The sequence below is a fragment of the Chitinophaga pinensis genome (genome assembly GCF_007896845.1).
GTDB lineage: Bacteria > Bacteroidota > Bacteroidia > Chitinophagales > Chitinophagaceae > Chitinophaga > Chitinophaga pinensis_C.
Map to the genome: position 1 here is coordinate 288,357 of NZ_VOHS01000003.1, position 82,208 is coordinate 370,564.

The window sequence follows — 82,208 nt, forward strand, 5'->3', positions numbered from 1 at the left end:
ATGCCATGCAGGACCTCTTTGCAGACCTCTGGCGCACCCGCAATAATCTTTCCGATACCAACTCTATCAAATATTATCTTTTCCGCTCACTCAGACGTCGGCTGTACCGGCTGGCAGATATAAAGCCAGTACCTGTTATCAGCCCATTACAGACCGAATCTATTGAAGACCTGAAGATCCGTACAGAAGAAGATCTGTTGCAGCTACAACGGTTGCAATACCTGATGTCGCAATTACCCGAAAGACATCAGGAAGTGATCCGCCTGCGCTTCTATGATAATTTCAGCTGGGAGGAAATTGCCGGCATCCTTCAGATCAATGAACAATCTGTACGTAATCTCGTTCAGCGGGCCATTGTCAAACTACGCGAAAACTGGAAATGACAGCCTTTAAAAATTTTTTTTCCTAAAAGTGAGTTAAAACGAAACTCACCTGCCTTTATTATTACAACTACTGTCGGAAGGCACATAATGCTATGGATTATTCAGTTTACGATACAGCAGATTTTGTCTGTGACGATTCTTTTGTGGCATGGGTGAAAGAAGGAAGGGATGAAGCGCACTGGAAAGAGGTAATCGCACGGTATCCCGCACAACGGGAGGCGATGTTGCAGGCCAGGGCCATCATCCTGGCAGCGGCACAGTTACCCGCTTTTCAACTGAAGGAAAAGGAACAGCAGCTGATGTGGGAGAATATCCAGGGAACGATGGAACCGGCAGAAAAGACAGTAGTAAAATTATCACGGAACTATTACTGGTATTGGGCTGCTGCCCTCTTATGTATAGTTGCCGGCGCCACCATCTGGTGGATGCGCCCTGCACCTGCTCCGGCTATGTACAGTCGCTTGCTGCAGGAGGCAAAACTGGAAGGAAAGAAACGGATAGAAGAAATAAACGAAGAGAAACACCCGAGGACAATAAGTCTGCCCGACGGTAGCTCCGTTGTACTGCAACCCGGCGCAAGGATCAGTTTTCCTGCCTGCCCGGACCATAAGTGCAGCCGTGAAGTATATCTGTCGGGAGCCGCTTTTTTTGAAGTATCACGCAACACAATGCAACCTTTCATTGTGTATGCAAATGAAATGGTGATCAATGTGCTGGGGACAAGCTTCAATGTAAAAGCATATGAACAGGATAGCCTGGTAGAAGTGCACGTTAGAACAGGAAAAATAGCAGTGTCAGTGAAACCATTGGGAAACAAAGTTGTCGCCAATCTTTCTGCCAACCAGCAGGCCGTATTAACAAGAAGTACTCTGGCCGTAGCGGTATTGCAAACCATTCCACAGGTCAATACCCGGAAGATGGACGAAGCAGTCGTTTATTCATTTGAATTCAGTGATACGCCGGTTGATAGTGTGATGACAACAATAGAGAATGCTTACGGGGTACACATTAACTATGACCAGGCTTTATTGGCTGATTGCAGGCTGACCGCCTCGCTGACTGATGAACCACTAATTGAGAAAATTCGCCTGATCTGTAAGGCGCTGGAGGCAGGATGTATCATCGAAGGTGATGAAATAACGCTGACAGCAAAAGGATGTCGCCCAAATGTTATTGAAAACTAAACCACGATTATTGTAACATGAACCGCAGTACTTAGTGAAAAATAGCCAGCGGTATGGCCGTACCACTGGCTAACAACCAAAGTCACATCTGACTTAAACCCGCTCCACTGGGTTTGAGACAGCCATTCTATTTCCCAATATTTATTAAGGAACACAATCCAAGTTATGAAAAAAAGATTACGAATCCGTGATTTAATCTTCCACGTTATGCGTACTTGTGTTTACCAGCTGCTGGTGGCCCTGTCGTTTACCACCATCGTATTTGCCAGGTCCGGCAAAGCCCAGGAAGTATTACAGCAAAAAATCTCCCTGGAAGTAAAACAACAACCTGTAGGTAAAGTCCTCAGCCAGATCGAGAAAATGGTGGACGTCAAATTTCTCTACAGTTCCTCTCTTATCCAGTCTGACCGTAAGGTGGACGTACTGGCAGACAATGAAACACTGGCTGCCATTCTGGATGAATTGCTCCTTCCTTTGCAACTCCAGTACCATGTCTCTGGTCGTCAGATTGTGCTAAATCGATTACGCGCACCTGCTGAATCCGGACAACAACAACCTGTACGCATCACTGGTCAGGTGATTGACCCGAAAGGCGTGCCGTTGCCGGGTGTAAGCGTTAAGCTGAAAGGTACCTCCACCGGCGCCACTACCGATGCGAATGGTAATTATGGTTTCAATGTACCTGCACTCAGCGGTATCCTCATCTTTACCTATGTAGGTTATGCGCCTAAAGAGGTTGAGATCAATGGTAAGCATACTGTGAACGCTACACTGGAATCATCGTCTACCGCACTGGGTGACGTTGTTATCGTCGGATATGGTTCACAACGTAAAGAATCATTGACCGGCGCTATCTCTTCTGTAACAAGTAAAGACCTCAACGGCGTACACGCCGGCTCTACTGTGAGTGCTGGTCTGGCAGGAAAGATCGCTGGTGTGTCTTTTCGTATGTCTGATGGCCGTCCCGGCGCCAGCGCTTCCATACAGATCAGAAACATGGGTAATCCACTGTATGTAATTGATGGTATCCAGCAGGATGAAGGACAGTTCAACAATATCGCCCCTAATGATATTGAAAGCATTACTGTACTGAAAGACGCTTCCGCGGCTATCTACGGTATGAGAGCTGCTAACGGCGTTGTTGTAGTAACTACCAAACGCGGTAAACTGGGCAGTCGCAACACGATCAACGTAAACGTTTACAGAGGATGGCAGAACTGGACCCGTTTCCCGAAAACAGTGAACGCTTATGAGTGGATGGTAGGTAAAGCCGATGCAGATGTGAATCAGTCAGGTCATACTGCTATTACACAGGCAGAACTGGATAAATGGCAGGCTGGTACCGAAACCGGGTATAAAAGTTTTGACTGGTATAAGTTTATTGTGAAAGGTAATTCCCCGCTGACACAGGCGAACCTCAACTTCACCGGTGGTTCTGAACGTATCAATTACTATGTATCAGCTACTCATCTGGATCAGAACTCCGTACTTGGCAGAGAATTTACTTTTAGAAGATCCAACGTACAGAGTAATATTGATGCCCGTGTATCCGATCGTTTTAAAATTGGTGCGCAGATCAATGGTCGTGTGGAAACACGTGATCAACCGGGTGTACCGGGGGGGGATGATTATTGGGCAGCACGTTTTGCGATCCTGCGTAACAGACCAACAGAACGTCCTTATGCTAACGATAATCCGAACTATCCGAACGATATCGGTCACAACACAGAGAACTGGGCCCTGCAGAATAAAAAATTGTCCGGTTACTGGAGAAGCGACTGGCGTGTAGTACAATCCAACCTGACTGCAGAATATCAATTCCCTCTGGAAGGGTTAACTGCAAAGGGTCTGTTCTCTTATTACTATGCAAATGAAATAATGAACGGACATGAGTATACCTATAAAGTGTATACCTACAATCCGGCAGATGATACATACAACGTAACAGGCGGTAGTTCCAACCCTTACCGCGAAAGGCGTAACAGAACGATTCTGTCGCCTACATTACAGGCTCAGCTGAATTATAATAAAACCTTTGGTAAACATATAATAGGTGCTACACTGGTAGCTGAAAGGATCAAGAGAAGAGACCTGAGCACTTATGTACACTCCGTACCAACGCTTAACCAGTTACCATTGATCTATTTTTCAACAATGGACACTTACAATGACTATGATAACACAGAGGCAAGACTGGGTTATATCGGTCGTGTGAACTATAACTACGGTGGTAAGTACTATATTGAACTCTCCGCACGTCGCGATGCTTCGTGGAAATTTGCACCGAATAAAAGATGGGGTACCTTCCCATCCGTATCCGGTGGATGGAGAGTGAGCGAAGAGAAATTCTTTAGCGGCATCAGTAAGAAAGCTATCAGTGAACTGAAACTCCGTGGTTCCTTCGGTAGAATGGGTGATGATGATATCGGTATCGGTGCATACGATTATCTGGCAGGTTATAACTATAACTCATCTACTGTTATACTGGATGGTAATGCCGTGATCGGTTCCCGTAACAAAGGCGTACCTGTCACCAATATCTCCTGGTTCGTGAGCCAGACACTGGATGTCGGTCTGGACTATGCATTGTTCAATGACAAGATCACTGGTGCGATCGACGTATTTAACAGAAAAAGAACTGGTTTGCTGGGGTCTAAATATGACATTCTGGTGCCTAGTGAACTCGGTTACAATCTGCCATCTGAAAACGTGAACAGCGATCAGGTAGCTGGTTTCGAAGCATCTATCGCCTACTCCGGAAAAGTAAAAGAAGTAAGCTTTAATATCGGTGGTAACTTCTCTATCGCACGCCCAAAAACGCTGCACACTTATAAGCCGGTATTCAACAACTCACTCGACCATTATTTCAATTCCCGCGAACAGCGTTTTGTAAATGCTTTCTGGGGATTTGAATCAGCAGGACAGTTCCAGTCACAGGAACAGATCAATAAATATCCTGTGAACGTAGATGGTTTTGGTAACAAAACTTTATTACCGGGCGATATCATTTACAAAGACCTCAACAATGACGGTATCATCAATGATCAGGACAGACGTCCGATCGGTTATGGTACCGGCAGGAACCCGATCCTGAACTTTGGTCTGAGTTTCTCTGCAAGCTGGAAAGGTTTTGACGGCCGTATCGACTTCTCCGGTGGTGGCGGTTATTCCTTCAACCGTAACTGGGAAACACGTAACCCATTCCAGAATGGTGGTAACCTGTTTGCCGACCTGTATAACGATCGCTGGCACAGAGAGAATCCGCTGGACGTAAACAGCCGCTGGATTCCGGGTAAATACCCTGCACTCCGTTTCAATGACGGTGGCCATAGCAGCTACGGCAGGGATTCTGATTTCTGGCTGACCAATGTTAAATATCTGCGTGCCAGAACGATGGAGCTGGGATATACTATTCCGAAAAATGTGCTCAGTCGTGTGAAAATAGAAAGAGCCCGTTTCTACGTGAATGCGAATAACCTCTTCTCTATTGACAATCTTAAAAACGTCGGTATAGATGCAGAGATCGTAGATGATAACGGTCTTACCTATCCGCAAAGCAGATTTGTAAACATTGGTTTTGAACTTTCTCTCTGATCATTTAACTACATGCAGCATGAAAAAATATTTGCTGATACTGACAGCTGTCATCTCAATTATAACAACAGGATGCTTAAAGGATGATGAATTCCTGACGACTGATCCTACCAATTTGCTTACTGACGACGCAGTATGGAAAAGCTCCGATCTGGTGCTCTCCGTACTGGCTGATCTATACGACCGTTATCCGGAACAGCAGACCATTACCAACTGGGCTGAGTTTACCAACTTTGATGAGGCATTCCCTTCAGAAGCGGGTCAGTACTGGAGAACCAAACAAGTAGATTATCCTACCGGATGGTGGTCTTTGTGGGACTATGGTTATATCCGCGATCTGAACCTGTTCGTGCAGAAATGCCAGGCAGCTAATGAACTGGGAGCCGATGCACGTGCCCGTTTTCTGGCAGAAGCCCGCTTCCTTCGCGCAGCTATCTACTTTGAGGAAGTAAAACGTATGGGTGGTGTTCCATTAATCCTCGAGCCAATGGAATATAACTTCAGCGGTGATCCTACTTACCTGCAGCATGCACGCGCAAAGGAGTCTGAAATATATGATTTTGTAATTAGCGAATTGGATAGCGTGAAGAACGTATTACCTGATGATGCAGGTATCAAATCACGTGCGACCAGAGCAGCCGCATTGGCCATGCAATCAAGGGCAGCTTTATATGCGGGTTCTATTGCGAAATATGGTGGCGCTACACCATTGGTAAGTTTACCGGGGGGTGAAGTTGGTATTGCTGCTGACAAAGCCAATGCTTATTTTACAAAAGCACTGGAAGCCTCACAGGCAATTATTACCGGTGGTAAATATTCTTTGTACAAAAAGAAGGCAGAAGATCTGCAGGAAAATTTTGCTGCGCTCTTCTATGATAAATCAAACAATCCGGAAGTTATTTTCGTACAGGACTTCAAACTGAAATCAGGTAAGACACAGGACTGGACACTGGCGAATCAGCCATGGTCTTCCGCGGAAGAACAACAAGGTGGCAGAGTAAATCCATCCCTGAACCTTGCTTTGCAATACGAGAAACTGGATAACACATTTGCACCATTCGCTACTAATAACGGGAACGATTATGTGTATTATGAAAATCCGGGTGACATTTTCGCGGGAAGAGATGCCCGTCTTGGTGGCACGATCATGTTACCGGGTAGCCGCTTCAAAGGTGTACCATTGGATATCTGGGCTGGCGTAATGTACTGGAAAGATGGTAAATACAACATCATCTCCGGTGATAACTTTGGCGACAGAGACAGTATTCCGGTAGCAGGAGCTCCCAGAAGTTCACAGGTGGTTGGTACAGACGGTCCTGTGGATGGGTTGCAATACAGTGCGCAGAGTGGTTTCTTTGTACGCAAATTCATGGATCCTACTGTAGGATCTGGTCAGATAGGTACCCGTAGCGATGTATGGTGGGTACGTTTCCGTTATGCAGAAGTATTATTAAATGCAGCAGAAGCTGCTTTTGAGCTCGGTCAGACCGGTCTTTCATCCACTTATATTAACCAGCTGCGTGAGCGTGCAGGCTTTACCACACAGCTTACTGATGCACAGATGACCTTCGACAGAATCGTTCACGAGAGACGTATCGAACTGGCCTTTGAAGGACATGAAATGTTTGATAACAAACGTTGGAGGATCGCGCATAAAGTATGGAACGGAGAGAATATCTCTGCGGCCGATGTGACGGCCAATCTGGGTAAGGCAGATAGAGTAAATACCATGATCTACGCGATGTGGGGTTACAAGATCTATCATCCGGGTAATGCCAATGATGGCAAATGGGTGTATAGAATTGTAAAACCATCCAATGTAACAGCCGCGCACCGCTTTAATCTGGGTAATTACTATTCCGTTATCGGATCAGATATCCTCAGTAACAACCCTAAGCTGGTGAAGAACCCTAATCATTAAGTATTGATCGTAAAACATGCACATGAAAAAAACATTCGTATATATAGCTCTGGCACTGACAGCTTTTGCCTGTAAGAAAGATAATTATGATCCACCTTCCTCTTCCCTTTCCGGTCATATTACCTATCAGGGAGTGCCAATTAACGTCAGTTCAAAAGACGTAACTTTCGAATTATGGGAACCCGGATGGGGAAAGAACGGCGCAATTACCGTTAACGTAAAAGAGGATGGTTCTTATTCCGCCTTGTTATTTGATGGTAATTATAAGCTGATCATCCCTCCTTCACAGGGGCCATTCCGGTCTATTACCAATGCCGAAACTAAAAACGACACGATGCTGTTGACAATAAGAGGCAGCCGTGACATGAATATTGAGGTAATGCCGTATTATATGATCAGGGATGCTAAACTGACATTGAATGGTACAACCGTTAACGCGAACTGTAAGCTCGAAAAGATCATCACAGACGTAAATGCCAGAAATATCGAATCCGTGTTTTTGTACCTGAACCAAACCCAGTTTGTAGATGGAACTAACTACCTTGCGCGTACGGCGTTAAATGGTGGTGATATCACAGACCCGGCTAACATCAATATGAGCGTTAACGTGCCGGATAACCGTTCCGGTAATGGTGCCAGCGGTGATCAGGATTATGTATTCGCCCGTATCGGTGTGAAAATCAGCGGTGTGGAAGACCTCTTGTTTTCCGAAGTCCAGCAGATTAATCTGAAATAAAAATATGATAAGATCACTTATTTGCTTTTTGCTACTATTCGCGTCTGCTGTACATGGACAGCAGACGTTTAAAAATCCGGTATTGCCGGGTGGACCTGATCCGTGGTGCGTATATAAGGACGGATATTATTATTATATGCATACGATGGGGAACCGCCTGGAACTGTGGAAGACCAAAAACATCGCTCAGCTGAAAGATGCGCCACATAAAACGATCTGGACGCCTCCGGCGACCGGTCCCTACTCCAAAGATATCTGGGCCCCTGAGATCCATTATCTGAAGGGGAAGTGGTATGTATATTTTGCTGCCGATGGTGGTGATAATCAGGACCATCGCATTTATGCGCTGGAAAATAGTTCTCCTGATCCTATGCAGGGTACCTGGGTGTTTAAAGGAAAAGTAGCTGATCCGGAAGATAAGTGGGCTATTGATGCAAGCGTATTTGAACATCACGGAAAATTATATATGATCTGGTCAGGATGGGAAGGTAATAAGAATGGCCGGCAGGATATTTATATCGCCGCTATGAAAGACCCACTGACGATACAGGGGAAAAGGGTAAAGATATCAACACCCCAATATCCATGGGAAACCAAAGGAGATCTGGGAGATCCTGATTTGAAACATATAGACGTTAACGAAGGGCCGCAAATGTTGCAACACAAAGGGTTACTTTTTATCATCTATTCAGGATCTGCTTGCTGGACAGACGATTACGCATTAGGGATGTTAGTAGCTAGTGAAAAGCAAGATCTGTTGAACCCGGCTTCATGGCAAAAGCATGACCAGCCGGTGTTTAAGCAATCCGCTGAAAATAAGGTATATGCACCCGGACACAACTCATTCTTTACATCTCCTGACGGCAAAGAATACTGGATCTTATACCACGCCAACGACCATCCGGGAGATGGTTGCGGTGGAAAGCGATCCCCCAGAATACAGCAATTTAGCTGGAATAAACTGGGCTGGCCGGTATTCGGAACACCGTTAAAAACAGATACTTTGTTAAAAATCCCCCGTTCCTGACGGGGGATTTTTCTTTATGGTAGCGGATTTGCAGAGAAATTAAACGATCGTGGTATTGTCAGAGTCGCAAAGCTGTGTTAACTTTTGTTAACGAAATTATACTTATGTCAGGTAATTAATAGGACTGCCGTATATTTTCCACCTGTTTTATGTAGATTTAGATACAACAACAGTATAACAATTAGTGTAGTACTTATTCAGCTTTATCATCATGCCGTCAATCGTTTTACATTACGTTATCATTGCGTGCATTACAGTTATGTTTGTATTAGTGAACAGATTCTACGGTCACAAGACGAGCGTTAACTGGAAGGAGAACAATGAACAACTTTAAGCGCCACGCATAAGGTAACCCCACCTACATACTTTGTCAGATGCCTTTGTACCAGATGGTCAGGATAGTTTGCCACGTACTATCTTATTCAGGTACAGGGATTTCCATGTTTATTTTGAATAGTCTATAAAATTTATAGACTATTATTTGGAAAATAAAATCAGCCATTCTATCTTTGTTATCACCACCCTAATTAAGCCACCATTAATTAGTTGATTTTTTAAAAATTAACTAACACTTTTGAACATGAACAACTTCCTTCGTTCTTCCGGCTGTATGCCTTGTTGTTGTCGCTAATCTGCCTTTTGTCCAAAGGCGCTCTCTTTTTCCATCGTCATATACTGACTACAAATGACCGATAAACGGAAAGAGATAGCTATACCCTGAACTATCAACCACTCAAATCAAATCTACTCTCATGAACACAATTGCCCGTATCGGAGTAAAAGGCCTGTTGGCCACTGTACTATTCGGCAGTACTGTATTTGCAGCTGAGAAAAAGCCCCTGTTTTTAAAAGAAGGTGTATGGCGTGGTGTTTTTACTGTGAATGAAGCCAATGTGCCATTCAACTTCGAATTCAAAGGAAAAGACCCCGAACATGCCGTGTTCTCATTGATAAATGGTACACGCCGTGATGAATTTAAAGTAAAGCGTATCGGAGATGATTCGCTGTTTATAAAAATGAATACCTATGATGCTGCGCTGTTTGCGAAGATCGAAACAGATGGCCGTATCACTGGTGAATACAGAAGTCTGGTACCTAATTTCCGGGGGAACGCCCTGCCTTTTGTGGCGGAAGCCGGTAAGAAATACCGCTTTGTAGAACCGGGAAAAGATGTCAAACCCGCAGTGAATCTGTCAGGTAAATGGGAACTACAGATCTATAGCAAAGAACCTACTCCTAACAGAATCGGATTGCTGAAGCAGGATGGTAACCGTCTCACAGGCGTAATCATGTCCGTCGTAGGTGATAGCCGTGAACTCGAAGGCACTGTACAGGGCAATGAATTTGAACTGTCAGGTTTCACCGGACCAAGCCCGATATACATCAAAGGTCATATCAATGATGACCAGTCCTTTACAGGAGAACTAAGTCTCGGTATCTATAACAATGTGAAGTTTGACGGTAATAAAAATGCCAATGCCGAACTCCCTGATCCTTATAAACTGACATACCTGAAAGAAGGATATAAAAAGCTGGATTTCTCCTTACCGGATCTGAATGGTAAACAGGTATCACTGAGTGATGCCAAATACAAGGGGAAAGTAGTGATCGTTGAAATCATTGGCACATGGTGTCCTAACTGTACTGATCAGACAGCATTTCTCGCTCCCTGGTTCAAAAAGAACAAAGACCGTGGTGTAGAGGCTATCGCCATCGGTTTTGAGCAGAAAGATGATTTAGAATATGCACGGTACACATTAGGTAAATTAAAAGATAAATACGGTATTGAATATGATATTCTTTTTGGTGGCATTGCTGATAAGAAAGTGGCTTCGGAAAAACTTCCGGCACTCAACCGTATGATGGCATTCCCTACAACTATTATTATAGATCGTAATGGTGATGTGCGTCAGATACATACGGGTTACACCGGTGAGATTACCGGTAATTATTTCAACGACTATGTAAAGAAGTGGAACGACGATCTGGATGCGCTGATCGCAGAACCTGTCCGTCAGGACGTGGCCATCCGCTAAACTTATTGTTATCATCCGCAGGATGATATCCTATGTCTTCTCGTCTATACATGTTGTTCTCTGTTGTAATACCTGTGGGGTCGTATGGCTCGACCCTGCAGGTTGCTAAAAACAAACTCCCATGAAAATTTTTCAACACGCCGCATCTTTTGCTTCAATAGGCGTGATCGCTGTGATCACTGCTTTCACTGTACAGGTTCAAAATACAGCGCCTATACCTGCAACTGTCAAAACCGTTACTGCCGCTAATAAAGTCACAGCTTTTCAGGTAGACAGTAAAAATAGCAAGCTATTATGGACGGCCCGTAAGGTGACCGGCACACATACCGGTACTATCAATATCAGCAGTGGTACGCTGAAGGTGGAAAACAATGCGCTCCAAAGCGGCAGTTTTAAACTCGATACCCGCAGCATTGCTGTAACTGACATAAAAGATGCTGGTGGTAATGCGAAGCTTACCGGCCATCTGAAGAGTGACGATTTCTTTGCAGTAGAGAAATATCCTGCAGCTGATTTTGCAATCACCGGTATTAAGCCACATGGTAACAATCAGTATGATCTGCTTGGCAAACTGACTATTAAAGGTATTACCAACGACGTCAGCTTCCCTGCCACTGTGGTTATCGAAAAAGGCAAACTGACGGCCAATGCCAAGGTGAAAGTAGACAGAACGAAATATGATATCAAATTCCGTTCAGCAAACTACTTTGAAAACCTGGGCGATAAGGCTATCTACGATGATTTCGATCTGGATATAACACTGCTCGCTAATGCTCAGTAATGAAAAAGTGGCTCATCATAGCTTTGTTAGTGACCGCATGTACTCTGCTGGCTTTTCATTCAGAAGAACCGCTGACGCGGGCAACCCTCGGAGAAAAATTGTTTTTCGATCCGGTATTATCGCTGGACAGAACTATCAGCTGTGCTTCCTGCCATAGGCCACAGTTTGCGTTTGCCGATACCTCAACCTTCAGTAAAGGCATTCATGACAAACTCACCAAACGAAATACCCCTGCGCTTACCAACCAAAGTGGCCGGCCCAGTTTCTTCTGGGATGGACGGGCCGCCACATTGGAGGAACAGGCAAAACAACCGATTATCTCTCCGGACGAAATGGGCCTGCCGATAGAAGAAGCCGTGAGGCGCCTCAATGCAGACAGTAACTATACACAGGCATTCAGAAAGATTTTTAACAGTGCGCCTACTGAAAAAAATCTGCTACAGGCACTGGCAGCCTTTGAACGTACACTGGAAACAGCCAACAGTCCTTACGACAGATACATCAACGGTGATGATCATGCAATCTCTGCCGCAGCTGCACGGGGACGCCTGTTGTTCATAGGAAAAGCCAATTGTAACAACTGCCATTCAGGTGAAGACTTCACAGCAGACCGCTTCAAAAATATAGGACTATACAATGGCACTACATTAAAAGATGCAGGTCGTTTTGATATCACACATGACAGTGCGCAGTTAGGATTCTTCAAAGTACCCAGTCTGCGGAATGTTGCCGTTACAGCGCCCTATATGCACAACGGTATGTTCAGAACACTACGTGAAGTTATTGTATACTACAACACACCAGATGCATTGATCCATGACGGCATAAAAAGGGACTTATCGTTAAATACACCATTAAACTTAACTGACACAGAAATAGACGAACTCGAAGCTTTTCTTAAAACACTTACAGACGACCGTTTTATCAACCAATAATCAAATCCCGCCACAGGCGGACAGTCTCTTCAACACTATAACATGAGAATCTTTACTATCATTATTCTACTGCTGTTGACAGGCTACTACGCGCCGGCACAGTCGCAGGAAAGGGACTCCCTAACCCTGCGGCGGCTGGGTGAAGTACAGATAGTAGGTTCCCGCAGTGTGACGCGTACACGTCTGAATGCGCCTGTACCAGTAGATGTTATTGACCTCAGATCTTTACAGGAAAACGCCCCACAGACCAGTCTGACGCAGTTGCTGCAATATATCTCCCCTTCATTTCACTCTGTGAATGGCAGTAACGCCGGCGATGCAGGATCTGCACTCAATCTCGCACAATTAAAAGGATTGGGTGTAGACCAGCTGCTGGTCCTTGTGAATGGTAAAAGAAGACATAAAAGCTCCAACGTTAACTGGGGTGGCCTTGGTAACGGTGCTACCGGTTACGATCTGAATGCTATTCCAGCCGGCGCAATAGAACGTATAGAAATACTCAGAGATGGTGCTGCCGCGCAATATGGCTCAGATGCAATTGCCGGTGTGATCAATGTGGTGCTTAAAAAATCAACCGATGATATTACACTCAGCACTACCGCCAGTGTACGCCGGAGAGGCGATGGATTAACCACACGCACCAGTGCAGGCTATGGTTTTAAGCTGGGTGATAATGGCGGCTATCTTCGTCTGACCGCAGAATTTGCCACACAGGCTATCGCACTACCTGCCGGTAAAACAGATGCAGGATTGTACAATGGTCCTATTTACGGTGGTGGTGCCAACACCCGGGGCTATGATGCGATCTATACAAAAGAAATAGATGACGCCATATTGGCCAGCCGTGGTATTGACCGGCATTACTTCGATCAGCGTGGTGGCGGCGCTAATAAGGCAAAAGATGCACTGTTGTCATTCAACGCCGCTATTCCCCTCAAAGAAGGCGTAGAGCTATATACATTCGGTGGTATCAGTCATCGTAACTCTGAATTTACAGCGGTATACCGCCTGCCGGGATGGACAGAAAGAAATAACGCCTTCCTCTACCCTGATGGCTTTTTGCCCGAAATGGACAATACCATCACAGATAAATCGATCGCTATCGGCGTAAAAGGAAAGATAGGACAGTGGACAACCGATCTTTCAAACGTATATGGGAAGAATGATTTCGGGAACGTCATTGACAACTCATTGAATGCAAGCTACGGACTCAAAAGTCCGACCACTTTCGATGCCGGCCGGTATAACGCATCCCAGAATACCGCCGGTCTTGATATCTCCCGGTATTTTGAACATGCTTTGCATGGTGTCAATGTGGCTTTTGGCGGACAGTATCGCGTGGAGACCTACCAGATCATTGCCGGAGAAGAAGCTTCTTATGCGAAGGCTGACCTGCGGACGATCTACAATATAGATACAACCGCAGCCGGTGTGCCTTATCAGTCTGCCGCAGGACTGATTGCCTTAAACAGCCTCTCCCCCGGTTCCCAGATCCATGCAGGTTTTCGTCCCGCAAATGAAGTAAATGTCAACCGTGCTGTAACCGCCGGTTATGTAGATATTGAGGCCAACATCACCCGTCGGTGGTTGTTGTCTGCCGCCGTAAGAGCAGAGCATTTCTCTGACTTCGGTAATGTTACTACCTGGAAAATAGCCAGTCGTTATAGCCTTGCTAAATGGCTGGCTTTCCGGGGAGCCTATAACACCGGTTTCCGTGCCCCTGATCTTGCACAGTTCTATTACACAGAAACGTCTACCACTTTTCAGCAGGGACGTGCAGTAGATCTGGTAACAGCTTCCAATAAAAGCGCAGCGGCAAGAGCATTGGGTATCCCTTCGCTGACGCCTGAGCGTTCAAGAGGATTCAGTGCCGGCATCACTTCAGAACCTGCACCAAGAGCGGAACTCAGCATAGACGCCTATCATGTGGAAATAGATAACCGCGTGGGTAACACAGGTAATTTCTCTGCACTGGATACGAATCTGCCGGAGGATGTAAGAAATCTGTTACTGCAAACAGGCACCACACAGGCAAAATTCTTCTACAATGCTTTCAGTACCCGCACCAAAGGAATTGAGTTCACCGGTAGTTATAAAGTGCTGCTGAATAAAGCTTCCTTATCATTTCTTGCAGGTGCGAATTTCTCAAAGAATGAAGTCACCGGTGTGAATACACCCAAAGGGCTTGAAGCCTATCGTTATGTCATCTTCAGCGAAGCAGAAAGAGCCCGGGTAACCACAAATATTCCGCAGCAGAAAGTCACCCTGCAGGGTGTTTATAATTCACGCAAATGGAACCTGTTATTGCGTACCGTTTATTTCGGCACTGTCACTACGGCTACAGCGTTGAATGCTACCTTTCCCCGCCCGGATTATTTCTTCCAGAAACTGCCTGCTATATGGGTAACAGATATTTCGGCCGGTTATCATATTACACCACAGTTGCTGGCAAGCATTGGCGTCAACAATGCATTTAATGCATTGGGAGATTACACCGCGCCGGAGATTGCCGGACTGCGTAACCCTACGGTAGTAGGTATTCAGAATGGCAGCGCCGGTATTCAGCCTTTTGCCAGACTACTGGCTAAATTTTAAACGCACCTGATGGTGCATTAAAAGATGCGACATGAAAAAGAAGCCTTATCTCCATCATACGATCATGTTGTTGTTGTTTGTCTTACTGACAGCCTGCAACAAGGCAGACTATCTTGATGTAAATGCGGGGGAAAGACCACCGCTCAATGCGCAGATCAGTTTCGTCAATGCGCGCCCGGCAGATGTGCCCTTACAGTTCTGGATATTTACGACGCAGGTAACAACAACGGCGGTTGGCATCAATCAGGCATCGCCTTATTTACCTGCTTTATTCGGTAACGTACAGATCAATTTCACAGAAGGTACCGGCACCAGTTATAAGTTATCCCGTCAGTTTGGTAATCAGGCTACTTTCTCTGCGAATGGTGGCCCTAATGGTCCTATTGCCGGTTATTATCACACGGTGTTTGCTGCGGGCGCCAAAACAGATATTACCAAAGATACCCTCATACTATTCTATGACAACCCGCAGGCACCCGCTGCAGGTAAAGCTAAACTACGCTTCGTGCATCTCGCGCCGTCCATCGCTGCCGTACAGGTGTCATTACAGCAGGAAGGACATGAACGCCTGCTGTTTGACACGGTGGATTACGGCCGTGCCGGCGGATCGGTATTAACAGGCGAGGGCCTGAATGCATGGTCGCTGAGCCCTTTTGTAGAAGTGCCAGCGGGTGCTTCCTCATTGGCGATCAGTACCGTAGCAGATCGTCAGCCACTGGTAATCGATAAAGAAGCCTTTTCCCATCTTTTGCTGGAAGCAGGTAAAAGCTATACCGTCTTCCTGCATGGCGTACCGGGCAAAGCAGCGACAGGAGGCGCTATCATCACTCATTTTGAGAACTAACAATAAAATATATCATGCATCTGAAACCTGTAACAGCCATCAGTGGGTACACCCGGGAACAGTTCACGACAGCATATCTTGAACCCGGTATTCCGGTATTGATCAAAGATTTTATTGAACCGGACAGTGTAGCCCTGCAAAAATGGAACTATGATTACTTCCGGCAGGAAGCGGGAGCAGTAATGGTAGGTGTACATAGTGAAGAAAATGCACATCTGGACAAGGCAACAAGTCAGCCGGGCGAGAAGATGAAGTTTGGCGACTACCTTGACCTGATAGAATCGCGGCCTACGGTGAGAAGGTTATTCCTCTTCAACCTGTTGCGGGAGCGACCGGATATTAAAAAGGAACTGAAGGTCCGGAAGATCGCCGATAATCTGTTGACGTGGTTACCTTTTTTATTCTTCGGAGGAGAAGGTTCTTCTGTCAGGTATCACTATGATATCGATATGTCACACGTATTCCTGTCACAGTTTCAGGGCGTGAAAAAGGTGTGGTTATTTCCGAATGAGCAATCCGATCTCTTATACCGTTTACCATGGAATTTCCACGGTATTGCCGATCTGCGGAATCCGGACTATGAAGCCTTCCCGGCATTGCGGCAACTCAGTGGATGGGAATGTACCCTGCATTTCGGGGAGACCTTGTATATCCCTTCCGGATACTGGCATTACATCCAGTATGAAACAGCAGGCTATTCCGTGGCATACAGGGCCTTACCGGTCTCTATGCTGAAACGCGCTGTAGGTGTCAGGAATATCTTCATCACCCGTCGTTTTGATGACGCGATGCGCAGGATACTCGGTAAGAAATGGTTTGATTATAAGATGAAAACTGCTTACAGAAGAGCAGCACGTGCCGTGGAAAGAGGAAACTCAAGGTAAAGGACTATCAGGATATTGCCGGTGGAACTCTGCTGACAGCGAAGACTGTCTGACCGATTTAGTGGTGGAAAATCGGAAGGAGTACGTATTGCCAGTAGGGTTCCATTGCCGGTAAACAATAACGTTTTATACTATCTGCTGAATGATGAATTATTTTACGTTGAATACAAAGCCTATCCCGTATACGTTCTTAATACTGATACCCGGATTCTGCTGGAAATATTTTCTGAATCTGGAGATAAATACATCCAGACTACGACCAACGAAATAGTCATTGGAGCCCCATACCTTGGTCAGTATCTCTTCACGTTTAATCACGCGGTTGACGTTATGGAAGAATAATACCAGCAGATCACATTCTCTTGGTGTGAGCACGATCTCATCTCCCTGTTCGGTGACGAGTTTCAGTGAGTCTACGTACAGCTGTGTATTACCGATGGTAATAACGTTCTTTGCCTGTACGACTTCCGGCGCAGTAGCAGGTTGTTTACGTTTGATGATATTACGGATACGAAGTACAAGTTCGTCGATATCAAAAGGTTTGACCACGTAGTCATCCGCTCCTATTTTCAAACCGTTGAGACGATCGGTTTTTTCACCGCGTGCGGTAAGGAACAGGAAAGGTACCTGGTTATTGATTTTCACGATATGTTCGGCCAGTTCAAAGCCATCCATACCGGGGAGATTGACGTCAATCAGGAGAATGTGGTATAGTTCAGGTGCTCTCTTGAATTCTTCCAGTGCGTCACTGCCGTTTGGCTGCCAGTTTACTTCGAAGTCCATTAACTCCAGGTATTGCTTGACTACATTACCCAGATCAGCTTCATCTTCGACCAATAAAATTCGGTGTCTCATAGCTGCAATTTTTAATTTGAAGCAGGCGACATTGTCTACGTCAGAATGTTTACTATTGTTATTGAGGAATTACAATTACAAATGTAGTTCCATTTCCTACTTCGCTGTCTACCTTTAGTTTCCATTTGTGGGCATCTATGCATTGTTTTACATAGTGTAACCCGAGTCCCAACCCCTTTGTGTTTTGTGTTAGATCTTTCTGATATCTGTAGAATTTCTCAAAGATGTGTTTAAGCGTATCTTTTGACATGCCGATACCATCATCTGTTATTGTGATATAGATGTGCTCATTATCATTGTTGATCATTACCACCAGTTCTTTTACCGGGTGTGCATTATACTTTACGGCATTGTCAAGGATATTCAGCATCAGGGTCGTGAAATGGAAGCTATCCAGTTCTACTACCATATCTGTTTCTGCCGGTTTAAAATCTATCTGCACATTGGATGCCGAAAACCTGATACTGAAATCTGTCAGTATCTCGCTCACTCTCATGTTAAGATGCTGTGGCGTTTTCTGTACAAATAATTTATCTACCGTCGCAAGATCAAGTACTTGTCCGAAGAGTAATTTCAGCCGGTGTGACTGCCGGTCGATAATCTCTGATAAAGAGCGGATGGCCACTTTGTTATCCAGTATTTTTTCATTCTGGATATTTTTATTGGCCACCATAATGGCTGATAATGGTGTATGAAATTCGTGCGTAATATTATTGATAAAATCAGTTTTTACATCTGAAAGATGTTTCTGCTTTATCCAGTTCCGCATCGTGATGAAAAATAATATAATTATCGCAAACATTGATAAAAGAGACATTGTCAGCATCAGCCGCATCTGCCGGAACACCATTTCGCGTCTGTTATAAGGCTCGGCATGAAGACTGAACTGCATGGCATAAGTGTAGGGTACAGGTGTGCTGACATTGAGTCCCAGTACCTGACTGCGGTCATCCGGATCTTTCAGATCACCGAATATGCGTATACCATCTGACCACTGCATGGAATCATCTATCAGCTTGTATTTGCGCCGGCTATTGTAGATATTGATATATCTTCTGTCACCGGTCATGATATCTATTTTGAGAATAGTAAGTGCATAACGTAGTGAGTCTGTGATGTTATTCCGTTGACGGATCACGCGCATCAGACTATCTGTAGTGGATTGTGCTTTGAGTTTGTGAAATACATCATTCAATAATTCCTGTGAATAGGTCTGGAACTTTGTAGTATCGGTCTGATACAGCGCTTCCAGATTTTTCACCTGCGGCATCAGTATAGAGTCTACAATTGCCTGTCCGCCAGGAAATAATTTATCATTGGTGATAGCTTTCGAATATTCTTCGTTAATCTTGTTTTTCTTTTCGTAGTAGAAACGACGGTTAAGCAGATCGTAGGTATTATATACCAGAATGAACTGCACGAGCGCCAGTACCAGGAAGCAAATGACAGATGTGGTGATATAGATTTTGAAAGGATGCCGCATGAAAAAATTCCTGAAGAACAAATATATCCTTTCAGATGGCAGTTTGCGCAAACTCCATAATTTTCTAATCATATTTAAATATCGGAAATTTAAATTTCATTCACAATTCGTTTAAGATTGTTTACACTTTGTTTGCTTTCCATTTACAACTTTTCTGCTGCGCCTTTTTTAATTTCGGTTGTCGTTCATCCATTTTTAGCATACTAGTATCAACCAATACTGTTTAACTGTCACAACAAAGCGTCTCAGACCTTTGTGCTAATTACCACGATCACGTACTCAGCTGTTTTAGAGAAAAAAGTAACAACTACAGGCTGTACTCCTGTACGGCTTGTAGCTTGTTTGTTAGTTAATCACATCTTAAACCCTAATTTCAGATTCCATGAAAAAGAGCCCTCAATTAATCGTTCTGTCAGGCCTGTTGGCATCCACGTTTTTATTGGGAAGTTGTAAAAAAGACAATGACCCCCTTAAAGCAAAAAAGCCGGTGACCGAAGAAGTAGCGGCAGAAATACCGCCTGCAACCTGGCAGGAACACTGGTTTGAACACGTACAACTCCTAAAGCGTGTTTATTACAATGATCACATTGCGGTGTATTATGATAATGATATGCCCACTAATGTAACGTGGCCTTATCGCCGTCTGGATAGCATCTGGCGCTATACAAAAAGAACATACGGTGAATTCGGTCCGGATAAACGCCTGTTCGTAATCCTGCATGAAAATAAGTATAGTGGCGGACATCCTTCAACTTATTTTGATGCCAGCCATGATTTCCGCAATGTTATTGATGTGGGATTAAACGGCTCATGGGCTGACAGTACCGGACAACCACTCCATATTACCGCCCATGAAGTTGGTCATATCGTGGAAGGCGCATCAAAAGGATTTCATAATTCACCTGCATTCCCGCTGTGGGGTGACAGCAAATGGATGGAAATTTATCAGTATGACGTGTACAAATCATTAGGCTGGACCACCATCGCAAATGCATGGTATAACGACATGTGGAACAAAGTAGATAACTTCCCGGTAGCAAATACCCGTTGGTTCAGGAACTGGTTCTACCCTATTTATAACCAGCACGGAGGCACAGCTACACTGAACCGCTTCTTCACATTATTAGCGCAGTATTTTCCTAAAAATGGTACCAACTATGCCCGTAATATGAACTGGGGAGAGTTTGTACATTTCTGGAGTGGCGCTGCAGGTGTCAACCTGAAAGCACAGGCTACCATCGCCTTCGGATGGCCCGCCAGCTGGGAAACACAATTCCAGCAGGCAAGGCAGACTTTCCCGAATATCACGTATTGATGCAGAGAAACATATGGGTTACGGTTTGATCACCTGTCAACAGATCATTAAACTGTAGCCTCGATGAAATGCACCGGCTATGTTCCGGTGCATTTTTTTTATGCCCGCACGTCAGATAAAACGCTATCCGATTGCACCTGATATTCTTTCATTGTAAAACGCCGGCTGAAAACAATTGCTTCCCTGTAAAGCTAATCCTGCATTCAATACACCAGATGTAAAATTTTTAGGTACCAGGACATTCGATGTAAATGGCATTGTATCTCGTCGGTAAGTGGTAGATAAGCCGTAGATAACCCGTATATAAGCCGTATATAAGGCATTCCTATAGGTACGGCTTATATACGGGTTATCTACGGCTTATCTATGTTTTATCTATGGCTTGTTTTGCCGAATGTATCGATACTGCAGGCCCGGATAACACCGTTGATCTGGTGGCTGCCATGAAGCTAGTTTGTAAAGTATTTTCTAACTAATTGATAATCAATATAATTTTATTCCGCAGATCTCCTCATACCCCAATTTTCCGGCTATATCCCCTTAAGAATTAGGACTTTGGGAGTATTATTCCACACCCGGCTGCTAAGAACATACTGGCAGATATTTTGTTCTATTTAGTATGTCAGCTTTTAACTAACCCATTAAAATGTGAGATTATGAAGACGTATTCAATCAGGGGTCAAGAGACGGTGACAAGAGGAGCGAAGGAAGCAAAAGCAGATCGTTCATCAAACAGTGATAATCGATACTCTCCCCAGGCAGTCAGCAGCCAATAGCAATATATCAACAGATTCTCTCCAACTTTATCTGCTGCGGAATATCCCGCAGTAGCACCCCTCTTAATTGTTTGTTATGGAAAGGCGTACTATTACAGTTTATATTGAAGGACGATCTTATCAGCTTGCAATCACCGTAGATGACGTAGCACAGGAAACCACTTACGAAGTCATCACCAGCGGCGATATCCTGAGGGATTTTATGCCGGAAGCAATAGACTGGCAGGATGACCGTATGATCACGCCGGAAGAGCGTGTCAGAACCATTGAAAGTGAACAGATCGCCCGCATCATCTGGACAGACATTCTGGATATGATGGAACATTAATACTATCCCCCCTCTTTTACTACTTAAAAGAGCAAAAAAATACCGTTCAAATAAAAGTCTACACAAATAGTAGACTTTTAAATTTCTACTGTATATATTTGCATCAGATTATTATTGTGCTCCCACCAAGAGACCAAATGCAGTAGCCACTATGGCTACACTCTGCGCATTGTAATCAACCAGAAGAATCCAAGTCTCATTATCTGATGTTTAAGCTACGAATGCCTTATTGGGCCTGCGTTGCAGGTATTGCTATGATTTCATGTGAACGCCGTGTCAACACCGCGCCAACACATTTCGGCTATGGTCGCCCTGCTACAAAACAGGAGATCGCAGCAAAAGCAATAGCCATTCGTCCCGATGGGAAAGGATTACCCGCAGGTAGCGGTACTGTGCAGCATGGTGCTGTTATCTATGCAGGCAAGTGCGCATCCTGTCATGGCGTTACCGGCACAGAAGGACCGTTCAATGTACTGGTCGCACCGGATACCGCAGACGCTGTTCCTTTTGATCGTGCTCCGCAACGTATAAAAGCCATTGGGAACTATTGGCCGTATGCTACGACGGTATTCGATTACGTGCGTCGTGCCATGCCTTTTAATGCACCGGGCTCTTTATCAGATAATGAAGTATATAGCCTGACAGCATATCTGCTGTATGCTAACAAACTGATAGACAGTTCTACTGTCATGAATGCGAAAACCTTGCCCGGCGTCATAATGCCGGCCCGGAAATACTATGTCACAGACAACAGGAACGGAGGGGACGGGCCATATGAGTAAACATATGTGTCGTATAAAACTGTAATTCTTAACAGAACATAATATGAGCCAGAAGATGACGCGTCGTCGCCTTTTGCTCGGAGGTGCCGCCACAGCTGCTGTAGCTATGGTAAAGTCATCCTTTGGCAAAATGGTACAGACAGGTATTCCTGAAGCTGCTATGGATCCTACCAGACAGGTGGGGCCACTACCCGGCGTTTTGGGTACGAGATCTCCGTTTGAACATCCGCAGAGAAAAGCATCTCTTACTTCATCGCAGACGCCTCTGCAGGATCTCTACGGTATTATCACGCCGTCCGATCTGCATTTCGAACGTCATCATGCCGGTGTGCCTGCCATAGATCCCAATACCTATGAACTCACTATTCATGGTATGGTAGACCGGCCGACAGTCTTCTCCCTCGCCGATCTTAAACGATTCCCCGCTGTATCAAGAATCTGTTTTATAGAATGCTCGGGTAACTTTCGCAAGCCCGATAAAGAAACTATTACACCGCAGGATATCTGCGGACTCACCAGCCAGAGTGAATGGACCGGCGTCATGCTATCTACTATTTTCAGGGAAGTCGGTGTTGATCCGAAGGCCACATGGTTCCTCGCAGAAGGATCAGACGCCGCCGTGATGACACGCAGCATTCCTGTCAGCAAAGGATGGGATGATGCTATGATCGTTTATGCACAAAATGGGGAGGCCATTCGCCCCCAGCAAGGGTACCCGGCCCGGCTGCTGTTACCGGGCTGGGAAGGCAATACCAGCATCAAATGGCTACGCCGTATTGAGTTGTCAGACGGCCCTTTTATGACGCGTGAAGAAACATCGAAATACACAGAACCGATAAAAGATGGAAAGATCCGTCAGTTCAGTTTTACAATGGATGCCCGCTCTATTATTACCTATCCCGCTTATCCCGTCCAGCTGCAAAAAGGTTGGGTGGAAATAAGAGGTATTGCATGGAGCGGACGTGGAAAAATAACAGGTGTGGAGATCAGCACCAATGCCGGTAAAAGCTGGCAGGCCGCCCGGCTGCAGGAGCCAGTCATGGATAAAGCGCATACCTGTTTCAGGTATTTATGGCAATGGGATGGCGATACAACAGAGATCATGAGTCGCGCAATTGATGAAACGGGCTATATACAACCCTCACTGAAAGAGCTGATCACAGCCAGAGGTATAGGCACCGGATATCACCTGAATCCCGTAACAGCATGGCTGATAAAACGGGGCGGAGAAGTCGTCTACAGACCGGAAAAATGGAAATAACACTATCAGCATAAAAAAACCAATCAGTAATATGTCAACCACCTTCTCTTACAGACACCCTGTGATGCGCAGATTTGTCCGGAATGCCGGCTTTCTGCTTATTCCCGCTGTGCTGGGCAGCACTGCCATGAAGGGCGCAATCTTGCCGGAAACCTTCAGGACCACCCTGTCAGATCGCCTTCCTGCAGATATTCCGGTAAAAGGAAAAGTCACTGATACCAACGGACAACAACTGCCGGGCGTAAGCGTTATCGTAAAAGGCTCAAAACGTGGCGCCCTTACCCGTATTGATGGTTCTTTCGAACTGAATGCACCCGCCGATGCAGTACTCGTTTTTACCTATCTGGGTTACAAACCGCAGGAAATAAAAGTAGGTAATAGTTCTACTTTTCATATTCAACTGGAAAATGACGATAAAAAATTGAGTGAAGTAGTGATTGTCGGTTATGGTACACAGGAACGACGTAATCTTACCAGTTCCGTTTCTACCATCAATACTTCTGAAACCAAAAATATTCCCGTAGCCGGCTTTGATGCACAGTTACAGGGTAAAGCAGCTGGTCTGCAGATCAATTCAAATACCGGTGTGCCGGGGGATGGGATATTTGTGCGTGTGCGAGGCACTACCTCTATCAATGCCGGTAATGATCCGCTGTATGTAGTAGACGGTGTATTTGTGAATAATACGAGCTTGCAGACAGTCAGCACCGGAGGTCGTGCTACCTCTCCTATCGCAGATATCAACCCGGGTGATATCGCCAGCATAGAAGTGCTGAAAGATGCCAGTGCTACTGCTATCTATGGTTCCCGTGGCGCGAATGGAGTGGTGATCGTGACAACCAAACGAGGTAAATACGGACAAAAAACCAAAGTCAATGTGAATGTATCACACGGTTTTGCGAAAGCACCTGAATTGTGGGATCTGACGACTGGTCCGGAGCATGCTACATTGATCAATGAATATTGGATCAATACAGGTATTGACAATCCGGCGTCTAATCAGACTTTCGCCAACAGGCCTTTCCGGCCGGTATCAGAGGGTGGCCGTGGATTACCGGAAGAGCAAAAGACCTATGACAGACTGGGTGAACTATTCCGTACCGGACAGCTGGCTAACTATGACCTGTCATTGAACGGTGGTGGTGATAAGACTAAATTCTATATCGGCGCAGGTTATACCAGACAGGAAGCGAATATCCGCCCTGTGTTTTTTGAAAGAGCCAGTCTGAAACTCAACGTAGATCATAAGATCAGCGATCGTGTGCAGGTAGGTGTAAGTAATGGTATTACCCGTTCCTACAGAAATCAGGCACGTGCAGGTGATGGGCCGCAGGGAGGTTTACTTCAATCAGCGCTGCACACCCCAACCTATCTTCCTGAAACCAATGCAGATGGTACGCCTGCCCGCTGGGCCGGTTTTGACAACCTGCAGGTGCTGCTGGATAACTACGACGTGAATACTGTCAGCCTTCGTTACATCGGCAATCTGTACGCAGAAGCGGAGATCCTGCCTGATCTGAAGTTCCGTACCAGCTGGAGCGTGGACTATAACAACTACGACGAATCAGAATACTGGAATGATAAAACACAGCTGGGCGCCGCCCCTACTTACGGTCTGGCAACATCGTCCATCACACAGAACAGTACATGGATCAATGAGCAGACATTGTCTTATCGCAAGAAGCTGGGACGCGGACATACTTTCGGCGCTGTCGTAGGTAACACCATACAGCAGAATACTCTGAAACGCACCTTTGCACAGGGCACAGGCTTTCCTAACAATTCCTATACTGATATCTCATCTGCCTCTACCCGCACATCTGGTCAGACATGGACACAGGGCACGCTGGCTTCCTTCTTTTCCCGACTCGACTATAACTACGACAGCAGATACTATCTCGAATTCAGTTTCCGCGCAGATGGCTCTTCCCGCTTCGGCAGCAATCATCGCTGGGGCTACTTCCCTGCTGTAGGTGCAGCGTGGCGTCTGAAAGAAGAACAATTCCTGAAAGATGCACAATTCCTCAGTGATCTGAAATTAAGAGCCAGTTATGGCGTAACAGGTAACCAGAGCGGTATTAATGATTTTGCTGCCCGTGGTTTATGGACAGGAGCCAGTGGTTATCCGGATGCTGAAACCGGAGGTGATAAACCTGCTACTGCTCCTCTGCAATTATCCAATCCCGATCTGCGTTGGGAGAAAACGAAACAGGCTAATATCGGATTGGATGCTGCCTTTCTGGATGGACGCCTGTCTGTGGAACTGAATGTTTATTCAAAGAAAACTTCGGACGTATTATTACAGTTGCCGGTACCCTCTAACACCGGTTACTCCACTTATTATTCCAATGCCGGTGAGATCAGCAACAAAGGATATGAAGTGGCTATCCGCTCAGAGAATATTAAAAGAGGCGATTTCACCTGGAGTACTTCCTTCACTATCTCCGGTAACAAAAACAGGGTAGATAAACTGCCGGTACCTATTACCCAATATAATCGTGACTGGATCAGGATGCAGCAGGGTTATTCCATGTATTCATTCTGGATGTACAAACAGCAATATGTAGATCCGAAAACGGGTAATGCGGTATTTGAAGATGTGAATGGGGATGGTAGCATTACGGTGGCTGACAGGCAGATCGTAGGGAATGCATTGCCTAAGTTCTTCGGTGGTATCAATAACAGTTTTTCATGGAAGTCGTTTGACGCGTCTGTGCAGTTTAACTACCAGTATGGGAATAAAGTACTAAACCTGAACCGCTTCTTTGGCGAAGGCGGTGGTACACGTGACGCCAACAGGGTATTGTTTGCCAGTCAGCTGAAACGCTGGCAGAAAGAAGGTGATGTGACTGATGTACCAAGACTGACAAAAGTAGGCAACAACTATACACTGGAACAGAACAGCCGCTTTATCGAAAACGGTTCCTTCCTGCGATTACAGGCGCTGACATTGGGCTATACCCTGCCAAAGGCATTGACCAGCCGCTGGCATATTGATGCACTGCGCGTCTACTTCGCCGGTAATAACCTCTGGCTGCTGACGAAATATACAGGTCCTGATCCGGAAGCGAATGTATCTGCTTCGCAGACAGTACAGGGTATTGACCTTGGTACACCTCCGCAGTCAAGGACTTTACAGTTTGGCGTAAATGTAACACTGTAGTCAGTTTCAAATGGGATTTAAAAAATAAGAATTAATGCAGACGATTATGAAATCACTTATCCGCATATTGCCTTTTGTATTGCTGTTGGTCTCCTGCAGCGATTTCCTTGATGTGCAACCTAAAGATGCCGTTTCAGATGAAACGACGATTGTTGATAAAACCTCTGCTCAGACGGCCGTACGCGGTATATACAGACAGCTGGGCGACGACGATTATTATGGCGCACTGTTTCAGACGATCGGATATCTCTCCGGAGATAATATCCAGTGGACAGGATCTCAGTCAATTATCCAGCAGTTTATATCGCATGCGGTAAAGGCTGATAATACGAATATCGCCACCGTATGGTCAGCGATCTATTCCACTATTAACAGAGCCAATCAGGTGATAGACAAACTGCCGGCTGTAAATGACGCCACGCTGACAGCAGACGAAAGAAATGCGTTGCTGGGCGAAGCCTACTTTGTGCGTGCGTTGGCATACTTTGATCTTGCCCGTACCTGGGGTGGTGTACAGCTGGTGGTAAAAGCTACTTCCAATATCAACGATACGAAAGGACTGAAACGCAGTACATTAGAACAGACCTATGCACAGGTGTTGAAAGACCTGCAGACGGCTGAACCACTTTTACCCGAGACGACCAACCGTTATCGTGCTACCCGTAAGACAGTATGGGCATTATTAGCCCGTTTTTACCTCTATCAGAGCAATTGGGAACAGGCAGAGGTATATTCCTCCAAATTGATACAAGACTCAAAATACAGGCTTCTAAAGCCCTATAGCGCGTTTTTTGCCAATAACGTGGTGGCTACCGATGAATCCATCTTCGAAATCTCCTACAGCGCTACCAATACCAATGCACATCGTGGTTACTGGCAACCTCCTGCCAATAATGGTACCCGTCAGTGGGCGCCTAATGATGCATTTATTGCTTTGATCAATAATCCGGCTATTGGTGGTAACAGAAATACCGCGGTGGCTATCACCAATCAGGGGCTCTGGTATGGCAACTTTTATTATCGTAGTCCGGCGACAGACCCGGCTTACGTACTGCGTATTGCAGAGCAGTATCTGATCAGGGCGGAAGCACGTGCAGAGCAGAGTAATCTGCAGGGGGCACTGGCAGATCTGGATGCGGTAAGAGACAGAGCAGGATTGAGTGCCAGTACGGCGGTTTCGCAGAGCGAAATACGTCTGGCAATAGAGAATGAACGCAGACTGGAATTTGCATTTGAACCACACCGCTGGTATGATCTGGTGAGAACAGGACGTGCGGGCACTGTATTGGGTATTACGGACGAACGTAGATATGTAATGCCGATACCCGCTATCGAACTGAGTGCAGACAATGCACTGGAACCTAATCCGGGTTACTAAACGCAGACAGATTTCTTGACTATATAAACCCTGCAGGTATGACACATCCCGCAAATTTATTACCACCACAAACGTGGAAAGCATCCCTGAAGGTGCTTTTCCGTTTTTTCTTCATCTATTTCATTATCCAGTGTGTGCCATTGGATATCCGCTATTATGCGGGCTTATTTCAGATTCACTGGGGAGAACTGAGTTTCCGTGATATCTTTTATCTGACCCGTTATACGCCACGTTTTATAACAGGATCCAGTCCTTTCGGCAGTTTTGCAGATTGGGGCATAGCCGCTGTTATCGCGATTGCGGGTGCACTCATCTGGTCTTATCTGGACAGACGCCGGCAGGAGTATAATCAGTTGTACTACTGGTTACGCGTGATTGTCAGATACCGTCTGGCAATCGGTGTGATCGCTTATGGATTACTGAAACTGTTTCCGCAGCAATTGCCCTTTCCCTCTATCAGTCAGCTGAATACACAATATGGCGATCTGTCGGCGTGGAAGATTTTTGCAATGAGCACCGGTGTGGTGCCTTCTATGGAAACCTTTCTGGGACTGGTGGAGACTGTCGCGGGACTGTTATTACTGCACAGGAGAACTTCTACCATTGGCGCAGGTATCATTATCACCTTCACCGGTAACGTATTCATGTCTAATCTGGCCTATGAAGGCGGAGAGTATGTATACAGCTTCTATCTGGTCGTACTCGCTTTATTCCTGTTACAGTATGACATTATCCGTATTATCAATCTGCTGACACTTGAACAGCCTACTGCGCCAAATACGGTACGACCTTATCTGCCACAACCGTGGCAAAGGGGATTAAAACTGGCGCTGAAAACCTTGTTTATCTTCTTCTTTGTAGGGTTGTATGGTTACAAGACTTACGCGAGCTATAAACAGCTGGGGTACCAGTATCCGCATACGCCGGGGCTGACAGCAGCTGCCGGGATCTATAATGTAACGGAGTTCCGGATCAATCATCAGACGATCCCCTATTCCCTGACGGATACTGTACGGTGGAAAGATGTGGTGTTTGAACCATGGGCTACATTGAGTGTGCGTTCGAATCGTTATGTACACCCGGATCTGGCGAATACAGAAGAGATATTTGTGAATGATCCCGACCGTAATTATGAGCTGGCAGGATCTGTCAGCAGGCACTATTACAGCTATCATATCGACGAGGCAAAACAGGTATTGTTGCTGCAGAATAAAAACAAATATCACCAGCAGGAGCAATTGGAGCTGCATTATACACGACCTGACAGCAGCCGCATCATCCTTAGCGGCATCAATGAAAAGAAGGATTCCGTGTATGTCGTGCTGGATAAGGTCAATAAGAAGTATCCACTGATTGAAGGTCGCCGTAAACCGCTTAAACTCTAAAATCAACGTTATGTCTGATATAACTCATTCAACAGTTGCAGCACCTGTAACGCCCGTAACGGAAGTGCACACAGATACTGTTACACCTGCTGCAAAGCCATGGAAAAGCTGGCAGAAACTGGCATTCCGTGTTGCCTTTATCTTTTTTGTGATCATGAGTATCCCGACCAGCTGGAACTGGTATCAACATCTTTTTACGATGGACTGGATACACCTGAAGTACAGAGATGTGTATGATATTGCGCGTTTTCAGCCCAATTTATGGAACGTAGAATCAGAGAGTGGCCGCTGGGGAATAGCCAGTTATGCCAGCTGGTTGGCGGCGCTGATCATTGCAATAGCAGGCGCTGGTATCTGGAGTATTTTTGACCGGAGAAAAGAATATAATATCCTGTATTATTGGCTGCGGGTGATCGTGCGTTACCGTGCGGGTATCGGGATCATCGGTTTTGGATATACAAAGTTGTTTCCCGTACAGATGCCTTATCCATCGATCTCTAATCTGCATACCAACTTTGGTGATTTCACTGCACAGAAGATATATTGGCTGTCGATTGGTATTGTACCATGGTATCAGGTGTTTGCCGGTATCGTAGAAGTACTTGCTGGTGTGCTTTTATTCTTCCGTGGTACTGCTGCTATCGGCGCTGTATTGCTGGCAGGTGCGCTGGCGAATATCACCTTTGTGAACTTCGCCTATGATGGTGGTGTACATGTGTATAGTGCCTACTTTGTTATACTGGCGTTGTTTGTCCTTGCATATGATGTACCGAAGCTCTACAATCTGCTGGTATTGGAAAGATATACTGTACCTGTGCACTACTATCCTTCGTTTAAAGAAAAATGGCAACAGTATTCCCGTTATATCCTGAAAGGCGGAGCTGTGTTATTATTCGTTGTGATCCTGTTCTATCTGCAGATGTGGAACTATCTGTACGATCCATACAAGCAGCCGGTTAATAAAGGTATCGCAGGTACAAAAGGTTATTACAATGTGACTGAGTTCCGTTTAAATAATCAGGTGATTCCTTATTCCCCACAGGATACAGTACGCTGGCAGAACGTGACTTTTGAAAAGTGGTCTACGCTGACTTATCAGGTGAACAAGCCCGTGTGGCTGGATCTGAGTAACGGAGGCGGGTCACCTAAAAATGATGTGGACCGTAACTTTGAGCTGGCAGGTGTGGCCGGAGGACGCAGGTTCTTTTACTATGAGGCGGATACTGTAAAGCAGGAACTTGCTTTGCGTGATAAAAACAGAAGTCAGTCCAATCAGGGAAGAGAGCGCCAGCGGCGAAATGCCACTGATCGTCCGAACACAACTAAAAAGAAAGATCCTCCATATGTGTTGCATTATGAAAGACCGAGTGACACACGGATCATTCTTTATGGCTTAAATGAAAATAAAGATTCTATTTACGTAATTTTAGACAGGGTAGATAAGCAGTATTTGCTGTCGCCCAGTAAATTAGAAGCAGGACAATATTAAATCAACTAATAATTAAGAATTAGTAATTGAAAATTGGGTTGTTAATAACCTCACTTTTTTAATTACTAATTCTTAATGTTTTCGCAATATGAAGTATTCATACGACGCCATTGTCATCGGCTCCGGACCTAACGGACTTGCAGCAGCTATACTCCTGCAACAACAGGGATTATCTGTACTTGTTATTGAAGGCCGGGACGAGATAGGCGGAGGCTTACGGTCTAAAGAGTTAACATTGCCGGGATTTACGCATGATATCTGTTCTGCTATCCATCCTATGGCACAGACCTCACCTTTCTTTAGTCAGTTGCCACTGGAGCAGTTTGGTTTATCTTTTCTTCATCCTGTTGCGGATGCTGCGCATCCCTTTGATGATGGAACTGCTGCTGTGTTGTATTCTTCGCTGGAAAAGACAGCTGAATTATTGGGGAGTGACCGTCATGCGTATGAGCAGTTGTTTCGACCGTTACTAAAGGATTTTAAAGACCTCTCCGAAGATATACTTGGACCTTTGCAAATACCGCGGCATCCTTTGACTATGGCCAGATTCGGATTAAAGGCATTGCCGTCAGCCATGCATCTGGCAAAGCGTTTTAAAACAAGAGAGGCACGTGGATTATTTGGAGGTGTAGCTGCCCATGCGATTCAACCCCTGACGAATATCGCCACTGCTGCTATTGGACTGGTATTGATGGCGAATAGCCATGTGAGTGGATGGCCGGCACCGAAAGGAGGGGCACAGTCATTAGCTAATGCTTTGGGCGCTTATTTCACTTCCCTTGGTGGAGAAATCGTGACAGGAACGTTTGTAAAGGCATTGAAGGAATTGCCTCCATCGAAGGCAGTATTACTGGACGTCACACCAAAGCAATTATTACAGATTGCAGGAGAGCGGTTTACTTCCTTCTATAAATGGCAACTAAAAAGATATAAATATGGAATGGGCGTGTTCAAGATCGATTGGGCACTGGATGGTCCGGTTCCTTTTACGGCGGCGGCTTGCCGGGAAGCAGGCACGATTCATCTGGGAAATACGATAGAGGAGATAGCTGCCAATGAGCAACGTACCGTAAATGGCCAGCATCCAGACTTACCTTATACCCTGTTTGTACAACATAGTATTTTTGATAAGACCCGGGCGCCTGAGGGAAAACATACAGCGTGGGGTTATTGCCACGTGCCGAATGGGTCTGTAAAAGACATGACAGCGGCGATAGAGAATCAGGTAGAGCGCTTTGCACCCGGTTTTAAAGATTTGATCATTGGCCGGCATGTTATGAACACGGCTGATGTGGAGGCGTATAACCCTAACTATATTGGTGGGGATATTAACGGCGGTTTATTGGATATTACACAACTCTATACCCGGCCTGCTATGAGATGGTCGCCCTATACAACACCTGCAAAAGGTATTTATGTCTGTTCTTCTTCTACACCTCCCGGTGGCGGTATTCACGGTATGTGTGGGTATCATGCCGCAAAGAAAGCATTAAAAGACGTTTTTGGCATTCGCCTGTAGTTTAATTTCTATTAACAATCTGTTTGAAATCCGTTGACAGCTTTGCAGCTGTTTACTTACGATATTAGTAAATCGTATATCGTCTTTGTGTTAGCCGTTTCGTGAGCAAATATATCAACCAAAAAGCACACCCACTTTGAGAAACATTTCATCACCCTATGATTTAAAACAAATCAGGCATTTTTTAATTACATAAACCTTAAAGAGCAATTACTATGCGTAATTTTACAAAGGCATCTTTGTATTTGGCCCTCCTATGCGCTGCAGTGCCGGCATTGGCTCAGACGAACATCACGTCGACAGCAGGCTCACTGACCGCGCAATACGGAAATTCCAACGCCGTGGAAAACTATCCGAAGCTGATAGACAATAACACCAGCACGAAGTATTACATTGACAAAACATCCCTTTGGGTACAATTTGAAGCGGCAAGATCCGCCGTTGTGACCCAGTATTCCCTTACCTCTGCAAACGACTATGCTGACCGTGATCCAAAGAGCTGGAATCTGCAGGCATCAAATGATGGTAAGACATGGACTACGTTGAACACGCAGACCAATCAGACCTTTGCCAGTCGTTTTCTGACAAAAACTTATTCTTTCACCAACACCACTGCGTATACTATTTACAGACTGAATGTTACTGCCAACAATGGTGCAGGCGCTATTCAGCTGGCAGAGTGGCAACTGCAGGGTTCATTGACAGGACCGGCTTCCGGGCCATCTAATGTGACGGCCACTGTTCAATCAGGTTATAAAGTAAATCTGACGTGGTCAGACAATGCGACCAATGAAACCGGCTATCGCATTGAAAGTTCACTGGATGCCGTTAACTTTTTAACACGTGCTACTGTTGCTGCGAATGTAACTACCTATACAGATAGTTCATTGAGCGCTGGTACCAGCTTTATTTACCGTGTAAGAGCAGTAAATGCAACAGGTGTATCTTCCGCAGATACTTCCGATGTTGTAAAAACAAACGTGGCTCCTTCCGGATTTGATATCACCAATTATACCAACGCAAAGTTCAACGATCCGTATAACACAACCGGTGCAGAAGGATTGGATAAAGCCTTTGATAACAGCCCTTATACCAAATACCTCGCATGGGCTGCTACCACTGCTATTGGCTATTCCCTGCCAGGTGGCGCAGTAGCTACCCAATACAGCATTACTTCTGCAAATGATGCATCAGATCGTGATCCACGTAACTGGACCTTTCAGGGTTCCAATGATAGTACGAACTGGACGAATCTGCAGGTGGTAACCGACCAGCAATTTTCTGCCCGTTATAAGAAACGTACTTATGTGTTCCCAAATACTACCTCTTATAAATATTACCGTTTGAATATTACTGCCAATAATGGCGCTTCTATTACACAGTTATCAGAATTTGAAATCATCGGTACCGGTACAGGTACCGTGAATACAGGTGTTCCTGCGGCTCCGACCGGATTTACAACACAGTCAGTATCCGGCAATCAGATCATTCTGGATTGGGCGGATGCTGCAAGTACAGAAACTAATTATCGTCTTGAAAGAACGACAGATACGTCAAACTGGAATACAGCATTTGTGTTGCCATTGAATACCACGCATTTTTATTCTCTTGATCTGTCTCCGCTGACGAAATACTATTATCGTCTCAGAGCAGAAAATGCGAATGGAGCATCTGCATGGGTAACCGGCAGCAATACAACATTGACTGCTGCTCCAAAAACGGTATGGCAGGAACATTGGTTTGCGCACGTAGAACCATTGACTTTAAATTATTCTAACAGCAGTGTGAATATTTATTTTGATGCTGCGGTAAGTCCTTCTATCACCTGGATGAATCAGGACTTCACAAATGTGTGGGAGTATGTAAAACAGAACTATGGTTCTTTCAGTGATCCTAAGTTGAACATGGTGTTTCATAGTAAGTCAGGCTATTCCGGTGGCCATCCGGCGAATGTGTTTGATGCTTCCCATGATTATGCTAACGTGGGTGACCTCGGAGGCAGCTGGGCTACCCGTGAAGGCTGGAACCTGCATGCATCTATTCACGAAGTAGGACACATCGTGGAAGGTGGAAGCAAAGGTGTACACAATTCACCATCTTTCCCTATCTGGGGAGACAGCAAATGGGTTGAAATATTCATCTATGATGTAATGAAACGTCTGGGATGGTCAGCTGATGCACAACAGGCATACAATGATTTTGTGGTGAAAGCAGAGAGCTTCCCAAGTCCGGATACTTATTGGTTCCGTGACTGGTTCTATCCGATCTATGACAGAGCTGATTCCAGTGCAGCGTTGAACAGGTATTTTGAACTGTTATCACAGTATTTCCCACAGCATAATGGCGAATATACCCGTGATCTGAATCTGGGTGAGTTTGTGCATTTCTGGAGTGGAGCGGCGCAATTCAGTCTGGAACTGCAGGCAGATACCGCGTTCGGTTGGACCAAACAACTTGAAATGCAGTTCAAACAGGCGCAGATCGATTTTCCATTCACCTATCCACAGCCATTGTTAGCACCAGCTGTAGCGGTTGTACCAGAGAAGAAGATCGCTGTACTGAACATCTGGCCTAATCCTGCCAGCAACGTACTGAACCTTTCTCTGCCGGATGCGGTGAAAGTATACAATGTAGACATTTACAACATCGCTGGTGTAAAAAGACTGTCTCAACGTATCAAAGGCAATTACAATAGTCTGAGCATTTCATCCCTGCCGGATGGTGTATATATTGTGACGGTTACTGATGATAAAAAGATCATTCACCGTCAGAAGATCGTGGTAAGTAATACGACCCGCTAATTATCCCTATAACGTCCGTCGAATGAGAAAGAGGTTGTCCGCCATATAGTGGACAACCTCTTCGATTTTGAGGGTAGCTTACAGACTCTCCCGTTTCGGGTACTAATCCAATCGCCCGATTTTCCAATTTTGAAACAAATTCTTCACTTTTTTATTAATTCCGATAGTACCCCTCTTCCCTTCGTGCGACATCTAAGGAAACCTACAGACTGGATCCACGTTTATCTGCTTGCGTATAGATGCAATCGATTGTATTAGTGAATTGAAGGCCTAATAGATTATCCTATAGCGAATTATCTTTTTTCATTTTCCCTTAAAAAACCAATTCAAAGATGAACAGACAACAAATTGTCAATGTCAGCCGGGCCGCAGCCCTCTCCATGACCGTATTACTGTCAGCATGTGCAAAGGAAAGCGTTCAGCAGGAAGAACGTCTTGCCGCTGGCAGCAGTTTAGAAGCTCAGGCAGTGGGCAATACTATCCTGAATTCCTGGAGTGTGAACTGGGATAACTATACACATGGCGTGACGTATACCGCCAATAATGGTGCTACCGACTTTGGTAACGTTACCGGTTGGGTAGACAGCCGGGGGATGATCTCCAATGGTAATCTGCGTATTACCCTTTTAAAGAATGCCTTATCTGGTGCTGGTGGCGTTGTCGCCAACATCGACATTTCTGATGGTACCGCCTATGAGGTGGACTATGATGTAAGGTTCCACAGCCAATTTGACTGGAGCAGAGGTGGGAAACTCGGCTTCGGTTTCTCTATCGGTGATGGTAATACCGGTGGTGATCCGGGATGGGATGGTAATGGTGGTACTGCCCGTCTGATGTGGTATCAGACAGATGCCGGCAGGGTATTCTTCCAACCATATGTTTACTTCAAAGATCAGTCTGGTCAGTATGGAGAGACTTTCGGCAAGTCTTATCCTTCCAGTGGTAGTCTGAACAAAGGACAGACCTACCATGTACACCTGTATGTAAAGAGTAATACGGGCAGCAATACCAATGGTCACGTGCAGTACGTGATTGACGGTACAGTCGTACTGGATCAGGATATCCGCTGGACAACCAACGACAGCAAACGTCTCATCAGAGGACTGACCTTCCATACTTTCCGTGGTGGTAGCCAGACCTATTGGCAATCATCCACCGATGGATATATCTATTATGATAATCTGAAAGTGCATAGGATCAGTACCAACTGATAACTGTATATGTTTTTGCGGCCTCCGGAGCATCTCAGCTGTTCCGGAGGTTTTATTATATGTAAAAGGCATCTTTGAAATCTGATATCAATCCTTTGATTTTTATTATATGTGATAGCGGCTTTTTCCTGACCTTTGCGCAGACGGGGATGGCTATCTGAACCAACATCCCGATTAAATTTACTGTATGAAAAAGCAATGGCGGATACTGACTGAGTCACGGAATTATAAGGCGGGAAAGTTCCTGAATCTTGAATACACCCCTATGATGACGGAGGGTACCTCTATGAGTAAAATGCTGATAGAGTATTTTAATCCGCCGGCAACAGCTGTTCCTGCCAGCGAGATCCCTTCTGTCAGAACGGATCTGAAGGCATTAGGTTCAGATAAACCGGTAATCGTATGGTTCGGACACTCCTCTTATCTGATCCATTGCAGAGGTATCAACATACTGGTAGATCCTGTATTAAGCGGACATGCATCCCCGATACGTACTATGGTGAAAGCATTTCCCGGTTCGAATGTTTACCAGGCAGAAGATATGCCTGTTATAGACTACATGATCATCACACATAACCACTACGATCATCTGGACAAAAAGACTATAAAAAAACTGCGTCCACAGACAAAGGCTTATTATACCTCACTGGGTGTAGGAAAAGATATAGCAGGTTGTAGTGTGGAGGAGCAGCATATTACAGAAATGGATTGGTGGGAAAAGGAGCAGTTAAGTCCGGAGATCTCGCTGACGGCTACGCCTGCCCGGCATTTTTCCGGCAGGGGGCTGAAAAGAGGAGGTTCACTGTGGTCATCATTTGTATTGAGCATGTACGGTTATACTATTTTCATCGGTGGTGATTCCGGTTACGGTACACATTTTAAAGAGATTGGTGAAAAACAGGGTCCTGTAGATATTGCGATACTGGAATGCGGGCAGTATAATGAAGCCTGGAAACATATCCATATGATGCCGGAAGAAACCGTGCAGGCAGCATCCGATCTGAAAGCAAAAATGTTGTTGCCCGTACACTGGGCTAAATTCAAATTGGCATTACACCCATGGAATGAGCCTGTTGAAAGGGTCGCAAAAGAAGCCGTGGTAAAGCATATGCCTATTGTTACACCAATGATCGGTCAGCCGGTTATTGTAGGAGAACAACCGGTGATGGCGCCATGGTGGAATTTCTGATCTTATAATCCGGGAATGATAATATGAAAGAGGGTGCCCTTTCCGGGGTCAGACTCTACAAACAGGTGGCCGGAATGATTGGCAACAATACGTCTGCATAATGACAACCCGATACCGGAGCCGGGATACATGGCACGGTTATGCAGGCGTTTAAACACTTCAAAGATCTGGTCGGCATATTTCTGTTCGAAGCCGATACCATTATCCTTGAAGGTGATATCAAAGTATTGTTTGTGTCGTTCTGATTTGCCGAGATAACTGCCTGCCATATCGGGAGTAATAACTTTGGCGCTGATCTCTATTACAGGACGGGTATCAGGTTGTGTGAATTTCAGAGCATTGCTCATGAGATTATAGAACAGCTGATTGATCTGTAAAGGAATACCCTGTATAGTAGGGAGTGGGCCTATCAGGATCTCCGCATTTTTCTCTTCTATGATCAGTTCGAAGTCGCTGATGACGCTTTGTAAGATGAAGGTGAGGTTTATTGCCCGCGTCATATTTCCCTTTTCCAGCAGTCTGGAAAACTCCAGCAGGTCTTTGATCAGCATCGACATCCTCTCAGATGACTGATTGATCTTTTCCACCAGCTTTTTATGGTCCGGGACCAGATCTTCATAACGGTTCAGCAGGTCTGCATAGATGCGTATCTTCCGCAAAGGTTCCTGCAGGTCATGGCTGGCAACATATGCATATTGTTCCAGCTCCTGATTTGACCTTACGAGATTGGCGTTGGCATCCTGCAATTCTTCATTCATAGCCGCCAGTTCCTCGTTGGAGGCTGCCAGTTCTTCCGTTCTTTCTGCTACTTCCAGTTCCAGATTCCCCTGATGTTCCAGTAGTTTATGACGGGCAAGTACCTGTTCAGTCACATCGATGGCCATGTCTACGATTGCAAAGACTTCTCCCGTTGCATTCAGCAATGGTTTGTAGGTGTAGTTGAAATAGAATGTTTCGGGTTTCCCGTTTATGACAAGGATCGCTTTGGCTTCTTTTTCATGATAGGCGATACCTGTTTTATATACTTCATCCAATATTTTCAGGAACGGCTGTTCCTTCAGCTCCGGAACTGCCACCGACAGTTTCTTCCCAAGCACAGATCTGCCTTTACCCCAGACATTAATCATCGGTTCATTGGCGACCTCTATGACCAGTTCAGGTCCTACAAAGAGGGCGGTGGCTACAGGGGCTTCTTCTACGAGGGAGCGGAAACGGTATTCGCTTTCAAGCAATGCCTGTTGCACTTCCTGTTCTGCTCTCAGGTCTCTGGCTACACAGGCGACAGCGATGGGCTCTCCGCTCATCGGACTGTCCAGCCGGAATGCGTTGGTATGGAAAGGTATCTGTTCGCCGGTCTCCTGCTGTGTATAGTATTGTCTTCCCGTCCATTTGCCTTGGGTAAAGACGGCAGGAAGAACGTGTTTTTCAAGATGTACCAGATGTTCAAGGGTAAAGATATCTCTGATATTGCGGGTGATGGTGGATGTCTTACGTCCCATTCCCAGCATTTTCATACCGGCGTCATTCACATAGGTAATTGTACCATCGAGATTGGCTACGGCGATAAAGTCGCTGCTGTTCTCTACCAATGTCAGCAGCTTTTGCTGTTCCTGACGGGCAGCTACTTCATTACTGATATCAAAGGCGATGACCAGTATATCTTCTTTCTGATCATCCTGATTGATGATACGGGCTGTATTGACCTGTACCCAGCGTTCTGCACCATCCCGCAGGCGATAGCGTTTGATCTGGTTGAAGACATCGCGTTTGCCTTGCATCAGCTCTTTGAAGAGTTGTACATTTTCCTGCTGATGTTCGGTATGTACGATTTCTATGTATTCTTTGCCGGTCAGTTCCTGGGCCGTACAACCCAGCAGACCTGCAAAGGCTTTATTGATCATATTGAACTTTCCGTGGCTATCGATGAAAGCCATACCAATGGTGGCATTATTAAAGGAGAGTGCAAAGCGCTGTTCAACTTCTTTGAGCAGGCGGTCCTGCTCTTTCTGCAGGGTGACATCGAGGCAGATACCGGACAACGATACAGGAGTACCGTTGATATCATAATAGTATTTGCCACGTATTTTACCCCAGTGTATAGAGCCATCATCCCATATAAAACGTGCTTCGTAGTGCAGGGTACCTGTTTGTGCGGCAACTGCATAGGCACGTTCTCTTAAGGGCATATCATCCGGGTGAATATGGCTGATCAGTATATTCCGTTTCTTAACAACAGGTTCGCGTACGCCTGTCATAATATATTGAAGGTTCGCTGAGAAGTCAATGTCATCGGTGCTCAGGTCAACGGTAAAGATACCTGCATCAGACCCTTCTACGGCGAGACTGGCCAGTCTTTCTGCAGCTTCAGCCTTCTCGTGGGCGGCTATTTCTGCGGTAATGTCCTGACTGATACCAGAGAGACGAATGGCTTTTCCCTCATTATCAAAGTAAGCCTGTCCCTTTACATTCAGCCATAAAGTATTATTGTTGTCAGTTCCGATACTTCGGAACCGGACACTGAACTGGTGGTCAGATTGGGGCTGTAATGCCTGTCTGACCGTCTGTCGGATGGAATCCTGATCTGCGTAGTGAATGTGCCGTATGACGGTTTCGTAGGTAGGTATTTCGTCGTCTGCCAGTCTGAATAGTGCCCTGCAACGTTCATCCAGTGCAATCTGCCGGTTAAGCATATCCACATCCCATGTACCGATCCCGGCAGCATGTAATGCAAAACGTATCTGAAGTTCCTGGTCCCGAGGGATAGACGGTTTGGGTGTTGTAAGTTCACTCATGTTTCACTGGCAGTCCATTGAAGGTACAAGTTAAATCAAAGGAACCGAATTATTATTTCCCGGTCACCTTCTTTCCTGCTTCCAGTTTTTCGATCATGAGCGTAAGGCGATTTTGTCTGGTCTCCTCTCTTTTGGCGGAAGTGATCCAAACCATGTATTCCTTTCTGTCAGTATAAGAGAGTTTATTATAAAAGGCTTCCGCTTTGGGGTGTCTGGCAAATAAAGCGACTACTTCATCTGTGAGTACTACTTCTCTGACATCAAGGTCCTGTTCCAGTTCGACATGAATGGTGTCTCCCAGTTCTTTACCCAGTTGTTTACGGATGACCTGGGTAATGCCCAGCCAGTGTTCAGGCATATTCATCTTTGTCAGACTACCCCGATAGGTGACTTTACCATCAATCAGCGCTTTCACCTTCACCTGACCTTTTACGCCAAACAGTTCCTGTACATTATAAGGAAACACTACATAGCCGGCATTCATCCCGCCATGTTGTTGTATCACTGCATCAAAAGTTACTTTTCCGGACATGTGTTATTCTTTTTCGTAGGCTTCAATCTCCCGGAGGAAGTGCTGAGCCTTAGTGAGAGAGGTCCATTCACTGCTACCAAAGATAATCTTAAACCAGCGTTTATCGACATTTTCCATCTTTGCATTCTGGTAGAACCAGATGGCAAGGGCTGAAAACAGGAAGGTGATTGTCAATTGAAATACCCACAGCCCGATTGTACCATTTTCAAACATGCCTTTATTGAAGTAGAAGGTAGTGTAAAAGGGAGCTGACAACATTAATATACGTACAATACTGATGGTTGAAAGTTGCAGCCGGACCAGCTTTTTCTGTGTGTCCAGCACGTTGCTGTCATTGTCTATTTGTTGTATCAGAGAAACCTGTCGTATGTATACAACGATGGCAGTAACGGTGATGACGATAACGGCCATGGCAGATACGATGAAGAAGAGACTATATGGTGTCATATACATGATGGCTAAAACGACCAGAGCAGAGAGGAATAAGGACCAGATAATACCGAGGATCACTGCTACGATCTTGATCGCTTTTAGCGGGCGGAGTGCGCTTCTTACCTTCTGGGTCTGCATTTCGGTGATCAGACGTTGATTCAGGGCCAGTGATTTTTCCAGCTTTTTATCATAAGCGGCCCACATTTGTTTTAATAAGATGTCTTCCATTTTTATCAGGTATGAATGGTGGAGAATTTGGTTTTTAATTTGCCTTTGATACGGTTGATCTTTGTTGCGATGTTGGTTTCTGTCAATCCCAGTATATCGGCTATTTCCTTATAACTTTTCTCTTCCAGATACAGTAGCATAATGGCTCTGTCCAGTTCCGGCAGCTCATGAATGAAACGTTGCAATAATTGTAACTGTTCCATATCTGTTGCTTCCTCTGTAACGACGATGATATCAGCGGTAAGTTCGTGTGCGTTGTTGTGCTTACTGTCTTTACGATAGAAGGAAATCGCCACGTTCAGGGCTATTCTGTATAGCCAGGTAGAATATTTATACTGGTCATTATACCGGTCGAATGATCGCCATAGCTGGAAGATGATCTCCTGTATGAGATCTTTTCTGTCTTCTGTATGGTGACAATAGGAATTGGCTATTTTATAGATAATTCCTTTGTGCTGTTCGATGACCGACAGAAAGACTTTATCTTCTTTTGGAGGGGCCATATGATGTAATCATTAAGGTCATTTGAAAAAACATTTACCTTATTATTCGCAGGAGGGAACGAAAAATCACATCAGGATATCAGAGATCCTGAAAGTAACAAAAATTGGGGATATAAGGGGAAGATTTCAGACGGTTTTCAGGTGCCTTTTATCGAAGGCAGGTGATTCATAGGATAGTAAAAAATTATTACTGATGATTTTCATTGCATCGGCTCAAATGCCACGCCATAGCGGGATTCGAGCCGATGTAAAAAGGTGATTCATAGGATAAGTACACGCTAAAGATAATCAAATTTTGATATCAGGAAATTATTTCTTCTCTTTTTGAAATAATTAATATTAAAATGAAGAAAAATGCGTTGCGCGATAAAAAATGAGGCATTTCTAAGGGATAATTTGTCAAATTTTAAAGGTCAGATCATTCAATATCAATAGAAATACTATCTATAAATCCTTCTTCCATCATTGAGAGGGATGCTAACGGTGTTTTTCAAACAGGTAGCAGAGCAAGTCATCTCTTATTATTTATCTGCTTTTGCAATCAGAGATAATAATTCTTCGGTGGATAACTTACCACTGATATCACTTCCCTCCAGTAATCGGTCAGCAAGGTCTCTTTTACTATTGTGTAGCGCAATGATCTTTTCTTCGATGGTGTGTCTCGTCACCAGCCTGTATATCGTCACCGGTCTTGTCTGACCGATACGATATGCTCTGTCAGATGCTTGTTCTTCAATTGCAGGGTTCCACCACGGATCGAGGTGAATGACATAATCAGCCGCGGTCAGGTTCAGGCCAGTTCCTCCGGCTTTAAGACTGATCAGGAACAGTGAGCCGGCGCCTGACTGGAACTCTTTTACTACTCTTTCCCTGACAGGTATAGGTGTACTGCCATCAAGGTAACAATATGAAACATTCAGTTCGTCAAGTGCAAGTCTGACAAGGTCGAGGTGCTTTACGTACTGACTAAATACCAGTGCACGGTGATTATTGTCGATCAGCTCTTTTACGATCTCAATAAATACTGCCAGTTTGGAAGAAGGGATCCGGATCTCCGGGTCAATCATCTGTGTATTACAGGCAGCCATGCGCAGTTTACCGATCTCTGTCAGTGTATTTAAATTATGTTTGCTGGTTTTGTCTTTACTATAGCGTTTGATATTCTCGACTGCTTTCAGCCGGAGCGCTTCATAGAAAGAGGCCTCTTCCGGAGACAGTGTAATCATTTTCACGATCTCTGTTTTCTCCGGCAATTCATCCAGTACGGCTGTTTTGGTACGGCGCAGCATGAATGGTGCAATGATCTTGCGAAGGTGTTTGGTAACGGTACTTTCCGCGTTATAGATGACCGGTGTGGTAAACTGTTTATTGAAATATGGCAGACTACCCAGCAGACCGGGATTGATAAAATTGAAGAGGTTCCAGATCTCTGTCAGATGATTTTGTACCGGTGTACCTGTCAGTATCAGTCTGAAACCAGCCTGTAAAGCCATAGCGGCTTTGGAGGTTTTCGTCTGATAGTTTTTGATAGTATGTGCTTCATCCAGCACAACAGTATTCCATGGAATGATGGACAGTAACTCGTCTTCGGATTGCAGGATACCATAGGTGATCAATACCACATCAAATGGGCCGGCTGCTTTCAGCATAGCATGACGTTTACCACCAGTGATCTGTTTTACCTGCAGGGAGGGAGCGAATTTATACAGTTCGTTTACCCAGTTTGGTAATACAGACGCAGGGCAGACTACCAGCGCCGGACCTTCATGTGCTCTGTATAGCAGCATGGCAATTGCCTGAATGGTTTTACCCAGACCCATGTCATCAGCGAGACAGGCACCAGCGCCCCATGCAGCTAATCTGACCATCCAGCGGAAGCCTTCTTCCTGATAAGGGCGTAACTGCGTTTGTAAGGTAGCGGGGACTTCCGCCTGTACTGTTTCAGCTGCAGCTTGTCTGGCACGCAGTGCTTTCCAGTGTTCGTCTGTTTCTACCTGACCGGCGTCTTCAAGCAGTTCGTCCAGCATGTGTGCAGTAAGCGGGCGTATACGGAGTTCTTCGTGTTCTGCGATCGCTACACTGGCCAGTTCATTGAGCTGGCGGTAGAGTTTACCGGTCAGCGAGAGAAATTCTCCTTTTCCTAATGTTACAAACCGGCTGTTACTGGCTTTAACAGCATCCAGCAGATCTTTCAATGATAAAACAGTGTCATCATCTACTTTGAGGTCGCCATTGGCCGCAAACCATTTGCCGTCTACCCTGCGGATGGTCATGCGGAGTTGTGCCTGTGGTTCGACCATACGTACCCGTAATTTGTGTCCTTCCGGCCATTCGGCAGTGGCCAGTTCGGGATGACGTTGTATGACTTCCAGTAATTGCAGACATTCAAGAGGATCTTCAAAGATGATGACGTCATCTTCTATTTCCTGTCTGACAGATTCCTGTATGAGTATAACCAGTTTTGCCAGATTGCTCTTTTCTGCATCAAGATCGCGGGTGGCCTGACAACGTTCCCCATTGGTAACCCCTATCAGGTGACGGGCGCCTTCTCCCGGTTTGCAGTAAGGTGGATCATTGACAAATGGTTTTACAAAGAATGAAGCTCTCAACGCATCGCCGGTAGGTTGTAGTTGTACGCGTATGCGGGTATCGCCTGTACGTTGTCTGATATTTAATGCAGCTGTGTCGTCCAGATTGGAATGTACAGTCATATGAGCGCCTATATTGCGTAGCGCCTGCATCAGTTTATCTTTCCCTGTGGAAGGTACTGTCTCAATCTGTCTGAGCGTCTGCAATACAGTACGCTGCTGCTGTGTGAGCCGGATGACTTTCAGACGTGTATCAGATTCTTTTATCAGTACTGTATCACTGATATAGTCATTGATATTGGTGCTGAATACATAGCCGTTTCCTGTTTTATTGACGATCAGCTCTGGTTGCCCTTTCACAATCTCCACAGGAATTTCCGGTGCTTCCAGCATGAAAAGATAAGGGTGTCCCGTTATTTCATGCCATACTCTTTCACCGAAGGCATAGGCCTCGGTACCATAGGTATGATAGTTTTCTTTGATGATCGCTCCGGCAATCCGGGTATCATGATCCGTCATCGATTCTATCAATCCATCCTTTAGTTTTTTTAGTTCCACGATCCTGCCCCTGCTCCATCCGGTATCTCCCTGATGTGTTTGTATAACCGGCTGTATCTCTGATTTGCGTATGTCAATGAGGTATGCCAGTCGGGTGGCGGCAGGTGCTTTTTCTTTTTGTGGCTTACCGGCTTCCGGTAGTATGAGCACATTTAGCAGGCGTTCCCAGTCAGCTACCGGCTGCATCCGCGAGAAGATAGGCTCTTTACCGATGAAGGTAGCCAGTTCGCGGAATGTCTTTTCGTTATTCAGATATGCCTGATCGCGGAACAGGTATAACAGCTCGTATGTGAGCAGGCGATATTTGCGCTGTATACCGTGGTATACAATGACTTTGAGGAAGGGACTATATTGTTTGAGTAGTTTACTTTTCGGGTGATATGCCTGCAGGCATATCAATGCCAGATAACTGAGAAGGTATTTCTCCGGTTGTTTAGAAGTCGTTTCCAGCAGGATCTGCAGGATGTGATCCGCCTTTTCTTTGCGTCCGCTATGAAAGTGTAACAGCGCAATAGCGGGCGTAATATCCTGAAACAATTTTTTATCGTAGGCAGCAACTACCTTGTTGATGGTTGTATATGCTTTTTCTTCCGGTAGTATGGTCAGGGTATAGGTATACAGGAAAGCAAATAGTGGTGATACCGGAATCGTATTCTTTTTATCCTGCTGCCGTTGTTGTTTGATACCCTGTTCAAAGGAGGTCAGTGCTTTATCGGGCTGACCCTCGTAGAGGTGTACTACTGCCTGTGCATATGTAGCTTCTGTACCGGTGATCTCCTCTCCTGCTTCTCCCGCCTGTAAGGTCACTTCTGCATGTGCCAGGGCAGTCGGTGCTGTCCTGATCAATGTGGCGACCTGTACTTTCAGTTGTTGCAATGCATCAGGTGTACTCATCGCCAGCAGGTGCTGTCTGACCGCCGCATTATAGATAGTGGTAATGCTGCCGGTATCGAACAAACGCAACAATCCCTCGTATGCCGGATAGTATAACAGATAACAGAGGTATGGAAAATATTCAGCGAGTTCAAAACTGATTTTCCTGACAGGTTGGAGCAGCAAAGAACGATCGCCGGTAAAAAAGGCTGTCAGTAGTTGCTGTAGTTCCTGCAATCGGGCGCTGGTACTGTAAAAAGAGTATGGTTTTGCGTGATCGAGCAGACGCAGGTATTCCGGTTTTCTGATATTTTCCGGAAACAGCAGGAAACCCAGCTCCGGGATTAGGGAATAATTGCCTGCCAGATTATATGTCCCCAGTCCTTTTTCCTTCAGCAGTTCGAGAATATCGAGTATACGGTCCTGCGGCATTTCCCTGACACGGTTTACTGCGTCAAGAAAAGTATATCGCTCCAGTGGATAAAGGTATACAGACAATACATCAACTACGATGCGGGCATCGGCGTCCAGTGATTGGTACTGCTCAGTGTAAAAGGAATGATTCACCATGGCTGGTGCAAGTTCCGATCATTCTTTGACAAAAGAAAGCATATACCTCGCAGTAGTCAGGAAAGAAGCGAGGTCGTTAGGTTTTGTGATATAGTCTTTAACACCCAGTTCAATGCTTTTCGCTTTAAAAACGGGAGATGTTGAGGTGCTCCAGATAATTTTCGGAATATCCATGAAGCGGCCCTGATCGTTCAGTTCCTTTACTACTTCTACGCCGGTAAGCTCAGGGATATTATAATCGAGTATCATGAGTGCAGGCATATCGCTTTCACCCATGGTGTCAAGATATTTCACGAATTTTCTACCATTAGGGATGCACACCAGTTGCCAGGTGGGATCTATCTCCTCTATTGCATTTTCCAACAGCTCCTGGTCATCAATATCATCTTCCGCCAACAGGATCAGCCTCTTCGAATGGCCTGAAAGTTGCATCTGTAAAGTTGTTTTTTAATAAGAACAAATGTAATCACTTCAAACCATATAATACATAACATCTATATGCGATAGCCAAAAGAGCCGTAGAGATTGATAAACACAACTTAAAGAAATTTTCAACTTATACATATAAGTGTTTCGCTAACACCTTCACTATGAACACGCGGAGAAAAAATCCCGATAGTACTGCCCTGTCCAAGAAAGATGTGGAAAAGACTCCACAGACTTCCACAACAAAGCGCAGCAAAGAAACCAAACAAGTATACACACCCGTAGCAGATGAATTGGATTTGCGGCAGTTATTACAGGTCCTGCTGGATGTCAGGAGTGGTAATTTCTCCACAAGGATGTCAGCAGACAATATCGGGCTGAGTGGCAAAATCTGTGACACTCTTAATGAGATCATATCTCTGAATGAAACGCTTGTAGAAGAGCTGACCCTGGCAAGAAATACCATCGGAAAGATGGGACGTCTGAATCACCGTGTGGTCATGCCCCGTACAGCAAAGGGTTCGTGGGATACTGCGGTTGCTTCTATTAATACATTGATCTCTGATCTGGTGCATCCCACTATTGAAATCGCACACGTAATCAGCTCCGTGGCGAAGGGAAACCTCTCGCAGGAAATGCCGTTGCAGATCGAAGATCACGTGTTGCAGGGGGAATTTGCGCGTATTGCGACAGAGGTGAACGGGATGGTGAAACAGCTGAATCTCTTTTCGCGTGAGGTGACGCGTGTGGCGCGTGAGGTAGGTTCTGAAGGTAAGCTGGGCGGACAGGCGAAAGTAAAAGATGTGGCCGGTGTGTGGAAAGATCTGACCGACTCTGTAAACCAGATGGCGGGTAATCTGACAGCACAGGTGCGTAACATCGCAGATGTAACGACAGCGGTAGCCAAAGGTGACCTTTCCAAGAAAATTACTGTGGATGTACAGGGAGAGATCCTTGAACTGAAAGATACTATCAATACGATGGTGGATCAGCTGAACTCCTTCTCCTCCGAGGTGACCCGTGTGGCACGTGAGGTAGGTACGGATGGTAAGCTGGGTGGTCAGGCCGAGGTAAAAGGTGTGGCAGGTACATGGAAAGACCTGACCGACTCCGTAAACCAGATGGCGTCTAACCTGACTGGTCAGGTGCGAAATATCGCGGAAGTAACAACCGCGGTGGCAAGAGGTGACCTCTCACGTAAAATAACCGTGGACGTACGCGGAGAAATCCTGGAGTTAAAAAACACCATGAATACCATGGTGGACCAGCTGAACTCCTTCTCGGTAGAGGTGACGCGTGTGGCGCGTGAGGTAGGTTCCGAAGGTAAACTGGGGGGACAGGCAACAGTAAAAGGTGTAGGTGGTGTATGGAAAGACCTGACCGATTCGGTAAACCAGATGGCGGGTAACCTGACGGCACAGGTGCGTAACATCGCTGACGTAACCACGGCGGTGGCAAAAGGTGACCTGTCCCGTAAAATTACCGTGGATGTAAAAGGTGAAATCCTTGAATTAAAAAATACCATCAATACGATGGTGGACCAGCTGAACTCCTTCGCTTCCGAGGTGACGCGTGTGGCACTGGAGGTAGGTACGGAAGGTAAGCTGGGTGGTCAGGCGAAAGTGCAGGGTGTGGGTGGTACATGGAAAGATCTGACCGACTCGGTAAACCAGATGGGATCTAACCTGACGGCTCAGGTGCGTAACATCGCAGAGGTAACAACTGCGGTAGCCAATGGTGACCTGTCAAAGAAGATCACGGTAAACGTAGAGGGTGAGATCCTTGAACTGAAAAAGACCATTAATACGATGGTGGACCAGCTGAACTCCTTCGCTTCCGAGGTGACGCGTGTGGCGCTGGAAGTAGGTACAGAAGGTAAGCTGGGTGGTCAGGCGAAAGTGCAGGGTGTCGGTGGTACCTGGAAGGATCTGACAGAGTCGGTGAACCAGATGGGATCTAACCTGACGGCGCAGGTACGTAATATCGCAGAGGTAACAACCGCGGTGGCGAAAGGTGATCTGTCGCGTAAGATTACAGTGGATGTGAAGGGAGAGATCCTCGAGCTGAAAAATACGATCAACACGATGGTGGACCAGCTGAACTCCTTCGGTTCGGAGGTGTTCCGTGTGGCGCGTGAGGTAGGTTCTGAGGGTAAACTCGGTGGTCAGGCCGATGTACCGGGTGTGGAAGGTCTCTGGAAAGACCTGACCGACTCCGTGAACATTATGGCGTCCAATCTGACCTCACAGGTACGTAACATCGCGGAGGTAACGACGGCGGTGGCAAACGGTGACCTGTCGCGTAAAATTGAAGTAGACGTTAAAGGAGAGATCCTTGAATTGAAAAATACCATCAACACCATGGTGGAACAGCTGCGTGCGTTTGCCTCTGAGGTAACGCGTGTGGCGCGTGAAGTGGGTACAGACGGTAAATTGGGTGGTCAGGCATTCGTACCGGGTGTCGGTGGTACATGGAAAGACCTGACGGATTCCGTAAACCAGATGGCCGGTAACCTGACGGCACAGGTGCGTAATATCGCAGATGTGGCGATTGCGGTGGCGAATGGAGACATGTCCCGTAAGATTACAGTGGACGTACGTGGAGAGATCCTGCAGCTGAAAGAAACACTGAATACAATGGTGGATCAGTTGCGTGCATTCGCTTCTGAGGTGACGCGTGTGGCGCGTGAGGTGGGTACAGATGGTAAACTGGGTGGTCAGGCATTCGTACCGGGTGTCGCTGGTACATGGAAGGATCTGACGGACTCCGTAAACCAGATGACGGGTAACCTGACCTCACAGGTGCGTAACATCGCTGAGGTAACAAAAGCGGTGGCATCAGGTGACCTGTCCAAGAAAGTAACAATTGACGTTAAAGGAGAAATCCTTGATCTGAAAAATACCATCAACACGATGGTGGACCAGCTGAACTCCTTCGCCTTTGAGGTGACGCGTGTGGCCCGTGAGGTCGGTACGGAAGGTAAACTGGGTGGTCAGGCTGAAGTACAGGGCGTGGGTGGTACATGGAAAGACCTGACAGACTCGGTGAACATGATGGCGTCCAACCTGACGAATCAGGTGCGTGGTATCGCGAAAGTAGTAACCGCAGTGGCAACGGGTAATCTGAAACAGAAACTCTCCATCGTATCACGTGGTGAGGTGGCACAGCTGACCGAAACCATCAACGAAATGATCGATACACTGGCCCTCTTTGCCGATCAGGTAACAACGGTGGCCCGTGAGGTGGGTGTAGAAGGAAGATTGGGTGGTCAGGCAAGTGTACCTGGTGCATCCGGTATCTGGAAAAACCTGACGGAAAACGTAAACCAGCTGGCAGAGAACCTCACCACACAGGTACGTGCTATCTCGGCAGTAGCTTCGGCGGTAACGAAAGGTGATCTGACCCAGATGATCCGCGTGGAAGCGAAAGGTGAGGTAGAAGAACTGAAAGATACCATCAACCAGATGATTGCCAACCTGAAACAGACAACCCTCCGTAATCAGGAACAAGACTGGTTGAAATCCAACCTTGCGAAATTCACGCAGATGCTGCAGGGGCAGAAAGACCTGAATACGGTAACCCGCCGTATCCTGTCAGAGCTCGCTCAGGTAGTAAATGCGCAAAAAGGCATGTTCTACATTCTGGAACAGGAAGAGAACCTGCTGAATCCAAAACTGAAATTATTTGCAGCATATGCATATGGTAACGAGGTAAGCGTATCCCGTGAGTTTGCCCTCGGACAAGGACTCGTGGGACAGTGTGCCGTAGAAAAAGAACGTATCCTGCTGACTAACGTACCGTCTAATTATATTAAGATCAGCTCCGGATTAGGTGAAGCTACGCCTGTTAACCTGATCGTACTACCGGTATTGTTTGAGCAGGAGATCAAAGCAGTAATAGAACTTGCCTCTTTCGATACCTTCAGCCAGACACACTTAGACTTCCTGAGTCAGCTGACAGAAAGTATCGGTATCGTATTGAACACGATCGAGGCTAACTCAAGAACGGAAGATCTGCTGGAACAATCCCAGTCACTGGCTGATGAGCTGAGAAGAACGAACGAGGAACTGCAGGATAAAGCGCATCTGTTGGTGAAACAGAAAGATGAAGTGGAAGAGAAGAACAAGGAGGTGGAAGAAGCCAGAAGATCACTGGAAGAAAAAGCAGAACAGTTACAGCTGACATCAAAGTATAAATCAGAGTTCCTTGCAAACATGTCGCACGAGTTGCGTACACCGCTGAACTCATTGTTGATATTAGCGCAACAGTTGTATGAAAACCATGATGGTAACCTGAATGAAAAACAGGTACGTTATGCGAAAACCATCCATAGTTGTGGTGATGACCTGATACAACTGATCAACGATATTCTTGACCTCTCAAAGATCGAGTCTGGTTATATCTCTACCGACTTTATCAAGGTGCGTTTCAACGAAGTAGTATCTTTTGTGGAAACTACCTTCAAACACATCTCCGAAAGTAAGAGTCTCCGCTTCCGTATCGAAATGGATGATCAATTGCCACAGTCACTGGAAACGGACGTACAGCGTCTCAACCAGATTCTGAAAAACCTGTTGTCAAATGCATTCAAATTCACCGAAAAAGGAGAAGTAAAACTCCGCATCTATGAAGCTAAACGTAACTGGCGACTGATGAACGGTAGTCTTGACAGTGCGGACAGAGTAGTGGCATTCGAGATCAGGGATACCGGCATCGGTATTTCAAAAGACAAACAGAATATCATTTTCGAAGCATTCCAGCAAGCGGAAGGTTCTACCAGCCGTAAGTATGGTGGTACCGGTCTGGGGCTGTCTATCAGCCGTGGTCTGGCAGACCTGCTGGGTGGTTCTATCGAATTGGAAAGTGAAGTTGGAAGAGGAAGTATCTTTACTTTGTTCCTGCCATTACAATACAATCCGGCTGCGATCAAACGCGAGAAACAAAGTAGTCTGACAGTAGGACAATATCAGTTGCCCGAAAGCTATGAGCCGACTCTTGTACAACCAATAGCACAGACGAAACTGCCGGAAAATCTGGAAGGACTGAATGAGATCATCAACGAAATAGGCGACGACCGAACCCATGTCATTGAATCAGACAAAGTCGTATTGATCGTAGAAGACGATGTGCGCTTTGCGAAGATCATGCTGGAAAAAGCCCATGAAATGGGATTGAAAGTGGTGGTGGCAACCAGCTTCGGTGATGTATTCGATCTGACCAACAAGTATAATCCGATTGCAGTTACACTGGATGTGAAGTTGCCGGATGCCAGTGGATGGAGGGTGCTTGATCTGTTCAAAAATGATATTAACTTAAGGCATATCCCGATTCACCTCATATCCGGAGAAGAAAACCGTTTACTGGCAATGCATCGTGGTGCAAGAAGTTTCAGTCTGAAGCCACTGAAAGCTGAAGCACTGAATATATTGTTCAACAGTATCATGGAACATGATAGCCGCAAGACGAAGAAAGTGCTTGTGGTAGAAGACAATGAACCGGATGCATCACAGATTGCGCGTATCCTTGACAATGGGGAGCTGATAGAAATGGACTTTGTGGAAAACGGTAAAGCCGCTATTGATAAGGTGAATAGTACATTATATGATTGTATCATTGCAGACTATATGTTGCCGGATATAGATGGTGCTGAGTTTGTAGCCAATATGAATACGGTTAACAGGCACAATGCTACACCGGTGATTGTGTACTCCGCGAAAGACTTTACCAACAATGAGCGCTCGAAACTGAAGCAGTATGCCAATAAAATACTGCTGAAAGGCGTTAACTCATTGGACCTGTTGCTGGAAGAAACGATTATGCAGTTGCATATCAATCACCAGTTCCTTGCACCGGAGAAGAAGAAACTTATCGAAGATCTGCGTTCACAGAAAGATGTGTTGATCCATAAAAACGTACTGGTAGTCGATGATGACGTACGTAACCTGTTTGCATTGACCACTGCCTTTGAACGTTTCCATATCAATACCATTACCGCAGAAAGTGGCAAGGAAGCCATGAATATCCTGAGCGAGAATAGTGATATCGATATTGTACTGATGGATATTATGATGCCTGAGATGGATGGCTATGAGACGATGCAGAAGATCAGAAGGGAACATAAGAACAGTGCTTTGCCTATTATTGCAGTTACGGCCAAGGCGATGAAAGGCGATAGAGAGAAATGTCTGGAAGCAGGGGCTTCAGATTATATTACAAAACCGTTAAAAATTGATCAGTTATTATCGTTGATGCGGGTATGGTTGTATAGATAGTATATAGAGTATTCATTTGAAAAAATCAGACAGTTTTGCACGAACAGGATTTAATAAAAATATTAGTTGTTGACGACCGGTTGGATAATTTATTATCGATTGAATCCATCCTGGAAAGGGAGAGCTATACGATTGTAAAAGCCAACTCGGGTAGGGCTGCACTGAAGATCCTGTTGAAGGAATTTGATTTTTCATTGATACTGATGGATGTACAGATGCCGGATATGAACGGCTTTGAAACTGCAGCCCTGATCTATCAGCGGGATAAACTGAAAGAGATTCCCATCATTTTCATTACAGCACACAGTCATGAAGAAGAAGCGATCTTTAAAGGATATAAAGTAGGTGCGGTAGACTTTATCTATAAGCCGATCAATCCTGAGTTACTACGTGTAAAGGTAGGCCTGTTCGTTGAGCTGTACCGGAAAACGCAGTCTCTTATTGCGCAGGAGCAGAAACTGCTTACTGCAAATGCTTCCCTGCAAAGGGAAATTGAAGAGAAGGAAGCTTCTGAGTTAAAGGTGCGTGAGTTGAACAGACAATTGTTACAGAACAATATGCACCTGAAAGCAGTCAATGAAGAGCTGGACAGGTTTGCCTATATCGCTTCGCATGACCTGCAGGAACCTTTGCGTAAGATCAGGGTGTTCAGTGATATGATCCTTCAGAAGAAGAGCAGTACGGGCGACGTCGATAAATATGTACATAAGATCACCAATGCAACGATTCGTATGCAACAGCTGGTGAGTGATCTGTTACGCTTTTCCCGTCATTCCATTCAGGGAGGTGACTTCACGGTATGTGATCTGAATGATCTGGTACGCGACGCATTGACAGAACTGGAGATCAAAGTACAGCAATCCAGTGCCAATATAAAGATCGAGAAACTGCCTTCTATACAGGTAATACCTACTTTAATGCGACAGGTGTTTTACAACCTGATCAGCAATGCGCTGAAGTTCCGTAAAAAGGAAGTATCTCCGGAAGTACGTATTTATGCCGAGTTGGTAGCGTCTCCTGATCCTCATCTGCGTGAAAGACCAGATGGTAATTACTATAAGATCTTTGTTGTTGATAATGGGATTGGCTTTGAAAGTCAGTATGTCGAAGATATATTCGTTGTGTTTAAGCGACTACACAGTTATCATGAGATTGAAGGGACAGGTATCGGCTTGTCTATCTGTAAAAAGATCATGGAGCAACACAATGGTTTTATTACGGCGATGAGTGAAATTGATAATGGCGCGACGTTTATTATCGGGATACCGGAGAAACAGCTATTGCCGGTGAATATGTCCTTAATGGAATAAAATCTTTATAAAAGAAGAAAGGCCGTCAGCAATTAACTGGCGGCCTTTCTTCTTTATAACAATCCGGATCAGTATTTACATACTACCTGTTGCTTTACTTCAAATTGTCCGTTTAAACGGATGTCTTCAGAAGAAGCTCCCACCATCAATGTGAAAGTCCCCGGTTCTACCACCCATTTCATATCAACATTCAGCAATCTCAGGTCATCAGGAGACAGTTCGAATTTTATCTCTTTCTGCTCGCCCGGTGCCAGATGCACACGCTGGAATTTCTTCAGTTGTTTTACTGCTGTAACCACAGAACTGGCGTTATCACGGATATAGAGCTGTGCTACTTCATCACCCGCTACTGAGCTTGTATTCTTCAGTTTGAAGCTGACTGTTACTTTCAGGTTGTTGCCATTCGCCTGAACAGCTGACTGCAGCTCTTTGTATTCAAAGCTGGCGTAGCTCAGACCGTGACCGAAACTGTAGAGTGGTTTGGCATCCATTTCAACATAATCGTGTCTTGCCGCGCTTTTATAGTTATAATAAACTGGCAACTGTCCCACAGACTTGGGAATGGATACCGGTAAACGGCCGGCAGGATTGTAATCGCCGAAGAGTACATCTGCGACAGCATTACCGCCTTCCTGACCGGGATACCATGCGTTGACAATTGCAGGTACATTTTTAGCCGCCCAGTTGATATTAAGCGGACGACCTTCAATCAGTACCAATACAACTGGTTTGCCGGTCGCCACGATGCTTTCCAGTAACTTTGACTGTAAACCCATCAGATCGAGACTAACCCTGTCGTAACCTTCACCGCTTTCCATATCGCTTACTGCTACTTCAGCAGCTTTCACCTCTGCGGCACCGGTACTTTGGAATGTTGTTTCGAAATCACGTGCGCTGGATCCACCGAGTACGATCACCACAGCATCTGCCTGTTGGGCGGCAGCTACGGCAGCACTGATATTCGCGTGTGCCGTATCACGGATAGCACAACCTTTTACATACGTTACCTTAGTATCACCAGATACTTTCGCTTTGATACCTTCTAATACAGTTACTATCTTTTCCTGTGGCTGCGGAGCAGTATAATCACCTAACTGGTTATAGATGTTATCTGCGTTAGGGCCGATCACAGCCAGATTTTTGATCGTTTTCTTCAAGGGCAGCAAACCGTTATCATTTTTCATCAGCACGATGGATTCAGCTGCTACACGTTTGGACAGTTCTCTGTTGGCGGCTGTACCTACTGTTTTCTCTGCTACATCCACATCTACATAAGGATGTTCGAATAGTCCCATGGTAAATTTCAGCCGGAGTACATGCGCTACTGCTGTATCCAGAGTGGCTATTGTAACCTTCTTATTATTGACTGCTTTGATCAATGCATCACCATATGCCTCACCTCCGAGATCAGCATCCAATCCGGCGTTTATAGCCAGAGTAGCTGCTTCTTCCATCGTTGCTGCTACATGGTGTGTAGAGCGTACGCCCGGAATACCACCAAGGTCAGACACAGAGAAACCTCTGAAGCCCCATTGTTTTACCAGTACATCTTTCAACAGGAAGCTGTTGGAACTGCAGGGTATACCATCGATAGAGTTATAAGAAGCCATAATAGACAGAGCTCCTGCTTTCACTGCTGCCTGAAAAGGAGGCAGATAAGAGGAATACAGGTCACGCAGACCTGTCAGAGCGATACCTCCATTATGACCGCCTTCCGGAGAGCCATAGGCAGTGAAGTGCTTCAGTGTAGAGATCACATTGCTGCCACTGCCGATATTACTACCCTGAAAACCTTTTACCATAGAGATACCCATCTGACTGATCAGATATGGATCTTCTCCATAAGTTTCTTCCAGTCTTGACCAGCGCGGTTCGCGTACCAGATCCAGCACAGGGCCGTAACCTATGTGAGCGCCCTGTACACGTGCTTCTTTTGCAATTGCACCTGCCATCTCCTGAATAAGCGCAGGATCCCAGGTGCTCGCCTGACCGATAGAAGTAGAGAATACGGTCGTACCGATCGCCATATGTCCATGCGGACATTCTTCTGCCAGCAGTAATGGAATTCCCAGCCGGGTATTTTCCATCATATACTTTTGCAGGGCATTGGTAGCGATAGCGGCCTGTTTAGGCGATAAACCCGTTACTAATGTCTTTTGCGTCCATGGATCGGCTCTCAGCGTAGCCCAGAAGCTACCGATATACCTTTTGGACATTACAGATTTAAACTTGTCACTGACGCCTACAGAGTCGCCTTTTTTGTCATACATCTCCCATCCCAGCAAGGTGCAGAGCTGACCAACCTTTTCTTCCAGTGTCATTCTTTTCAGGAGATCTTTCACTCTGGCGTCAACGGGTGCTGACGCATTTTTGTAGACGACAGAAGTAGTGGGGGTCTTTTTGACCTGCGCGAAGGCTTGAGTGCCAAGGCCGAGCATTGCAATACATAGCATGAAATGGCTGCGGCTACCGGCTGTTTTTTTCATTTTCATTGGACCTGTTGATAAGATTCTATTATGTTGAGTTAATTGACAATCATTCAATTAATCAGGTTGTAAGTAAAAATAACAAGTAGGGAGGGGAATTTCAGAATAATTTTCGATCGGTGCATATTTTACCCTCCATCCCCTTCGATAATTTATACAACATTTGAAGGCATATGGCAATTGCCGCCCCGCTCATGCATAAATACCTTTGATCTCATAATTCACACACTAAACTATAGAGATCATGTCTAATGCGACTAAACACACAGGTGCAGAAGCTCAACCATCAGCTGCATTACTTACACCAGACAACCACACTCTCGTACTGATCGATTATGAAGGTCAGATGGGCTTTGCCACTAAAAACATTGATATTATCGAACTGCGTCAGAACGTAGCACTGGTTGCCGGTGGATCCAAAATCTTTAATATACCGACTGTTGTAACTACTGTAGCAGAAGACAGTTTCAGCGGACCAGTATTCCTGGAGCTCGAAGAGGCTTATCCTAAAGCCAGCTCCGGTTATATAGACAGAACTTCCATGAACACATGGGAAGATATCAACGCATACAGAGCAATTGTAGGTAAAGGAAAGAAGAAGATCGTACTGGGTGGTCTCTGGACAGGTGTATGCATCGTCGGACCGGCATTATCTGCTATCGCAGAAGGTTACGAAGTATATGTGATCACTGACGCATGTGGTGACGTATCTGCTGAAGCACATGAAAGAGCTGTACAGCGTATGATACAGGCAGGCGCTATTCCGATCACTTCTGTACAGTATGTACTGGAACTGCAGCGCGACTGGGCAAGAACAGGTACTTATGAACCGGTGACAACCCTGATGAAAAAACATTCAGGTGCTTATGGTATCGGTATCCAATACGGACATAACATGCTGAAGCACTAATCAGTATTCTTTATAGCAGTTTATGACTGCATACTATACAACGAGACAGGGGCGCCTGTGCCGGAGGCACATTGATATGTGCCTCCGCATTACAGGCTGATTGGCGGAGATCCTGCGTTAACGGCATCATAAAAAAGACCGTTCAAATACCATAGCATGAAAGCGGATTTAATACTTTATAACGGGAATATTCATACAGTCGATCATGAACAGCCGACTGCAACAGCTGTTGCTATCAGAGATGGCAAATTTGTAGCAGTGGGCGACGATAGTACTGTAATGAAATATGCAGATGATAGTACAAAGATGATCGATCTGAAGAGAAAACGTACTATCCCCGGCATTAATGATTCCCATACACATCTGATACGTGGCGGGCTGAATTATAATCTGGAACTACGCTGGGATGGCGTACCCTCTTTGGCAGATGCTTTGAGAATGTTGAAAGAACAGGTAGCCCGCACCCCTACTCCGCAATGGGTGCGTGTAATCGGTGGATGGAGCGAATTCCAGTTTGCCGAAAGACGTATGCCTACACTGGAAGAAATCAATGACATCGCACCGGATACACCTGTGTTTATCATGCACCTCTACAATAGCGCATTGCTGAACAGAGCTGCACTGAAAGCGGTCGGTTATACCAAGGATACACCTGATCCTCCCGGAGGCAGGATCCAGCGTACTGTCAGCGGAGAACCAACAGGGCTGTTACTGGCTTCTCCGAGTGCGGCCATCTTATATGCCACACTGGCAAAAGGACCGAAATTGTCATATGAATACCAGATGAATTCTTCCCGTCATTATATGCGGGAAATGAACCGTCTGGGTATCACCAGCGTTATCGATGCGGGTGGAGGATTTCAGAATTTCCCCGACGATTATAAAGTAATAGATGAACTGCATAAAAATGGTGAGCTGACCGTACGTATCGCTTATAACCTTTTTACGCAGCGTCCTAAACATGAAGAAGAAGATTTTGATAGCTGGGTAAAATCAGTGAAACTATATCAGGGAGACGATATGTACCGTCACAATGGCGCCGGCGAAATGCTGGTTTTCTCTGCTGCAGATTTCGAGTCGTTTATGAACCCGCGTCCCGATCTGCCGGAAGTGATGGAAGAAGAACTGGAAAGAGTCGTACGACTGCTGGTAGCCAATCGCTGGCCCTTCCGTCTCCATGCCACTTATAATGAGAGCATCACCCGTTTCCTGAATGTGTTTGAGAAAGTGAACAGGGATATTCCATTCGATGGTTTACCATGGATCTTCGACCACGCAGAAACAATCGACGAGAAAAATATAGAAAGAGTAAAAGTATTGGGTGGTGGTATCGCGATACAGAGCAGAATGGCCTTTCAGGGAGAATATTTTACTGACAGATATGGTAAGCATGCGGCCGCTCAGACTCCGCCGGTAAAGAAGATGCTGGATATGGAAGTGCCGGTTGGTGCCGGTACGGACGCTACCCGTGTGTCCTCTTATAATCCATGGATAGGCCTGTATTGGCTGAGCGCCGGAAAGACGGTCGGCGGACTGGAACTGTACGACAAGCAACAACGCCTGAGCAGAGAAACTGCATTGGAACTTTATACAAAAGGCAGTGCATGGTTCTCCAGCGAACAACATAAAAAAGGCTGTATCAAAACAGGTATGCTGGCAGATCTGACAGTGCTGGACAGCGATTATTTTACTGTTGAAGATGAAGCGATCAAGTCGATAGAAGCCGAATTGACAATAGTGGATGGTCGTATTGTGTACGCTAAGGATGATTTTCAGCAATGGGCGCCACCGGCTATTCCGGTATTGCCTGACTGGTCTCCTACGGCTATTTACAACGGTTATTACCCCGGTTCGAACAGACTGAGTGCCAAAACACCTCCTGCAAAACTGACAGCTGCGCCAGCTGCTGATATCAGCGCTGTAGTACACCAATGTATAGGCAGCTGTAGCGTACATGCACATGACCATGACAAAGCGCGTATGAGTGAGGTACCAGTTAATAACTATACAGCATTCTGGGGCGCATTGGGTTGTTCCTGTTTTGCTTTCTAATCCAATAAGATAATGATCGAGATAATCAGGCAATTACTGTACTCCGATGCAGGCAGTGATTTCAATAACTGGGTGTTGCTGGTATTCCGGGTATTGCTGGCATTCGAATTATTCCGGGTACACGGACTGAAAAAATTCAGGATAGAAAATGGAGAACGCGAACATGTTCCTAATCCCTTACACCTGCCGGATAAACTGAATGGCTTGATGGCCACCCTCGCAGATACCGTGGCGCCTTTTCTGGTGATGATCGGTATCGGTACACGACTGGTTGTATTGCCCATCATTGGGGTGACCGCCGTCGGTTATTTTGTAGTTCATCGCCACGATAATGCGGAAGTAAGAGACGTCCCCTATATGTACACGCTTTGTTTCCTGTTCATGTTATGTATGGGAGCAGGCACTATATCAGCAGATCACTACATCTATTCAATATTAACACAGTAAATCTATTTGCAGATGGAACCAAATATCGGTATCAAAAAGGACAACCTTTCCTCAGTAGCACATGAACTGATGAAAATTCTGGCAGACGAATTCGTATTGTACACCAAAACACGTAATGCACACTGGAACGTAGAAGGTCCGGATTTTCATTCCAAACACGTATTCTTTGAAGCGCAGTACGAAGAGCTGGATGAGATCATGGATAGCGTTGCAGAACGTATCCGTTCTATCGGTCACTATTCTCCTGCTACCCTGAAAGAATACCTGTCTCTGACGCATCTGACGGAGAAAAGCCGTTCAGCAAATGACGGTGCTGGTTTCATCAGCGAATTGTTATCAGACCATGAAAGCATTATCATCCACCTGCGTGAGAATGTAAACCGCTTTGCCAATGAGTGGCATGACCTGGGTACCAGTGACTATATCACCGGTCTGATGGAAACGCATGAGAAGATGGCGTGGATGTTAAGAGCTCATTTAAGATGACTGATATGGATAAAAAGAATATCGCCCTTGTCAGCTTAATACTGGCTTTTGCAGCCGGTTTCTGCGACGCGGCAACCTTCACGGCAGCGGAAGAGTTATTCTCTGCACATGTGACGGGCAACTTTGTGGTTTTTGCTTATGACCTGATCAGAGGTGCAGAAACACAATCCTGGTTGAAATTATTGTCTTTCCCGGTATTTACACTGGCTGTTGTCAGTGCCGGTTGGTACGCTCCCAGACTGAAAAGTGGTTATACCCTGTTGTTTGTGGAAGGAGTGATCTTATTGGTAGCCGGGGCATTTGATCTGGCATTGGACAGACCCGGTACTATCTGGGCGGCCACCTTGCCTTATGTAGTTGTACTGGCTATGGGTATACAGAATGCTTTCGGACGATTGTACGCAACCGCAGCCTATGCACCTACTACGATGATGACCGGCAATGTAACGCAGCTGACATTGGATGTCGCTAAAATATTGATGCCCGGTGTATGGAACAGTGATAAACGTCCGGCTTTCGGAAAACAGTTTATTATCATAGGCGGGTTCCTTGTAGGTTGTGTGGCCGGCGCATTTCTGGCGGCTCACTTCGGATTATGGACCATCGCTTTACCGGGATTGTTGTTACTGTTCATCAGCTTTATCTGATCACTGACAACAGAACGATTGTTTATTAAAGACGGGAAATGGAAAAGGGCTGCCCGCTCTGGCGGGACAGCCCTTTGTCGTATATGTAGAAATGGATGAAAGGGTTATTTGTTTTCAGCGGATTCCGCTTTGTCTGTTTGTGCTTCAGTAGTTTGTTTGTTGCCCAGTTGTTCCAGCAGTTTGAGGCCGAGTAATCCACCGATAGGACCGTTGGTACTGTCGCCACCTCCGATGAGGATATCAGGCATGATCTTGATATGTTGCTGACCGATGGCTTCCATTACTTTCAATTGTGTAAAGTTGTTACCACCCATCGCCTCTACCGCTAGTTTATAAGACTCTGCGCTGGATTTACCAATCGCGAGGATCTTTTCCGCTTCCGCGTTACCGGTGAGAGAGATCTTTTCTGCGTCTGCTTTTGCAATCAGTTCGGTTCTTTCTGCTTCTGCTTTCGCCAGCACACGTACTTTTTCCGCCTCACCACTTGCCATCAGTTTCATTCTGTCAGCTTCCGCATTGGCCTGCAGACGTACGCTGTTTGCGTCACCCGTAGCTTTTTTCACTGAAGCGTCGGCAATTCTTTCCGCGATCAATACACCCTGATCGGCTTTTACGATCTCTTTCTGGATTTCAGCGATCGCAGTTTCTTTTTCCAGTGCCTGCCTTGTTTCCTGTGCACGCATCTGGGTGTCATAGGTTACTTTCTGTTCTTCCGCCAGCTTACGGTCAGTCAGTGTCTTCATCAGGCTCTCCGGAGGAACGATGTCACCTATCAGTGTATCCACACCGAATACGTTATATTGTTCGAGCACTCTTCCGATATGCGCTTTCGCCGATTCCTGCCGTTCCTTACGGCTTTTCAGGAAGTCGATCACCTCAGCATCCTGCGCAGAGTTACGGAAGTAGTTACCGATCGTTGGTTCCAGTACCTGTGTGACGAGGTTACTCATGTTACCGAAACGTGCAATCACTTTTGGCGCTTCGTTGGAAGGGATGTGAATGATCTGTGCCACATCCAGATTGAAGGTAAAACCGTCCTTACTACGTACTGTAATGGTAGAAAGGTTCTTATCCAGCTGGTGTGCTTCGCTCCGTGCGGAGGCCCAGTTTAACACCAGATTGGTTGTTGGTACATATTCCACCTTCATGATGTAGGAGTTGATCGGATATTTACCCGGTCCCAGTGGTTCTGCCCACACACCTTTGTGGTTTTTGGCAACAATGTTACCGTGTTTGAATTCGGTGCCACTGATATCTTCACCATCATTACCTACGTAAGAGATGACAACACCCACATGGCTGATGGGTATTTCCGTCATCTGACGCATTTCCACTTTGGCAAACCATGGGTTGAGGAAGTAGGAACCGGCGAGGATGACCTGCTCCTGCAAACCTTTATATCCACCATTGTTAAGGAAAGCGTCTGCGTCCTGAAAGTTGTTATGGTTCTGAATGATCTTACCTGCGATCTGACCATTTTCGATCGCCTGTCCTTCAAGGGTGGTTACGATGGCAACCGTGTTGTCAGGTACGGTGGTCATATCAGTGATTTCCACTTCGAACAGGAATGTGTTTACACGGTAAGAACCGGGTGTCATGATCGCTGTCTGACGACCTTTCTGACCACCATTGTTCAGGAATGCCTCCGCATTCTGATACGCGTCACTGTCTACACGACGTGCCAGAATTGCGCCCGGATTCAGTGGTGTACCGTCTTTTGCCAGTACCAGACCAATCTTACCGGTAGGAATGATGGTAAAGGACTGGAAAGTCACTTCATACTGCCAGAACCATTTCCAGAAGTATACACCGGGAGCCAGCGTCTGGGCCTGAAAACCCGCTTCGCCGCCGGTAGCGATGATACGTCCTTCTGGTAACTCCTGTTTACCCATCAGTACGAATTTTTTGGTCACAAGACCGATCTTGTCTTCCGGTACAATAACAAGACCGAAGAAGACGCGAAGAATGTACTTGTAAAATACAAGACATAGGATGGGCAGGCCGATCATGATCAGCCACCTGATCACTTCAGATGATTGCATAGTGTTGCTGTTTAGTGTTTATGTATGTGATGTGTATAGATATAGGATGCCCTTGACGCGTATGTATGCATATACGCGGACAGATCGTACGTTGCCGTACAAGTGTGCATAGCAATGCCATGTACAGTTTGAACTGTATTACAGCGTATCGCTGACAGGAAGCCTGTTAAAACTTTCCGTCGTTCGTAAACTTAAATTCCGGGGGGAGAAGTGTTAAGAATGGTGAAGTGTAAAAAGTGCAAGTCAGCACGTATAGAGGAATCGGTGTCCATTTGTAAATTGATTACCACACAAAGGTTATAACAATTTTCTGAATTGCAAAAATGGTTTGGAATTTTAGTAATAAAACCGGGTGTAAAAATACCCTGCTAGAATATGTAAATCATATCGTTATGCGATGTGCATAACTTCTATAAAATTTTTTGCTCCAAAGTAGTGTTTTCTAGTGCTTTAGGTATTCTTCTACGTCCGGACAAAAGGTGCGTGCATCGGCAAATGTTTCCGTGTCAGCATATCTTTCTTTCAGGACTGCCAGGTACGGATAACTGTATGGTAAAATCTCTTTTTTGTAGTTGGAAATACCATTCGTCGATCTGTACCTCATTTCTTCGGTAAAGAAGCCATATCTGGCCTGATCACATACCGTCATCATAAGTAATACCTTCGCGTGTAGCTCTTTCTGTATACCAGAAAACTGACGTGCCTTTTCGTACATCTCCATCGCGTGGTTACAACGGTAATAATCGCTCTTAAAGATCGCCTTATTGGGATAAAAAGAGAAGTAAGCCCATTGATAATCACTGTCTCCCTGACTGTTTGGCTCATTGCTGGATTTTCCATAGCTGCTTAACATCCAGCATCTGCCATAATAACTGATGTTAAAATAGGCATTGCCCAGCGCATAATAGAAGCGCGCTTTGGCGGAGTTGTCAGTAGCTTTCGCCAGACTGTCTTCCAGTAAAACGATGTCTTTTACGATCGCTTTTTTGCTTGCATGCGCATAGCGTTGCTGTACCGGTTCATCCGGCATCAACGAACCCGGGCTGCCGATATAGGTCCGGGTGAGGTAGGTACTATATTCATAGTTCGCCTCCCAGAAGTCGTCCGGTATTTTATTGAGCGTAGCAGCAGCTTCTTTGAATGTATGTTGCCGTATCTGTAAGGTGGCCTTTGCATCTCTGTAGAAATCATCCGGCGCCCAGATAGCGGGCGAGATCATTTTTTCAAAAGGCGTCTTATTCGTTTTGTGTTTTAATGCGAGCACCTTATCCAGATCTGCCGGAGCAGCATATTTGTCAAAATAAGCGATACGCGAATAACTGATACGGGAAGTATCTCCGATATACCCTGTATATTCATTGATCTCAGTCTTTGACTGCTGTAGTAGCAGTCCTGCTGTCAGATGATCGCCCAATGCACGGTAACGTTGGCCCAATAAGAGGTAAAGCGCCGAACGCAGATCTCTGTTCTGCCCCCAGTCATCCATGGCGTATGTCAATTGCTCCGCTCTCATAATGGTACCTGCTTTCTCCAGTGCCCGGAACTGTTCATACAGCTCCTGCTTTACCTGACTGCTATGCAGGTCTTTGGCATAAAAAGAGCTGAGCAGGTTCTCTACTATCGCCTGACGGCGGATGGTATTATCCTTTGCGTTTTTGAGTCCGGCAGCATAAGTGCCTGCCGTAGCATATTGCCCATCCATGTTATACAGATGTGCAATCGCCAGCCGTAACATATCTCTGTGCGGCGTTTTCCTTTGCTGCATGGTGATCAGAAAGTCCCGTAGTGTACGCAGGTATTCTTTATCGCTTAGCAGGTTTTTCTTTGCGTAATAAACATAGCCTGTATCCGGTTTACTATCTCTTTCCGGATCGTTTTGTTCAGCAGCCAGTTTCTCTGCATAAAAGGTGTTTACATTGATCAAAGGGTTGAATCCAAGTACGGTAGGAGAATAGATCCAGTCTTCCAGTTTATTGACTTCACGGCATACCAGCATCGGAAGGAATTCATTGTCAGGCTCTATTTCATAGAGTTGTTTCAGATAGTCCAATCCTCTGCCCGGTTGTTTTAATCCCTGCATCAGCGATATAAGTGCCAGCAGATGAGGGGCTGGTTTGGTAGCTGCAAGGTCTGCCAGATCTTTCCTGCGCAGATTGGCAAATACGAATCCCTTTTTACTTTCGCACCGCTCAAATGTCTCCAGCAGGTAGCGGGTACACTCATTATTGTCTGATTGTATCAGAGCATAATACAATAGTGCCCAATCGGCAACAATCGTCTTATGGTTTTTCAAATGGGCATTGTAATAGTCTGTCAGCTGTGGTCTTAATACGGAGTCAGCGTTGTAGTAATACATTTTAATCAGCTGAAATGCATAACGATCCTTCAGGAAAGGCATTGTTACTTTGCTGGTATTCTGGCGCACGACATGCAGGATTGAATCCGTATTGACACCACTCCCCTTTTCATTCCAGGGATCCAGTTCGCCCTGCTGACTGAATTCTATCTGTTTGGCCAGTGCCATATAATTCAGTACATCCTTTTGTGCAGGTTGACATAACCATTTGATGAAAGAATTGTCTTTCAGCTGTTGCCATTTATTATGCTTATAAGCATACAGAAAATCATCAGGAGAGACGTCATACTGTACGGTATAAATATCCTTTAAAGAGACTGCTTTTCCGGTTACCTGCTGCCATTCACTACAATTCGTCCAGTAGTCTTTTTTCCGTGGATCGGAATCAAAATAACTGACAAAGGGAATTGAATAATAGAGTGGCGCAAGGTCGTTTTTCCCTGACAGGTCTGGCTGAAACAATGCAAAACGGTACGCTTCATCCGGCAATTCCGGTCCACAGCTTTGCGTGTCCAGATAAGGAACAAACAATAAACCAAGCGCACTAACGGCCAGCAAAAGCCGTTTTAATAACTTTTTCATATGTCCTGATTGATGACTGATGCCAGTGATAAAAAGCAATACGTTGATAATCGGGGATTTTTTCTTCTACCAACCTGATAGCGGTCTGTAAGGTCGCTGTATCCGGATATTCCATACGCAATATGTCTCCTGCGCGGTAGTAGTTTTCACCGAGTACGGTGTCTGTCCTGATACGGTAGCGTTGTTTGTCAAGTGCAACAAACGAACTGGTATCTTCAATGAACTCCGGTCCGTCATGGACGATACCTTTGAACTCATTTCCCCGGAACCATGCATACCAGCCAAATACCGGAAAAGCAATATCCAATGATAAGGGGTAATCCTTTCCGGAAAGGTATTGTTTCAGTGTATTGATATCGAAGACAGAATTGATGGTGCCGGCATCTTTAATATTGCCGAGATTATAGCACATCAGCATGCCGCGGTCAACTGGTGGAACGCCCGTCTTATCAGGATATTTATAAGGATACAACCTGATGGTAGCAGATAAGGTATAACCCGGAAACAGTTGTCTGATCTCCCGCAGGAAATGAAAATACTTATCACGTGTACCGGCTGTCCAGTCACAATCAATCTGAATTTCGGGTTCTTTTATCTCTTTGGTGACTGCCGTATCTGTCGTGTATTGTATCTCGCTGTTCAGCTTATTGATCTTATCTGCTACCCTTTGGGCCAACTGTGCACAGGAACTGTCCGCCATCCTTTCAAAGGTCCGGTTAGTGATAAATACTACCGGCGTGTACCCACCGCTCACAAACTGCCTGACCTCATACGCTCCTCTGAATTCCGCTTTGGGTATGGGCATAGAAAGATTCTCACTCCAGTCTACATCAAATAAATGCAGATAGACGTGTGAGACATCCAGTGCCCGTCTCAGGGAATCCTGCGGATCACCTGACGGGTACATATCATAGATTAAATCATAATCCGATTTCCAGTAATAAAACGCATGTTCCGGTGGTGTACGTTTGGACGTACACGAGTTAAATACCAGCAAAATCAGCAGTAACAGCAATACTTTGGAGTGATACATAGATCGGTGGGAAAGTGGGATAAATGTACCAAAAAAAAGTAATACTGAATTGTTAAAACATCAGGGTTCCATTATCAATATCTAATGTTGTTGCTTCTGGTTGCTGCCTTGTGATATAAGGAATCGTTTCTACATTGAAAAGACCGCTTGTAGTGAGTCCTAAGGCGGCTCCACCTACTCCTCCGATCAATCCTCCCCAGAAGAGTGATTGGTTTCTGCGATTACTCGCTTCCAGATAATTGGATATCACAAAACTGTTACCGCTTTTTTCGATAGGAATCAATCTTTCTTTATAGTAGATATACAGTTCTCCGTCTTTGCAGATACCCCATGGATTTTCTACTACCGGACCAATATTATCATTCGTCCCTACCTCCTGAATGATCACATCTCTTCTTTTGACTTCCACATTGAATTTTTCAATGGATGGTTTATTCTCCAGAAATTCCTGATAAGTCTTGTATACACCGGGTTTATAAGTAGTCGTTTGCAGAATGGGTAATGCAAAGCGGTTTTGCTCTTTGGATACGATATCTGTTACAGTCAGCGTGGCATTTTCGGTAGCTGTATTCGCAGCATCAATAGATTTATTCCAGAGGAGTCCGAATACTTCAGCTATGTTTTCATCATGTTTGCTGGTAACATCCATACCTCCTCTTAATAGTACGGTATCGAGAGTGCTGATGTGCTGATAGTGTGCATTGTCCTTGCTCAGGTAAGCATTTGCTTTCAGTCTGACATAGGCCTTTTCACTCATGGCAAAAGTGCGTTCGTTGATACGCAGGTCTTCTACCACCCAAAGTAACTGAGCACCTGAAGCTGTCAGTGCCGGTTTGAAGCGGGTATCCGCAAAATCCTGCAGATAGGCATTCCACGGCTTGTTTGGGACAGCACTGATCCTTTTATTGGCCATACCTACCTGTACAAAGCCAAGGCGGAGGGTGTCGCCACAGGCAGGGATTACCGTTATGCCTGCAATAGGAACGGCAGGTGCTGATATATCAGCTGCCTGAGAAGAGAGCTTAATCTTTTTGACTTTTTCTGATTTTGCCGGAAGATCATTATCGGTTGGGTATTGTGCTTTTGCCGCAAGGAATTGTACCAGCAGCAGGCTAACAGTCAGTATGTATTTCATGGGTATAAGCATTTTTGCTCGTTAAATATAAGTAATTCGGATGGGGAAGTTGGGGGCTGCCGGTTAGATTTTTGTAAACATTATATATCTTGGCCCAAGATTCCAACGTTATGAACAAGCGACTGTTTTATGTATCCTTTCTGATCATATCCTGCATCATTATATTTTCCCAATGTGTCCGTAAAGCGCCGCAAACAGACAGCGCTGATATCAGGGGAAAACAGTTTGCAGGAGCGGCCGCCTGCATGAGTTGCCACCGGCAGATTTACGACGCCTATATGCATACGGGACATTTTAATACCTCTTCTCCCGCTTCCACCAAAACGATCAAAGGCAGTTTCGGAACCGGTGCCAATGGTTTTCTCTATAGCAATGGTGTGCGGGTAATAATGGAACGCCGGGATAGCGGTTTATTCCAGACAGCCTATGCAGACAGTACTTTACAGGAGATACATCGTTTTGATATTACGATGGGATCAGGCAGGAAAGCGCAGACTTTTCTGACCTGGAATGCCGGAAAGTATTTTCAGTTGCCGCTTTCATGGTTTGTGCCGGCAAACAGCTGGGCAAACAGTCCGGGGTTCCCACCCTCCTATCCCAAATTTGACCGGATGATACCCAGTACCTGTTTTGGATGCCACAGCTCTGCTGTAGGCATTAAAGACGTTCATATGGAAGGAAGGCATTTATCAGAAACGTTTGAAAAGAACCAACTGGTATACGGTATAGACTGCGAGCGTTGTCATGGGCCTGCGGCCGAACATGTGGCTTTTCATACCGGGCATCCGCAGGAAAAAATCCCATGCATATTACAAAGGTGCGTTCCTTACAGCACCAGCAGCGGCTGGATATGTGTGCTTTGTGCCATTCCGGCCTTGGAACGCCGCAAAAACCCGCTTTTGACTATAAACCGGGAGACGCCTTGTCCGACTATTTCTTTCCTGATTTTACCCGCCCTACACGGGCCGCCGAACTGGATGTGCATGGAAAACAATATCAGTTGTTCACTGCCAGTAAGTGTTTTGTGAAAAGTAATGATATGACCTGCTCGTCCTGCCATGATCCGCATAACAGTGAGCGCAATCAGCTGGCAACCTTTTCACAGCGTTGTATGAGTTGTCATCAGGCTGGACAGCCGACTTTCTGTAAACTGAAAAATGTGTCTGCGGAAGTATTGTCGAAGAATTGTATTGATTGTCATATGCCTGCTTTGGCGTCTGGTAAGATCACATTGCTGACAGACGGACAGACCAGTCCTACGCCGGATTCTATGCGTACACACCTGATCACTGTATACCCTGATGCAGCAAAACGGGTACTCTCCCTGCTTAAATAGCCGTATGGCCAATATCTTTCAGCATCCTGTTGAGGCTGCGTACCGAAATACCGAGGTATTCTGACAGATCCTGTTTGGTAAAATTGATCTGTTGTGATTCAAGGGTGTTCAGTAACTGAGGCAGGATTTCTGCCAATGTATATAATTGATGGCGGGAGGCCTTTTCGGAGATCCGCATAACCCGGTTGACCAGCTGCTCCAGCACCTTCATGTTGAATGCAGGGATGGTTTCCAGAAAATGTCTGAACTGCGTGCTGCTAAGTACGTATACGGTCAGCGGTGTAATGGCTTCTACCGTGCAGCCTGCCGTCTTGTGACGTATCGCTTCTATTTCACCCAGTAATTCTCCTTCGCCCAGAAAATCGAGTATATAATCCTTCTCGTTTTCTTCCGTCATAAAACATTTGATAACGCCCGACTTGATAATGTAGACGTTCTGCAGTGTCTGATCCTGCATGATCAGTTTTTGTTTTATGTCGAGATGCCGGAGTGTAATAGCGCTCTTTGTATGCTCTCCTGCCGAGAGTTCATCCATCAGCTGTAATAGCGCCAGGTTTGTCTTGATCATAGCTGTAAATGGGACAAATGTCCCAAAAATTGCATCAGGACCCTTTAATTTCGATCCTGAACATTAAGATAATACGCTAACATATGAAAGTTTTAGTTACCGGGAGCGCCGGACATCTTGGTGAAGGATTGGTCCGTACCCTGCAGGCACGTCGCTATGAAGTGACCGGCATAGATATACAGGCTTCTCCGTTTACAACCTACGTGGGTTCAATTACAGACAGGGAATTTGTAAAAAGTTGTCTTGAAGGGGTACAGGCAGTGATCCATACCGCTACCTTACATAAACCACACGTTGCCACACATAGTAAGCAGGAATTTATTGATACCAATATTACCGGTACGCTGCATCTGCTGGAAGCATCCGTTGCCGCCGGTGTAGAGGCCTTTGTTTTCACCAGTACAACAAGTGTGTTTGGTGACGCATTGGTACCACCAAAAGGTACACCCGCCGCCTGGATCACCGAGGAAGTGACACCGGTGCCCAAGAATATATATGGTGTGACCAAAGCTGCGGCCGAGGATCTTTGTCAGCTGTTTTACCGTAACCACCAATTGCCCTGTATCGTACTGCGCACTTCCCGTTTCTTCCCGGAAGAAGATGATAATAAAGGAAGAAGGAGTGCTTTTACCGATGACAATCTGAAAGCCAACGAGTACCTGTGCAGACGGGTAGAACTGGAAGATGCTGTTGACGCGCATATACTGGCTGTAAAACGGGCGAAAGCCATTGGCTTTGGAAAATATATCATCAGTGCGACATCGCCCTTTATGCAGGGGCATACGCCTTACCTGCGCAGTAATGCCGAATGGGTTGTTCAGGGAGTTGTATCTGCATTTGCACAGGAATATGTCCGGAGGGGCTGGCGGATGTTCAAAGAGATAGACAGGGTCTATGTCAATGAAAAAGCGAGAAGAGAGCTGGGATGGGCGCCAAAATACGATTTCAGATATGTCGTGGAACAGTTAAAAGCCGGCCGGGATTTCAGAAGTCAGCTGACCCGGGAAGTAGGTGCGAAAGGCTATCATGCAGAAACATTTGAAGACGGACCTTATCCGGTATAGACAGGGGAAGGGGACAAAAGACGATAACGTTTTTTGCCCCCTTTTTTAGAATGGCGTGTTCTGTTTATTTTCCCCCGTTACTGCTGATAATAGGCTATTCTCTTTTCATGATGACCTTGTTTTAGATTGCTATCGCAAAGAAAGGACACCTGAAAAGGTTAAAATTGTAAAAAAGCGAACAGCGTCAAATTTCAGCCGTATCTGCTGAAAGTGTAGGTTGCAGAAAGCGGGAAGGCGTAACGCCCGAAAATGCCTTAAATTCCCGTATAAAGTGCGCCTGATCGTAGTAGCCACACTCATAGGCAATGGACGTCAGGGATTCCTGTGCCTTTCTGACCAGCGTCAGACTCTTATTAAAACGTCTGATATTAAAAAAGCGCCTGGGCGTGATGCCAATACAATCAATAAATAGTTTCTGGATATAACGGGTTGACACACCGTGTCGCAAGGCCAGTTGCGCGATATCAGGTCCGTCTCCTCCCGGTCCGGCATACCGGCAGATACTTTCTATCAAAGAGATCTGAGAAAGGTTCTTTTTAGATCTGATCAGTTGCCGGACGAGGAAACTGTCCAGTATACCGATCTTTTGTGTCAAAGTACTCTGATCCATCATATGAGCATGCAGATCGACGGCATCTGCCTTAAAAACATCCAGCAGGTCTACAGAATCATCTGTGAAATCAACAATCCGGTTGGGAAAGAACAGGGCCGTTGCATGGGGATAAAACCGGGTGACCAGTAGCGTGGTTTGTTTTCCTGCGATAATCCGGGCTGGTGCCGTCAATTGACCCAGTACCTCAACCGGTGGCATGTCTATATAACGGTCATTCAATACAGAAACGACTTCTCCTTCCGAAATATTAATGGCAAGTTCCAGGTAACCGCTGGGGTACATAGCATCATTGATACTTTGCTGATCTGTGGCAAAGACCCAGTAATACTTGACATAAGGCTTTAAGATGTCGGAAGGGAGAAATGTCTGCAGTTCCATTCTTCTAATTTACTGAATTTGGGGGCAGCGTTACAGCGTTTTTAAAGTGTCTGGTTTTCAATAGTTATTACCTGAGTGCTTCGATATATCCTTATTAAACCCCCGGTAGGCCGTTATTGGTACGTTCTTCGACGAAGCACCGACGGTGTATCAAGGGTGTAATATTGAGGTAATAGCAGGGGGTAACAGCATTTATTTCGGTATGCGATATTTTAACTTGGGTATCCAATTTCGCGACTTCAGTCAGATTGCGCCGGCAGGTCTGTAGTATTTGAGGCAAATTGCCCTCATAATCACTAAACGGAACCGATCATGACAAAAAAAATGCATTACGTGTCACAGCTGTATAAAATAGGTAAATTGCTGAAAATCGTTAAAGTTGTACTGTCTGTTTTATCATTAGGCACGTTTTATCTGATATGGGAATCACTGACAAGGCCGGTATCCAACCGCGTTGCTGTCAACTAAAATATCAATGGATAGGGCAGCCTGATAAACAGTCTGATCTAATTAGATACTATGGCTGCATCCAATTATAAGTTTTTAAGATTATATGGATATCCTATCTTTTGCCTGCTGACAAACCTGATCTTTTTCCTGATCAATCCTTACGAGCGTACATTCAACGCCTGGAAGCAATTTACGGTGCTGGATTTTTTCATCAATAGCCTGATTTCCCTGCTTTTCCCTTTGGCAGTGATAGAAACAGGTATATGGCTGACTTATTTCCTGAACCAGCGCCTGCACTGGAAACGGAATATGAAAATGCGTTTTATAGTACAACTGATCGCACACATGATCATCGTGCTGCTGATCGTTAATCTGTTCTTTCGCATTCCATTCCCGGCCAAATTTGCCTTCAATCAGTTATTATACCGGCAATCTTCCATCACCGGAATGATCTTTTGTCTGGTGATCACATCCATATTTGCCACAGAATATCTGGTATTTCGTCTGAATAATGCCCGGATTGAAGCTTCCAAGTTAAGCGAGCTGGCTGTACAGGCACAGCTGGATGCATTGAAGCTACAGTTAGACCCTCACTTTCTTTTCAATAATTTAAGTACCCTCACCTCATTGATAGAGGAAAATCCTTCTTTGTCCGTCAATTACGTGGTGAAGCTATCCTCTATTTACCGCTATATGATGAGTAACCGTACGCAGAATACGATTGCTGTTGCGGTAGAACTGGACTTTATCAAAAACGTACTGTTCCTGCACCAGACCCGGTATGGGCAGGCCATCCGTGTGAATATTTCAACGGAAGTAGAAGAATGGCATGGTGAGATTGCTCCGCTGACACTACAGTTGCTGATAGAGAATGCGATTAAACACAATCAGTTTTCAGGAGATGCGCCGCTGATTATCGATATTTACCTGCAGGAAAAGAAATGGCTGGTAGTAAGAAATAACAAGAAACCGAAGCGGGTGAAAGAACCCGGTGCGCAGTTGGGCCTGAAGAATATTACGCAACGTTACGTGCTCTTATGTGGAAACAAACCACTGATAGATGACGGCCCTGATTATTTTGAAGTGAAGATACCATTGCTGAAAATAAATACGAAAGACGATGTTAAGCATTTTGATCATTGAAGATGAATTACCCAACGCAGCAAGGCTTAAAAAGCTATTGCTGCAGATAGACAGAAATATTGAGATTGTTGGTGAGATACAGACGGTAGAATCAGCTATCACATGGTTGAAGGAAAACGAACATCCGGATATTATCTGTATGGATATTAAACTGACGGATGGATTAAGCTTTGAAATATTTGATCATGTAGCTGTGGAATCGCATGTGATTTTCATTACTGCGTATGATGAATATGCACTGAAAGCGTTTGAGGTAAATGGTATCGACTATTTACTGAAACCTCTGGATGAAGCCCAGCTGGAAAAGAGTATTACACGTATCAAAAACCTCGTCAACCGCTCTACAAGTACGGACCTGCTGGATGTGATCAGGAAGATGCAACACAAAGAGGTCGTATACCGTACCCGCTTTCTGGTCTCTTATAGAGATATGTTTATTCCGGTGATGGTGCATCATATTGCTTACTTCTTTTCTGAGCATAAATCAGTGTATCTGGTCACAGAACAGGGAGATCGTTATGCGATCGATGAGACGCTGGAAGAACTGGAACAGGAGCTGAATCCGAAAGAGTTCTTCAGAGCTACGCGGCAATATATCGTCTCGGCCGCCTCTATCCGGAAGATACACCAGACATTCAACGGGAAGCTGAAACTGGATCTGCACCCTCCGGCAGAGGAAGTCGTTGTGAGCAGAGAGAAATCTATTGCATTGAGAAAGTGGCTGAGTTGAGCACTTAGAAAAAGTGATAATATAGCGATAACCGGGCACCTACCCAATGTTGATAATCGTTTTGGGTACCAAAGCGCTCGCTGATGGTGTAGGGAGCTTTACCATATCTGAACTTTCTTTGTTCGCCAGCATCTTCGAATATAGGAGGAGGAATATGATCCGCTTTTTTCCTCAGATCATTATAATGCACCTGTACATGTAAAGTCCATTTTTCTCCGAATGTTTTGGACCATCCGAGACTATAACGGTTAAGTCTTTCCTTCAGATGAATATCATCTACTCCCAGCGTATCCGGAACATGATATCTGATCGTGCCGGTTGTAAAGCTGATGTGTAATTGTTGTGTCTCATTCAGCTTTACCGGAATGCCAGCACCCCAACGGAATCTTCCGCCGTAGGCAGTAAACCCGTAAGAGGCGATGCCATACAGGTATCGGAAACCTGTTATCAGCGATACATTACCATATAATATTTCGTCTGCGCTAAGCCCTGCTTTCAGGTAGGGTTTATACCAGTTGACAGTTCCATCTTCATTGTTATTTCCGGATGTTTCAGTAGCCGGCTGGCTGATACTGTTATCCCTTGCCGCAACAGCGGTTGTATTCGCAGTGACTGTCGTTGCCGTTGTGGTAGTGCCGGTAGCTATTGTACCTGACGTAGTCCTTGTCGCTTTTTTAACCACAGGCATTTTATAGTTGGAACCTCTTTTCTTAAAATGTGGACCCTGTTGTGTTTGTGCAAGTGTATATAATGTTACAGTAGTATCATTGTTAGTAGTGGCAATGGCAGGCAGTGCTTCAAGTGGTAATTGATGGTTGCTGTCAGTGCTTGTATCCGGTAAGTTTCTTCTTGTGCTGCTTTCTGTTGTACGGGCATTCTGGTGATTGGGGGCATTGGGAGCAGGTGTTGTTTTAGGGGCTGCTGCTGCCAGTGTATTGTTTTTCCCCTTGCCAGACCGGGCATCCATAAACAGAATGTGATCACCGATGATCTTGTAACTAAGGTTAGCCTGTTGTTGTATCTGTCTTAAGATACTGGCTAATTGCCAGTTGCCCGAACGTAAGGTGATACGTTTCTTTAACGATGAATTCTGCATGTTAAGCGAATACTCCAATCCTGTTTGTTTTGCAATGGTTTTCGCGAGTGTCGTAATATCTATCGGAGATGTTGTGATGTTGACGACAGCTTTGTCGTATTGCTGGGCAGACAAAGGGGTAGAGAAAAACAATAGCAGGATAGCATACAGGATATAGCTAGTTTTCTGTGATGAAATGGATTTCATTTTTGTCGGGTTTACTGATGTATTGAATGTTGAGGGTAGTAGCAATCACTTCGAGAATATAATCCAGTGGTTTATTGTCAAAGTTGCTGGATATTTTAAGGGAAGCAATTACGGTATCATCGATGACGATGTTTGTCTGATAGGCTTCAGCGAGGGCTTTACAGACAACAGACATATCTTCATTTTCAAAGTGGAACACGCGGTCATACCTTATACTCTGGTCTTTTTTAATGTAGATACCTGTTTGTCCGCCGGCAACAGGTAGTTCGTTACTGCTGGTATACATGCGTATTTTTCCTGACTGCACTTTTACAATGACGGCAGTATCATTTTCAGCTACATTAAACGCGGTACCGAGGACTTTAATCTGCAGGCCACCGGCAGTAATGATAAAGGGTTGTCTGGCAGTACCATGGATATCGAAATCCGCGTTACCCTGCAGGGATACATTTCTTTCAGCTGCGGCGAAGGTTTCCGGATAAATGAGGGTGCTATTGGCGAAGAGTATCAGGTCAGAACCATCAGGTAATTTTAGCCGTTTGGTTTCGCCGCCGGAGGTGCTGACTGTATACTGACGTACAGGGCGCAACAGGATGGCCGCAGCAATGATAATACCGGTCAGTATGGCGGCTGCGGCTGTCCAGCTCAGGATTTTAATCCGTAGTGGACGATTCCGTTGCGGCAGTGGTTGCATTTGTTGCCATGCGGATCTGGCGTCCTGTATCACGTAGGGATGTGCGCTTGTGGCGTTCCATGCAGCACGCAGAGCGTTAAACTCTTTATTATTGGCGTCATTGCGGGCTCTCCAGTCGTCAATGGTCATGGCTTCTTCAGGAGAGGCTTCTCCGGAGAAATACCTTGACAGGAGTTCATCTGTCACGTTCATATTTTCAGCTTTTTGTGCCATACTTAGTGAAAGAGATTTTTCAGGGCTGAGATCAGTTGTGCACTGATGATCAGCCAGCTGAAAGTGCGTTCAGACAGTATTGTTCTTAATATGCGTAATGCCTTACCCATCTGTGCTTCTACTGTCTTTACAGAAATTTGCAATTCTGCGGCGATCTCGCCATAGCTCTTTTCTTCGAATCTGCTTTTAAAGAAGATTTCCCGGCATTTATCCGGCAGGGACTTCATCGCCTCAAGGACTTCTTTTCTCATATCCGCGAATACGATCTGCTGTTCGATATCTGCTATACTGGCGGAGGATATACCGGCGGCAAATCTGTCGTAATGCTTCCGCCGGATCTTACTGCTTTTAATATGATTCAGGCAGTGATTGTGCGTGGCAGCATAGAGATAAGATCGTACGGATTGTCTGATCTGCAGACTTTCCCTTTTCTGCCATAGCTGAATAAAAACAGCCTGTACGGCATCTTTCGCCTCTTCATTATCCTTCAGTATAGTATAGGCATAACTGTGCAGTACCTCAAAGTATTCAAGGAAGTATTGCTCAAGTAAGGCACTGTCTGTTTTAAGGTCATTTAGTGGTTCCAATGTGCCGTAAATGTGTTTTACCCGAAGGTAGACAATGCACAAAGAGAAGTACCCTTACGCGGATAGAAAAATTTCAGACACCCGGTATGGGCATAACCAGTTATCGGCGGAGTGAGTAGAAAAGATCATTAATTGTGAGTAGATATAGCCGGCAGACAGATCAGGATAGATAGAATCGATTAGGCTTGTTGGATGATGATATTTAATTTTGCACAATTAAATTTACTGAAATGGATGTGCTGCACCTGAGCAATCAATTATGTTTTCCGTTATATGCGCTTTCGCGGCAGATCACCAATCTGTACAGGCCATTGCTGGAAGAGCTGGATCTGACTTATCCGCAATATCTGGTGATGTTGGTACTGTGGGAGCATAAGCAGGTATCTGTAAAAGAGATCGGATTACAACTGTGGCTGGATAGTGGTACACTGACGCCTTTATTGAAAAGACTGGAACAGAAAGGACTGGTGAAGCGGAAGCGGGATACAGCTGATGAACGTCTGGTGCAGATCAGCATTACCAGCAAGGGAGAGCAGTTAAGAGAACTGGCGGTACGCGTACCTGCCGCACTGCGGAAGAGTTTGCCAATGGGCGCCGGTGAGGGAAAACAATTGGTGAAGCAGTTGCACGAAATATTAAACAGTTTAGCAGAGAATTAGGTCAATCTTCTAACAGATAAAAATTCATTTAACATGGAAAAGTTGTATACGACGAAGGCTACCGCTACGGGCGGACGTAATGGCCATGTAAAATCAGCAGATGGGGCACTGGACGTAGATGTACGGGTGCCAAAAGAAATGGGTGGAGCTGCGGGTACTTATCTGAATCCGGAAACATTGTTTGCGGGTGGCTATGCAGCTTGCTTTGACAGTGCGCTGAATCATGTGGCGCGTCTGGAAAAAGTAGCAGTTGGCACAACAGCAGTTACTGCGGATGTCAGCATTGGTAAAAAGGAAGACGGCGGATTTGCTCTCGCCGTAACACTGGAAATTGAGATTCCGGGTGTAGAAAGAGCTCAGGCTGAAGAGCTGGCGAAAAAGGCACATGCGGTATGTCCTTATTCCAATGCTACAAGAGGAAACATTGAGGTACAGCTGATCGTGAAGTAATTTTTATTTTATTGATGATAAAGTCCGTTAACAGGGGAACCATCTTCCTGTTAACGGATTTTTTTTGAAAAAATGCGTAGCACATAAGGGTACTGTCTTTTGGAGATTGTCAACTGACAGACCCCTTATTCCTAAGTTCAATAAGAGATGGTAGTAGATGCCCATTTCTTATCATGTTATAGTCGTTCCATAAGATGGCGGCTTTCATTGAATCTCAAACGCAATACGGGATGGGATTTTATATTCCGTCCCGTTTATTTTTAATAGACTTTGTTCTATATTCGGGGATAATTTGATATATCCTGTACCGTACGCATTTATCCCGGTGAATACCGCATATCCCTATAACTTAAACATCAAGTATGAAAAGAGGAATTCTACTATTTTTTATCAGCATTGCCGTAACAATTACCTCATTTGCGCAACAGGACTCCACCGTTGCAGACAAAATTAAACTGGAAAGAGACCAGCAACTAAAAGAGCTGAATGACAAACTTAAACTGAATGAAGGCGAGATTAAAGTACTGAAAGCGAATTATCCGGACTGAATGACAAGGAAGCAAACGGAAAATGAGCGCGATGGAAAGCCTGCAGGTGGCATTGGACAGCAGACTGGCGATATTGGAGAAAACGCCGAAAATCAGGGTCGGATTGAATGGTCAGCTGGCTTTTACCGAATTGCTCAGTATACAGCGCGATGTACAACCGGCAGATCTGTTTCTGGCTTCTCAGCAGTTCTTTACACAATTGGGCGCTGTGAGCAATCTTCAGCAGTATAAGGATTTCAATGACTGGAAAACAGAATATGAAAACTGGTATTCGAAAAAAGGTCGTGGCGATCAGATGTTTGACTTTCTGAATTCATCCCTTTCACTGGTTACTAACGCTGCTAACAGGGTGCCTTTATACGGTTCTTTGGTACAAACGGTATCATCCGGTGTGAATACCTTGGTGATGTCTTTTGGTAAAGAGAACAGAGAGCTGAGAGGAAAGAGTCCTTCTATGCTTAGGTTACTCAATGTGGCTAGCCAGTTTGAGCAGCAGAAATCGGTGATTGATTATGAATGGACGGCTATTACCAAGAATTGAATCAATTACAGCAGGAAAATCAGGATTTATTGAGCCAGCAGCTGTCCTATTATGGTCTGGATGGCGAAGGTTATAAAAGAGAGTATCTGTCCACTACACTTGACCGTAAAAGAGAGCAGTATAAAAACGAATGCAGATTATTGATTGCCAGAAGAATACAGGCGATGGAGGCAGATAGTCTGACGAAGGAAATGTCTGGTCAGGTGGAACGTTTATGTATAAAGTACAGTCCTGCGTATGCGTTTCGGACAACTGACGGCCAGAATGATGATCAATATCGACAGGTACAATGAGCTGATCACTGATTATTCAGACAGTAATAAATTCCCGGCAGAATTTCCACCAAGGTAGGCGAACTGAAGGAGAACTGTCATTTGTGAAAAAGACCTTTGGTAATTCATTTAATCCGGCGAAATATATTGAAGATTCTGCAGTTATGTATATAGGAAGCAACACTGCCGAGACGGGATATAAGGCATTCTTTTACCTTTGCGGTATGTCGCATCCGTTAAGAGTACATATAGAGTCGGTCGCAAACTGACAGACGAGGAGTTTGACTATGTCCTCTCATTTTGTCCCGGTGAGTATAAGAAACATAATGCACTGGTACGTGAGGGAGACATGGTAAAACATGAATATTTTGTGTTGAAGGGATGTCTCAGGGCATATATGACAGAAGCCAGTACCGGAAAGGAATTTACCTATCAGTTTGCTGCTGAGGGCTGGTGGATCTCCGAACGGGAATCACTGTGAAACAGATCCCTTCGAATACCGCTATTGAATGTCTGGAAGACTGTGAGCTATTGTCTCTTTCCGCTGAGAACCGTGATAAACTGGCCCGGAGATGTGGAAATATCAGCATTATCTCTTGTCGAAGTCAAGTCTGGCTATGTAGCCTTACAGAAAAAGGCTGCAATTGATGATTATGGAAGTGCAAAGGAAAGGTTTGAGACTTCGTACGCCAGTATCCGCATTTATATAGCCGTATACCGAAGACGCATATTGCTTCTTTTCTTGGTGTGTCCCGTGAGACCATAAGCCCGTTTATCCGTAAATAACGACGATTTGTCACAATTTTTAAGTGACAAAGGTCCTTCCGCAGGGTAGCGAACAGCCGGAATTTGTGCTATAAATTTTAAAGCAATGAATTTTCTGCGAACATTTCCCTGAGAGGAAATGGCATTATTACTACTAAGGCGGCATATTATCTGCGAAAGCACAGACAACTGACTCTCCGGCACAACCGGATTTACAATCTGCAGTTGGGGGATGTCCGTGTAATTGCCCTTTCTGATGGACGCTGCCCCTGAATATGCATACGATGTTGCATGAGACCAAGAAAGGAGAGATCAACACTTTACTGCAACAACTATCTTGATACGGTTGTAGAGAACCCTATCACTGCTTATCTCATCCTGAACGGTGATCAGCAGATATTGGTAGATGCCGGTTTCTGGCGCTTTCTGGGACCAACACTTGGCAACTGCAGTCCATACTGGCGGCATTAGGGATCAACGCTGCAGATATTGATGCGGTATTACTATCCCATTTACATGTTGATCACGTCGGCGGATTGATCAATGAGGTAAGATGTCTTCCCGAATGCAACACTTTACATCAGCAAACCAAGGCAGATTTCTGGTTGACAACAACGAATAAGGCTACTGCAAATAAGATAGGCGCAACCGTTCTTTGATATCGCCCAGACAGCAGTTTCAACCTTATCAGCAGGCCGGAAAGTAAAAACGTTTGTAGCGGGTACGCAGATCCTGCCGGTATATCAGCCGTATCAGCTCCAGGACATACACCGGGGCACAGCTTTTTTTACTGGAAAGCA

General features: G+C 45.4%; 62 protein-coding genes and 1 pseudogene (1 of these 63 only partly in view). 45 read left to right on the top strand and 18 right to left on the bottom strand.

Annotation, left to right across the window (positions count from 1 at the left end; translation table 11 throughout):
- The 12 genes from FEF09_RS04655 to FEF09_RS04710 form a co-directional block, all read left to right on the top strand.
- Positions 1-383 carry the 3' portion of an RNA polymerase sigma factor gene (locus FEF09_RS04655; protein WP_146304027.1) on the top strand. Its footprint begins 166 nt before the window's first position, so 383 of the gene's 549 nt are visible here — the last part of the coding sequence; its start codon lies beyond the left edge, outside the window; it ends in the stop codon at positions 381-383.
- A gap of 92 nt (positions 384-475) precedes the next feature.
- Entirely contained in the window at positions 476-1,567 is a 1,092-nt protein-coding gene (locus FEF09_RS04660; RefSeq protein ID WP_146304028.1) for a FecR family protein, read from the top strand.
- A 207-nt stretch (positions 1,568-1,774) separates the two neighbouring features.
- On the top strand, positions 1,775-5,161 hold the full coding sequence (locus FEF09_RS04665) for a SusC/RagA family TonB-linked outer membrane protein (RefSeq protein ID WP_146304029.1): 3,387 nt from the start codon (positions 1,775-1,777) through the stop codon (positions 5,159-5,161).
- Between the two features lie 19 nt (positions 5,162-5,180).
- On the top strand, positions 5,181-7,082 hold the full coding sequence (locus tag FEF09_RS04670) for a RagB/SusD family nutrient uptake outer membrane protein (RefSeq protein WP_146304030.1): 1,902 nt from the start codon (positions 5,181-5,183) through the stop codon (positions 7,080-7,082).
- Between the two features lie 22 nt (positions 7,083-7,104).
- Positions 7,105-7,818, top strand: coding sequence for a DUF3823 domain-containing protein (locus tag FEF09_RS04675; RefSeq protein ID WP_146304031.1), 714 nt, complete (start codon positions 7,105-7,107; stop codon positions 7,816-7,818).
- 28 nt (positions 7,819-7,846) lie between these two features.
- Positions 7,847-8,845 carry a glycoside hydrolase family 43 protein gene (locus FEF09_RS04680; protein ID WP_261387330.1) on the top strand — a complete coding sequence of 333 codons (999 nt, stop codon included), beginning with the start codon at positions 7,847-7,849 and terminating at the stop codon, positions 8,843-8,845.
- A 752-nt stretch (positions 8,846-9,597) separates the two neighbouring features.
- Positions 9,598-10,881 carry a peroxiredoxin family protein gene (locus FEF09_RS04685; RefSeq protein WP_146304033.1) on the top strand — a complete coding sequence of 428 codons (1,284 nt, stop codon included), beginning with the start codon at positions 9,598-9,600 and terminating at the stop codon, positions 10,879-10,881.
- Positions 10,882-11,002: 121 nt separating this feature from the next.
- Positions 11,003-11,662, top strand: a complete 660-nt coding sequence (locus FEF09_RS04690) for a YceI family protein (protein WP_146304034.1) — start codon at positions 11,003-11,005, stop codon at positions 11,660-11,662.
- Positions 11,662-12,597: a cytochrome-c peroxidase gene (locus FEF09_RS04695; protein WP_146304035.1), complete on the top strand. Its 936-nt coding sequence runs from the start codon at positions 11,662-11,664 to the stop codon at positions 12,595-12,597. Before FEF09_RS04690 ends, FEF09_RS04695 begins: the two co-directional genes overlap by 1 nt.
- 42 nt (positions 12,598-12,639) lie before the next feature.
- The gene (locus FEF09_RS04700; RefSeq protein ID WP_146304036.1) at positions 12,640-15,192 is read left to right on the top strand and encodes a TonB-dependent receptor plug domain-containing protein; all 2,553 of its coding nucleotides are present in this window, start codon (positions 12,640-12,642) and stop codon (positions 15,190-15,192) included.
- Between the two features lie 31 nt (positions 15,193-15,223).
- Entirely contained in the window at positions 15,224-16,036 is an 813-nt protein-coding gene (locus tag FEF09_RS04705; RefSeq protein ID WP_146304037.1) for a DUF4397 domain-containing protein, read from the top strand.
- A gap of 14 nt (positions 16,037-16,050) precedes the next feature.
- Positions 16,051-16,920 (top strand): cupin-like domain-containing protein, encoded by an 870-nt coding sequence (locus tag FEF09_RS04710; protein ID WP_146304038.1) that lies wholly within the window; start codon positions 16,051-16,053, stop codon positions 16,918-16,920.
- 150 nt (positions 16,921-17,070) lie between these two features.
- On the opposite strand, the gene FEF09_RS04715 is transcribed toward FEF09_RS04710, so the two are convergent.
- Together FEF09_RS04715 and FEF09_RS04720 are read right to left on the bottom strand one after the other, a co-directional pair.
- Positions 17,071-17,775 carry a response regulator transcription factor gene (locus FEF09_RS04715; RefSeq protein WP_146304039.1) on the bottom strand — a complete coding sequence of 235 codons (705 nt, stop codon included), beginning with the start codon at positions 17,773-17,775 and terminating at the stop codon, positions 17,071-17,073.
- A gap of 58 nt (positions 17,776-17,833) precedes the next feature.
- Entirely contained in the window at positions 17,834-19,330 is a 1,497-nt protein-coding gene (locus tag FEF09_RS04720; protein WP_146304040.1) for a sensor histidine kinase, read from the bottom strand.
- A 310-nt stretch (positions 19,331-19,640) separates the two neighbouring features.
- Here FEF09_RS04720 and FEF09_RS04725 point away from each other — a divergent pair, with 310 nt between their 5' ends.
- From FEF09_RS04725 to FEF09_RS04780, 12 genes are all read left to right on the top strand, one after another.
- A complete protein-coding gene (locus tag FEF09_RS04725) occupies positions 19,641-20,573 on the top strand; it encodes a hypothetical protein (protein ID WP_146304041.1) in 933 nt (310 codons plus the stop codon).
- A gap of 852 nt (positions 20,574-21,425) precedes the next feature.
- On the top strand, positions 21,426-21,677 hold the full coding sequence (locus FEF09_RS04730; protein WP_146304042.1) for a hypothetical protein: 252 nt from the start codon (positions 21,426-21,428) through the stop codon (positions 21,675-21,677).
- A 206-nt stretch (positions 21,678-21,883) separates the two neighbouring features.
- On the top strand, positions 21,884-22,459 hold the full coding sequence (locus FEF09_RS04735) for a c-type cytochrome (RefSeq protein ID WP_261387331.1): 576 nt from the start codon (positions 21,884-21,886) through the stop codon (positions 22,457-22,459).
- A 43-nt stretch (positions 22,460-22,502) separates the two neighbouring features.
- Positions 22,503-23,720, top strand: coding sequence for a sulfite dehydrogenase (gene soxC, locus FEF09_RS04740; protein WP_146304043.1), 1,218 nt, complete (start codon positions 22,503-22,505; stop codon positions 23,718-23,720).
- 31 nt (positions 23,721-23,751) lie between these two features.
- Entirely contained in the window at positions 23,752-26,883 is a 3,132-nt protein-coding gene (locus FEF09_RS04745) for a SusC/RagA family TonB-linked outer membrane protein (protein ID WP_146304044.1), read from the top strand.
- A 46-nt stretch (positions 26,884-26,929) separates the two neighbouring features.
- Positions 26,930-28,261, top strand: coding sequence for a RagB/SusD family nutrient uptake outer membrane protein (locus FEF09_RS04750; protein WP_261387332.1), 1,332 nt, complete (start codon positions 26,930-26,932; stop codon positions 28,259-28,261).
- Positions 28,262-28,299: 38 nt separating this feature from the next.
- Positions 28,300-29,646, top strand: coding sequence for a DoxX family protein (locus FEF09_RS04755; RefSeq protein ID WP_146304046.1), 1,347 nt, complete (start codon positions 28,300-28,302; stop codon positions 29,644-29,646).
- Between the two features lie 10 nt (positions 29,647-29,656).
- Positions 29,657-31,135 (top strand): hypothetical protein, encoded by a 1,479-nt coding sequence (locus FEF09_RS04760; RefSeq protein ID WP_146304047.1) that lies wholly within the window; start codon positions 29,657-29,659, stop codon positions 31,133-31,135.
- Positions 31,136-31,223: 88 nt separating this feature from the next.
- The gene (locus FEF09_RS04765) at positions 31,224-32,654 is read left to right on the top strand and encodes a phytoene desaturase family protein (protein WP_146304048.1); all 1,431 of its coding nucleotides are present in this window, start codon (positions 31,224-31,226) and stop codon (positions 32,652-32,654) included.
- A 215-nt stretch (positions 32,655-32,869) separates the two neighbouring features.
- Positions 32,870-35,455, top strand: coding sequence for a fibronectin type III domain-containing protein (locus FEF09_RS04770; protein WP_146304049.1), 2,586 nt, complete (start codon positions 32,870-32,872; stop codon positions 35,453-35,455).
- Between the two features lie 332 nt (positions 35,456-35,787).
- A complete protein-coding gene (locus tag FEF09_RS04775; RefSeq protein WP_146304050.1) occupies positions 35,788-36,666 on the top strand; it encodes a polysaccharide lyase in 879 nt (292 codons plus the stop codon).
- 187 nt (positions 36,667-36,853) lie between these two features.
- Entirely contained in the window at positions 36,854-37,855 is a 1,002-nt protein-coding gene (locus tag FEF09_RS04780) for an MBL fold metallo-hydrolase (RefSeq protein WP_146304051.1), read from the top strand.
- A gap of 2 nt (positions 37,856-37,857) precedes the next feature.
- On the opposite strand, the gene FEF09_RS04785 is transcribed toward FEF09_RS04780, so the two are convergent.
- From FEF09_RS04785 to FEF09_RS04810, 6 genes are all read right to left on the bottom strand, one after another.
- Positions 37,858-40,647 carry a PAS domain S-box protein gene (locus FEF09_RS04785; RefSeq protein WP_146304052.1) on the bottom strand — a complete coding sequence of 930 codons (2,790 nt, stop codon included), beginning with the start codon at positions 40,645-40,647 and terminating at the stop codon, positions 37,858-37,860.
- 52 nt (positions 40,648-40,699) lie between these two features.
- A complete protein-coding gene (locus tag FEF09_RS04790; protein ID WP_146304053.1) occupies positions 40,700-41,179 on the bottom strand; it encodes a YdeI/OmpD-associated family protein in 480 nt (159 codons plus the stop codon).
- Between the two features lie 3 nt (positions 41,180-41,182).
- A complete protein-coding gene (locus FEF09_RS04795) occupies positions 41,183-41,839 on the bottom strand; it encodes a hypothetical protein (protein WP_146304054.1) in 657 nt (218 codons plus the stop codon).
- Between the two features lie 5 nt (positions 41,840-41,844).
- Positions 41,845-42,342 carry an RNA polymerase sigma factor gene (locus FEF09_RS04800; RefSeq protein ID WP_146304055.1) on the bottom strand — a complete coding sequence of 166 codons (498 nt, stop codon included), beginning with the start codon at positions 42,340-42,342 and terminating at the stop codon, positions 41,845-41,847.
- 521 nt (positions 42,343-42,863) lie between these two features.
- Positions 42,864-46,931: a DEAD/DEAH box helicase gene (locus tag FEF09_RS04805; RefSeq protein ID WP_146304056.1), complete on the bottom strand. Its 4,068-nt coding sequence runs from the start codon at positions 46,929-46,931 to the stop codon at positions 42,864-42,866.
- An 18-nt stretch (positions 46,932-46,949) separates the two neighbouring features.
- A complete protein-coding gene (locus FEF09_RS04810; protein ID WP_146304057.1) occupies positions 46,950-47,363 on the bottom strand; it encodes a response regulator in 414 nt (137 codons plus the stop codon).
- A 158-nt stretch (positions 47,364-47,521) separates the two neighbouring features.
- On the opposite strand from FEF09_RS04810, the gene FEF09_RS04815 reads away from it, so the two are divergent.
- Together FEF09_RS04815 and FEF09_RS04820 are read left to right on the top strand one after the other, a co-directional pair.
- Positions 47,522-53,629, top strand: a complete 6,108-nt coding sequence (locus FEF09_RS04815) for a HAMP domain-containing protein (protein ID WP_222596919.1) — start codon at positions 47,522-47,524, stop codon at positions 53,627-53,629.
- 35 nt (positions 53,630-53,664) lie between these two features.
- On the top strand, positions 53,665-54,939 hold the full coding sequence (locus FEF09_RS04820) for a sensor histidine kinase (RefSeq protein ID WP_146304058.1): 1,275 nt from the start codon (positions 53,665-53,667) through the stop codon (positions 54,937-54,939).
- A 68-nt stretch (positions 54,940-55,007) separates the two neighbouring features.
- On the opposite strand, the gene FEF09_RS04825 is transcribed toward FEF09_RS04820, so the two are convergent.
- Positions 55,008-57,425 carry a glycoside hydrolase family 3 C-terminal domain-containing protein gene (locus FEF09_RS04825; RefSeq protein WP_261387333.1) on the bottom strand — a complete coding sequence of 806 codons (2,418 nt, stop codon included), beginning with the start codon at positions 57,423-57,425 and terminating at the stop codon, positions 55,008-55,010.
- Positions 57,426-57,669: 244 nt separating this feature from the next.
- On the opposite strand from FEF09_RS04825, the gene FEF09_RS04830 reads away from it, so the two are divergent.
- The 5 genes from FEF09_RS04830 to FEF09_RS04850 all read left to right on the top strand — a co-directional run bounded on the left by FEF09_RS04830 (position 57,670) and on the right by FEF09_RS04850 (position 61,967).
- Positions 57,670-58,335: a hydrolase gene (locus FEF09_RS04830; protein ID WP_146304060.1), complete on the top strand. Its 666-nt coding sequence runs from the start codon at positions 57,670-57,672 to the stop codon at positions 58,333-58,335.
- Between the two features lie 156 nt (positions 58,336-58,491).
- Positions 58,492-60,387 (top strand): amidohydrolase, encoded by a 1,896-nt coding sequence (locus tag FEF09_RS04835; protein ID WP_146304061.1) that lies wholly within the window; start codon positions 58,492-58,494, stop codon positions 60,385-60,387.
- A 12-nt stretch (positions 60,388-60,399) separates the two neighbouring features.
- On the top strand, positions 60,400-60,834 hold the full coding sequence (locus FEF09_RS04840) for a DoxX family protein (RefSeq protein ID WP_146304062.1): 435 nt from the start codon (positions 60,400-60,402) through the stop codon (positions 60,832-60,834).
- Positions 60,835-60,846: 12 nt separating this feature from the next.
- Positions 60,847-61,320 (top strand): Dps family protein, encoded by a 474-nt coding sequence (locus FEF09_RS04845; protein WP_146304063.1) that lies wholly within the window; start codon positions 60,847-60,849, stop codon positions 61,318-61,320.
- Positions 61,321-61,325: 5 nt separating this feature from the next.
- Positions 61,326-61,967, top strand: a complete 642-nt coding sequence (locus FEF09_RS04850; protein WP_186774191.1) for a YoaK family protein — start codon at positions 61,326-61,328, stop codon at positions 61,965-61,967.
- Between the two features lie 104 nt (positions 61,968-62,071).
- On the opposite strand, the gene FEF09_RS04855 is transcribed toward FEF09_RS04850, so the two are convergent.
- From FEF09_RS04855 to FEF09_RS04870, 4 genes are all read right to left on the bottom strand, one after another.
- Positions 62,072-64,009 carry an SPFH domain-containing protein gene (locus tag FEF09_RS04855; RefSeq protein ID WP_146304065.1) on the bottom strand — a complete coding sequence of 646 codons (1,938 nt, stop codon included), beginning with the start codon at positions 64,007-64,009 and terminating at the stop codon, positions 62,072-62,074.
- A 442-nt stretch (positions 64,010-64,451) separates the two neighbouring features.
- Positions 64,452-66,947, bottom strand: a complete 2,496-nt coding sequence (locus tag FEF09_RS04860; protein ID WP_146304066.1) for a hypothetical protein — start codon at positions 66,945-66,947, stop codon at positions 64,452-64,454.
- On the bottom strand, positions 66,910-67,980 hold the full coding sequence (locus FEF09_RS04865) for a hypothetical protein (protein ID WP_146304067.1): 1,071 nt from the start codon (positions 67,978-67,980) through the stop codon (positions 66,910-66,912). The genes FEF09_RS04860 and FEF09_RS04865 overlap by 38 nt, the downstream gene beginning before the upstream one ends.
- Positions 67,981-68,032: 52 nt before the next feature.
- Complete coding sequence (locus FEF09_RS04870; protein ID WP_146304068.1) at positions 68,033-69,115, bottom strand: hypothetical protein; 1,083 nt, start codon at positions 69,113-69,115, stop codon at positions 68,033-68,035.
- Positions 69,116-69,726: 611 nt separating this feature from the next.
- Between FEF09_RS04870 and FEF09_RS34675 the strand changes: the two are divergent.
- Positions 69,727-69,852, top strand: a pseudogene (locus tag FEF09_RS34675) (hypothetical protein); the annotation flags it as partial.
- 65 nt (positions 69,853-69,917) lie between these two features.
- Positions 69,918-70,451 (top strand): cytochrome c3 family protein, encoded by a 534-nt coding sequence (locus FEF09_RS32710; RefSeq protein WP_146304070.1) that lies wholly within the window; start codon positions 69,918-69,920, stop codon positions 70,449-70,451.
- Here the strand turns inward: FEF09_RS32710 and FEF09_RS04885 are convergent.
- Positions 70,444-71,019, bottom strand: coding sequence for a Crp/Fnr family transcriptional regulator (locus FEF09_RS04885; RefSeq protein ID WP_146304071.1), 576 nt, complete (start codon positions 71,017-71,019; stop codon positions 70,444-70,446). The genes FEF09_RS32710 and FEF09_RS04885 overlap by 8 nt on opposite strands.
- A gap of 83 nt (positions 71,020-71,102) precedes the next feature.
- Between FEF09_RS04885 and FEF09_RS04890 the strand changes: the two genes are divergently transcribed.
- Positions 71,103-72,083 carry an NAD-dependent epimerase/dehydratase family protein gene (locus tag FEF09_RS04890; RefSeq protein ID WP_146304072.1) on the top strand — a complete coding sequence of 327 codons (981 nt, stop codon included), beginning with the start codon at positions 71,103-71,105 and terminating at the stop codon, positions 72,081-72,083.
- 184 nt (positions 72,084-72,267) lie between these two features.
- Here FEF09_RS04890 and FEF09_RS04895 read toward each other — a convergent pair whose 3' ends face one another.
- Positions 72,268-73,074 carry a helix-turn-helix domain-containing protein gene (locus FEF09_RS04895; RefSeq protein ID WP_146304073.1) on the bottom strand — a complete coding sequence of 269 codons (807 nt, stop codon included), beginning with the start codon at positions 73,072-73,074 and terminating at the stop codon, positions 72,268-72,270.
- Between the two features lie 312 nt (positions 73,075-73,386).
- Here FEF09_RS04895 and FEF09_RS30610 point away from each other — a divergent pair, with 312 nt between their 5' ends.
- Genes FEF09_RS30610 through FEF09_RS04905 form a run of 3 tightly spaced genes read left to right on the top strand, consistent with a single transcriptional unit; the run spans position 73,387 to position 75,397 of the window.
- A complete protein-coding gene (locus FEF09_RS30610; RefSeq protein WP_186774194.1) occupies positions 73,387-73,542 on the top strand; it encodes a hypothetical protein in 156 nt (51 codons plus the stop codon).
- A gap of 51 nt (positions 73,543-73,593) precedes the next feature.
- On the top strand, positions 73,594-74,667 hold the full coding sequence (locus FEF09_RS04900) for a sensor histidine kinase (protein WP_146304074.1): 1,074 nt from the start codon (positions 73,594-73,596) through the stop codon (positions 74,665-74,667).
- Positions 74,645-75,397 carry a LytR/AlgR family response regulator transcription factor gene (locus FEF09_RS04905; RefSeq protein WP_146304075.1) on the top strand — a complete coding sequence of 251 codons (753 nt, stop codon included), beginning with the start codon at positions 74,645-74,647 and terminating at the stop codon, positions 75,395-75,397. Before FEF09_RS04900 ends, FEF09_RS04905 begins: the two co-directional genes overlap by 23 nt.
- Before the next feature lie 4 nt (positions 75,398-75,401).
- On the opposite strand, the gene FEF09_RS04910 is transcribed toward FEF09_RS04905, so the two are convergent.
- From FEF09_RS04910 to FEF09_RS04920, 3 genes are read right to left on the bottom strand one after another with little or no spacing between them, the layout of a single operon-like run.
- Positions 75,402-76,679, bottom strand: coding sequence for a hypothetical protein (locus FEF09_RS04910; RefSeq protein WP_146304076.1), 1,278 nt, complete (start codon positions 76,677-76,679; stop codon positions 75,402-75,404).
- Entirely contained in the window at positions 76,651-77,586 is a 936-nt protein-coding gene (locus FEF09_RS04915; RefSeq protein WP_146304077.1) for a FecR domain-containing protein, read from the bottom strand. The genes FEF09_RS04910 and FEF09_RS04915 overlap by 29 nt, the downstream gene beginning before the upstream one ends.
- A 2-nt stretch (positions 77,587-77,588) precedes the next feature.
- Positions 77,589-78,173 carry an RNA polymerase sigma-70 factor gene (locus FEF09_RS04920; RefSeq protein ID WP_186774195.1) on the bottom strand — a complete coding sequence of 195 codons (585 nt, stop codon included), beginning with the start codon at positions 78,171-78,173 and terminating at the stop codon, positions 77,589-77,591.
- A 230-nt stretch (positions 78,174-78,403) separates the two neighbouring features.
- Here FEF09_RS04920 and FEF09_RS04925 point away from each other — a divergent pair, with 230 nt between their 5' ends.
- The 8 genes from FEF09_RS04925 to FEF09_RS34680 all read left to right on the top strand — a co-directional run bounded on the left by FEF09_RS04925 (position 78,404) and on the right by FEF09_RS34680 (position 82,067).
- Positions 78,404-78,832, top strand: coding sequence for a MarR family winged helix-turn-helix transcriptional regulator (locus tag FEF09_RS04925; RefSeq protein ID WP_146304079.1), 429 nt, complete (start codon positions 78,404-78,406; stop codon positions 78,830-78,832).
- Positions 78,833-78,865: 33 nt separating this feature from the next.
- Positions 78,866-79,282 (top strand): organic hydroperoxide resistance protein, encoded by a 417-nt coding sequence (locus tag FEF09_RS04930; RefSeq protein ID WP_146304080.1) that lies wholly within the window; start codon positions 78,866-78,868, stop codon positions 79,280-79,282.
- 362 nt (positions 79,283-79,644) lie between these two features.
- Positions 79,645-79,830 (top strand): hypothetical protein, encoded by a 186-nt coding sequence (locus tag FEF09_RS04935; RefSeq protein WP_146304081.1) that lies wholly within the window; start codon positions 79,645-79,647, stop codon positions 79,828-79,830.
- Positions 79,831-79,861: 31 nt separating this feature from the next.
- Complete coding sequence (locus FEF09_RS04940) at positions 79,862-80,371, top strand: hypothetical protein (protein ID WP_146304082.1); 510 nt, start codon at positions 79,862-79,864, stop codon at positions 80,369-80,371.
- Positions 80,372-80,400: 29 nt separating this feature from the next.
- On the top strand, positions 80,401-80,664 hold the full coding sequence (locus FEF09_RS04945) for a hypothetical protein (protein WP_146304083.1): 264 nt from the start codon (positions 80,401-80,403) through the stop codon (positions 80,662-80,664).
- A 196-nt stretch (positions 80,665-80,860) separates the two neighbouring features.
- Entirely contained in the window at positions 80,861-81,124 is a 264-nt protein-coding gene (locus FEF09_RS04950; protein ID WP_146304084.1) for a Crp/Fnr family transcriptional regulator, read from the top strand.
- A gap of 575 nt (positions 81,125-81,699) precedes the next feature.
- Positions 81,700-81,879, top strand: a complete 180-nt coding sequence (locus tag FEF09_RS04955; RefSeq protein WP_146304085.1) for a hypothetical protein — start codon at positions 81,700-81,702, stop codon at positions 81,877-81,879.
- A 2-nt stretch (positions 81,880-81,881) separates the two neighbouring features.
- Positions 81,882-82,067, top strand: a complete 186-nt coding sequence (locus tag FEF09_RS34680) for an MBL fold metallo-hydrolase (RefSeq protein ID WP_409994846.1) — start codon at positions 81,882-81,884, stop codon at positions 82,065-82,067.
- Positions 82,068-82,208 lie beyond the last annotated feature (141 nt).

Bases quoted from the DNA above. Each gene is read 5' to 3' on its own strand.
- FEF09_RS04700 (WP_146304036.1), top strand. From the start codon at position 12,640: ATGAGAATCTTTACTATCATTATTCTACTGCTGTTGACAGGCTACTAC.
- FEF09_RS04815 (WP_222596919.1), top strand. From the start codon at position 47,522: ATGAACACGCGGAGAAAAAATCCCGATAGTACTGCCCTGTCCAAGAAA.
- FEF09_RS30610 (WP_186774194.1), top strand. From the start codon at position 73,387: ATGACAAAAAAAATGCATTACGTGTCACAGCTGTATAAAATAGGTAAA.
- FEF09_RS04795 (WP_146304054.1), bottom strand. From the start codon at position 41,839: ATGGAAGACATCTTATTAAAACAAATGTGGGCCGCTTATGATAAAAAG.
- FEF09_RS04750 (WP_261387332.1), top strand. From the start codon at position 26,930: ATGAAATCACTTATCCGCATATTGCCTTTTGTATTGCTGTTGGTCTCC.
- FEF09_RS04890 (WP_146304072.1), top strand. From the start codon at position 71,103: ATGAAAGTTTTAGTTACCGGGAGCGCCGGACATCTTGGTGAAGGATTG.
- FEF09_RS04865 (WP_146304067.1), bottom strand. From the start codon at position 67,980: ATGTATCACTCCAAAGTATTGCTGTTACTGCTGATTTTGCTGGTATTT.
- FEF09_RS04765 (WP_146304048.1), top strand. From the start codon at position 31,224: ATGAAGTATTCATACGACGCCATTGTCATCGGCTCCGGACCTAACGGA.
- FEF09_RS04900 (WP_146304074.1), top strand. From the start codon at position 73,594: ATGGCTGCATCCAATTATAAGTTTTTAAGATTATATGGATATCCTATC.
- FEF09_RS04675 (WP_146304031.1), top strand. From the start codon at position 7,105: ATGAAAAAAACATTCGTATATATAGCTCTGGCACTGACAGCTTTTGCC.
- FEF09_RS04760 (WP_146304047.1), top strand. From the start codon at position 29,657: ATGTCTGATATAACTCATTCAACAGTTGCAGCACCTGTAACGCCCGTA.
- FEF09_RS04905 (WP_146304075.1), top strand. From the start codon at position 74,645: ATGTTAAGCATTTTGATCATTGAAGATGAATTACCCAACGCAGCAAGG.
- FEF09_RS04710 (WP_146304038.1), top strand. From the start codon at position 16,051: ATGCATCTGAAACCTGTAACAGCCATCAGTGGGTACACCCGGGAACAG.
- FEF09_RS04805 (WP_146304056.1), bottom strand. From the start codon at position 46,931: ATGGTGAATCATTCCTTTTACACTGAGCAGTACCAATCACTGGACGCC.
- FEF09_RS04885 (WP_146304071.1), bottom strand. From the start codon at position 71,019: ATGATCAAGACAAACCTGGCGCTATTACAGCTGATGGATGAACTCTCG.
- FEF09_RS04855 (WP_146304065.1), bottom strand. From the start codon at position 64,009: ATGCAATCATCTGAAGTGATCAGGTGGCTGATCATGATCGGCCTGCCC.
- FEF09_RS04870 (WP_146304068.1), bottom strand. From the start codon at position 69,115: ATGAAATACATACTGACTGTTAGCCTGCTGCTGGTACAATTCCTTGCG.
- FEF09_RS04775 (WP_146304050.1), top strand. From the start codon at position 35,788: ATGAACAGACAACAAATTGTCAATGTCAGCCGGGCCGCAGCCCTCTCC.
- FEF09_RS04660 (WP_146304028.1), top strand. From the start codon at position 476: ATGGATTATTCAGTTTACGATACAGCAGATTTTGTCTGTGACGATTCT.
- FEF09_RS04940 (WP_146304082.1), top strand. From the start codon at position 79,862: ATGGAAAGCCTGCAGGTGGCATTGGACAGCAGACTGGCGATATTGGAG.
- soxC (WP_146304043.1), top strand. From the start codon at position 22,503: ATGAGCCAGAAGATGACGCGTCGTCGCCTTTTGCTCGGAGGTGCCGCC.
- FEF09_RS04850 (WP_186774191.1), top strand. From the start codon at position 61,326: ATGGATAAAAAGAATATCGCCCTTGTCAGCTTAATACTGGCTTTTGCA.
- FEF09_RS04715 (WP_146304039.1), bottom strand. From the start codon at position 17,775: ATGAGACACCGAATTTTATTGGTCGAAGATGAAGCTGATCTGGGTAAT.
- FEF09_RS04690 (WP_146304034.1), top strand. From the start codon at position 11,003: ATGAAAATTTTTCAACACGCCGCATCTTTTGCTTCAATAGGCGTGATC.
- FEF09_RS04720 (WP_146304040.1), bottom strand. From the start codon at position 19,330: ATGATTAGAAAATTATGGAGTTTGCGCAAACTGCCATCTGAAAGGATA.
- FEF09_RS04835 (WP_146304061.1), top strand. From the start codon at position 58,492: ATGAAAGCGGATTTAATACTTTATAACGGGAATATTCATACAGTCGAT.
- FEF09_RS04685 (WP_146304033.1), top strand. From the start codon at position 9,598: ATGAACACAATTGCCCGTATCGGAGTAAAAGGCCTGTTGGCCACTGTA.
- FEF09_RS04770 (WP_146304049.1), top strand. From the start codon at position 32,870: ATGCGTAATTTTACAAAGGCATCTTTGTATTTGGCCCTCCTATGCGCT.
- FEF09_RS04840 (WP_146304062.1), top strand. From the start codon at position 60,400: ATGATCGAGATAATCAGGCAATTACTGTACTCCGATGCAGGCAGTGAT.
- FEF09_RS04830 (WP_146304060.1), top strand. From the start codon at position 57,670: ATGTCTAATGCGACTAAACACACAGGTGCAGAAGCTCAACCATCAGCT.
- FEF09_RS04860 (WP_146304066.1), bottom strand. From the start codon at position 66,947: ATGAAAAAGTTATTAAAACGGCTTTTGCTGGCCGTTAGTGCGCTTGGT.
- FEF09_RS04695 (WP_146304035.1), top strand. From the start codon at position 11,662: ATGAAAAAGTGGCTCATCATAGCTTTGTTAGTGACCGCATGTACTCTG.
- FEF09_RS04725 (WP_146304041.1), top strand. From the start codon at position 19,641: ATGAAAAAGAGCCCTCAATTAATCGTTCTGTCAGGCCTGTTGGCATCC.
- FEF09_RS04800 (WP_146304055.1), bottom strand. From the start codon at position 42,342: ATGGCCCCTCCAAAAGAAGATAAAGTCTTTCTGTCGGTCATCGAACAG.
- FEF09_RS04810 (WP_146304057.1), bottom strand. From the start codon at position 47,363: ATGCAACTTTCAGGCCATTCGAAGAGGCTGATCCTGTTGGCGGAAGAT.
- FEF09_RS04915 (WP_146304077.1), bottom strand. From the start codon at position 77,586: ATGGCACAAAAAGCTGAAAATATGAACGTGACAGATGAACTCCTGTCA.
- FEF09_RS04780 (WP_146304051.1), top strand. From the start codon at position 36,854: ATGAAAAAGCAATGGCGGATACTGACTGAGTCACGGAATTATAAGGCG.
- FEF09_RS04785 (WP_146304052.1), bottom strand. From the start codon at position 40,647: ATGAGTGAACTTACAACACCCAAACCGTCTATCCCTCGGGACCAGGAA.
- FEF09_RS04790 (WP_146304053.1), bottom strand. From the start codon at position 41,179: ATGTCCGGAAAAGTAACTTTTGATGCAGTGATACAACAACATGGCGGG.
- FEF09_RS04755 (WP_146304046.1), top strand. From the start codon at position 28,300: ATGACACATCCCGCAAATTTATTACCACCACAAACGTGGAAAGCATCC.
- FEF09_RS04955 (WP_146304085.1), top strand. From the start codon at position 81,700: ATGAGACCAAGAAAGGAGAGATCAACACTTTACTGCAACAACTATCTT.
- FEF09_RS04930 (WP_146304080.1), top strand. From the start codon at position 78,866: ATGGAAAAGTTGTATACGACGAAGGCTACCGCTACGGGCGGACGTAAT.
- FEF09_RS04730 (WP_146304042.1), top strand. From the start codon at position 21,426: ATGGAAAGGCGTACTATTACAGTTTATATTGAAGGACGATCTTATCAG.
- FEF09_RS32710 (WP_146304070.1), top strand. From the start codon at position 69,918: ATGCATATTACAAAGGTGCGTTCCTTACAGCACCAGCAGCGGCTGGAT.
- FEF09_RS04845 (WP_146304063.1), top strand. From the start codon at position 60,847: ATGGAACCAAATATCGGTATCAAAAAGGACAACCTTTCCTCAGTAGCA.
- FEF09_RS04745 (WP_146304044.1), top strand. From the start codon at position 23,752: ATGTCAACCACCTTCTCTTACAGACACCCTGTGATGCGCAGATTTGTC.
- FEF09_RS04925 (WP_146304079.1), top strand. From the start codon at position 78,404: ATGGATGTGCTGCACCTGAGCAATCAATTATGTTTTCCGTTATATGCG.
- FEF09_RS04735 (WP_261387331.1), top strand. From the start codon at position 21,884: ATGTTTAAGCTACGAATGCCTTATTGGGCCTGCGTTGCAGGTATTGCT.
- FEF09_RS04895 (WP_146304073.1), bottom strand. From the start codon at position 73,074: ATGGAACTGCAGACATTTCTCCCTTCCGACATCTTAAAGCCTTATGTC.
- FEF09_RS04705 (WP_146304037.1), top strand. From the start codon at position 15,224: ATGAAAAAGAAGCCTTATCTCCATCATACGATCATGTTGTTGTTGTTT.
- FEF09_RS04910 (WP_146304076.1), bottom strand. From the start codon at position 76,679: ATGAAATCCATTTCATCACAGAAAACTAGCTATATCCTGTATGCTATC.
- FEF09_RS04665 (WP_146304029.1), top strand. From the start codon at position 1,775: ATGCGTACTTGTGTTTACCAGCTGCTGGTGGCCCTGTCGTTTACCACC.
- FEF09_RS04825 (WP_261387333.1), bottom strand. From the start codon at position 57,425: ATGAAAAAAACAGCCGGTAGCCGCAGCCATTTCATGCTATGTATTGCA.
- FEF09_RS04670 (WP_146304030.1), top strand. From the start codon at position 5,181: ATGAAAAAATATTTGCTGATACTGACAGCTGTCATCTCAATTATAACA.
- FEF09_RS04935 (WP_146304081.1), top strand. From the start codon at position 79,645: ATGAAAAGAGGAATTCTACTATTTTTTATCAGCATTGCCGTAACAATT.